Genomic DNA, 115343 nt, shown 5'->3' on the forward strand with positions numbered 1-115343 from the left:
CGAAAGCGGGAGAGTAGGTCGCCGCCAGTTTTTATTTAAAAGTCTCATACATTCATTTGTATGAGACTTTTTTTTTGTCCATATCCCAAATACAAAGAAATCATTGATCATTGATAAATTATCATTGATCAGTAATTTTGCTAGATGCTAGATGCTAGATGCTAGATGCTAGATGCTAGATGCTAGATGCTAGATGCTAGATGCTAGATGCTAGATGCATATTAAAGCCAATTTGTTATAAATTTAATAATCAAAGCGGGTTAAAACCCGCTCCTATTGATGAAATTATTATCTCAAATTTGTTCTATTATTTATGGTAGTATATTCTTGATGTGTCTTAAAAATCTATATTAAAATAGATAATTGAAATATTTTAATTGTTAATGTGCTAGAATAACAAATATTAATCTTTTCACAAAATTATCCTGTAATCCATTATCCACATACAGTTTTGGGTGAGACATTTTTATATTGTTTTACTGAATATTTCTCGATAAAACGTTTAACCTTCTGTAAACCTATTTTTTTATTATTCATTACCATTCCTATTCTTTTTAAAAATTTTCTTTTTTTGTTTTTAAAAATTCATTTTTATTAATGTAATTGTTGATTTTTGTTTTTGTTGCATTGAAAATTTGATATGATTTGTTTTAATATGTTAAAAAATATTAAAATATTATTATGTTTGTATCAAAGCACATCAATATGAAAAAAACAATATTTAAGGTTGGAATCCTCCAATCTACATTATTTTGTCTCAATGGACTTTATGCCCAAGAAAAAGATTCTCTTAAAACATCAAAAATTGATGAAGTCGTAGTTACTGCATACGGTATTAAAAAAGAGAAGAAAGCCTTAGGATATGTTTATCAGGATATTAAAGGCTCAACGATGGTTGATGCAAGAGAAAATAATGTTACAGATGCATTGGTAGGAAAAGTTACCGGTCTACAATTAGTAAAATCTAGTGCTGGGCCAGCCGCATCTTCTAAAATTATTTTAAGAGGTTTTAATTCTTTAACTGGCGATAATCAACCTCTCATCGTAGTTGATGGAACTCCAATGTCAAACTTTACGGGAGCAAATAACAATGATTTTTGGAACCCTACCATGGATATGGGTAATGGATTGAGTGATCTTAATCCAGAAGACATTGAGAATATTACCGTTTTGAAAGGTGGTGCAGCATCTGCTTTATATGGTTCAAGGGCAGGTAATGGAGTTATTATGATTACCACTAAAACAGGTAAGAAAAGTAAAGGAGCAGGAATAGTGTTTTCTAATACATTAAATGTACAAACTCTTTTCATGGTACCACAGGTTCAAAAACAATTTTCTCAGGGCAATGCTGGAAAGTATGTTATAGATGGAGGGTCTAGTTGGGGAGAGGAGATCAACGGACAAATCGTTGGAAACTGGGATGGAAAGAATATACCGTTACGTTCTTATGACAATTTTAAAACCTTTTTTAAACCAGGAATTACTAATAATAATACATTGACATTTCAACAGGCTATCGGTGAAAATACAACTCTATTTTCTTCCGTAGGTTATTTAAATGATAATGGAATGATTCCTGAGACGAAATATGAAAGACTTAATATCACTACCCGAGCTACCTCGAAATTTGGACGTAACAATAGATGGTTTACAGATATAAAAGTTCAATACATAAATTCATTTGCAAAGAACAGGCCTGTAGGAGGAGAAAATCCAAATAATTATTATGGTAATATACTCACATTGCCTACAACGGTAAATCTTGCAGATTTTCAAGAAGGAATGGATGTTTTGGGAGCAAAGCAATATTGGTATATAAAAGACGGAAATAACCCTTATTGGTCGGTTAATAACAGATTGAATCAGGATGTAAGAAATAGATTCTTTTTAAACGGAAATATAAGATATAGCTTTGCAGACTGGATTAATTTTGACCTGAAAGTTGGTTCTGATTTATACAATACAAAGGCAGAGCAAAAAGTTTATACAGGAGGAAATGTTGTAAATAGTTATTCTACATCATTTAATAAATCTGTAGAAAACAATTATATTGCTAGCTTAAATCTTAAAAAAGATAATTTATTTGGAAAATGGAGTGGAGCCGCTTCAGTTTTTGGACAGATAATGACTTATAATTACAATGATAGTTCAATTGGCGGTAGCCTTGCCGTTCCGAATTATTTTACTGTTACCAATATAGTAAATAGACAACCAGATGTTTCTGAAGCTAGAATTCGAAAACAAGTGAATTCTGCATTTGCTACTTTCGATATAAATTATGATAATTTTTGGTTTTTAGGTGCAACATATAGAAATGATTGGTCTTCTACTTTGAGTAAAGAGAATCGCTCTTTTTCTTACTATTCTGCAAATACTTCTTTAGTGGTTACAGATATGTTCAAAAAAATATGGGATAAAGAGCTTCTCGGAAGGTTTATAACTTTTGCTAAAATCAGAGCTTCTTATGCACAAACAGGTAATGGCTTAGGTTTTAATGAACTGTTAAATTATTTCAGGACAGAGCAATCAGTCTACCCAAATAATACAGCAAGTAATTTTAGTTCGATTTTATATAACTCTGCTGTTACTGCTGAAATTCTTAAAACATTTGAAACCGGAGTCAATCTCCGCTTCTATGATCGTATTGATTTAGATGTTAATTATTATAATACTCATGCTACAAATCAGTTGATCAATTTGCCAATGAATCCATTATCGGGTTATGTAGCAAGAAAAATAAATGCAGGAGATATTGGTAATAAAGGTATTGAGGTGATATTAAATGCAGACATTATACGTAAGCAGAATTTCCGTTGGAATCTTAATGTTAACTTCTCTAAAAATGAAAACAAAATTTATGAATTAACAGATGATATTAATATTTATAACATTATTGGATTTGATAAGATTGGAGTTGTAGCTTACACAGGACAACGGTATGGAGTGATTATAGGTACAAAATATGCTCGTGTGGAAGATTCTTCAAGCCCATATTTTGGACAGAAGATTCTTGATGGGCAAGGATTACCTACTTCAGATGGAAAGCAATATGTTTTAGGAGATCAGACACCAAGAGCTTTATTAGGTTTAACCAGCGGATTTACAATTAAAAATTTTGGATTCTCATTTCAGATTGATGGAAGATTCGGAGGGAATTTTTTTTCAGGAACAATGTTAGCTTTAAAGGGAGCAGGCCTTGCTAAAGAGACTGTTGTAGATGGAGGTAGAAATTCCTTTATAGTAGATGGGGTTGTTCCAAACGGAAATGGCGGATATACAGTAAATGGAACTGCTGTTACCCCACAGGATTATTGGACAGCAGTTTCGAGCAGAAGCAGTAATCTAGGAATTAATGAAGAAAATATTTATGATGCAACCAATGTAAGAATAAGAAATGTTCAATTAAGTTATAATTTTCCTAAAACATTATTTATAAATACGGCTTTTCAGAGTGCGAAAATTTCCTTTTCTATAAATAATTTATTGATGCTTTATAGTAAAGTAAAAGGTGTTGATCCTGAATCTGCATCTGCTGTAAATACTAATGCAACCGGATATGAATATCTTTCATTTCCAACGTCAAGAAACTTTGTATTTAATTTAACTGTCGGATTTTAAAAATTATTAAAATGAAAAAAATTAACATAAAAATTCTATTATTTTCTGTATTTGTACTAGTTTCAAGCAACAGTTGTGATCGATTTGAAGAAATGAACATAGATCCGAGTGCTGCAACTGTTGAACAGGTTTTGCCCGAATACTTTTTGGCATCTTCTATGCTAGGTGCTCAAATGAACCCGGAAGTTGCTGAAAGAACTTTTGTTATCTATTGGAAAAGTGCGGGGAGACAGCATTATCAAACATCTATTGCAGGAGGAAATTATGATGATGGATATACTTCCAACTATTGGGGATATATATCCAAATGGCTTAATGATGCTAACCTTGCAATTCGTACTGGTAGAGAAAAAAGCTTGAATGGTACCGGAGCAAATTATAATGATAACGTTATCCAAATATCCAGAATATGGAGAGCTTATCTAATGAGTGAATTATCAGATAATTTTGGATCTATTCCAATAGATGCTTTTCAGGGGGTAAATCCTGAGTTTAATAATCAGAAAGATGTGTATTACTTTATTTTATCAGAATTAAAAGATGCAGTCTCAAAAATAAACACTGGTATTACTGTAGGTGATGATGTAAAAAAAGAAGATATTGCCTATCAAATGGATTGGAATAAATGGGTGAAATATGGCAACTCTCTGAGAATGAGATTAGCAATGAGACTATCCGAAGTTGATCCTTCAAAAGCTAAAACAGAATTTGAAGATGCAGTATCTTCAAATAAATTTATATCTAATGCTGATGAAAATTTTGCTGTTGCAGAAAAAGATGGCTGGAATGATTTAACAGGAGTAATGTCCAGACCTTGGAATCAGCAAATAATCTCGGCTACACTCAATAATTTATATCTTGGTTTAGGAGGAGTACCATCACAAAATCAGTTATCAAGTGATTTACAGTCATACATTAAACCTGATGGATATATCGGTAAAAAGTTTACAAGTCAATATCCTCAAAAAACGAATGATCCTTCAACAGGTTATTTTTTAGATGGCTTACCTAATAAAATAGATCCAAGAGCATATAAAACTTTTTTTATTCCTGGAAATACAGCAAGTCCTATATTTCCACAAGGATATGCAGTTTCTGATGCAGCTATGATGAAAGATATGAGATACTCTGACGGATCAAAAGTTACAGTTAATACTAAATATACATGGAATGCTTATACAATTGGAAACTGGGGAACAGCCCTGTCATTAAATGATGTAAGAGGATCAGCCATTTATACGCCAAGTATAGGGCAGCAATATAGAAACAGTACAAACAAAAGAGTATTTTTTGGAAGTTGGGAAAGCTATCTTTTAATTGCTGAAGCCAATTTAAGAGGTTGGATTACACCTATGTCAGATGAAGCAGCGTATAATAAAGGCGTTCAGGAAAGTTTATCATATAATGGAGTTGGTCAATATTATTCTACTTATATTTCTTCGACAGATTATAATAGAGACGGTACATCTGCAAACTATTCTCATACAACAGAGCCGGGTGCATCACATTCTATGAATTATGTTGATGGTAAAACAGGTGTAGCAGGAACTGTTACAATTAATTATCCTTCAAATACAATTTATAAAGGTGGAAATATCAGAAATGATAAATTAACTAAGATTATTACTCAAAAATTTATTGCTAACACGCCATGGTTACCGCTTGAAACATGGAGTGATCAAAGAAGATTGGGCTTACCGTTCTTTGAAAACCCTGCAGTTGAAACCCCGTTACCAAATTTACCGAATTTAAATTCTTCCAATTTTATGACAAATTCAGTGAAAAATTTCCCGCAAAGATTGCCTTATCCTAGCAGTTTCAGAAACTCAGATCCCAACGGTTATACTAAAGCAGTACAATTGTTAGGAGGAACAGATGAAGTTCTTACTCCACTTTGGTGGGCAAAACATTAGAACCTACTAGTTTATTTTATTATATCCTCCTTTCAATGTTATTGAAGGGAGGTATTTTTTTAAAGAGCACTAATGGTAAAAACGACCCTGCTGTTATAAGTAGCTGCAGGAATGGTAACAGACACGCCACTCAACTGTAGCTGTATAGGAATATTGCTGTATGATCCAAGTGCTAAAACTGCAGCAATTCTGAACAATTCAACATCGGTCAGTGTAAGAGTTTGATAATTTGCACCTCCGGTAATCGTGCATAGAACACAAACTGTTGTTCCGTTTCCTGTTCTTCTCGCAGATAAAACCAGTGAATTATGCCATGTAGGATTAGCTTGATAATGTACAGAAACTTTTGCACTACCTAAAAGTATAGGAACACTCGCCGCTAACAGTACTTGATTGGCTGCACTTTGATAAGTCCCGCTATAATTGGTTCCGGCTTCAGTGATTGTAGTAATAGGGACTGCCCAACTTGTACCAGTTACTGTTAAAGTCTGAGCTTTATGATACTGACTAAATACCAAAAGAATAACAATATAAAAATATTTTGTCAGAGAAGATTTTTCGGAAAAATGGCTGTTAAACTTCATGATAATTAATTTTACTCAGTAATAGTATAAGTGATGACGACCGGAGTATTGGTGCGTGCCGATAAATTGGCATATGTATTTGGAACAAGGCTGATGGTGAGTTGATGACCATTATTTGCTCCGTTTCCTGTGAATGCTCCTCCAATTCCGGTGATGATGGTAACAGGTGTAGTAGTAAGGGTCACTTGTCCGGAAGAAGTTCCTAAAGTCCCACCACCAGCTCCGGAAGCGGTTCCCGCTTGTAATCTTATATTGACACCCGGAATGACTTGATTAACAGATGCGGTAACTCTTCTTGTAAGACCTGCCGGAGCAATTGCAGATGTATAATTGATCCATTTCGTAGTATTAACTGCCGGATTTACGACCGTTAATCCTGCTTCTGTTGGGGCAGTAAAATTTAATGTAAAATTTCCTGTTGGTTCTATATCTAATAAAGTTACGACAGGTAATGTTATAGAAACAGCACTATTTCCAGTGGTTTGTGAAAATAGTATACTGGATATAGTTAAACAAAATGCTACTAATATGTCGGTGAAGAATCTCATTTTCTCTTTTTTATTTCATTATAACCAACTTTTATAGACTCTTGTTGATATTTTACTTCCGTTTGTTGCTTTACCACATTAATAATGAGATCTTTGGTTTCCGAAGGATTTAATGTAAAACTAAAAGTATCCATTGAAATTTTGTAGCGCTTATCCAAACCATTTCTGTATATTTTTACATTCCAAGTGCCGGGACGCAGATAGGTAAAATCAAAATTTTCTCCTAAAAAGCCTACTTTTCTATAAACTTGTTCACCATTAGAAGCTTCAATAATAATGCTCTCTCTTTTCTTTTTTTCTTTATTAAATTGAAATTGAGCAAAACTCAACTGATTGTTTTCCGAAGATTCATTAAACTGAATATGACCTTGAATATTTGCAGCTGTCGTTACATTAAAATTAAAAACATTCTCTTTATTAGTTAATAACACTTGAGTAGGTAATGTAATATCAGCAATATCATTAATTTCTGTTGTTGAACGATCGATTTCGAGGAGATAATCTCCGGGAGTTACATTTTTAAAAATATAATTTCCATTTTTGTCCGTTACAGAGAGATGGCTGCCCATCATAAGTCTTATCCCGTCAATTTTTTTTGTTCCAAGATTACCGATGTTTCCAGATAAAGTAGTGTATTCTGCAATTTTTTGTACGGGAGCATTGAGACGCAATGTATAACGAAGTGAAAATATAAAATCTTTATTTCCTATTTGCCCACGTTGTAAAGCATATCTACCGGAAACATCAAATTCATGACCTTTAAAAAGCTGTTGGTGAAAAACAATTTCAAACAAATTTCGATCATTATAATATTCTTCAGGAAGGTAATTATTTTGATAGAAAATACTTAAAGAGGTATCGTCTGAAAATCTGCTTAGAATTCGGGCTCCATAATATATTTGTTTTTCATTTTGCATCTGATATCGGGATGTTATGGCATAACTTCCAAATACATTAAAAGAGGTTTTAAATTTTTCAAAAGCCAAATTAAGAGTATAAAAACTTGAATTTCCTGTAAAATCCGATAGATAATTATCCGTTTGACCAAATTGAGATTGCGCATTGATCTGGAAAATACCAATCTGCTGATCAACACTTACTCTGACGAATCTTTCATAATAATCAAATTGTCTGGGCTCCAAACGATCCTGGTATTTCTGATATCCATTATAAATCATCAAAGACCCTTTTTTTGAATATTTATAATTGATTCCATACTGAAGATAATTTCTATACGGAGCTGCTAGAAATAGAGTATCTCTTTTAAAATTTCTTGCATCCTGTACATAATTGGCGAATAGATTGAGCCTTTTTGAAATTTTGTATTGAAGATTTCCATTAATGGTACTGGTATTTGTAAAATAACCAGCAAATTGTGGACTAGACCTCATATACATTATATTTCCGTTGAATTTTTCAAAGCTTCCCAAAACCTGTATCATGTAGGCGTTTCCTTCCGTTCGGTCAGTTTTACTGTAAGCCACTTCACCAGAAACGTCAATATTTTTATTAAGTTTAAATTTTCCTGTTGCGTAGGGAAGTTGAGCATTAGAATCTAGTTTCAATCCATTAAGGCTAAATCCTACATCCTCAGTTCTTGGTATTTTGTATAAATAACCGGCTGTAATTTCAGATTCTTTATTAAGTTTAAAGGTTGAATAGACATTAAATTCATCTTTTACATCCCGGAAAAATCTCGGATGATTATAAAAACTTCCTATGCTGAATTTTTTAAAGTTATATCTAAATTCTGCACCTCGTCCGTACCTTGCAAATTCTGTAAGATAAGAGGAAGTATACGTTTTATCACCCAGATGAACGAAAAAGTTATCTCTTTTATAATTGATAAAATATTCTTCATATTGAGTAAAAGAATTAAACTCTACAGGATTTTTGGTTACAACATGAAATTCAATTTGTCCTTTATTTTCTTTGTCTAGGCTTCCTTTACCATAAATTTCGCCTTGAAAACCATCATGATAAATCCCTCTGTTTTCCATTCCAATGAAAGATAAAGATGCTGAAATAGGTAAACGATGGTAAATATCGTCTTCAGTAGGTTTAATGGAAATAATTTTGGTACTTGTATAAACTGTTTGAATTTCTTGTGGGTTATCAACAGAAGAAACTGAAAGATTTAAATTGAAATATTCATTTTTTCCTAAATCGGGACTTGTACTTTTGCTAACGGTAACAATTTTTGTTTCTCCGGGTTGTAGAAGAAGATGAGATCCTTTATCAACAACTGCATTTTTACTTTCGAGTAAAAGATTTTCGGTGATGTTTCCGCTATTTTTTAATAGAAAAGATGAGTTGATCGTTTCTCCGGCTTTTACAAATTCAGGAGAGTTGATCGCTGTTACGGAAAGTTTTTTGTTTCCGGAAACGATTACCTGTAAAGATTTAATGATAGGGTTGCCATTATTTTTCTCTTTTCCATATAAAGTTACCGTATAATTTCCTTGTGGACATTCTGCAGCAATTCTTAAAGGAACAATATAAACAGAACTTTGTCCTGCCAAAACAGGATATTCACTTTTTGTGATAATAGGGACAATATACTGACCGGAAGTTTCTACTCGAAAATCATAAACCTTATTTTCTGAGGTCATGTTTTCTATGGTAAAGGAAATAGAAGTAGCCGTTCCCGGCAGTAGACTATCTTTTTTGCTGACAAATTCTTTAGGTTGTTGCTGAGAAAAAATATGTACTGGGAATGATAATAGAATGATAAAATAAAGTGTCCAATTTTTAATCATTTTTTACTTCTAGTTCCACATTCAGTGCGAATGCATTTTCGTCTTCATCGGTTGCTATGATGACGGCATTGTATTGATCAGGCGGTATTTTATCGAGATCAATATGATATGATTTCGATGTTGTTGGTAATAATCCCATTGCCTGACTAGAAAAAGCACCCATTTTTTGTCCTGTTTTACGATTGTATATTTCGATAGATGCTGTAGGTTTAGAATAAATATTTCCTTTATTGGCTATTGCAATTTTTACAATTTGTTTACCTTCTTCTTTTTCAATTTTTACGCTTTCAAATTTTAGATCGGGTTTTACTTTTTCAGAATCATAATCTGTAATTACCTGAATGGCATATCGGATGATAGAAGTTATATTAACTCCTTGCTTGCTATCACTTGGCTTTATATCTTCTACTGGTTCGATCATGATCACACTCCAATAACTGCCCGCTTTCGAAAGTTGTTTTGGAATGGTGATTTCATAGTATACCTCTGTTTTCTCTTTGCCTTTTAATGTGATAAAATTGGTATTAAGCTTGATCCAATCTGTGTTTGTTCTTTCATTCGTACGTGGATTGGTGTAGCCGATTGTTCCATCTGCCTGATACGTAAAATCCTGTAAAAATATTTTTACACTTTGCGGTTTGTTATCTGTATTTTCTAGGGCAATTTTTCCTTTATAAACTTGTCCGTTTTCTACTTTATAGTTGTGGGTAAGCCCATTTAAGACAACGATGCTGGCCTGTAAAAATGTAAACGGAATGAGCAGATAAACAAAAAAGAGAATGCGCTTTATCATTTTAAATGTAAAGTTTTATGGTTAATAGAAGGCAAAAGAAAGCTAAGAAGAAACTGATAAATCGATTTCTTCTTACTTATAATGGGATGTTTTCAGGCTTAATTGTCTGAAATCGTGTAAGTAACAGTAGCAACAGTAGTCGCAGTTGCCTGTAGATCTGCATAGGCTGCAATTCCACCAGGTCCGCTACCTGCGGCTAGGGCATACGTAAGATTATGACCATTGTTAGCTCCATTTCCGGTATAAGCACTTCCTATTCCTGAAACGATTGTCTGATCTACAGCACTTAATGTTAACTGTGCTGATGGAGTACCCAATGTTCCTGCACCTGCACCAGTAGCGGCGGCGGCTGTAACGTGAATATCTATTCCCGGAATAACTGCGTTGAGTTTTACGGTAACATTACGGGTAGGATCTGCAACAGATTTAATGGAAGAATAATTCAGCCAAAGCGTCGTATTGGAAGCATTTGCAGTAACTGGTTGTCCTGCTTCAGTAGGAGCTGTAAAGCCTAAAGTAATATTTTTAGTAGCTGCCGGTTCAATATCAACTAAAGCAACTTCTGGGATGCTAATAGTAATTGTATGATTGTCCGTGTTCGTGTCTTGTGCATTTAGGTTAGCAGACACAGCAAATGCGACTAGAGACATTGCAATTGAAAATTTAATTTTTTTCATGGTATTTAAAGTTTGGTAAAGTGAAGTTAAGAAAATTCAACAAAGTATGAAATATTTTTATAATATTTTTTATATGCTTATTTATTCACTATCAATATTTTGTTATTAATTTTTATTGTTTAATTTTTTGAAAAATTATTGAATAATTTGTATTTAATTTATGATCGTAATCAACCAACAAAAAAGTCTTACACAATTTGTATAAGACTTTATGATATTGAATACTGTTTTAAATTATGCCCAATGCGGATCTGAAATGGAAGTTTTTCCTGTTTCAATTCTTCCTGCAAAATGCCAGATGTTATTATCCAAATTCACCTTCAGATCGTACCAGCCTTTGGTTTTATCTAAATTGATACTTATTTTTTCTATCATACCTAATAAGATTTGAGTTTTCTTCTTTTCATAAAGATTTTCTAAATCTATAGTGGTACCTATGCTTTCTTTTTTATTCTTTTCAATAACTAATACAACCTCATTTTTAGCAGGATTATTAATCAACGAAATTTTTAGTTTAGGGTCGTTTTCTCCTTTAAATTTTCTGTAAAAGCCATTCGGTCCAAAAACTTCATGATCATATTTCTCGACATTCACATCATGCGATAATTCTTTTTTCGAATATAAAGCATAAGAAAAATGGAAATTATCATGATCAAATTGTGTTCTGTCATAGATCAACAAAGGAACTGCGGCTTCTTTTAAATTGGTCATTTTAATATTTCCTCTATCTAGATTTACATGATAATCATAGGGAAGAGCGTTGGAAGGTTTTGTTCCTTTCTCCTGAATGTCCAGTAAATTATCATTCAATTCGTTTTCAGAGTGCCATTTTAAATTCGGAACAGGTTTATTCTTTGCTGCGTTGATGGTCTTTGCATAATCTTTTTGATTTAAATAATCCATCTGCGGAGCTATCACATTAGACGAATTAAAAGCGGAAGTCAGATCTCCACAGATCGCTCTTCTCCAATCGCTAATGTTATCAACTGTAACATCTTTTTTATATTTTTTCTGAATGAATTTCTCTAAAAACTGCAGCACAGAAGTATGATCCGAAACTTCAGAATTTACAAAACCACCTTTAGTCCAAGGAGATGCAATAATCATTGGAACTCTGTATCCTAAACCAACCGTTCCTTCAATTCTCTCATGATCTTTCAATTTTTGAGTCAACATATATTCCTGATTTTTGCTGACATATTCTGCACCTTCTTTTCCATTCATATCAATAGGTTGGTTTGGATTCATCGGTGGAGCAAAAGGTAAAACGTGATCGAAATAACCATCATTTTCATCATAATTAATAATGAAAATTGTTTTTTTCCAAGTTTCCGGATCTTTGGTTAAAATATTTAAAACTTCAGAAATATACCACGCGCCGTACCACGGTGAACCGGGATGATCAGAGAAATGTTCGGGAGCTGCCAACCAAGAAACCAACGGCAATTTTTTCTCTTCAACATCTTTTCGGAACTGAAATAATACGTCACTTTTCGGTACAACCAATCGTTCACCATTTTCATCCTGTCCGATTTCCAGATCCCAATATTCAGTATCGTTTGCGTTGGTGGTGAAGGCTTTTTCGTGAAGATTTTTTTCGTACTGAGAAAGTTTAGCAAAATTTTCAGGCTTATATTTTTCGAGATCTTCATTAAGTTCGGCGATCATTCCTTCAAATCTTTCTTTTTGACTTGGATTTTTCTCAATTTCCTTTTTTAAATAAGAAATAATATTCGGAATATTTTTATAATATCCTTTTGAAAATTTTACATTAAAGTTGGAGAACCACTCAATCGGATTATCCGTAAAATTACTTAACCAAGCTTCTTGTTCACCCGACATTCCTTTCGGAAGACTGATCTCATTCTGATAAATTTTCCATGAAACATTGTTTTCCTCTAAAATTTCTGGAAAGCTTTTCCATCTTGCCTGTTTAGCTTTTTCGTAATCAATATTTTCATTAAAAACATTGGCTTTTGCTTTACCATTTTGCTGTTCTCTCAATGTTCCAGACCAATGGAAAAGACGATTTGGTGTAGTTCCTGTCAATGATGAACAGAAATATTGATCAAAAATCGTAAATGCATCAGCTAGTTGATAATAAAACGGTAAATCTTCACGATTATAATATCCCAACGTCAGCGGAATGTCTTTATAATCTTTGTTGCCCGACGATTTTGCCTGAAGCCATTGATCATATTTTCCTTTATTCAAGGCTTTTTGCTGATTGTCCCAAGAGTGGGGAAGGGAGCTCATCCAGGTAGCTTTTGTATTTCTAAGATCTAGACGTGCGGGAGAAGCATATTTTCCAGCATCACTTTTTTGAAAGAAAGCGGAATGTCCATCAGGTTTGATGAAAGTTCTTTTATCTAAAAAACCTCTCACTCCTTTCAAAGCTCCGAAAGCGTGATCAAAAGATCGGTTTTCCTGCATTAAAATCACAACATGTTCTGCATCATAAAAAGTAGACAGAGCAGCGGGTTCAATCGTTAAAGCTTTTAAAATGGCGGGATGCAAAACGCTTGATGTTCCCAATCCGGCTAATAAAAGACTCGATTTTTCTAAAAATTCTCTTCTGTTCATATTCAATCGTAATAAGAAAGAAACCACAAGATAATAGATTTTCCTGTGATTTCTTTTTTGATATTAAAAAATAGTTAGATTTTTACTGTAACCACCAAGGTTTAGAGTTGATGTTGTCATTTCCTCCATATTGTGATGTGAGCGCAGCTTTTAAATTTGTGCTATTATAGTTGTATTCAACCTGTGGATATCTGAACCTTAAAGGTGCTGAAACTCCTGTCTGCAAAGGATAATTTGGAAAACCTGTTCTCAGATAATCGTAATAAGACGTCCATTGGGATTGATGAAACATCGTCATGTATTTCTGAGTCATGATCTTCTCCAATTGAGTCTGCAACGGATCTGAATTATTATAAACAACTAAAGAAGTCGTTAAATATTGATTCACATCAAATCCTACGAAATATTGATTCGGATTTTTTACATAGGTTTGATAAAAATTAAAACTCGCTTTGATCGCGTTATCATAATGCGTTTTTGCTGATCCCGAAATCCATCCTCGTGCTGTTGCTTCTGCTAAAATAAATTCTAATTCTGAATAACTCAAAACCGATGAAGGCTCATTCGTAGCGTCTTTATAGAATCTATCATTTACTTTAGAAATATTTTTTGCTGTAACCAAAGCTGCATTATCAGAATAAGCTGAAGTTGGGTTTCCACCGTTGTATGCTGTAAAATCGGTGATTGCTTTTCCTGCTTCTTTCGCTCCTGTAGTCTGTGCTGCAAACGTAAACAAACGCGGATCTTGTCTGGCTTTAAACATGTTGATAAAATAATCCGCCATATACAAACTCGAACCGTAACCACTGTTGTTGAACATCGTGTATCTGCTGTCTGCTGCATCTGCGAATTTCAATTCTCCATTGTCAGAAATTGAAGTCATCAAAGTTTGAGTTCCTGCGATGGAAGCAAATTCTGTTGCAATGTTATATGTTCCTAATGTCGTTTTTTTAGACATCGTAATTAAGATTTTCAAACGGAAAGAATTGATCAGCTTTTTCCATTTGGTAGCATCTCCGTTGTAAATAATGTCACCTTCAATTTTATCGCTGGAATTAATAAGGTCGTTGGCTTCTTTTAATTCAGATAAAATTCCTGCCATCACCGTTTCCTGAGTGTCATATTTCGGTTGAGTGATACCAGATTCTCCCTTCAAAGCTTCAGAATAAGGAATGCTTCCGAATTTTAAACTTAAATTAAAGAAATAATAAGCTCTGTAAAATTTACCAATCGCCTGATAATTTTTATTGTTGATTTTTTCGGCTTCCTGCATCATTTTCGTGGTGTTCAAAAGCCCTGAAGTATACACGTCGAATGAAGCATCATTCCATTTCATGTATTGATAAGTGTTTTCTCCGTCCGTCCCGATCATCATTCTTGAAGCGTACATATTGTCACCGTTCACCTGAAAAGCAGATTTTGAAACGTATGTTAAGAGGAATTTAGGATCAATACTCGCCTGATCGTTTGGATTTTCATTGATCGTATCAAGATTGGTTTCGCAAGATGTCACTGCAAATAATCCTACGATAAATAATGATTTTATAATATTTTTCATGTTGATTGAAATGCTTTTTAATTAAAATTTAAGATTAAATCCAACTCCGAACCATCTGCTTGACGGATCCTGAATATCATTCCCTGTTTTGATCTGGAAATCAGGATCAGAGTATAAATTTTTAGATTTTTTCCACATTGCAAGGTTGTACGCAGAAATGTTGGCTGTGAAACCTTTTACCATCCCTTTTGGATTAAGCAAAGAAGAGAAATCATATTCCAGAACGACTGATCTCAATTTCACAAAAGTTCTGTCGAAAACGTTGGCAAATAATTCACTTTCATCCTCGGTTACTCTTGCTTGGTAAGGATAATTCTGTGCCCAATCCTGGAAACTGATAGCTTTTGTGTGTGGAGTATAAGTTCCTGTCGCAGCGTTATAATTTACCCCATCCGGAACGAAATAATACGTTCCCGGATTCGCATATTCCTGATCTCTGTACGCTGTAGAATTTGGATGTTTTCCACCCCACCACATTTTTTCGACCACCTGAGATCTCATCACACCGCCGATACTTCCGTCGATCCCAATGTTTAAAGTGAATTTTTTATATTTGAATGTGTTGTTGAAACCAAAGGTCCAATCCGGACCGAAATGGCCTAAGTTGGTTGGTGTATTTGCTCTTGTCGGCATCCCTGTTTCTGCATCTAAAATCACTTTCCCGTCCGGAGATTTTTGCCATGTGAGGTCATAGTAACTGTCCATTCTTTCGCCAAGTTTGATGTTGTTGTAATTCGGCATATCTCCATAAATGGAAGTTAGTTTTTGCTCGTATTTACTCCAGTTGATCAAAGATTTCCAAGTGAAATTGGCGGTTTTAATAGGAACTAATCCTAATGAAATTTCAACACCTTTTGTAGTATATTCATTTCCATTTACATATTGCGAAGTGAAACCTGATGACTGCGCACTCGGGAACTGAAGAATATTATTATAATCTAACGTTCTGAAATAGGTTGCGTCTAGTGTAATTCTGTTATTAAATAAACCTGCTGTTAAGCCTAATTCATAAGATTTCGTTTGTTCAGGTTTTAAAGAATTTTCGTAGTTTAAGGTTGTCGGATAATAATACGTAGGATTTCCGTTGTAAGTCACTCCGCTGTTATTCAGATAATAGTTTCTGATAGAGTAAGGCTGAAAATCATACGCTACTTTTGCCCATGAAGCCGATAATTTTAATAAATTAATAGATTCCGGCATTTTAACCAAATTCGAAATCACTGCACTTAGTGAAGCAGACGGATAGAAGTATGATCTGTTGGCTTTTGGCAGTGTAGAAGACCAGTCATTACGTCCTGAAATGTTGATGAAAAAAGCATTATACAAACCTACATCGATCGTAGAATAGACACTGTAAATTAATTTTTCCTTTAAATAATCGTAATATTTTACAGAACCTACGGAGTTATCTAATGTGTATTGTTCAGGAACTTTCAAGCCGTCTGTTGAAGCATTGTCAACATCATTTTTATAATAAAAAGTAGAACCTCCGGCATTGATAGTGAAATCAAAATTGTCTGAAATTTTCTTTTTATAAGTTGCTAAAACATCAGAGTTGAGGTTCCAGGTTTTGGTATCATTCAAAATATAACCCCCACTTCTCGGTGCGCTGTAATTGAAATAAGAATATGGACTTAAAATTTCCTGCTTATTATGATTCTCAACAATCGATATTTTTCCTTTTACTGAGAAATCTTGTGTGGCTTTATATTCTAAACCGGTCTGCGCATTGATAACATCAGTCCTGTTTTTATTTTTGTAATATTCGGCTCCGAACCACGGGTTGTTGTACCAAGCGTAGTTCCAGTTGGCTTGTGCAGTTCCTTCTTTTCCGGGAATCCACATGTGATTTTTAAGATCTCTTCCATCTACGTCACCACCCATCCAAATTAAAATGGTGTACATGTGACCACTTGGATTGTAGTCGTAATTCGGAATATTTGGGGTAAAGGTTTGATTGAAATTAAACTTTGTATCAAAGATCAATTTATCTCCCAAGTGATTTTCTGAAGAGAAATTAATTCCATAACGTTGTAAGTAAGCTTCCGGAACTCGGTCATCATAATTCATAAAGTTCCCGGAAAGTCTGTACGTATCTTTATTATTTTTATAGCTTACTGAAAAACTATTATTATTGATAACCGCAGGCTTTAAAAATGTAGAAAGATTATCGTGATATTCCCAATCAATAGGAACTCTTTCATATCTTGATTTATCGTTGTACTGCGTTCCCGTCACCGCTCCATACCAAGGAATTGTTTGTCCCGTTACCTTATCTCTGATCGGACTGTTCCATTGTGCAATTTTAGTTCCGGGAACGAATTTTGGTCCCCAGATCATATCTCCGTCATTCACACCGCCGTCTGCACCGTCCCAGAATTCATATTGTCCGTGAGAACCGTTTCCATATTCTGTCTGAGTTTTTGGAAGATTGGTAAATCCGCCTGTAACCATTGTATTTTGAGAAAATTCAACGGTGAAGCCTTTCTTTTTAGCACTTTTTGTAGTGATCAAAACAGCTCCGTACCTTCCTCGTGAACCGTATAATGCAGAAGCGGGAGCTCCTTTCAGAACATTGATATTTTCAATATTATTTGGATCTAAATTTTGAAAAACTTCTTTCTCAACGATTACTCCATCAATCACAAAAACCAGATTGGAATTTCCTCTTAACGTAAATTCCGGAGCCTGTTGCATTCCTGTTGGATTGGAAACATTCAATCCGGCAACCTGTCCTGAAAATAGATTTCCAATGCTTGGTGTTGTAATAGATTCAAATTGTTTTGTTCCGACTTCCTGAGTGGAGTAACCAATTTTTTCTTTCTTTTTTGCAATACCCAAAGCGGTAATTACAACACCTTCGATTTGTTTTTCACTTACCTTTTTTAAGACAACTGAATAATTTCTTTTAGAAGAAACCTCAATGGAATAACTAGAAAACTCCGGAGAATAAAATTCAAGAATATCTTTTGGGTTGGCTGTGATGGTAAAATTACCGTTTTGATCGGAGGTTACCGATTTTCCTGAGTTTTTGTCAGTGATATTTACACCAGAGATCGTAGAACCATTTTCGGATTTTACATTTCCTGAAATGTTGATCTCTTGGGCGGTTAAATAGAGGGGGAGTAAAAAAATCGCAAAAGTAGCTAAAGTCTTCTTCATTTTTTTGAGAGCAAATTTAGCGGTGCATTGTTACTTAAATCTTAATCCTGCATTACGATAAAAATACGATTTCAATAAGAGACAATAGAAAAATTAACGAAAGGATAAAGCGAAAAAAGCTGTTTATATCAGAGTTTTTGCTTTATTTTAAATAGTATTATTAATAGGTTAAAGGATATTTTTAATCTTAGAATCTACTCAAAATTCCCCAGTGGATTTTTATATCATTAAACTTAAACGGATTTCCAAATTCGTTACCATTCGACAACTGGAAACTCATCAATCCAATCGGAATGAAGAAATTGAAACCGAGCCCGACACTGTAGAGCTTCGGTTTGACATTTAAGGATTTATTATTGAGCTGGCCGTACTGCCCGAAGACATCGAAAAATGCCTGATTTCCAATTAAATAACGATATTCTAAACTTCCGTAATAATAGAAATCAGCGGCGAGGGAATTTTCATTGAATCCCCGCATGGAATTCCAGCCTCCAAAACGATACAACTCGTTGGCGGAGAACTCAACTTTTGAGTCCATCATGGCTCCTTCTGCCTTTATATTCAGAAAATGATTTCCGTTGATATTATAATTATGTTCCCCAAAAAAGTAGAATTGATTTTGTGGAGCTTTAATATTGTCTTTCGTGTAAGTTGTTGTCAGATAATCATATCCGGCACTGATTTTAGTTTTATAAAGGAAAAGATCAACATCAGTAGGTTCCACCATTTCAAACCAGATCCCGATTCCTTTTTTGTTGTAATCTTTCCCCTGAACATATAAAGTATCGATAATACTCGAGCTCTCAAAAGTTCCTCTAAGACCGATTTTATTTCGGTTGTTTATGTGATAATAGAAAGCGGGAAGTGCCTTCACATTGGCAAAAGTAGAATCTTGTCTGAAGATATTCACCTTCATATTTAAACCTACATTAGAATTGAAAAGATAAGGAATGTCGGTTTGTAAATCGAAGTTTTGCCCTTTGTCGGGGTTTCTTTGCCAGTATAAATTAACGGTTTCAAAACCGTTGAACATGTTTTTAAAATTGACATTCAGGGTTCCGTTTAGCGTAAATTTATCTGTTTTATCATTTCCAAAACCAATAACTCCGTCAAAAGTGTTGGTTTTTTTCTTTTCCATGAATAGATAAATCTGGGTAGAATCTTTCGTAAATAAGGTCTGCGGTTGCCGTTCTAAGCTAAGAAATGGATGTCCCTGAAACGTTTTATTAATCGCCAAAAGATTTTTATCATCGTACGTTTTACCCTTGAATTCTTTTTCAAGGTTTTTCATAAATCTTTTCGGAACTCTTACATAATTTTTTACGACAAAGCCATCGATGGTTCGTTTATCATTTTTATTAATGTCTAATTCTACAATCGGATAGCCGTTTTTCTGACCTTTATATTTAGATTTAATTCTGCTGAAAGAATAGCCGTCATCAATATATCTTTTGTTGAGAACCTTTTTAGTTGAATCTAAATTTTTAGTGAAAAAATCTTTCTGAATTTTTAATTTCTGCGTAATCGAATCTGAAAGATTGACATACGTTTCGTTGAAGTTTTTTCCTTTATTGTAAAATATTTCGGTGCTGTCGCCTTTTACTTTGACCTCTTTTAATTCAGTGAAAAAATAATTGTTTTGAGCAAGAGAATCCAGAAATTTTACCGCAGATACGGAATCTCTCACCTTTTTTTTGACTTTAGTTTCAGAATCGATTAGAAAATAGTGCTTCTTTTGCGCTTGTGTAAAAACGCAAAACAGGATAAAAAATATTTTTAGAAATAACTTCAAACTTTTTTTAAAACTGAAACTAGTCCAGTTTATTATATTTCTTCATTAAATTCTCATAAGTTCCCTGAGGAAGAATCCATTTTAACGGAACTCCTATTTTCTGCCCGAATTTACCAAAATAATAATGAGCTTTCCATTTATTTTTTCCTAAAAGATTTTCAACGTATTCTGCAACTTCCAAAGGTTCGGTTCCGTCGCCTACGTGAGAGTTCATTAGAGCATACACTTTGTCAAACACGTTTTGGTAAGGCTGAGAAACTTTTGTTTTCACTCTGTTTTCTGCAATATTGGTTTTTATATCACCCAAATGAAGCGAACAAACATTGACGTTCCAAGGATAAACTTCATATCTCATCGCTTCCGTTACTTTGTCCAAAGCAGATTTTGAAGCAGAATAAAATCCACGGAATGGTAGCCCCATTTCGCTTCCAATACTGGAAACATTGATGATTTGCCCGAATTTGTTTTCACGCATTTTCGGCATAACGGCAGTCATCATTTGAACAGCTCCGACAAGATTTAAATTAAATAATTTTAAAATATCTTCTTTTGTAGAATCTTCCACAGCGCCAACCATTCCCATTCCGGCATTGTTGATCAAAACGTCAATTCTTGTCTCAGTTTTCAATACTTCTGCAATCGCATTTTGAACGGCATCATTATCCGTAACATCGGTCGGAATTGATTTAAAATATTGACTTTCCGTATGTTTTCGGCTTAAACCGTAGACTTTATGACCTTTTTTTCCAAAATATTCGGCTAAAACGAAACCGATTCCTGATGAGGTTCCTGTGATGATTATAGTTTTTAAGTTATTCATTATTAGTTTTTAATTAAAATAGTTTCCAAGTCCTCCCAAAACATCGGGTAAGATTTTTCTACTACATCTTCTTCTTCAATATTTAATTCTTTGATCAGACAAAACGGAGCAAAACTCATGGCCATTCTGTGATCTTGGTACGTTTTAATAGAAATATTTTCTTCCGGCTCGTTGAAGCTGATTGATTTGATGGTTAAATCTGTAATTTCAGTTTCTGTTCCCAATTTTTTCAACTCGATATGCAAAGCTGAAAGTCGATCGGTTTCTTTTACTTTCAAAGTTCCCAACCCTGAAATCTCAAATGGAATTTTCAAAGCTGCCGCTGTTACACAAAGTGTTTGTGCGATGTCCGGACAATTATTCATATCTAAAATAATCTTTTCTGGAAATGAAAAATTAGGATCTGGTTGAAGAGTTAGTTTGTGTTCATCTTCTGAGAAAGTCGTTTTAATTCCAAAAAACTTTGCATAGATTTTTGCAATCGCAGAATCTCCCTGAGTTGATTCTTTGTAAAAACTTTTCAGATGAATTGTTTCTCTTCCCAATGCAGAAATAGAGTAGAAGTAAGACGCGGAACTCCAGTCACTTTCGACTTCATAATTGATCATTGATGAATGATCATTGATGAATGGTTCGACTTTTATTACATTGCCAACAAAGCTGTTTTTAATTCCGAATTTCGTTAAAATATCCAGCGTCATTTCAATGTAAGATCTTGAAGTAACTTCACCTATAAGATTAATTTCTAATCCATTTTCCAGTTTTCCTGCGATAAGCAAAAGAGAAGTAATGAACTGACTTGAAATATTGGCAGGAACATTAACCTGCGTTTGAGTAATTTTCTTTCCTGTAATTTTTAAAGGCGGAAAACCTTCATTTTCCATGTATTCAATTTCTACTCCGAGATCCTGAAGAGCGCTTACCAAATTCTTGATAGGTCTTTCCTTCATTCTTTTTGAACCCGTAAGAATTGTAGTTTTTCCTTCGGCGATAGAATAATAAGACGTAAGGAAACGCATTGCCGTTCCTGCATGATGAATGTCTACAATTTCCGTAGTTTCAGACAACGCTTTTTTCAGCAATTGAGTGTCCTGAGAATTGGATAAATTCCCGATTTTTATATTTTTAAACAGACTTTCTAAAATCAACAAACGATTCGAAATACTTTTCGAACCGCTGATTTGTACTGTTTTATCTCCGATTAATTTTGATTTTTCTAGCTTCTTCATTGTTCTTCTTAAAGTTAGGAAGCTAGAGGCGGGAAGCGGGAAGTTTGTATTGCGCTAAACTTCCAGCTTCCATCCTCCATCTTCCTGCATTATTTTAATTTTTCATTATTCTGATGGCGGTCTTTATCGCGATCAGTTTTTATCTTCATTTTTTTATCGAAAGCTTCCTGCAGATTGACTCCGGTTTGGTTGGCAAGACATAAAGTTACAAACAATACATCTGCTAATTCTTCACCAAGATCTTTACTTTTGTCGCTTTCTTTTTCACTTTGTTCACCATATCTTCTGGCGATAATTCTGGCAACTTCACCTACTTCTTCGGTCAGCATTGCCATGTTGGTCAGCTCATTGAAATAACGGACGCCAATTGTTTTTATCCATTCGTCAACTTGCTGTTGCAGATGTGTAATTTCCATTATTGATAGGCTCCAAGTGTTGGACTAGTCGTTCTTGATACGTTAACAATGTCTGTAGGAACGGTTCCTGCAATGGTTGTATTTCCTTTTCCTCTCGCGAAAGAAGCCGGTTTTACTCTTAAATTAAGATGAGCTGTAAAATAGTTTACAAACTGAGGATCTTCATTTTTATAACTCTGGATTACACTTGGATTGCTGTCAAAAGGAAAGCCTGCTTCTGTTGTTCCTGAATATTTCAACAAACTGCTTTGAACGATAAAATTAAACTGTTGTCCCGGTGTCTGCTCAAAACTCACAGAATTATCTCTGTCAGAATACACGATGCTATTTCTGATATTAAGTTGCTGTAATGCGCCCTGTTCTGTTTGTCCGGCATCGTTTTTCCACTCATTGGTTGCGAAAATTCCGTTTCTGTTCATTGAAGAAAGAACTTGAGAATAATTAGCAATCGTAGCATGAGTATAAGTATGATTTCCACCTTTGAAAATTCCAATACAAGATTCTCCACAGTTGTTCATGACTAAGTTTTTAGCATTTACCGTAGAAGCAACAGCGTATATTCCATATTCCTGGAAAGTATGCATAAAAGAATTGCTTATCGTTGCGTTGGTCTGTCTCATATCTAAACCTCTGTTTCCTCCGAAAAGTCTTGCGTGGTTCATATTTAGAGTAGAATTGGCAGCCATTCTGATAGAGTTCCAGTTTTTAGGAATCGTGTCATAATAAGGATCATTTCTGTCTCCTCGAAGAATAACTTCCTTGTCTAAGGTTCCATTAATATTTAAAGTAGATCCTGTAGACACTTTCATTCCGCTGTTTTTGTGGAAATAAACTTTCGTTCCGGCCTGAATATTTAAGACTACACTAGGATTAACGGTAAGGTCTCCGTAAATAATTTTAGCCTTATCATTATTCCATGTTGTATTGCTGCTGATAACATTCGGGTTGGAAGGTGTCTGAATAAAAAACTCAGCATCCTGAACCACAGAGAACAAAGTAACATGTTGCTGACCTGCCGGGCTGGTGAAAATTACTTTATCTTCAGCAATGGCTTCCGGACCTGTAGCCTCAGGAGCAATTTCAACGAAAATGTATAAACTGTCGTTTTTTCTTAGCGGAACATCTTTAAAATCATATCCGGATTTTCCGTCTACATTTATTTTATATAAAGAGGTTGCTCCTTTTTCAAGGTTGATTCTTGGGATCAAAATATCCTTATCTTCATTATTATATACTTTTACAGCATAGGTTTCAGATCGAACCTGATGATAAACCGTATCACAGAATACAGTATCTCTTGAAAAGCTAAGTTGCTGTGAAGGAGCATCAAAATTGATGTCATCTTTGTTACAAGATACCGCAACGAGAAGCATCCAAAAAGAAAAAGCCAGTAATAATTTGAATTTCATCGAAATTAAAGTTTAAATAGATTTCAAATTTAACGAAAATACTTTAATTTTCTTATCAAGAAAAAAATATTGAACGAGTATTTGGAAATTAGAAAAAATATTGTATTTTTGCACCCTAAAATTAGCAGAGAAATACCATTACTATTTCGAAAGCAAAACTTTAATTTTTTAAAAAATTGTATTATGAAAAACGGAATTCACCCAGAAAATTATAGACTTGTTGTTTTCAAAGATATGAGTAACGACGAGGTGTTTCTTTGCAAATCTACTGCAGAGACTAAAGATACTATCGAGTATGAAGGACAGGAGTACCCATTGATCAAAATGGAAATCTCTTCTACTTCTCACCCTTTCTACACAGGAAAAGTGAAGTTGGTTGATACTGCAGGTAGAGTAGACAAGTTCATGAACAAGTACAAAAAATTCTCTAAGTAATTTTTTGCTACTAAAAAATATTAAAGCCTTCCAAGACCATTGGAAGGCTTTTTTGTTTGTAAATAGAAGTTAGTTTTTAAGTTAAGTTTGATTTAAGTTTAGATTTTGTTCTCTATTTAAAATAATTCAGGAAAATTTTATTTGTATTTTTGCATTAAGTAGAAATTAACTAAAAAATGAAATAATAGATTTTATTCCATCTACTAATTTCTAACGACTAACTTCTAACATCTTATATAAAAAATGCAATTAGTATTTTCAGATGCGCAATATTGGGAAGATTTCCTTCCGCTTACTTTTACCCGTCCCGTTGCCGAAATGCGATGCGGAATTCTTACTTTCTCCGAAAGGTGGCAGAAAATTTTAGAAAACACAGAAATTTCTTATTTCACGGAAAATTATTTACAGCAAAAATTTAAAAATCCCGAAGAAAAAGAAAGTCTTTTTTTAGTTACTAATTTTTTGCCTACTGAAAATGTAATTCAGCAAATTAAGGATTTGAAACAAGGTGAAGCTTTGGTTTATGAAGACGAATTGGTCGCAGCAAAGATCAATATGAAAGATTTTTCGCTTCATCAGATTGAAAAAATGACGGATATTAAAGAAGAGCTTATTTTCTTTAAAAAACCAACAGACCTATTTACTTATAATCATCAGGCAATCGATTTTGATTTTGAATTGCTTACAAAAGATAGAACTTCTCAAGAACTTTCTTCTACCAACGGATTTTTGGGCGATAAAAAAGACCTATTTATAGAAGAAGGCGCGCAAGTTGAGTTTTCAACGATTAATACAAAAACCGGGAAGATCTACATCGGTAAAAATGCTGAGGTGATGGAAGGTTGTAATCTGCGCGGTCCGATTACGCTTGGTGAAAATTCTAAATTTCATTTAGGCTCTAAAATTTACGGAGCAACAACCATTGGCCCTCAATGCAAAGTGGGTGGCGAAGTTAATAACATTATTATTTTTGGACACTCCAGCAAAGGTCATGACGGTTTCATTGGAAATTCAGTGATCGGGGAGTGGTGTAATTTCGGAGCAGATACGAATTCATCTAACCTTAAAAATAATTACGGACACGTAAAACTTTGGAACTACAGAACCAAAGCTTTTGAAGATACAGGATTGCAGTTTGCGGGTTTAATTATGGGTGACCATTCTAAAACTGCGATCAATACTCAATTAAATACTGGAACCGTTGTCGGTGTTGCTTCTAATATTTTCAGAGAAGGTTTTCCTCCCAATCTTATAGAGAATTTTTCTTGGGGCGGATTTAAAGGCGATGAAAAATTTAAATTAGATAAAGCCTACGAAGTTGCAGAAAAAGCAATGGCGAGAAGAAAAGTACCTTTAACAGACGATGATAAGGCTATTTTGAAATATGTTTTTGAGACATATTAAACGATTATAAATTAAAACTTCAACATTTTTGAAGTTTTTTTTATTTATGATGTAATAGAATACAATTTTTAATTGTCTTACTAATAGAAACAAAACTCATGACCCAAGAAACTTTTAAGGATACGGTATTCATTCTCAAAAATGAGATGTATCGCTTTGCGAAAAGATTCGTCATGAGTAGTGATGAGGCAGAAGATGTGGTTCAGGATCTGATGATTAAGTTCTGGCAGAAAAAAGAGGAGCTGGCACAATTTGGAAATTTAAAATCCTATGCATTGAAGGCTGTCCGGAACGAATGTTTGAACAGGCTCAAGCACCACGATGTAAGACAAGGGTTTGCAGATCTGCAATTACATCGATCGGAGCTTTACAGTATGGAAGTGAATAATTTAAAAGAACATATTATAGGTTTTATAAATCAGCTTCCGGAGAAACAGAAAATGGTGATCCATTTGAAAGATGTAGAAGAGTATGAAGTTTCTGAAATTTCTGAAATGCTGGAAATGGAAGAAAATGCGGTAAGAGTAAATCTTATGAGAGCAAGACAAAAAGTAAAAGAACAAATCTCACAACTGATGAATTATGAACAACGACAAATTTCAAGATAAATACGACGAAGTCTTCCAAAATATAAAGGAAGAAAAAATGGACTGGGATTTTGAAGATTTCCTTCAAAAAGCAGAAGGCGGAGAATCTGAAAATAAAGAGACTCCAATTATTCCGCTTCAAACGAAAGCTAAACCTTCTTTCCCGAAATGGTTTTGGATGGCAGCAAGTGTAGTTTTGCTTTTCGGAATTGGGTTGATTTTTAATTATAATCAAAAATCCGATGTAGAAGATCAGGCGAGACTTGTTGAAAATCAAATCAAGCAACAGAAAAAAGATTTCATTGAAGAAAATAGCGATCATCAAACGCAGGTTGCTGTGAATCATGTGAATGATACAATTCCTGCAGCGAAAAAAGATTCAATCTTTCAGGAAAATTCTGTGGCAGAGAAAGATGTTTTAGATCAAATTCTTCCCAAAAGAGGAAGATTGAAAAAAGAAAGAAGACCTCAGTTTGTAGATAACTCTTCTTCTAAAAAATATGATTCTTCTAAAAAAGATTCTTCGGGTTACAAAGACTCGTATGTTATTGTAAACGGAAAAAAGATTGAAAATGTAGAAGAAGCTATTAATGTGACTAAGTACTCATTTCAGATATTTGCAAATAACGTTAGTGAAAAATTAGCACAGCCCAAAGTGATGGACGACGATTATTAACCTATAAAACAAAGATTTATGAACCTGATCAGGCATTAATCACCTCAGTAAAAATAAAAATTGACTCATGAAAAAAATATTGATAATATTCGCATTTGCTTTTTCCCATTTCTATAATGTTTATGGGCAAGGAGACAAATTTGATAAACTTTTTGAAAAATATCAGGAGGTAGAAGGTGTAACTTCTATCAAGATAGCAAAACCAATGTTTGGAATGCTCAGCAGTCTTAATATTGACGATGCTCAACTGGATCAGATCAAGCCGTTATTGGCAAAAATCAACGGATTAAAAGTCCTGATCACAGAAAATCCGGAAAAAGCCAACAGCCCGGAAGGTAGAAAAGTTCAGAACAACCTTACGGAATTAAAGAAAGATGTTTCTTCTTATCTTAAGAGTTTAAATTACAGTGAAATAATGTCTGTAAATAACTCCGGAGCGAAAATAAAGTTCCTCTCTTCGGAGGCCAAAGATGGAATTTTGGATGATCTTTTATTAAGCATTAACAGCGACAGCGGAGAAAATATTCTTGTAATGTTGGATGGAAAACTTTCGATGGATGATGTTAATAAGATCATTAATTCAAGTGAGACGAAATCAAATACGATAAGTCATACAAGAAATACGCAGACTTCGGATAATAATCCATCTTATTTGAATGGTGAAGCAAGAAATGTAGGTGAATTTTCAGGAATTAATGTGAGCACAGGTGTAAATGTGGTTTACAAACAGGAAAGTCCAACCAACATCAAAGTTATTGCTGATGCCGACAAGCTTCAATACGTTATTACCAAAGTTGAAAACGGTATTCTGAAAGTTTACATTGATAATAAAGGAGTGAAAAACTTAAGATTTAAAAATTTAAGTGTAAATGTTTCTTCTCCAAGAATGAGTGAGATAAAAACCTCTTCAGGCGCTAATTTTTCAACAGTAAACGCTGTTAATGAAAATAATCTTACGATTGATGCTTCTTCAGGATCTACCATTAAAGGAAAATTCAATGCCTCTAATACAATGAATGTTGAAGCAACATCAGGATCAAATATTAAGGCTGATCTTAATGCTAATAACTTTGCATTGAAAGCTTCAAGCGGTTCTGATACCAGCTTTGAAGGAGAGGTTGCCACAGCGGTATTTGATATAAGCAGTGGAGCGCTTTGTAAGGCAGAAAATTTAAGATCAAACAATGTTGTGGCAGAGTCTACATCGGGTGGAAGTCTTTCTATAAATGTTACCACCAAATTGAAAGTGAAGGCATCTTCCGGAGGTTTGGTAAAATATAAAGGAAATCCTGAAATTGATTCAAATATCAGCAAAATGTCTGGCGGAAGCTTAAAGCCGATTAACTAAAAATCTAATTGCCATGAAAATTTTTAAAAACATTTTTTTAATCGCCTCTACAATGTTTGTGTTGCAATCATGTATAGGAGGTTCTCGCAAGCCTGATATGGATTTTTTCAGCAACACTGATTATGATTTTAAGGGAGCGAAGTTTGAAAGTTTTAATGTGCCCATGTTCTTGGCTAAACCTTTTATTAAAAAAGCTTTAAGAGAAGATGACGGAAATGAAGAATTAGTAAAGCTTGTAAAAAAAGTTTCTAAAATTAAAGTATTGACCGTAGAAAATGGCGACCAGGCAATGTTAAAAGATTATGCTAAATATTTAAATAACAACAATTACGAAAACTGGGCAACCATAAAACACGACGGCGATAACGTAAATATCAGAGTAAAACAAACAGGAGAAACCATAAAAAACATGCTGATAACAGTAAACTCCGATAAGGAATTGGTTTTTGTAGACGTAAAAGGTAGTTTTACCGCAGATGATATTTCAAAAATGATTAATTCTGCAACAGATAAGTAAATTTTTTAAAACCCTTCATATACTCAATTATTTTGTACAGGAAAACCGTTCTTTTTAGGACGGTTTTTATGCTTAAGACATTAAATATTTTAATTTATTTATTGAAATTAATTAAAATTTTGCGCAATAAATTAAATTAACATTAAAATAATAATGAAATACTTGTTTCTGTATATTTCTAGCGTATTTTTGCAGAAAAATAATCAGCTATAGTTTTTTGATATAGCAAATGAAGTTTTCATCATATTCAGAATAAGTTAACCCTTATATATTCAAGTTATTTTGTACAAGAAAGACCGTTCCTAATAAGTTCGGTTTTTTTTGATTTAAATTATTGATTATTAATTTTTATTTAAACTATTGAATCGCCCTTTCATATCTCGTTCAAATAGCCTAATTTTGCAAAGAAAGTAAAGATGTCTATTCATAACAAAATTGTAGAGGCAGCCATCACTTTCGATGACGTTCTTCTAGTTCCTTCTTATTCAGAAGTTTTACCTAACCAGGTTTCATTAAAATCAAGACTTACCGATAAAATAACGCTGAATGTTCCGATAGTTTCTGCTGCAATGGACACAGTTACTGAAGGTGACCTCGCTATTGCTTTGGCAAGAGTTGGAGGTTTAGGTTTCATTCACAAAAACATGACGATCGAAGAGCAGGCTGCACAGGTTAACCGTGTAAAGCGTTCTGAAAACGGAATGATCTCAGATCCTGTTACCCTTTCAAAAGATCATACCTTGGCTGAGGCTAAAGAAACGATGAGCAGATATAAAATCTCAGGTTTACCGGTTGTAGATGCTAATAATGTATTGATCGGAATCATCACCAACAGAGATGTAAAATATCAGGAAAACCTTGATATGAAGGTTGAAGAGATCATGACGAAAGAAAATCTGATCACTTCTGATAAAAATACCAACCTTGAGCAGGCAAAAGAAATTCTTCTTAAAAGCCGTGTTGAAAAACTTCCAATCGTAGATTCTGAAAATAAATTGGTTGGTTTGATTACCATTAAAGATATCGACAATCAATTAGAATATCCAAACTCAAATAAAGATCAAAAAGGTCGCCTTATCGTAGGTGCCGGAGTTGGTGTTGGAGAAGATACAATGGATAGAATTGCAGCATTGGTAAAAGCTGGTGTTGATATTATCGGTATTGATTCTGCTCACGGACATTCTAAAGGTGTTTTGGATAAAATTTCTCAAATCAGAGAAGCGTATCCAGATTTAGATATCGTTGGTGGGAATATCGTAACTGCTGAAGCTGCAGAAGATTTAATTAAAGCAGGTGCAAACGTTCTTAAAGTAGGTGTTGGTCCGGGTTCTATCTGTACAACGAGAGTTGTTGCAGGAGTTGGAGTTCCTCAATTATCTGCTATTTATAACGTTTACGAATATGCTAAATCTAAAAATGTAGCCGTAATTGCTGATGGAGGGATTAAACTTTCAGGAGATATCGTTAAAGCTATCGCAAGTGGGGCAGGAGCAGTAATGCTAGGTTCACTTTTAGCTGGAACTGATGAAGCTCCGGGAGAAGAAATTATTTTCCAAGGTAGAAAATTCAAGTCTTATCAGGGTATGGGAAGTCTTTCTGCAATGAAGAGAGGTGGAAAAGAAAGATATTTCCAAAGTGAAGCTAAGAAATTCGTTCCGGAAGGAATTGAAGGTAGAGTTCCTCACAAAGGAAAATTGGAAGATGTAATTTTCCAATTGACAGGAGGTTTAAGAGCCGGAATGGGATATTGTGGTGCTAAAGATATTGAAGCTTTACAAACAGACACCAAAATGGTAATGATCACAGGAAGCGGATTGAAAGAATCTCACCCTCATGATGTTATCATCACTCAGGAAGCTCCGAATTATTCTTTATAAGAAAATTTTAAGAGATAAATTAAAAGCCACACAATTTGTGTGGCTTTTGTGTTTTTAATGATTGCTGTAATAGAATTATCAATAGGAGCGGACTTTAGTCCGCTTTCAAAATGTAGATCGGAAAATTGGCTTTAGCCAAAACTTATATTTAAATCAGTTGGTGGCTGAGGTTCTCGAAGCCAAAATTTAATCAATCTTCAACGAAGAAATTAAGTCAATGAATCAATTGTGTTATGTAGGATTTGCATTAAGATTAAAACATTGCACTAGATTTTATTTTTCTAATATCATATTTGAAAATTTTGACGATGTTAATCATTAAATTGATAGAATTTTAGTTAAAATTAGTCATTAACATCCAAATACTTACTAACGACACCTTAAATTAATTTTAACATAAATATAATATTGGTGTAACAAATCAAAAATAATGGGGACATATTGTAAATATTTTGATTGTTTTAACCAATTAAATGAATTTTTAAAGGGTTGTAACAACATTATGTAAATAATATTAAATTTGAATACGTTTAAATTAGAAAACAATGAAGAGAATTTTCCTTTATGGGGCGCTTGTGTTATCCGTTTCATTAACTGCACAACAACAAAGATGGTGTGGTTTTGATCAAACAATACAAGAACAGGACAAAGCTAATCCTGGATTAAGACAGACCTTTGATAAAATTATTCAAAAGGTTCATGCTGAAAAGAAGAATAATTCTTCTTCAGCGTTTGGGAAGACGGTAAATGGAGTTTATGAAATACCTGTGGTAGTTCATTTGATTTATCCGTCTGGTGCGGCAGTTGGAAGTACTTATAATAAAACTGATGCTCAGATCCAAGCATGGCTTGATCGTGCTAATCAGATGTATGCAGGAACTTACGCTTGGCCGGCTGCTGGTGTACCAGCTGATTTTGGACAGGCTCAAGTATTTCCTATCAAATTGGTATTGGCAAAAAGAGATCCAAACTGTAATGCAACAACAGGTATCGTAAGATATGATGGTGGAACATTAGCTGGATATAATGCATCTGGTATGGCTTATACAACCGCAACTGGTGCAAGTAGAGCAGCTATCAAAGGATTGGCTCCACACTGGCCGGAAGCATCTTATTTTAATATTTATGTAATCAGTATGTTTGATGCTGATCCTACACCTAATGCAGGTTTGATGGGGTTTGCAGCATTTCCGAACAATCTTGATGCAAATTACGAATCGTTCATGAAGTCAGGTGTTGTTACCAATGCTCATGACACTACTTTTGCACACGAATTCGGACATGCGATGGGACTTTATCACACTTTCCAAGGTGGAACTTACGATGCTGTTCCTGGTGATGCAGATTTCTGTCCGCCAACTACTGGTGTTTGTGCAGATGATGATGACGGTGTTTGTGATACAGAAAGAGCGGGAAGTGGTTATACATTATGGCCGGTACCTACGAATTCTCAGCTTAACCCTTGTACAGGTGTAAATTATCAAGGTGTACAATATAATATGATGAATTATTCTAATTCTGTTGCACAGAAATTTACTTCAGGTCAGGGAGATAGAATTAATGATTTATTTATGTTGATCAGAAGTAGTTTAACGACTTCTAAAGGAGCTACAGCTTTACCTGCAACTCCGGTTGTTACTGGAACTCCGGTTGCTGCTGCTTGTACGCCTCCGGGAGTTACTACTCCGGGAAGTTATTTGGTAGGGCCAACTTCTGTTAAACTTGGACAGATTGATAATTCTTCAGCTGGTTATTGGGCTGGAGCACCTTCTTATTATGTAGATTATACTACGCAAACATGTAGAGCAAATAGTTTTACAGAATTATTAGTTACTCAACAACAAACTATTCAGGTTGGATTTGTGAATAATGACCAGTCAGTTAGAGCTTGGATTGATTATAACAATAACGGAACATTTGAAGCATCAGAATTGGTTGCTTCAGGTAATGATGTTGCTGTAGATGCTAACGGACAAGGATTATTGAGTGCTACATTCACTGCTCCTGCTTCAACAGTATTAAATACTCCTTTAAGAATGAGAGTTATTGCTGATGCTCCTAACAACCCTGCTACAATGACTGCATGTGGACAATTAGCTTACGGGCAGGCAGAAGATTATACTGTGAAATTTGTTAATACTTTAGGAACTGCTGACGTAAAAGCAAGTGACAATGACTTTGTAATTTATCCTAACCCAAGTGTTGCTGGAGATAAAGTGTTTATTAAAGCTAAAAACGCTAAAAATCTTGATGTTACAATTTCTGATATGTCAGGAAGATTAGTAGCAACTCCAACTTTAACACAGGAAAGTAACGGAACTTTCAGAGTAAATCATAACCTTGAAAAAGGAGTTTATATGGTTCAGATCTCTAACGGAAAAGATACCAAAACTGCTAAATTGATTATTAAATAATTATTTTAAAATCAAAAATATCAAAGCCTCTATTTTATAGGGGCTTTTTTTGTTGTCCAAATATTTTTGTTGAAAATTAAGCTATTCTTTATTTTTAAAACTAAAAAAAGCTTCCGGAATTCCGAAAGCTTTAATTAAATAGAAATTTAATATTCTATTTCTTCACGAACTTAAATTCATGAATTTGAGAATCTCTAGTATTTATCCTTAGTAAATAAACTCCCGAAGTTAATTGTGATACATTTATTTTTTTGCTGAATGCTTCTGATACTACCAGTTGCCCAGCCATGTTGTAAATATGAACAGATTCCGCTTTTTCAATACCTGAAATACTGATGATTTCTGATACCGGATTAGGGAAAATCTGGATTTTAGTTTTTGTAAGGTCTGATGATGTTCCTAAGGTAGAAGTATGAACATCTCCTGTCATTGTAGAGTTTGCCGATGTAAGGCTTCCTCCACATTGTCCGGTAGTAATTGCTGTATTTTCAACCCAAGTACCGATTGTGTTGGCTGGAGGATTTACAAAAGCACTGTTTCCGGTAGAGTTATAATAAATAAGATTCGGACTTGCAAAAGTACCATTTCCTTCATCTGCTAAAAACTCCCATCTCGTTAAAGTATTGTTCCATTGAATTTTAAATTCACAAGTTCCCAAACCTCCACAAGGCTGTCCGTCAACAGGTGTTGTAATATAGATGCCTTTTCCATAGGTGTCAACTCCTGTTTTAGTAAAGGTGAAAACCTGGTCATCAAATAAATTATAACAGCCCTTAAACGTTATTGTCTGCGCAAAAGCTGAGCTTCCGAGCGCAAGACATAATAAATATAAAGCTTTCATAATCTATTAAAATTGTGATGGGAAGACTCCTTGTAACGAAATAATACATTTCAAAGTAAGGAATGGTGGTCTGTTTTCGTGTGGTTGATTTCCTCCTGCCGGATTTACCATAGTAGATTTCATCGTCGTGTTGGGAGTAGCATCAGAATATTCCTTATCTAATAATTTAGTATCTGCAGGAAGTGCGTTTGTTGGACTATTTTGGTTTCCTTCAGCTGTTACAGCACTCACGGTGTGTGAGTGAGAAGGCATTTGTGTTACCAATAAAGTAACAGATTCTGAACCGCCGGTTTGTCCCATTGTATAATTCGTAGGACCTCCCGTAGCCTGACCTTCGTGAACAAGCATTCTTCCTCTCATATCAGGTAATGCAAAAGTAGTTGTTCCATTTCCTCCGTATTGAGTTCCTAAAAGAGAAAAAAGTGCCTGATTTTGTGAGATTGCTAATAATTGTCCGTTACATGCTGCCCAGTTTTTAGGAACAAAGTTATACGGTACGAAAGCTATTTGTCCAAGAAAAGGTTCTGATGCTTGGGCTTTTAAGGTAGGTGTAAATGCACAGCTAATAAGCAGTGCGCATGCAAATGTAAAGTTTTTCATGATAATCAAGTTTAGTGGAGTAAAGTTAAATAATATTTTACATATTTAGATTATTAAAATAAAAAACCTTTCAGAGTTAACTGAAAGGTGATATTGTGTTAAAATAGAGGTTCTATTTATGTAGGTTATCTTTAAAGTCTTCTATCCTAAAATGGGTAAGCGCATTTCCTTTTTCAATTTTTTCTTTAGCATAAAGTCGGAAATCATTTTCAGTTTTTTCCAGAAGATGATCGTAAGGGCCAACGGCTGAAATTAGCTTTACCAATACAGGCGAAATTTCAAGACAAATGAAAAGTCCCATAATGAAAGCAGCTGCTAATCCGATAATGGCTGAATTTTTTCCTAATTCATCCAAAGCCTGTAGTCTCGCAGCAAATCCGTTGAACTTATCTTCAAAAGTTTCTGTTGATTTTCTTTCTGTTTCAAGGTTCGTATATACTTTTGAAATCTCTTTATCCAAATAGTCCAGTCGTGGTGAAATTTGTTTCTGATAATTTTCCAGATCCTGTCTACGCTGTTCTTTAAGCTCCTGCTTACGTTTTGCATTTGGTCCGAAACCTTCTTTTCCGCTTGTTAAGCCTGATTGTTTTCCTAAAATCTCTTTTTCTAATTCTACAGCAGCAGAATCATATGATTTTTGATATTGAACAACCTTTTCCGAGATTTGTTTCTTTTCTGTTTCAAAAGGTCCACTTTGCTGCAAAATTCTTCCATTCATTTCGCCTTGAAGTTGCTTTTTATTTCTCTGAATAATGGTATTCAATTGTTTATTAACTTCTTTTTCAAAAATTTTAAGTTCTAAAGGTTTAGAAATAATAATTCCCAAAAAAGTTGCTAAGATCAAACGTGGAATTGCCATTAAGATCTGATTCCACCATGTTCCTGTTTTTTTAATTGATGAAACAATGTAACGGTCAAGATTGAAGATCATCAGTCCCCACAAAATTCCGAAACCAATGGATGCCCAAATATTATCAAATACCGTAAACATTGCATAACCTGCCGAAAGTGTTGCAAAAACAGCAGTAAAAAGTACGATACCTCCGATGCCTGCAAACTTGTTCCATTCGCTCGGTGTTTTTCGTAGAATATGGATGTTTCCTCCGGAGCAAATCATCAGAAACTTCTGGAACCAATTTATCTTATGATTCACCTGATTTATAGTTTGTTGATTATTTTTCATTATTGAAAATTTATACAAAAGTAATACTAAAAATCGTACCAATGTTAAAGATAGTATTATGTTTTACCAAGTATAATCATTTTTACATTTAAATTATTGTAAATCAAAGTTTTATATTTTTGATTTAATTGTAATAAAAATTCCTTTCTTTTTATTGAGATTTTCAATTTGCATTTTAATAAAAAAAACATAGTTTTGCAATAAATAAAATAAGAAAAAGTATAAGAATGAAAAGAATTATTAGTTTTTTTGCGTTAATGGTTTTTATTAATGCATTTTCTCAAAATCAACAAAAAGAATGTGGTTTTGATGTAATAATGAAGAAAATGGATAACCGTTATCCAGATTTAAAGAAAAAAAGAGAAGAAGCTGATGCTAAGTTTGCAAGTATCGATAAGCAATCAAGTTTAAATAAATTTGGAGCAACAACTTCTTGGAATGCTTTATACACAGGACAGGTTTATGAAATTCCTGTTGTAGTACACGTGATTGAATCTCAGGCTACTGCAAACGCAAATTTAGCCTTAACAGATCAGGAAATTATCAACTGGATCGACAGAGCCAACAAAATGTATGCTACAACATACGGAAATGGTTTCTATGCTGAAGGTACAGGGCCAACAGGAGGAGCGGTAATGCCGTTTAAGCTTGTTTTGGCTAAAAGATCTCCTAGCTGTATGCCTACATCAGGAATCATCAGATATAACGGAAGTACACTTCCATCATATGATACATACGGAGTAAAAATGCAAAGTAATAATGGAGCTGCTGATTATGATATTAAAAATCAATTGGCTCCGCACTGGCCGGAAACATCATATTTCAATATTTATGTAGTTACAGGTTTTGATGGTCAACAGCAATTATCTTACGGATTAATGGGATATGCAATGTTCCCGGATGCTTATGATTACAGCTATGAAAGTTTTATGAAAGTGGCTACCATTAAAAATTCTAATGATACAACCCTTACGCACGAGTTGGGACATGCATTTGGTCTTTATCATACTTTTCAGGGAGTTTCTTATACGAGCCAGACCACTTGTCCTGTAAATAATAACTGTGCAACAGATGGCGACAGAGTTTGTGATACTTCACCTTCAAGAAGTATGTATGGCGTTGCTGTTCCAAATAACACGGCTACAGATCCTTGTACAAGTCAAAACTACGACGGAACACAATATAATATTATGAATTATACCAATGTGGAACGTAAATTTACAGACGGACAAAGAGACAGAGCGGTATTAATGATGATGGAATACAGAAAGAATCTAATGAATTCAATTGCGGGAAAAGATCCTTCAGTGGTTGTTACTTCTCCGGTTTCTGTTGTTGCAGCTCAGTGTAACCCTGCAGGAACGGCTCACCCAACCAATAATAACTTTGCGATTGGACCTTATAAAGTGAGTTTTGCATCGATCAGCAGTACAACAAACGGATATGATTCTGATGAGGTGGCGCCAATTTATTACGCTGATTATTCTACGGCAACTTGTATTAGACCTGCATATTACACAGATATCAACTCAAATTCTAGTACTCCGTTGAAAGTGACATATATGAACGGATTTAGCCAAGCTGATAAATTTAGAACAAAGGTTTGGATAGATTATGACAATAGCGGAACTTTTGAAACTAGTGAATTGGTGGTGAATAATACTTCTGCAACTGCTATGGCTTCAGGAGCTGTTGTAACGCTTACAAATAATATTACTCCACCGGCTTCTGCTGTAAAAAACATTTATTTAAGAATGAGAATTGCGGTAGATGCAGCAACATTTGCTTCAGCAGCACTTCCTGATTTTACGGCTTGTTCGCAATTGCAATATGGGCAAATGGAAGATTATGCAGTGAAGATCTTAGATGTATTAGGTACTTCTGAGGTTAAAGACAATTCAGATGCTAAAATTGTGTATTCAAAAGCAGATAACAAGCTTACGCTTGTAGGAAGTAGAAACAATATATTTGGAGATTATCAGATCTATGACCTTAGTGGAAAACTGATCCAAAAAGGAATTTCTAAAACAAATGAAGTTCAAATCAATCAGGAGTTGGTAAAAGGAGCTTACATCATTAATTATTCAGATAAAGATCAAAAAGGATCTAAGAAATTTTTAAATAACTAAATTACCAGAAGCCCTTTTTAATTAAAGGGCTTCTTTTTTTATCAAATGACATGGAGAAAATTATAAGTATTTTACTACTGTGCATATTAATGACCAATTGCCAGTCTCAGCAGAAAAAGAAAGAAGTCAAAAACAAACCTACAATATCCGTAAAAAGTGATACCGAGTATTTTTTAGGAACATGGAAATTTGTAGAGAAAAATTATCTTGACGGAACTGAAAAAAAGATCTACCCACTTCATGAATGCATGAAAAAGTACAATCTTGTTTTCGAAAAAGAAAATGGAAATATATTTTTAACTAAAAATTATGCTACAGGTAAAGATTGTTCTGTTAAAAGTTCTTCAGGTAAAATTTCAGTTACGATAAATCAAAGTTCTTTTTCTTATTTGGATGCAGATCTAAAAAAGCTCGAACAATATAAAATACTTTCAAAAGATAAATTTTCAATCGTTTATAGTGATATTCTTGACGGTAAAGTAAGAGATATTGAAGATGTTTACGAAAAGCAGAAATGATTTTTAAATTAATGATATACAGTTGTTTGGTTCTTTTAATTTAAATAACCTTATCTTTAAGTATCAAATCACCAAAATCTTTAATTATGAAAAATTTAATCGTACTTTCATTAAGTTCATTCCTATTATTAATTTCTTGTAATAAAGAGAAAACAATTGATGACGAATTAAAAGAGGCTGCAACCAGTATGAATAAGCTTACTCCACAGATTCTAAATGATGGAATAAGGCTTGATAGCGTTTCCGCAGAACCGAACAGAGTTTTTAAATATAATTATACATTGATTCAGGATGTAAAAGAAAATGTAACGGAAGAAGAGATCAGTAATTTTAAGAAAGAGGCAAAAGAAGGAGCCATTAATGCCATTAAAACATCTGCTGATATGAAGGAATTTCGTGATAATGATGTTACGTTGAAATATTTTTATTACGACAAAAATGGAAAACCGACAGCCGATTTTTCTGTCACTTCCTCAGAGTATAAAAAGAAATAATTTTTACTTAAAAATAATTAAAAAATCCGGATGCTTATTTCAAGCGATCCGGATTTTGTTTTAAAAAGCTGTCCCAACCCGTGTAAGATTTGTCACTGCTTATCGTTCCTGAATTAAAGTGATGGCAAACCGCAACCGCCAGTCCATCGGATGCATCCAGATATTTTGTGGGAAATTCTTTTAATTTTAATAAACTTTGAAGCATTCCTGCAACCTGTTCTTTGCTGGCATTTCCGTTTCCGGTGATGGCCATTTTTATCTTTTTTGGTGAATATTCTGTAATCGGAATATTTCTGTACAGACTTGCCGCCATCGCTACACCTTGCGCGCGACCCAATTTAAGCATACTCTGAACGTTTTTTCCAAAAAATGGAGCTTCAAGAGCAACTTCATCTGGGTGGTATTCATCGATTAATGCCAATGTTTTATCAAAGATATATTTAAGCTTGGTTTCGTGATTCGGATATTTTTTTAATATCAATTCGTGAATTGAAACCATCTCCATATTGCCTTTCTTAACGGAAATAATGCCGAAACCCATAATAGCAGTTCCGGGATCTATTCCTAAAATTATTTTTTCTGAAATCATCACGCCAAAGATATGACTTTCATTAATTCTTAACGATGAAAAAATTCAGACGAAATATTAAAGTTTTACCAAAAACTTCTTAACTTAAACAAAAAAATAACTATGAAAAACGTAATGATCTTTTTTATGTTTCCGGTCTTTCTGTTTTGTAATTTTTTACAAGTGAAAGACTTAAAGGAAAAAGGAGTTGTTAAAAATGAGAATCCAGCAACGATAAAAGACAGAATTGTTTATCTTTTTTTTAAAGTTGAAAAAAATAATTCAGGGGCAGAAAAAATAGTTTTGGAAGATCAAAAAATCATGGAAGGAAGATTGAAATCTAAACCTTCTTTTGATATTAATTCGGCTAAAACAGGAGATTTTATTATTTCATTAAATGATGCCAACGGAAAGGAAATTGTAAAACAAATCGTTGGAGATCCACTAAATCCTGAATTAGAAAGATTTGGCGAAGAAGGATTAAGCAGAAATAAAGTTGCTCTTCAAAATGCAGAATTCAGTGTAAGATATTCTCATTCCGAAGAAATAAAAGTAGTGAGAGTTGAGAAAGTCACCACTGCCGGAAACCAATTATTATTCACCCAAAAACTATAATCATGAAAAAAACTTTACTTTTCCTGTTCGCCAGCACATTTTGCTTTTCTCAGGTTTTCGATGTAGTTCCACTTTTACAGAGCGGATCAAATGATAAACGAATCAACATTGCAGTTTTAGGGGACGGATTTACGGCTGCTCAACAGACCAATTTTGTTTCTTCTGCACAATCTACAATCAATTATCTTTTCACAAAAAGTCCTTATACAGAATATAAAAATTATTTTAATGCTTACGGTATAAAAGTAATTTCTGCAGAAACGGGGGTAAAACATCCCGGGACAGCAACAGATGTTACAGAGCCTGTAATCCCAGTTTCTAATCCTAATAATTATCTCGGTTCTTCCTTTGATTTTGGGGTTCATCGATGTATTTACAGCAATTCTACAAATAAAGTAGCGCAGGTTTTAGCGGCCAATCTTCCTGATTATGATATCACGTATGTTTTGGGTAATTCTACAGAATATGGTGGCTGTGGCGGAACGTATGCTTTTGCTTCATTAAATGCTTCTGCGAATGAAATCGTTGTTCATGAACTTGGACACTCATTCGGAAAGCTTGCCGATGAATATTGGTTTGCTGGCTCTGGAGAGTCTCCAAATAAAACTCAGACCTCAAATCCGGCAACGATTAAATGGAAAAATTGGGTAGGTGTAAATAGTGTTGGAGTTTATCCTTACACAGAAAGTCCGTCTTGGTTCCGTCCGCATCAAAACTGCGAGATGAGGTATCTGGACAGACAGTTTTGTTCTGTCTGTAAAGAACAAATTATTGAAAGAATCCATTCTTTGGTTTCTCCGGTTGATTCTTATATTCCGGCAAACAGCAGTTCTGTAAGTGCAAATACAAATGTTACATTTACGGTGAATGAAATTCTGCCAATTCCAAATACATTGGTGAATTCATGGACATTGAACGGAACTCCACTTGCTTCTACAAGCAATTCATTAATTGTAACTCCGAGCCAATTAAATAACGGAAATAATACACTACTTTTTTCGGTGACGGATAATACAACTTTGGTAAATGTAACCGGTCACAGCACTGTTCACTTTACCAATGTAAGCTGGACGTTGAATAAGTCTACTCTTGGAACTTCAGAAATAAAAACGGCAGAAAGAAGATTCAGCATTTATCCTAATCCTGCAAACAGTGAGTTTTATATTAAAGGGAAACAGGATTTTTCAAAGAATACCAAAGTCGTTTTATATGATGCTTCAGGTAAACTGATTCCTGTGAAATATGAAATGAAAGACTCTGCAACGATATTTGTTGATATCAATAATTTGATCATCGGAACTTATACTCTAAGTGTAACTCAGGATAAAGAATTAATCATTTCTCAAAAAATTATCAAAGAATAATTTTGATTAAATAATAAATTGAATCGGCTATACGGCCGATTTTTTGTTTTATAATTGATTCATTCTAGCTTTTTCTCAGCAATAGGAACCCATTTTCCATCATGACGGAGTAGGATGATTTTATCAACTATGAATTTAGTTTTATATTCTTTGTTTTTATAAACGTCAAGTGCCTTTAGATAATTTTCAAAGCTTAAATCTCTGTAACCAATCGTTATATGAGGATTAAAATTATATCTGATAAAATTGAAATACTGTTTTACTCTGTTGTAAAGTTCAGTTAAATGCTCATTGCTTTCGGGTTTTACAAAAAGAACAGGGCTTTTATTTGGAAATCCGTCAAAACCATCTAACATAATTTCAAACGGAGAAATATTGGTATTAATTTTTTGGAAAGCAATATGAATATCTTCTTCTAACGCTATTTCTCTATAAAATGGAGGAAACAAAGTGATATGAGCATCATTTTTTAATGCTTTTGAATTGTTATAGTTTAATGCTAAATCCTGCTTAAATATTTTCACCTCCTCAATGATTTGTTGAGGTGGATAAATGGCTATGAAATAGAGTTTTTTCATAAATTAAATTTATGAAACTATTTTTTGTGAAATTGGCACTTTCATTTCTTTTCCTAAATCAATCACCGTATTTTCAATCCCATCCGTAATTTTCTTGATCTCAATGTGAGGTCTGAAAATCGAGCTTTTTCCTTTTTCTTCATCCGCAATATTAGATAAGATAATAACGGACGTTTTAGTTTCTGGATAATAAATGTTCAAAGAAGGAGAGCCTTTGATGTATCCACTGTGAAAATAGGCAGTCGGTTTTCCAATGTTAAGCATAATTCCGTAGCCGTAACCCATTTTTCCGAAGATCTGATGTTGTCTTTCTGAACTTTTAGCAATGAATTTTTGAAGAGTTTCGTGATTTAAAATTTTCCCGTCATATAAAGCATTATTCCAGGTATGCAGATCCTGAATGGTCGAAAGAATACCTCCTGCAGGAGTGCCGATTTCTTTTCCTCCTAATCTTTTAGGCATATTTTTTATTTCTTCAAAGTTTTTATCGTTTCCAAGATAAGCTCCGGCAAAATCAGTTCCTTCAAAAATATTTCCTGTTGAAGAACTGTTCATGCCTACTTTTTTGAATAAATTCAAAGCATTTTCATCATAAGATTTTCCTGAAACCGTCTCAACTATTTTCCCTAAAGCATTAAAACCATCATTGGAATAGAAAAAACTAGAACCACTTTTAAACATTAATTTTCCGCCAAACAAATTCAATCCTGAAGTATGATTTAAAAGCTGATGAATCGTAATGTTTTCGTATTCTTTGGTTTGAAACTCCTTTAAATATTTTGAAACTTTATCATCAACTTTTAGTTTTCCCTGTTCCATTTCAAGTAAAACCATCACCGCCGTAAATTGTTTACTTACGGAACCGATTGCGAAAACGGTATTGTCATCGATCTTGGTTTTAGTTTTAAAATCTGAAAAACCATTTTCTTTTCGATAAAGCTGAACAGAATCTTTGAAGATAGCAACACTTCCATTAAAGTTATATTTCTTAAAAACGGAATCTATTTGTTGTTCAAGTAATTTTTTTTCAAAAGCCGTTATTGTAGAATCTATGATCGCGTTTTTGTCAATTGGTTTTGCAGCTATCTGTTTGATTATATTTTTCTCACATGAAATTAAAGTAATCAAAAGGAATAGAATTGCGGAAAAATAATAATTTTTTTGTGTCATTTGGGTGTAAATAATTTTTTAAATCAACATTGTTCTTCAAAAATAAGAAAAACCTCTTAATTTCACTTAAGAGGTTTTGAGTAAATATATAAATGCAAGATTAAAAACTAACTGTATTTACGGTATTCGTGGCTGAGGTTATAAATGTACTTTTTAACGTTCCACCAGTAGTAGAGTAGGTTCCGCCAGTGTAAAGTCCCCAACCTGTAGAGCTACCAACATAGCTTCCTCCTGTATAATTTCCTCCGAAATAGACTTTATATTGAGTGTTTTTCACAAGATTCGGACTTGAAAAATGGAAATAATAAACGCCATTTTTAGGTTTAAAAGTCACCATTTCTGTTCCAGCTGCATTTTCGATATGTAAAACTGATGAAGTTGCCAACTGCGAGCTGGATTTTAAATATAATCCGACTTGCGTAGAAGCCGCCCCCATTGCTTTTGTCATGTTTGAGTTAGATCCTGCAGAGATCAGAAGTCCGCCGTTCATTAAGAAAGTACCGTTATAATCAATTCCTTCTTCGGGTTGGCTTGTCGGGCCGTTGACAATGGTTGTTCCGCCTGTGATCGTAATATTTCCGTTGCTGTCGATCGCATCACTTCCTGCTACGATATTTATTCCGCCTGTGATGTATAAATGACTGTTATCATTGGCTTCTGTTCCTCCAGAAACGGTTCCGTAGGTTGCATTAATTCCGTCATTGGATGCTGTGATGTTATTAACACCGCCTGCAAAGGTAATGATTGGCGCTTCAACACCTTCGCCAACACCTGACGTAGCTGAAATTGCCGAAACTGTATTGGTTCCTCCATTCACAGTCACAGAAGCATCAGAATGTATTCCGTCATCTGTTGAATTGAATGTGTTATTTCCATTATTAATAATGATTGCTCCCGTTGCTACTAATGTTTTCGGATGACTGTAATCTGTTCCCGAAACTAAAAATCGGGCTCCTGTGGTTTTAATATTTAAATTTGGGCTTCCCGTAGTGCTTCCGATGGTTATGGTTCCATCTGCTTTTAATCCTTTTCCGCCTGTTCCTGAGCTTGTAGTCGTTACCGAACCTGCATTGATTAAAAGATTTCCGTCAGCAGAAATCGCAGAAGATGAGTAAGAATCTAGAACTCCGGTTGTATTGGTATAGGTTGCTCCATTTCCTGCAGTCGTAATCGTTACATTTCCGTTATTGATCGTAATATTTTGATCCGCAGAAATTCCTTTTCCTCCGTTGGCTGTTGAGGTCAATGTTAAATTTAAAGTTCCTGCATTTACAATAACATTGGCATCAGTTTTTATTGCAGTAGAATAAGATGGATCATAACCTGTTCCCGAAGCTGTAAGAACTGCCGCTCCAGAAAGGATTGCTGTAATATTTCCTCCGTCAAAAGTGATATTTCCTTTAGAGCTGATGGCTTTAGACTGAGCACCTGTTAAATTTAAATTAAATGTTCCTCCCGAAATTGAAATGGTAGAAGTTCCGGTTTTAATAGCTTTAACATCTGCAGAAGCCAACGTTGCCACCACATTTCCGCCTGAAATTGAAACCGCAGTATCTCCGGCATCAATCGCGTCTCCCGTTGCAATAATGTTTACCGTTCCGTTGCTCATTGTATAACCTTCTGAGTGGAATCCGTCTGAGGCTGCAGAAAGAACTTTAATGGTTCCATTTTGTACTTCGATTCCTGATGAAGTAGAAATTCCGTGTTTTTTAATTCCTTTGATATTTAAAGTTCCTGTTCCAGCGAAAATTATTTTTCCGTCGGTTTGTAGTGTTCCGTTCTTTGTGCTTGAAGAACCGTCTGTTAAAGAATTTATTGTGCCTGACTGTAACGTAAAAGTATGCGTTTGTGCTCCCGTAATATTAATTGCAGGGCCGGAAGCATTGGTAATATTTACATTATTCATCACAAAATTGGCAGGAAGAGTAGAGCTCATGGTTAAACTTCCTGTGGTGCTTGTTCCGAGTAAATTATATTCTAAATTACTGATGGTTGCTGTGGAAACAACATTCACTATTCCACCTGTTGCGGTAATATTTACACCTTGTGAAGCGTATGGATTAATGATGGTTGCGTTTTCCGTTCCTTTATAAATAATATAAATTTTAGTAAGATTTACGGGCGTTGAAGAAAATGTGATACTGTCAACGATAGATTTCGGTATATCTAAACTTCCCGTATTTCCTGTGATATTAAATTTTGAATAATTCGTATCAAATTTAATACTATCCACAACCGCTGTCGCTGAAGCAAACATATTGTTTCCGGAATTATGAACGACAATATTCTGAGCTTTTATGCCAAAAGATAAAAGCATTGCTATAATGAAGTAGAAGTGCTTTTTCATTTTTTAATTAATTTTAAGGTTACGTTATTTACCTGTACCAAATAGAAACCTTCGTTCAGAGTGCTGATATTGATGTCTTCATTAGGCTGATACGTTCCTGTAAGAACCAATCTTCCTGCTGCAGAATATATTTTTACATTTAATTTTTCCTTTCTGTCAGATGTAATTCGGATAAAATCTGAAGTCGGATTTGGGTAAAGGGTAAGCTTCGATTTATTTTCACCAATTTCCTGAGTGGAAAGAGTAGAAGCCGTAGTAAAAGTAATTTTTCGGATAATATTGGTCGGAATAGAAACGTTGCTCGCCGAACTGCTGGTTTTTACCAATAAATTGCTTCCGGAAAAATAGAGTTTTCCTGTTGTCTCAATGCTGTAATCTTGGGTCGAGCCAGTGTAGTAGGTGACTTTTATTCCTGTTTGCGCAAAAGAGAAAACAGCAAACAAAAGCAAAGACAGCGACACCGTTTTACTTAAAAGTTTTAATATTTTCATTGTTATCTTGATTTTATAAAATCAAAAGTAAAGTGTAATGAACAATGAAAAAATATTTTGAGGTAAACAGCAAAAATGTGTCGGTGAATGTAAATAATTAAACGAGTTGTCTAATTCTTTAATGTAAATTACTGTGTTTTAACAAAAGCAATGTAAACATCATCAATGTTTTCGTCTGAACTAAAAACCTTTTTGTAAGGCTTCGGAATATAATACACAGTATATTTATTGCTGAAAATATTATAACTTTTATTGAATAATTTATAGTCTAATTTTTTTCCTTCCAAGAGAACTAAAGACTTTTCACTTGCGTAAAGACCTTCCGCAGAAATATCACCATACTCCTTTCGGACATCGTTTTCAGCAAGATAAGTAACATTTTTTTTGAGGAGTTCTTCCTTTTTGAATATTATTAATTGTCCCTCATAATCATAATTTTCTGGACTGAATTCCAGTAAGTTTTCTGTTTTAATAGCTTCTTTTGGCACTTCAAGAGCATATGAACCTTGAGCATCCGTTTTTACGGAATATACTTTTTGAGGAGTAATAAAATGTACGGTAGTTTCCGGGTTTGGTTTATTTGTTTTTTTAATTAAAACCTTTCCTGAAATAACAACATTTCCATCACCGATTTTATCTTCTTCTTTCTTATTTTCTTTGGAAATTTTAGATTGAGAAGAAACAAATTCTGTTTTAGTTACGGTCTTTGTTTGCGCGGGATAAGAATTAAAAATACTTGCCGTCAATGCAACTCCTGCAGCAATTTTAGTAAAAGTAGCTTTTCTTGAATAATGATTTTGTGAAAATGAAACTTGAGGTTGTAAAGAACGAGTTAATTGATTTTTAAAAACGATTCCACAGAATCTTTCGCCTTTATTTTGTTGAATGATATCTAAAATCTCCGAATCATTAAGGTTAGATAAATCTAATACTTTTTTTGAGCACAAATCGCAGAATTTCCCGTCAGGAAGATCATGCATTTTGTCTAATGATTCTTCGCAAGGCTTTTCAATTCTCAAAAAAGGTTTCATAATGTGGTTTTAGTTTATTTTGAAAACGAAAATGTTCACAAATTATTTTGAAATCAGATCACAAAACCAGAAAATATATTCTTCATCCTTATCATTTTCATCAGATTTTGGTTTAGGATACGTTTTCTTTACCGTTTCTCCAATTTCAAACTCAATTGGATTTTTAAAAATAGGCCCATCAAAAGTAAAGGTGTGAAATTCTCCATTTTCTCCGCAAGGATCAACATTTTCAGGCAAATCATTAATGAAATCTTGATCAATAATTCTTCCTGCAAAACTTTTATCTAAATAGGCTTCATTCACGCAAGTAACAATGGTTTTAAAACCAAGAGCTAAAAATTCATGGATGAGGTCTAGCGTATTTTTTTTCCAGAGAGGAAAAATAGCTTCCATTCCGATAGATTGTAATTGTTCTTCACGATATTTCCGCAAATCTTCCAGAAAAATATCTCCGAAAATAGAATATGTATTTCCTTGAGATTTTATTGTATCCATCGTTGAAATCATGATTTCCCGATATTGTTCCATTGATGGCTCTTTAGGAATTTGCATTATAGTTAAAGGAATTTCCAGACTTAAAGCTTGTTGTTTTAAAAGATCTACACGCACGCCATGCATAGAAATCCGTTGAAATTCTTCATTCACACTCGTAAGTAGGGAAGTGATTTCAAAACGGTCATCTTTTAGGGTTTTATACAAGGCAAGAGCGGAGTCTTTTCCGCTGCTCCAGTTGAAAATGGCTTTGGGCTTCATTAAAATACTAATTTGTATATATTTTTAAATTTCTATATTATGTTAAATGTAACATAAAGGTGAATTAAGTTGTCTTATTTAATTAATGACCGACAATTTTTTTTAAATTTAAACCAAAATAAATAAACCAAAAAATGAAAAACTTATTATTGGGAACTGCAGTTTTGTTTTTTACTGGGACTATCAATCCTGCTTTCTCGCAAAGCACCGAAGCTCCAAAATTTATCAGTAACACGGAAGGTGTAAAAGAGTACAGTCTTAAAAACGGGATGAAACTTCTTTTAATTCCTGACGCATCACAAAGCAATATGGTTGTAAATATTGTGTATAACGTAGGATCAAAGGATGAAGGTTACGGTGAAAAAGGAATGGCCCATTTACTTGAACATATGTTGTTCAAGAGTACCAAAAATCTTGGAGATATTAAGAAACAACTTTCTGATAAAGGAGGTCAGGCCAATGGAACAACTTGGTACGATAGAACAAATTATTATGAAATTTTCCCTTCCAATGATGAAAATCTTAAGTGGTCTTTACAAATGGAAGCAGATAGAATGCTTAATGCTACCATTCTGCAAACAGATCTTGATAAAGAGTTTTCTGTGGTAAGAAATGAGTTCGAGATCGGAGAGAATAATCCTACAAGAGTCATGATGCAGAATGTATTTTCTAACGGCTACACTTGGCACAATTACGGAAATAGTACAATAGGAAGTAAAGAAGATATTGAGCGTGTAAAAGCTCCGACACTTAGAAAATTCTATGAAAAATATTACCAGCCGGATAATGCAACATTAATTATTGCCGGAAAGTTTGATGAAAAAAGCGCATTGAAATATGTGACCGATTATTTCTCAGGATTAGCAAAACCAATCCGTCAATTAGGAGGAACTTATACCGTAGAACCTGCTCAAAATGGAGAAAAATATTTTGAAATTAAAAGAAATAACGATCAGCAGATTATTGCGGCAGGCTATCATACGTCAGCTTTTGCAGATAAAGATTATGCAGCGTTGTCTGCGCTTTATGAAATACTGACTTTAGATCCTTCAGGATATTTGTATAAAAATTTAGTGGAAACCCAAAAAGTTTCTTCTATTTGGACATTCAGTCCGGTGGTAAGGGATCCGGGAATGGTTTATTTTAATTTTGATGTTCCGAAGGATAAAAATCTGGATGAAACAACAAAGCTTGTAAGAGCAGAATTAGACAATGTTTCAACAATAAAGTTTACTGCTGATGATCTTAAGAGAGGTAAGGCGAAACTGGTAAAAGATATCGAAAACGAGAAAAACAATACTATAAATTTTGCAATTAATCTTACAGAAATTGTAGGTGCCGGAAATTATAAATTGAGCTTCCTTTACCGTGATAATGTAGAGAATCTTAAATTAGAAGATATCAACAGAGTTGCTCAGAAATATTTTAAAAATAATAACCGTACGATTGGAGTTTTCCGTCCTTCTCCTAATGAAGAAAGGGTTTCTCCGGCAGAATTCAGAGATAATCAAATAGCTGATTTGGTGAAAGATTATAAAGGAAAGGCGATCGAAAAAGAACCGGCTGCTTTCGAAGCTTCCATTGCTAATGTAAAGAAAAATCTTACCGAAGGAAAACTTTCCAACGGGATGAAATATGGTTTAATTAATAAAGAACTTAAAGGTGATAAAGTTCAGGGAACTTTCCGTTTCAGAATTGGAAATGAAAAAGATCTTGAGGGTAAAGACGCTGTTGCAAGCATCACAGCTTCTCTATTAAAATCCGGAACAAAAACCAGAACAAAAGAGCAGATTCAGGATGATTTGGATCAAATGAAATCGTCTGTCAGTGCTTATGTTTACGGGCAAAATTTAATTATAAATTTAAATACTTACAAACAATATTGTCCGAAAGTAATGGCCATTATTCAAGATATTCTGACAAACGCGACATTCCCTGAAAATGAACTTACCAAAACAGTAACGGAAACCAATACATGGCTGGAAGGACAGATAAAAGATCCTGATGCAATTGCTAATAATGAATTGCAAAGATTGGCATCTCCATATCCAAAAACGAGTATTTTCTACGTTGCTTCTTTACAGGAACAAATTGACGAGAATAAAAAAGTTACCAAAGCTCAAGTTTTAGATTTCTATCAGAATATTATGGGAGCTTCAGATGGAGTAGGGACTTTGATAGGAAGCATTGATGCAAAATCGGCTTCTTCTGAATTAGAAAAAACATTTGGAAAGTTTACGGCTAAATCGAAATTTGTTGAAGTAAAACCAACTTTCTTTGATACAAAAAAACAGGATAAAAACATCATCACGCCTGATAAAGAAAATGCGGTAGCTCTTGGAACATCAAGTTTCAAAATGACTCAGGATAGCCCGGATTATCCAGCTTTGGTTATGGCTAATGAAATTTTGGGAAGTGGAGGGTTTCTTTCTGCGAGATTACCGATGAGGTTGCGTGAAAAAGATGGTATTTCTTATGGAGTTGGTTCTTATTTAAGCGTTCCGGTTACCAACGACGTTGCTTCATGGAACTATTACGCTTACCTGAATCCAACCAAAAGAGACGCTGTAGAAGCTGCTGTGAAAGAAGAAGTAAGCAAAGCATTGGCTTCCGGATTTACTCAGGAAGAATTAGATTCTAATAAAAAAAGTTATGCAAACGAAAGGATGACCAATTTAGGTTCAGACAATGCGCTTATTACTCTTGTGAATACAAAACTTCTTTTCGGAGTTCCGTTGGAAAGATTCGACGAGCAGAATTCAAAAATTCAAAATCTGAAATTAGCAGAAGTAAATGCGGCTTTGAAGAAATATATTTCTGAAAATAAGGTGATCTCTGTTTTTGCAGGAGATTTTAATAAGAAATAGATTTTATTGATTTAATTGTAAAGAACGTGTATACACGTTCTTTTTTTTTTAATTAATAACAAAAGAAAACACACAAGTAAACGTACAAGTAATCTGATTTTAAATTACGGATTTCCGTAATTAGTATGATGGTAATCTAATAAGTAATTTTATTTATTTTGATATGTAATAATATTTTTGTATGTTTGTAATTAAATACATACAATATGAGTGTTTTTGATTTTATTTCATTTGAAGATCCAAATAAAGTTGGAGGCTCTATTAAGGCAACGATACATAAAACCGGAAAGCTTGGATTCTCTTCAGGTGCAGAAGAATTTATGGGAATTAACGAGCAATCCTATTTTAAAATAGGGTTCAACAATAGTAACGAAAGTGATGAGAGCATCTATATGGTTGCTTCTGAAACTGAAGAAGGTGCTTTTAAAATTTCAAAAGCAGGAATGTATTACTATGTGAATTTAAAGAATGTTTTTGACAAGAGAGGATTAGATTATAAGAATAAGAGTTATATATATGATATAAGAAAAGAGAAAAATGGAGATGTTGAATATTTTATTTTAACTAAAAGAAAAAAATAATATCGAGGGAGAGAAAATATAAAAAAAGGCTGAATAAACAGCCGAGAAAATTTGTTGGTTTTTTTTGTTTCAATTTTGGAGTGGACGCCTAATTTAACAAAGAAAATATACCGAAGAAGTGAGATTACCTCATCTACTTTTGTTGTACAAAGGTACTTCAAATGTTTCTTTTTTCCAAAATAAAATTCGGTTTTAACACTCACGAACGTTAGAGTTAATTATCATATTAAAAAAATGAGAATATTATTTAATATCAATTTAAAAAAAGAATCATTATGAATTATAAAGTATCAACTTTCAAATTCTCTATTAAAAATAAAAATGGAGAAAATCATTTTTTAGGAAATCTACCTGGAAACTTAGATTTTTTAGATCTCTTTGATGAGTTTTGCCAAGACGTTATTGCTAACATTAAAAAATTTAATGAAAATGGTAAAGATAAAAGCTTGACTTTAAGAGAGTTGCCAAGGGTTTTTGAAGGTAGAAGATTTATCTGTGGTAAATTTGATGCTGGAAGCACTGGCGATCCTGCAAATGTTAATGACCCTAGAACGAATGAAACTAAATATTCTATATCACCAGATGAATTACAAGCTAGAATATTGAATTTTTATATTCAAATACCAAAAAATAGGAATGAAGGATATTTGATTTTACAAAGGAAATCAACTCATAGTATTCAAAAAAGTTTTGAAGATTGTTTCAATAAATTTTTGGTGAGAAAAGGTTTTGAAGGTGAAAATAGAATTAAAATTAAACTTACCTCTGCCCCAAATTTTAAATTAATGGAAAAGATGATGAATAATGGAGATTTAAGAGAAGTTAATCTTCATAGAAATCTTATTCCAAATGGCTTTTCAGAATTGTTTGAAGGTTCCAGTACCTCAAATTTAGGAACAACAATTACTCAGTTAAAATTCAATAAAGGAGCTATTAAGAGTAATATCAAGGAAGTTCTATCTAATATCTATAGAAAAAGCTATACTGGTGACGAGCAAGTTGAAATTGATGGGAATTTTTATGATGAAGTTTCATTTACTTTTTATCTTGATAAAGTTACTAAAACGTTTTACGTATATGATAAATCAAAGATAAGATCAGAAATTGATATTACTTCAATGGTTGGTGATGGCATTTATCAAGGTGAAATACCCTTAGAGATATTTATTGAAATTTCGGAAAAGTTAATTTTGGAAATTTCATAATAAAAGCCGTAGATTAATTTCTACGGCTTTTTATTTAAACTGTCCGCCCGACTACGGGCTTACATATTTCTTCTATACTTACCACCCACTTCAAACAAAGCATTGGTAATTTGTCCAAGAGAACAATATTTCACGGCATCCATCATTACATTAAATAAATTTTGCTGATTGATGGCAGCGTGTTGTAATGTTTTTAAAGCGGCTTCGGATTTATCTTCATTAGATTGTTGGAAATTATGAAGGGTCTCGATCTGAACCTGTTTTTCTTCCTCAGTCGAACGGATAACTTCTCCTGGGCGAACCGTTGGTGAACCGTCTTTTCCAAGGAAAGTATTTACCCCGATGATCGGATATTCTCCAGTGTGCTTTAGCCATTCGTAATGCATCGATTCTTCCTGAATTTTTGAACGTTGATACATCGTTTCCATCGCACCAAGAACACCTCCTCTCTCTGTAATTCTGTCGAATTCTGCATAAACAGCTTCTTCAACAAGATCCGTTAATTCTTCAATAATAAATGAACCTTGAAGTGGATTTTCGTTTTTCGCCAAACCTAATTCTTTATTGATAATCAACTGAATCGCCATAGCTCTTCTTACAGACTGCTCAGTCGGCGTTGTAATCGCCTCGTCGTAAGCATTGGTGTGAAGTGAATTACAGTTATCGTAGATTGCGTAAAGCGCCTGTAAAGTCGTTCTGATGTCATTGAAATCAATTTCCTGAGCGTGAAGCGAACGTCCCGAAGTTTGGATGTGGTATTTCAACATCTGACTTCTTTCGTCTGCTCCATATTTCAATTTCATGGCTTTTGCCCAGATTCTTCTTGCTACACGTCCGATTACTGAATATTCAGGGTCGATACCGTTGGAGAAGAAGAACGATAAGTTGGGTGCAAAATCATTGATATCCATTCCTCTTGACAAATAATATTCCACATACGTGAAACCGTTTGCCAAAGTGAATGCTAGCTGAGAAACCGGATTCGCACCCGCTTCCGCAATATGATATCCTGAAATAGAAACCGAATAGAAATTTCTTACTTTTTCTGTGATAAAATATTCCTGAACGTCACCCATCAATCTCAAGGCAAATTCAGTAGAGAAAATACAAGTATTCTGAGCCTGATCTTCTTTTAAAATATCAGCCTGAACTGTTCCACGAACGGTTGCGATTGTTTTAGCCTTAATTTCAGCATAAGCTTCTGCAGGAATTACTTCATCTCCGGTAAGTCCTAATAATTTTAATCCTAAACCGTTGTTTGATGGAGGTAATTCGCCGTTATATTTTGGTCTTTCTAGTCCTTTATCGTCGAATTTTGCTTTTAAAGCTTTTTCAACATTAGCTTCAAGCTTATGTTCAGCAATATATTTTTCAACATTTTGATCGATTGCAGCATTCATAAAGAAAGCCAACAACATCGGAGCCGGTCCGTTGATTGTCATTGAAACCGAAGTCATGGCGTTCACCAAATCAAATCCTGAATACAATTTTTTAGCATCATCTAATGTTGCGATTGAAACTCCTGCATTTCCGATTTTACCATAAATATCTGGTGGTAATGCTGGATCTTGACCGTATAAAGTTACAGAGTCAAACGCTGTTGAAAGACGTTTTGCATCCATTTCGGCAGAAACATAGTGGAATCTTCTGTTCGTTCTTTCAGGACCTCCTTCTCCGGCGAACATTCTCGTTGGATCTTCTCCTGTTCTTTTAAAAGGATAAATTCCAGCTGTATACGGGAATCCTCCCGGAAGATTTTCCTGACCTTTCCATTTAATTAGATCTCCCCAATCTGTATATTTTGGTAAAGAGATTTTTGGAATTTTTAAATGAGATAAAGATTCTGTTGAAGTCTCTACTTTAATTTCTTTTCCACGAACGAAATATGAATAAAATTCAGCTTTGAAAGCCTCTTTAGTATCAGCCCAATTTTTCAGGAAATCGATATTTTCCTGTTGAAGATCTTTTTCAGCTTTTTGATATTCAGCATCTAATGTTTCATTAGAAAGGAATTTTTTTACCCCTTCAATATGATACATTTTCCTTGCTAATTCGGCTTGTTTTTCAACATTAGCGTCGTAAATTCTATTATTTTCTACAATTTCTGATAAATAACGAACTCTTTTCGGTGGAATAATCGTGATATCTTCAGAAACTTCTTGTTCAACAAAACCTTGTAAGTTTAAATCAGAAAACTTGTCATTTACTTTTTCAACTAATCTATTGTATAAATCGGTTGTTCCGTGATCATTGAATTGAGAAGCTTTTGTTGCATAAACAGGCATATCGTCCAATGGACTTTCCCATAATAAATGGTTTCTCTGGAACTGCTTTCTAACGGCTTGAAGCGCGTCTAAAGCACCACGTTTGTCAGATTTATTTAAAGCAACTAAATCTGCGTAATCCAACATGTCGATTTTTTCCAACTGTGTCGAAGCTCCGTATTCAGGAGTCATTACGTACATTGAAACATCTGCAAAATCTGAAACTTCTGAACCTGATTGTCCAATACCTGAAGTTTCTAAGATGATAACATCTGGATGAGCTAATTTCAACACATTCAATGCTGAATGAATAAACGGAGAAACAGAAACGTTGTTTTCTCTCGTCGCCATCGAACGCATATAAACTCTAGGATCGTTGATCGCGTTCATACGAATTCTGTCACCCAAAAGCGCTCCTCCTGTTTTCTTTTTCGAAGGGTCAATGGAGATAATGGCAATTTTTTTATCTGTATTGGAACGTAAGAAACGTCTTACCAATTCGTCTGTTAAAGAAGATTTTCCGGCTCCACCTGTACCTGTGATACCGATGATTGGAATGTTTAAATCTTTTGATTTTTCGTCAATCGCTTTTACCAATTCTGGTTTTTCTTCTGAGAAGTTTTCAACAGCAGAAATGATTTTAGCAATGCTTGTAGAATTTTCAAAACTAATTGATTCTAAGTCACTTGCCGTCACGTCTTTTCCTGTCGCGAAATCGGATCTTTTCACCAAATCATCGATCATTCCCTGTAAACCAAGCTCACGACCGTCGTCCGGAGAATAAATCCTGTCTATTCCGTAAGACATGATATCTTCGATTTCTTCTGGCAGAATTACACCGCCGCCGCCGCCGAAAATCTTGATTTGGGGTGAATTTTTTTCTCTTAAAAGGTCGTAGATATATTTGAAATATTCGTTGTGACCACCTTGATAAGATGTTAATGCAATTGCGTTGGCATCTTCCTGAATGGCTGTATTTACAACTTCCTCGGCAGATTTATCGTGGCCAAGGTGGATAACTTCGCATCCTGTTCCCTGAATCACACGACGCATGATATTAATAGCTGCATCATGTCCGTCGAATAACGACGCTGCTGTTACAATTCTTACTTTGTTTGTTGGAGTATATTTTTGGGTTTCCATAAAAATCTAGAAAATTTCTGAATTCCAAATATAATAATAAAATAACAACCTGATTTTTATATTTAATTTGTTTTAAATCAAATAATTAAATGTTTTTATAGAATTGAGTTTCTCCCAACTGAACAAACATTCGTTTAGAAATGCTAACTAATTTCTTTATTTTTGCATCATATTATATATAGTATGAAAAAGGCTTTGATGTATTTTGCTTTAGGAACAGTTTTGAGTTTCCTTATTAATTATTTTTTTTATAGTTCCAACAATATCGGTCTTGATATATATTATGCCTTGGCTTTCGGGATTGCGTGGGGGATTGCTTATTATTTAGATACGCCTAATATTACCTTGCCACAAAAATTAGGTTTTTCTTTTGTTGCGATGGGGGCTTTAGTATTGATCGGAACATTAATTTTTAGTTTAGAATTGGCAATTCCTTCGATACTTAAATTTTCAATGGTTTTTGTTGCGTATTATTTGATTGCAAGTTTTAAAGGAAGCAAGTCATTAAGAAAATAAAAAAAATGAGACTGTCTTAAAAGGCAGTCTCATTTTATATTTAGTGGATCATCAGAAAGCTTACTAAAGCAAGGCCGATGACCAAGATCATAAATGCAAAGAAATTTATCATAAATAATACGATCCCAATTATAAAGCTGACTGCTCCATGGGTATGATAAACTTTGTGATGAGCAATAAAAAAGTATACCATACTATATAATGATAAAAATACGATCAATAAATATAATATAACATTAATAAATCCAACGTCTATTACGCTTGTTAATTTTGCGATAAGGAATATAAATAAAATATTCAGCAAAAGGAAAGAGAAGTAATGTAATGTGAAAATTCCATGATCGAAATACCACCATTTTTTCTTATTGTGGAAAATCCATAAAAAGAATGCAAACAATGGAAGATAAATGAAAAGAGCTTTCGGCATATTATGGAAAGATTTTTCAGCTAAATTTTTAAATATTTCTGCTTTTGAAACGCCATTTTCCTTTAATTCAAAGAATTTATGAGCTAGCGGAGTTTGTATAAAATCCAAATTCGATGGGTTTTTTGCCTTTGCAGAATCATAGGACTTTCTTGTTCCATATCCTCCAAAATTAATATCTTCATCGATTTTTTTATCCATTTCGAACGTTTCCTTGAAATCATTTATTTCAGCAGAATCGGATAATAATGTATTAAGTTTTTTAACTGTTGCAGAATCTTCCTGACTTAGATTTTTTTCAGCTTTTATACTATCGAGTATTTTCTGCGTCTCTGCAGCTTTTATTTTGTCGAAAAAACTTGTTTTATTATGATTTCCGGCATCTTTCTTATCTGATAAATTAATATTAATCATCGGAAAAAGAGCGAACATGAAAAAAGTAATGAAACTGACAAAAATATAAAGCTTCACAGGTGGTACGAATTTCTGTCTTTTACCTTCTAAATATGTGCTTGTAAGCTTTCCTGGTTTTATTAGAAGGTTTTTTAATGTACCCCAAAACTGTCCGTCGTAATGAGTGAAGTCCTCGAAAAAGTGGGTGAAGAGATAATAGAATGGTTGTCTTGTTTCGGCATTTTCCTGTCCGCAATGTGGGCAATATCGATCTTCTACCTGATGATTGCAGTTTAAACAAGTTTTATCTTCTCTGATTTTTCCGTGGCTCATGGATGTGGAGGGTTTTGCGCAAAGATAATTATTTAACTTTACACCATAATTATATCAATAATCTTTTACGGAAATATTTAAAGAAAAGTTAATAAAGCAAGAGTTTGAGTTGCCAAACTCTTTACTTTATCACCTGTGTTTTTAGAATTTTCTAAAACGTTTTTTTCATCTTCAAACTATTTACAAGATTTATGCCAGAAATAATCTATATAGATGAAATCTGTTGAATCGTTTAATCAAAACTTACTTTCAATACTTTATCTAAAATATACTTTCGGGTTACAAAATTAATTTGTACCTTTGCACACCCTTATGGGGAAAATTATGTTTAATCTTTAACTAAAACGTGTGAATACATTAAGTTACAAAACTGTTTCAGCGAACAAAGCTACTGCTAATAAAGAATGGGTTGTGGTAGACGCTGAAGGACAGCCGTTAGGAAGACTAGCTTCTACGGTTGCAAAGATTTTGAGAGGTAAGCACAAAACAAACTTTACACCTCACGTAGATTGTGGTGATAACGTTATTGTTTTGAATGCTGGGAAAGTTACTCTTTCCGGAAACAAGTGGAACGATAAGACTTATATCTGGCATACAGGTTACCCTGGAGGTCAAAAGTCTATGACTGCAGCTGAACTTCAAAAGAAAGATTCTTTAAAAGTATTAGAAAAATCTGTAAAAGGTATGTTACCTAAAAACAGATTAGGATCTGCTTTATTGAAGAACCTTTACTTATATGAAGGAACTGAGCACAAACATGAAGCTCAACAGCCTGCAACAATTAATGTTAACGAATTTAAATAATTAATTAATATGTCTATAGTTCACAAAATCGGAAGAAGAAAAACTTCTGTAGCGAGAGTTTATGTAAAACCAGGTTCTGGAATCATTACAGTAAACGGTAAAGAAGCTGCAACTTATTTCTCTACAGACGTTATGGTTTATAAATTAAACCAACCGTTTATCCTTTCTGAAACTGTTGGTCAGTATGACGTTACCGTAAATGTTTTCGGTGGTGGTAATACAGGTCAGGCAGAAGCTATCAGATTAGGTATTTCAAGAGCTCTATGTGAAATCAATGCTGAATTCAGATTAGCTTTAAAACCTGCTGGTTTACTTACGAGAGATGCAAGAATGGTGGAAAGAAAGAAGCCAGGTCAGAAAAAAGCAAGAAAGAGATTCCAATTCTCAAAACGTTAAGAATTGCGGTAAGCTTAAAGCAATATGCAATAAGCTATTTGAACTTATTAAAATTTTTAATCCGCTTGAAAGCTTACAGCTTAATGCCTAAAGCCTAAAGCAAATTGCCCGTTACGTTTAGCATCCAAACACTTCTCCCATCTAAAGAAGTTGTTGATTGCATAAGAAGCGGAAAGTAAACTAACAAAAACAGAAAACATGGCAAAAGCAAATGTAAAAGACCTTCTAGAGGCTGGTGTACACTTCGGTCACATGACTAGAAAGTGGAATCCAAATATGGCTCCATACATTTTTATGGAGAAAAATGGTATTCACATTGTAGACTTACATAAAACAGCGGTTAAATTGGATGAAGCTTGTAGCGCTTTAGAAAAATTAACTTCTGCAGGTAAAAAAGTTCTTTTTGTAGCTACTAAAAAGCAAGCAAAAGAAGTTGTTGCAAAACACGCTGCTGAACTTAATATGCCTTATATTACAGAAAGATGGCCGGGAGGAATGTTAACGAACTTCGTTACTATCAGAAAGGCTGTTAAGAAAATGAACCATATCGACAAAATGAAAAAAGACGGTACGTTCGAAACTTTATCTAAAAAAGAAAGACTTCAGGTTGACAGACAAAGAGCTAACTTAGAGAAAAACTTAGGTTCTATCTCTGACATGGTTCGTCTTCCTTCTGCGATCTTCGTTGTAGATATCATGAGAGAACACATCGCTGTAACTGAAGCTAAGAAATTAGGTATTCCAGTTTTCGGTATTGTTGATACAAACTCTGATCCTAGAAAAGTTGACTTCGTTATCCCAGGAAACGATGATGCTTCTAAGTCTATCGATATGATCTTGAGCGTAGTTTCAGAATCTATCAAAGACGGTCAGACTCAAAGAAAAGCTGACAAAGAAAAATCTAAAGAAGAAGGTGAAGTAGTATCTGCTGATAAAGACGCAGATTTCGATTCTGCTGAATAATTTAAGATTTTCTTTAAAATAATAAAACCGCTAAACTTGTTTAGCGGTTTTTTTGTATTTATTAATTTAAGATTAGTTTGAAAGTTTAATATTGTAAGATGACGTTATAAACTTCGTTTTCTGATATACAGAATTACACAACATTCCGGATAAGTTATAGTTTTGATTTTTAGGAACCATTGCTGAGCCTATTTTATTAGTACCAATCGGAATTTTTTTGAAGTAATTATTTCCACTTATCGTAAGTACCATATTGCATCTCGAATTATTTTCAACCGTGATAGAGGTTTTGTCTCCATCTGACCCGTTTAACAGATCTGTAAGAACTTCGGCTGTTTCGGGCTTATAAGTCTTTATTAAGGCACTGTATTCCCTTTCTACCTGGCCTGATGAGTTGTTTGCACTCGAAGGATTAGTTGTTACCGGTCTTCTAGCAGGCGGAGTTGAGCGGTAGTTTGTTGTACCGCAACTGTTTAAAAATATGGTCAATGCAAAACTGTAAAAAAGTACCGTCTTTTTCATGTGAAGAATTTGTGATGTAAAAATAATCTTTTTTACTTATTGTTTAAAATTGATTTATTCCCAACTTGTTCGGGATTGTTTATGGTTAAAAACATATTCTTTTTTATGCTTTTCTGTGAATTATATTTCACATCACAAACATTGCTATTTAGAGTATAAGATCCTTTATTAATTACAATGAAATTTTCTCCATGTGCGGGAATTGCCATATTGTAAAAGTCTTTTCCTTCAATTCTTAAAACTAAATTACAGTCAGAACGGTTTTTAAGTAAAAGAATGACTTCTTTTTTACTGATATCTTCATTAATCATTGCATTTAAAAGCTTTACTGTCTTTTCTTTATGGTTCTTTTTTGTTTCAGATATTAAGCGTTTAAAATCTTCTGCATCCTTAGAATTCGCATCTTTCATTACACTATTGGGAATTTCAGTGATAACAGGTCTGGCTTCCATGGGTTTTGCGTCTTTTTTACCTTTCGTCCATTCTTCATTTTTTAAGGCAAGTAATTTGGGTTTTAAGACACTTTTTTTTGGATCTTCCGGATGGCAGGTTTTCAGATATTCTTCAATTTCCTGAATGTTTGTACTTTTTAGAATGTTTTTGCTGCTACTTTTTTGAGCATGCGCGAAACTTGAGATCAGTACAAAAAGTACAGAAATGATGAGGGAATTTTTTTTCATTGATAAAAATTTTAAAAGTTGTTACTTTCATGTTCTTATGTGTTTGTGTTGTGTTTTTTAAATGGAAAAATAAGGATGTAAATTTTTACAACCTTTATCTTTGCGAGCGAATTTTATCACTCAAATAATAAAATCTGATTAACTTTTTAAAGTAAAATGAGTGAGGGTGTGTTTTTTCATCTGTTTGTTTTTTAATTTATTTTGAACTTAATATAGGTTATTGTTTTTCCTTTTGCAGAAAACAATTCTTCATAATAGGTTTTTATATCTTTTAAATGTTCGGTACCCGGATCATATTCAGCAGCTCCATAAATATCATGGTGAGCCGATACAATTTCATAGCCTGCGCCTTGAAGGTAGCCTAAAGTATAGCCATGTAAAAACTCAGAATCCGTCTTTAAATGAATGATTCCGCCCGGTTTCAGGAACTTTTTATATCTTTCAAGGAAGTCGGGATGAGTCAATCTGTGTTTTGTACGTCTGTATTTGATCTGCGGATCAGGGAACGTGATCCAGATTTCATCTACTTCGTTTTCTCCAAAAAAATGGTCTACCAATTCAATTTGAGACCTTACAAAAGCAACATTGCCCATGTTATTTTCTACAGCTTCTTTGGCTCCAAACCAAAATCTGGCACCTTTGATATCAATACCGATAAAGTTTTTCTCTGGAAAAGCTTTTGCAAGACCAACAGAATATTCTCCTTTACCACAGCCTAATTCAAGAACAATTGGGTTATCATTTTTAAAGAAATCTGTTCTCCATTTTCCTTTCAGAGCAAAGCTATTTAAAGCTTCTTCTCTTGTTGGCTGGATAACGTTTGGTAATATTTTGTTTTCAGCGAATCTTGCTAATTTATTTTTGCCCATGAGATATATAAAATCCTGCAAAAATAGCGAAATTTAAAAACATGACCTTGTCTTTTAACTATAAATAAAGATTTGGAGAATTTATTACTTCTTTGCAGAGCTTCCCAATGCCACCATCAGTGGTTTCTGGATTGTTTTTTGAGAAGCATATTGAGCACCGCACACAATACTTGTGAAAAGATAATCACCTTTTGTGACTACAACCGAGCTTTCGTTATGTGCAGGAACGGCAAGTCTGTATTTTGTGGTACCAATTCCTTCCATTCTTACAATAATATTACAGTCGGATTTGTTTTGAATAAGCACAATACACTCTTTACTCATCGGATCATTATCGAAAAGTGAGTTTAATATCTGTACTGTTTTATTCTTATGTTCAGTTGGAGAAACAGACATCAACATGTTGAATTCTTCTGCTTCTGTATCGGCAATAACGGTTGTTGAAGCTGCAGCAGAGGTATTGGTAACGTAAACATTTTTGGCGCTGCTGGGAGTATAGACAACCAAAGATTGCTTTGCCTGTAATTCTGCGTTGTATTTTGCGATCTGTTTTTGTTTGATGATGGCGTTCATCTCATCAAAAGAGATTTTTGTAGATGGTCTTCTCTTCAACAAAGCAAGCTGTTCCTGCATTTGTTTTACTTTTTGATCTTCGGGACGAGCGGTTTTGATATATTCCTTCATCATTTCCATTACTCTTGGTTTTAGTACGGATCTGCGCGGATCATCTGGGTGAGCATCTCTTAAGAAAGCATTTATCTCATAAATGTTTTTGCTTTTTAAGATATTGCTGTAGTCTTTGTCTTTTCTCTGGGCAGAAAAAAGTCCAAAAAATAACACTGTACTAAAGAGTAAAAGTAACTTTTTCATTCACTAATATTAAGTTTAAAAAAACTAAATTAATCTTTTTCCTTACTTGTGTTTTTGGGGATTTGATGTTTTAAATTGAAGGGAATATCAGGGCTAAAACACCAAATTATGGCATAAAATTAAACATATTTTTAAAAAATAAAGGAATGTATATCTTTAAATTTTATGACATACATTCCTTTACAGCAAATATGGTGCTAATTTATTTTATAACATCCTGAAGATGAGAATTTCTAAGTCTTCTCTGATAAATAGGCATATATTTTTCAATCGGGATTTTTACGGCCTCGAAATTACCATTCATAATATAAGGTTGAATATTTTCTGAAGTATATACAAATTGAAGGAAATTATCAATCAAATTTTCCGGAATTTTAAATTTCACGAAATAATCTTTTCCCAAATAATTTTTAATCTGAGCAACAGAGCTGTTCATCTTTTCGTAGGCAACATAACGTTGTTTTTTCTTTCTTTCTCCGGATAAAATATCGTAAATACTTTCTAAGCTAAAGGTAAGTCCGCCATCTCGAAGTCCTGCAACAGGAAGTTCCGGTGGATTTCCGTCGCCTTTTGGTTCCGGTAAGCCGATTACTTTTTTCAATGCTAAAGCTTTGTCTTCTTTTTTAAGAGCGTTTACATCATATCTCAGATTTCCGGTAGGTTTAAATCTGCTGATGACAACTTCCTGAATATCGTGGTAGGCTATTTTTAATTCAATTAAATTTTTAGGACCAAACATTTGGGGAGATAATTGAATATCCTTCCTTTCCGTTACAATCGAGGTAAAACGAATAACATCTCCGGCATTTGCCTGAATGGTAAAATCGCCATTATAATCTGTAAGAACAGTTCTTTGCGTAGTAAGATTGGTTACATAAACCTGATTTAGATACAATACCGAGTTGTCTCTTAAAAAGACCTCCCCGTTATATATTTGAGCATTGATTTTTACCAGAAAAAGCAAGACTACTAGAGTAATAAGTTTCTTCATATAATAGGGCAAAATTACATAGAAATCCAATAATTTATACCTACTTAAATAGTGAAATCAGGTTAAAGTTATATTAAACTTTATAATAAAAATGTTAATGAATGTTATAAACCTAGTTTGTGATATACGTTAATTTATCTGTTTTTTACCAATAGCCAGCTTGTATATTTTACCGATGTACTGCCTCCGAATTCTGTCCAGCTTATGAAATACCAATAAGTGGCTGTATTTATGGGTCTTCCGCCCAAGGTTCCGTCCCAAGTAAATCTGTTAGCAGGAGTTCCTCTGAAGACTTCAGCTCCGTATCTGTCGAATATTCTGAATATAAGATTATCGTTGCCCATTAAAGCCGAATAATCAATATCATCATTATGCCCGTCATGATTTGGAGTTATGGTATTGATCAGATTAATAATGGTAAATGTTCTCGTAATTTCGTCACAGTTTCTGGAATCTCTTACGTGTACAACATGATTTCCTCTTGGTACATTCTGGAAGACATTAGAGGCTTGCCAGTTAACACCATCTAAAGAGTATTCGTACGGAGGAGTTCCGCCACTTGCACCGACTGTTACTGTATTTCCATTGACTTCGATTGAAACGATTGCAGGTAGAACAGATTCTGTAACATTGACGGCTTGTCTGTACGTACAACCGTCAAAAGTAAGATCTACCCAATAACTTCCGGCTGAAACGTTCGTGATGGCAGGAGTTGTAGCGCCTGTACTCCAAAGATAACTGTCGAAACCAGGTCCTGCATCCAAATTTGTCGTTGTTTTTGGACAAACAATTTTATCAAAAAGAACATTTGATTTTTTCGGAGTTTTAATATTAACTGTAATTGAAGCTACATTAGGACATACTCCGGGTTTTTCAAATCTGATATGGATGGTTTGAGTTCCGGTAAGATTCATTGGATTTCCGAGAGGGGCAACGTTATTTTGAGCATCAGCTAAAGTCGCGTGATACGTCACCGTAACGTTAGGATCTATCGTAAATTGTGGAATGAATTGTGCCAGATCAACATTTTTGATTCCGTCAAGATCGTTATCGCAGACACTTATGACATATGAAGTTTTTATTAAAGGAATCTTAGCTCCAATGCTGAAATTTAAAGGCTGAACAACACTTGCGCATCCGTCAGGAGAATCAACTCTTATGTAAATTGTTGTTGGCGCAGTGTAACTCCAGTTGTTAGGAAGCGTATTGGCATTTCCTAGGTTGGCATCACCTAAGCTAGCATAATATCTTACATTCGTAAAATAAGTGGGATTATTAAGAACAAGAGGAGTGATATTTGATAAATTAACGGTTACACTTCCATCTAAATTATCATCACAAAATACACCATTATAATTATTTAAAACAATGGCCAGATTAAACAAATTAAGGGTAATCTGAGCAATACTTTTACAGCCGATATTATTTTTAACTACGGCATAAACGATGGTTCCGTTTGGAGCAGTATAGGTTGTAGGTACTGTAATTAATGCTGCAAGATTCTCATTTTGAGCGTCAAGCAGGGTAGGGTAATACGTAATCGTTACCGGAGTGTTGTTGGTAACATTGGCTGTTGTTAAATTAAAAGTTCCCTGTCCATTGATGTTGCAGGCGGTTAATGTTTTATTAGTAACCGTCAATGCCTGAATATTAATCGTTACGGTTACCGATTCACAATCCGGGAAGTCTGCGTCATTTCCGCAGAAAGTGTACGTGAAAGTATCTGTTCCTGTAGTTCCTGGGTTGGTAACAGTGTAGGTAATTATTCCTGTAGTTGAATTTACAACTGCTGTTCCTAAAGTTGGCTGAGTTGTAATTGCAACGGTAGACGGAACCGGTGTTTGTGTAGAACTGCTGAAAGCTGGAGTAATTGTTTTTACTGAACAGACATCATAAATAGCTGTAGTCTGTTTTAAACAATTCAAAACCTTGAATTTTCCTGAAACTAAAGGCGCACAACTTCCCATCGTTACCGAGCAGTGATAAAATCCGGATTGAGTAGGAATATAGGTTGATGTATTGGCTCCTATAATAAGAACATCATTTCGGTACCATTGATAGGTGTCATAAATAATTGGATCGACGGTAAGAACAACTCCAGGAACGCAATCTCCGCCGGATTTTAAAATCACAGGCTGTGTCGGGAAACCTGCAAAGAAACCTCCGTATCCCACGGCATCACTTCCCGCACTTATTCCCGCCATAATTGCTTTTGTTGAAACTACAGTAATTGTTCCTGTGGTATTCGGAATACCATAAGTTACCCAATTGTTGGTACCTGTCATATTGAAAGGCCCTGTACTGGCCAAAGGCTGAGTTCCGTTTACTGTTACAATAGCTCCTTTTTCTGTAATTAAATTAAGCTTAGTCGGAATATTTAAAATCCCGGTAGGATTGGCATTCGAATGAACAAAATTTTCATTGATAAAACCTAGCTCGTTGATCTGTTTTGGTAAATAACAATTCAGGGCAGGGATAAAATTAAATCCACCCGTTGCTACTTCACTTCCAGAAGCTGAATCTCCGGCGAGAATCTGATAAACATAAGCGTTTTTCGATGTTTTTACATATAAATTATAGTGTCCGCTTCCCTGTAACTGATATTTGGTGTCTGGAATTACAAAATACTGTCCTGTATTTATTGTAGCTACCGGAGGTATTTCATTATTAACATAAATCTGGGTGTTATCTTCTGTAGCGATCACCACAGCGCCTTCCATATTGGCTCCGATACTTCCGTTCCCTTTTACGATGGCAAATTCGCTGCCCAGTCTTTCAACGGGGACAGACTGATCCATCAAAATATCAGAACTGCCGGGGAAATTTCCTGCGTATTGACCGTTGAAGTTTCCGTTGGTGACATTTATAGGTTTATTTGAAACAATTTTAGATCCGATGAAGCCATCAAAATTTCCGGATAGGGCACCGTTACCATCAATAATATAAGATTGTCCTTTATTTAATGTAAAAGTCATGGTCGGGTTGGTGACTCCCGTTGTTCCGTTTGAAAATTCTACGGTACTTTTGTATCCTGAAATAGTAACTGTTGTATTATCTTCAGTCGCCAATATACTCGTCATGAAATTCAAAATAAAATTGCTGACCGTTATTGGAGCACTTGCTGCATAAAAAGTTTTTCCTGTAGAAGGAATTCCTTTTGAAGTAATAATTTCTGCGTGGTTATAAACCGAAAACCTCAAGTTAGCATAAAAAGGAAATTCTGCTTTTAGATAAAGTCCTTTTGAAGTGGGTGTAAATAAATCCGTCTGTTGAGTAGTGATGATATAATCTCTTAAAACATCAAATTTCTGAGGATTGTTTTTGCTGATGTTCACTGTCCCGATCAGGACATTGTTGTTGTAAATACTTACCGGAAATGATGTCGTTCTGTTGGTTGAAAGATATAAATTTTGATAAGGATTCGGGTTTCCCGTTCTATCTACCATTGGGGCAAACCAATGTTCTCTGTCCAACTGTGCGAAAGTTGAAGTGAAAATATAGAATATAAATAAAAAAGATAAAATTTTCTTCATTCAGGATCAGCTTTTACCACAAATTTAATAATAAAAAGTAGTAAAGCATTGAAAAAATAACAAAAAAACCACGATTCCCAAATCGTGGTTTTAATTAAAATATTTTGAATTAATTATTCTCTGTTTTTCACTAAGATCCAACCGGAGAATTTAATTGGAGTTTGCTTTTTATTAGGCTCATTCCAGCTGATATCATACCAGTAATTTCCTGTGGATACTTTATTGGTTCCGTTTGTAGTTCCGCCCCATTTGTATCCGTTTGTTTTATCTGCCTGATAGATCTTGCTTCCGTATCGGTCGAAGATATTCACAACTAAATTAGGTTTGTGAGCTAATGAAGAGTAGTCAATAAAATCATTCACACCATCATTATTAGGTGTAATTACGTTGATCAGATTAGGAATTGTAATTTCAACCTCAATAGGATTACAGTCGTAAGCATCTTTTACATATACAGTTCCGTTTCCTCTAGGAACGTCTTTAAATATGTTTGAATCCTGCCAAGTGATATTATCCATAGAATATTTATATGGAGCCGTTCCACCTGCTACATATGCAGTCACAGTGTTGTTTGTAATATCAATGTTTGAGATAACAGGCTGCTCAGAAGCATATACTTTTACAGTTTGTTTTGTAATACAGTCACCTGTTTTTAGTTTTACCCAATACGTTCCAACACCTACGTTAGTGATAGACGGAGTAATTGCTCCTGTGCTCCATTCGTAAGCATTAAAACCTGGACCTGCATCTAAGGTTGTTTTGTCTTCCATACAGATAATCTTATCTTTCAATATGGCAGATTCTACAGGTGCAAGGACGATAAGTTTAACTTCAGCTACACTGAAACATCCGTTTGCGTTTGTCACTCTTATATAGACAACACCGGTTGGTGCGATATAGTTTGTAAAATTAGTAATTTCATTCGTTCCGTTTGCGGCATCAGTAGGAGATGGGAAATACCTTTTAGTAACTCCCGGTTCTGTACTAACGCTAGCCAAAGTAAGATTAAATAATGCTGTTGCCGGATTCGTTTCAATGAAACAAGATCTTAAGGTTGCATTATTTACTACTGGACTTTTTGATACAGTTAAATTTAAAGTAATCTGCTCACAATCTACAAAGTTTGGATCGTTACCACAGAATTTATAAACAATTTTATCTGCCCCGAAATATCCAACGGTTGGAACGTAAGTGATTACACCTGTTATAGGATCGACACCTGCTGTACCATTTGCTGGAGGAGTAACAATCGTTACAGTTCCCGGAACAGGAACCTGACTTGAAGTCGTAAACTGAGGAAGGATATTTAAAAGACCCTCACAAACTGTCATTGCTTTTGTAGTCTCTTGAAGACAGGTATAAACTTTATAAACAGGAGTAGTCTCCGGAGGACATGATCCTATTGTAATTCTTACAGTATAATCTCCTGATTGAGTAGGTGTATAGGTATTAGCATTAGCTCCTGTAATAGCAACACCATTTCTGAACCACTGATAGGTTTCAAAACTGTCATCAACCTCCAATACCAAACCTGGAATACAAGTTCCGGTTTGTTTAGCAATTAAAGGAATTGAAGAGAATCCTGCAAAATAACCTCCATATCCTGCTGTGCTGTATCCACCGTTTACACCGGCAGTAACAGCTTTTGTTGAAGTAATGGAAACATTTCCGGTAATTCCGGTAATTGCATATGTTACCCATTGGTCGTTACCCAAAAGATCATAAGGACCTTGCGCCGCAGTTGGAGCAACACCATTTACTGCTACAACAGCACCTTTTTCAGTTAAGATATTAAGTTTTAAAACAACTGTACCTGTATACGTCGGCATTGCCTGAATATTACCAATTTCATCAATTTTTCTTGGTAAGAAACAGTTCAATGGCGGGATATAATTGTATCCTGCTGTTGCAGTACCACCTGATGATCCGATTAATTGATATAAATAAATATTTTTTGTACTATGAACATAAACATTGTAATGCCCACCACCTTGACTGATGTATGCACTGTTTAAAATTCTGTAATAATCTCCTTCATTAAGAGTTGCAACAGGTATTGTAGCATCATTAAGGAAAATTTCTGTGTTGTTTTCTGTGGCAATTATAATTCCCCCTTCCATATCGTAATGATTGGTGAGTGGAGATAAACTTCTTACCATTGCAAATTCGTTTCCAAGACGGGTTGTAGGAACAGATTGATCCATAACAAGGTCAGACCCTCCAGTTGTATTTCCTGTGGCGAACATTCCGTTTGCATTTCCGTTGGTTACGGAAACCGGTTTATCAGATGAAATTTTAGTTCCGATAAAACCTGCCTGGTTGGCAACAGTATTTCCAACACCTGCAAGAATATAAGACTGTCCTTTATTTAAAGTGAAATTTATTGTTAAAGGAGGAGTCATGTTGTTAATAAACTGAATGTTGGGATCATATCCGGTAACCGTTACTTTCGTATTGTCTTCGGTTGCCATGATACCCGTTGTGAAGTTCATTGCGCTACTGCTCGTTAAGGCAGTCGTGATAGGAGTTGCAGCAGCATAGAATGTTGTTCCGATGCCGGCTTTTCCTTTAGAAGTTACAACCTCACCATGAATACTGTTGTATATTCTTAATGATGTAAAATAAGGTTTATCTCCTTTTGTATAAACTCCCATATTGTTTGGAACAGCAGCGCTCGAAGTATTTGTTGTTGTAATATACTGCGAAGGCAATGTAAACATCTGAGGGCTACCTTTACTGATGGTCACCGTTCCAATCACAGCATTGTTGTTGTAAATAGTTACCGGAAACGGAGTAACCGAATCTGTGGAAAAGTATAAACCATGTTCATACGTTGATGATGATGAGTTAAAATAGGGGGCAAACCAATGGTCTGTGTCCCTTTGCGCAAAAAGCGTATTAATTGCCAAGACAATTAATACTAAAGATAGTAGAAATTTTTTCATAAGCTGGAATTAGGATTGTGCAAAAATAGCAGAATATTTTAATAAGTATTGATAATATTGCTTAAAATAAAGGTCTATATCATAAAAAAACCACGATTCTAAAATCGTGGTTTAAAAAGAAATTTGTTATTCTCTATTTTTTACAAGAATCCAACCTGTGTATTTTATTGGAGTCTTTTCTTTATTTGGTTCATTCCAGTTGATGTGGAACCAATATGTTCCGGTTAAGATTTTCTTATCGAAATGCTTACCATCCCATCGGTAGTTATTAAACTTATCTCCTGTGAATATCTTATTTCCATATCTGTCATAGATAACGAAGCTTAGATTTCCTTTGTAGGCTAATTCACTGTAATCGATATAATCATTTTTGTTATCTCCGTTTGGTGTAATGGCATTCAATAAGTTCGGTACAGTAATTTCAACAGAAATAGGTGTACAGTTATAAGAATCTTTTACATAGAATGTATGCTGACCTCTTGAAAGATCTGTAAATACATTAGAATCCTGCCAGTTAGCAGTTCCGTCAACTGAATATTTATATGGTGGAGTTCCTCCGGTAACATTTACAGTTGCTGTATTGTTAGTAATCTCGATTTCTTTGATAACAGGATCTGCAGTTTTATTAACTCTTACTACCTGTGTAACGAAACATCCATTCTTTCCAAGAACTACAGTATATTCTCCAACACCAACACCTTGGATACCTGATGTAGTTGCACCAGTATTCCATAGGTAAGAATCATATCCTGGACCTGCTTCTAAGTTTGTTCTAGAATCAATACAGATATATTTGTCAACAAGAATTGGAGATTTTTTGATAGGTTTTGCAACCAATTCAATTTTTGCATTTGCTGTACAACCTTCATTACTTGTGATTTTTACATATACAAATCCTCCTGCAGAACCATAATTTGTAGGATCCATGATCTGGTTTGTATTAGCATTAAGATCTACCAATGTAGGATAGTATTTTTTAGTTACCTGATTAAAATCAATAACGTTAGCTAATGTTAAATTAAAGTATGCTTTGTCTTCATACTGACAAGCTTCCATTTTAGCATCTTTTACGATAAATGGAACTACCGTTAAGTTCACTGTTACGATTTCACAATCGATAAATTCAGTACCATTACCACAGAATTTATAAACAATAACGTCTGGTCCTACATATCCTGCTGTAGGATTATAAGTAATAATACCTGTTGCTGGATTTAAAACAGCTGTTCCATGAGTAGGCTGTGTTGTAATTGTTACAGTGCTCGGAACCGGAGTTTGTGTTGAACCTGAAAATGTTGGAGTGATAATTTTTGTAGCACATGCATTTACACTTACAGTTGTATTTTTAACACAAGAATATACTTTATATATTGGTGTTGTAACAGGAGGACATGTTCCCATTGTTACTTTTACCGTATAATTTCCTGATTGAGTAGGAGCATAAGTACTTAATGTTGCCCCTGTGATAAGAACTCCTTCTCTGTACCATTGATAAGTTTCGAAACCATCATCTACTTCCAAAATGATACCTGGAGCACATTCTCCTGATTTTTTAGCAATAACCGGGATTGAAGAGAATCCTGCAAAATATCCACCATAACCAACGGCTCCACTTCCTCCGGCGATACCTGCGGTAACGGCTTTGGTAGATGTTACTGTTACGTTTCCTGATAATCCGGGAATTGAATATGATACCCAAGAAGTTGTTCCTAAAACAGGATATGGCCCTTGTGCGGTTGGTGGAACTGCACCGTTTACATTAACAACGGCTCCGGTTTCTGTAAGAATATTTAGTTTAATATCATTTGAACTTCCGTTAAGATCGTTAATGAATGCAATTTCATCAATTTTTCTAGGTAAAAAGCAGTTCAATGGAGGTATATAGTTGTATCCTAAAGTTGCAATACTCGTTGCAAGACCTGCCAGAAGTTGGTAAACGTATGCATTTTTACTTGTTCTAATGTACATATTGAAATGTCCGTTACCCTGATCAATATAATTTGTATTTGAAATAGCATTAACTCTGTAAAAAGCTCCTTCATTAATAGTAGCTACAGGAATTGTACTGTTATTAACATAGATTTCGGTATTGTCTTCCGTTGCGATAATCAGTGCGTCTTCTACTTTAATATCGATATTTCCGTTTCCTTTTACCAGAACGAATTCATTTCCTAACCTGTCTACCGGTACAGATTGATCCATAATGATATCTGAACTTCCTCCAACAGAACCTAAAGAAAACTGTCCGTTAAAGTTACCGTTAGTTAAAGAAATGGGTTTGGTTGATTCTATTTTAGCACCAATGAATCCTATTTGGTTACCTGCTAGATTTCCTCGCCCTTCAATGATATAAGATTGTCCTTTGTTTAAGGAGAAAGTCATCGTTGGGTTAGTAAGGCCGGTTGTCCCATTGGAAAACGTAACAGAAGTTGAATAGCCCGAAACTGTAACAACAGTGTTATCTTCTGTTGCCAGTATACCTGCCATAAAGTTATAAATAGAACCACCTGCCAAATCAGTAATTGGAGCAGCTGCTGCATAAAACTTTTTACCAATACCTGCTTTTCCTTTTGAAGTTAAGATTTCCCCGTGACTTGTAACTGAGAATCTAAGGTTAGCATAATATGGTTTTGTCCCTTTTGTGTAAAGCCCTTTTGTAATAGGGGTAAAAAGGTCTGTTTGTGATGTTGTAACAATAGCTGATACAGATGTAGACGGAGTTACAGGAATTACAAAAATCTTTGGATCTCCTTTACTGATCGTAACAGTACCAATAATAGCATTATTGTTATAAATGTCTACCGGAAATGGTGTTACAGAATCAGTAGAAAAATATATAGACTGACCATTGGCGCCTCCCGTTAGACCGGTTCGATTCATCATCGGTGCAAACCAATGCTCTGTATCTCTTTGCGCAAAGAGCGTATTAATTGTAAAAAAAACTAATACTAGACTAAGTAGAAATCTTTTCATATAAAAGTGGAATTAGGATTTCTACAAATTTAAAATAATATTTGAGATATTGTTAGTAAAATTTAAAGAAAATTATTAAATTATTCGCGATTCTTGATTAAAATCCATCCAGAATACGAAACTGGTAATTTTGTATCTGGCTCGATCCATTTTAAAATATACCAATAAGTCCCTGTGGGAAGAGTTCTTCCATTTGACTTTCCATCCCAGATATAATTTTTGTCTGATGATTTATATACAGCCGCTCCATATCTGTCTACAACTTCTATTGTTACATTTTGTTTTATTCTTAAATCTGAATAATTCAGAACATCATTTTTCCCGTCACCATTTGGCGTAATGGCATTAATTAGATTTAAAACTAAAAATTCTTTCGTAACCGGCTGACATCTATCTGCACCTAAAACATATACTGTATGAATGCCTCTTGATAATCCTGTGAAAACGTTTGATGCTTGATAATCAATATCATTCAATGAATATTTATAAGGAGCCGTTCCTCCTGAAACATTAACTGTTGCCGTAGTTCCTGAAACTGCAATACTTGTAATTGTTGGCGCTTGAGCAGTTGCAACAGTTACCGTCTGACGATAAATACATCCGTTGAATCCAAGATCTACATAATAATTTCCTGCTCCTACCGTAATAGTTTGACTAGTAGCTCCGTTGCTCCATAAATATGATGTAAATCCTGCTCCTGCATCTAATATCACTTTTTCATCAGAACAAATTATCTGATCACGAAGCGTCGTCGATTTTTTTGGAGTTTTTAATTTAATATTTAAAATTCCTGTATTTGGACAGTCTGTTGCGCTTGTAAATCTTACATAAAATGTACCTGTTAGGTTGATAGTTTGTGTAGAAGATATTGCATTCGTTCCTGTCTGAGCATTAGCTAATGATGTATGGAATGTTAAAGTTACCGCAGGATTATTGGTGAATAAATTTTTATAATCATTAAGGTTTACGGTTTCAGAACCATTAAGATCATTGTCGCAAATTTCTGTATTTACGGTGCTTGATAATAAAGTTATTCTGTTTCCAATTTTAAAATTGATCTGTCCAAAAGCTGGTGGGCAACTAGATGGATTGTTATCAACTCTTACATAAACAGTTGTATTTGCAGTATAAGTCCAGGTTGTTGGTAATGTATTATTGTTTCCTGCAGTAGCATCTGCCTGATTTAAATAATATCTAACTGTAAAATTCGCTGAGTTCGTGACAATTTGAGGAGTTACGGTTGCAAAATTTACACTGATTGCTCCTTCAAAGCTGTTGTCACAAAGAGTTGCGTTATAATTATTTGTATTAATGTTGGGTGAAGGAGTTGCTGTTAAAGTAATCTGAGCGACTTTTGAGCATCCTGCCGATGAAGTGACATTAGCATAAATAATTCCTGCCGGTCCCGAATAAGTTGTTGGATTTGTAATCTGCCCTGTTAAATTTGAATTCGTAAAATAGGTAATTGTAATCCCAGGATCTGAAGAAACATTTGCCAAAGTAAGGTTATAAGTTCCGTTTCCGTTTGTTCCAGCGCAAGATGATAAAGAACCGTTATTTACATTTGGAAGGGCATTTACAGTTAATGTGATCTGAGCTATTTTTGAGCATCCTGCCGATGAAGTTACATTAGCATAAATAATTCCTGCAGGTCCGGAATACGTTGTTGGGTTTGTAATCTGTCCAGTTAAATTTGAATTGGTAAAATAGGTAATTGTAATCCCAGGATCTGAAGAAACATTTACCAAAGTAAGGTTATAAGTTCCGTTTCCGTTTGTTCCTGCGCAAGATGCTAGAGAACTGTTATTTACATTTGGAAGCGGATTTACAGTTAATGTGATCTGCACCGTCTTTGAACATCCAGCCGATGGAGTTACATTAGCATAAATAATTCCTGCCGGTCCTGAATATGTTGTTGGATTTGTAATCTGACCCGTTAAATTTGAATTGGTAAAATAGGTAATTATAATCCCCGGATCTGAAGAAACATTTGCCAAAGTAAGGTTGTAAGTTCCATTTCCGCTTGTTCCGGTGCAAGATGCTAAAGAAGCATTATTTGCGTTCGGTGATGGATTTACAGTCAATATAATCTGCGCTGTCTTTGAACATCCATACTGTGAAGTTACATTAGCATAAATAATTCCTGTAGGTCCCGAATAGGTTGTTGGATTTGTAATCTGCCCTGTTAAATTAGCATTCGTAAAATAAGTAACCGTTGTTCCTGTATCTGTTGATACACTTGCTGTTGTTAAGTTAAAAGTTCCATTTCCGCTTGCATTTGTACAAGATGATAAGGAAGAGTTATTAACATTTAGAACATTTGTGTTGATAATTATTTTAAAATATTCAAAACTAAAAGGATTTCCATTTCCTTGAATATAATAAATAAATGTGTCACTCGTATTTGTAGTAATCCCCGCGTTTGGAGTGTAAGTAATTTGTCCTGTTGTTGGGTTTACCGTTGCTGTTCCCGAAGTTGGCGGAGAAATAATACTCGTCAGTGAAGGAACAATTGCTTGTGTTGAGCTTGTAAAAGCCGGAGTTATCACTTTCGTGTTACAAGAACCAATAGTGTAAGTTGTTGTAGTAATTGGTGGGCATAAAGTATAGCTATAAATAGCTGTCAATCTCGTTTCACAATTGTTTTTTGTGATTTGGCAGGTATAATCTCCAGCTCCGTATAATTCAGGATTAATAGAGAAGGAGGTCGCTCCTGGAATTAAAACTCCATTGAAATACCACTGATAAGCATCATAATTACTGTCTACTTGAAGTAAAATTCCAGCATAACAGTCACCTGTTTTTGTAATGGCAGGCACAGAAGAAAATCCTGCAAAATAGCCTCCATAACCTACTGCACCATTTCCTGCTGCTATTCCTGCTGTGACAGGTAATGTTGAATTTACGGTAACATTTCCTGTTACATTCGGAATAGAATACGTTACCCAGTTTGGATTTCCAGTTACAGGATAAGGCCCGTTTCCTGCCCCAATATTATTTCCATTAAAAGTTACTGTTGCACCTGTTTGAGTGATAATATTAAGTTTAGTATCGTAAGATGTATTTCCTATTTTATTAATAAATCCAATTTCATTAATTTCTTTAGGTAAAAAACAGCTTAATGGAGGTATAAAATTCATTCCACCTGTTGCATAAACTGTACTTCCGGAAGTTCCGGCAAGAAGTTGATAGATGTAAACATTATTTGTAGCGGAAATACTCATATTATAATTTGCATTCCCTTGATTGATGTAATTTGTTCCTTGTACAATATAATATTGTCCTGCATTCAGCGTGACAGTATTCAAAAGGTTACCGTTAACAGTAAGTTTGGTATTGTTTACTGTGGCAACAACCAAAGCAGCTTCCATTCCTGAAGCGGCCGGCCCGTTTCCTTTTACCATGACAAAATCTTTCCCTAATCTTTCCACAGGAACCGCCTGATCCATCAATACATCCACATTACTGTTGTTTTGAGTGGTGTAGATACTGTTGAAGTTTCCGTTGGTAACAGAAACAGGTTTGTCGGAAACTAATTTTGCACCGACCAATCCGTTTAGATTGCTTGTAGCCAGATCACTTTGTGCTTCAATAATATAAGATCTTCCTTTATTAATAGTGAAAGTTCTCGACGGAGCCGAGTTACCATCAGAAAAAACAACATTGGGATTATATCCTGATAATGTTACAGTTGTATTGTCTTCTGTTGCAATAACTCCAATTGTGGAATTAACGTAAGGTTTCGCTGTCGTATTTGGAGCCAATCCTATGAAAAAGTTTTTTCCAACTCCTGCTAGTCCTTTTGAAGTAATAATTTCAGCCTGATTGGGAACTCCAAATCTAAAGTTGGCAAAGAATTTCTTGTTTCCTTTTACCTGTAATCCCATTGGTCTAGAATTAAACAGATTAGACAATGTAGAAGCAATCATAAAATTACTTGGAATCGTCACCTGCACAGGATTTCCTTTGCTTACCTGTACGGTAGAATATACCGCATTGTTATTGTAAATCTGCACAGGGAAAGGCGTAGTTTCGTTTGTAGATAGATATAAATAACATTCCGGAGTGCCCTGTAGAGAGCTTGCCGACATCGGTGCAAACCAATGTTCAGTATCTAATTGAGCATTAGCAAACAGGCAAAGAAATGTACAAATAACTAGTAGAAATTTTTTCATGGTTTATTATAAGGGGGCGCAAATATAATAATTAACAATTAATATTTTGCATAAAAAAATTTAATAATGATCTCGTATCATGGATGTTATTGATTATTTAATATTCACTTCATATTCACTTTGTCAGTTTTCTGATTTTCATGAAAATGGGGCACAAAAAATCCCGATGAAAAAATTCACCGGGATTATTATTTTTCTTTGAAAGATTAATTAAGCTAAGCTTGCTCTTACAAATCCTGTTACTTTAAGGTCTCCGTTTACAGATTTTACATAATCAGCAATAGAAATACTTGCATCTTTAATGAAATCTTGGTGTACCAAAGTGTTGTCTTTGTAGAATCTCTGCATTTTACCTTTCAAGATATTGTCGATAATGTTTGCAGGCTTACCTTCTTCTGTAAGTTTATGTCTTTCGATTTCTAATTCTTTATCGATAGTTTCCTGAGAAACTGCATTTTCGTCAAGAGCGATAGGGTTCATAGCAGCAACCTGCATAGAAACAGCTTTAGCAGCTTCGTCAGCTCCGTCTACTTTAGCAGAAAGAGAAGTAATAGCAGCGATTTTGTTTCCAGCGTGTATGTAAGCTCCTACGAAAGGACCGTCTAATCTTTCGAAAGTACCGATCTCGATTTTTTCTCCGATAACACCTGTTTGCTCGATTAATTTTTCAGCAACAGTCATTCCGTGGAAATCAGTAGCTAAAAGTTCTTCTTTAGAAGCAGCAACAACAGCCATTTCAGCCAATTCGTAAGCTAGCTCGATGAACGCTTCGTTTTTAGCAACAAAGTCAGTTTCACAGTTTAAAGAAATAATAGCACCTAATGTGTTATCTTCGTTTACTCTAGCGATAACTGCACCTTCAGCAGACTCTCTGTCAGCTCTGTTAGCAGCAACTTTCTGTCCTTTTTTTCTAAGGATGTCGATCGCTTTGTCGAAATCTCCTTCAGCTTCAACTAAAGCTTTCTTGCAGTCCATCATACCTGCACCTGTAATGTTTCTCAATTTTGCTACGTCTGCAGCAGCTGGTGTATAAGACATAATATCTATTATTTTTTTATTGTAAGATTAGTATTGATTTTTTTAGCTTATTTTTAGAGCAGTGCAAAGATAATGATTTTAATGATAAACTAAAAAATGACTTTTTGCGTTATTTGTATATTTAATAAAAATTTTAAATGATTAGTTAATGAAAAAAATATTTCTCCTCATTTTTTTATGCATTTTCACTCTTGGGTTTTCTCAAAAGAAGAAAAAGGGCAAATCTAAGGCTATTGTTGAAAAAGAAACATTAATCATCTACACAGAAAGCGATGCCGAAAGTACAAAAGAAGCCCGAATTATTGCAGGATTTTTAAAACAAAATCCAGGTCACGCAAAAACAGATTATTTTAAAAAGAAATTGATAGAAATAATTATGGCCGATAATTCTCCGGAAGCAAAACCAACAATTAAACCTCTTAGCAAAGAAAAGGTTGAAAAAATTGTTAATAATAATGAATTAAATAATTCTAAAACAATTGCTTCCAATGCAAATAATAGTAAGACTGCTGCAACGCCAAGTAAAACGGTAAATTATGCAAGCGCGGGTAGTGCAGCTAAAAAAACAGAGCCAAGCGAGAAAAATAAGAGAACGGCAGCGATGTTAACGCATATGTTTAATGATGATCCGATGGATAAAGAAGCTTATATTAATATTAAAAACAGATCAAAATGTAATTTAATTGTAAAAATAAGCGGAAAAAAATATTACAATCTAGATGTTCCGGCAAACAGTCAAAATTATCTTTTAGTGGATAAAGGAGAGTATGTATTAACAACTATGGTTTGCGATGCAAAATATTCTTCATTAAAAAAGATCAATAAAGATATTGAGATTGAATTGAATCTTAGAGAAGATTAAATAAATCTCGCTCGAAACTAAATAAAAAAAGCGGCTAAGAATTTCTTAACCGCTTTTTATTTTATCCTTTATATTGCCCCATTGCAATAAATTTGTCTTGTCTTTGGGTTTCAAGTTCTTGTCCTGTGAATTTAGAAAAAGCCTTGATGTTTTGTAGAATTGACGTTTTCAAATTCAAATAAGTCGCTGCAGGATCGTAATGTGCCCCTCCAAGCGGCTCTTCAATGATTCCGTCAATAAATTTTTCTCTTAAAGCATCTTTTGGAGTCAGATTTAATGCGTTTGCAGCATCTTCTTTGTGATCCCAGTTTCTCCATAAGATAGAAGAACAGCTTTCCGGTGCAATTACGGTGTACCAAGTGTTTTCAAGCATGTAAACTTTGTTTCCAACACCGATTCCTAAGGCACCACCACTTGCTCCTTCACCAATGATATACGTAAAGATCGGAGTTTTTAGCTGAACCATTGTAAAAATGTTTCTAGCAATCGCTTCTCCCTGACCTCTTTCTTCAGCTTCCAATCCAGGATAAGCTCCCGGAGTATCAACCAAAGTTACCACAGGAATGTTGAATTTTTCAGCAAGCTTCATTAGTCTTAAAGCTTTTCTGTATCCTTCAGGATTTGGCATTCCAAATCTTCTGTGCTGTCTTTCTTTAGTTGTTCTGCCTTTTTGAGTTCCGATGATCATTATTCTTTGACCATCAAGAGTTGCCAATCCACCGATCATTGCAGGATCATCTGCAAAGTTTCTGTCTCCGTGAAGTTCAAGGAAGCTTCCTTTGTCCACCATTCCGTTGATATAATCAAGGGTATAAGGACGATCCGGATGACGGGATAGTTGTACTCTCTGCCAAGGCGTAAGGTTTCCATAGATTTCTTTCTTCTTCTCTATGATCTTGTCCTCAATCTGGCTGCATGCTAATTTTACATCAACACCACTTTCTTCTCCTACCAAAGAACATGTCTGGTATTGCTCCATTAGTTCTTGTATAGGAAGTTCGAAACTTAAATATTCCATTTCTTGAAGTAAATTAAATCTTTCAAATTTATGAAAAATTATGGATTTTTATTTAAAATTATTTACAGCATTGTTTATTCTTGCTATACTTTCTTGTTTTCCGATGATTTCTAAAATGTCCGGAACGTCTGGTCCCTTCAATTCTCCAACCAAGGCTAAACGAAGTGGCATCATTACTTTACCCATTCCAAGACCTTTGTTTTCAGCGAAATCATGTATTGCCTGCTTCAATGTTTCAGAAGTAAATTCAGTACTTTCTAATGTTGTAGCAAATTCACCTAGAATAGCAGAAGTTTCGTCATTCCAAGCTTTTTTTGATGCTTTTTCATCATAAGAAGTTGGAGCTTCGAAGAAAAACTTTCCGTTTTCGTAAATATCTTTCGGGAAAGTTGCTCTTTCTTTCATCAGGTGAATAATCTTCAATAATTTTTCATCTTCAATATTTAAATTTAAATCTGAATTTTTCAAAATTTGAAGTAATTCTTCATCAGATTTTAATTGAATATACTGATGATTAAACCATTCCGATTTTTCTTTACTGAATCTTGCGCCAGCTTTATGAACTTTATGAAGATCAAATTCTTTGACCATCTCTTCTAAAGGTAAAATTTCCTTATCATCTGCAGGAGACCAACCTAATAATGCAACCATATTGATGAATGCTTCCGGAAGATATCCGCTTTCTCTATAACCTTTAGACACGTTTCCTGTTGCAGGATCTGTAAAGTTTAATGGAAATACCGGAAATCCGAATTTATCACCGTCTCTTTTGCTTAATTTTCCTTTACCTTCTGGTTTTAGAATCAATGAAAGGTGAGCAAATTCTGGAGCTTCCCAAGCCATTGCTTCGTATAATAAAGTGTGTAAACCTAAAGATGGTAACCATTCTTCCCCACGGATAACGTGAGAAATTTCCATTTCGTGGTCATCGATGATGTTGGCGAAATGATACGTTGGCATTCCGTCGTTTTTAACTAAAACTTTATCATCTAATGTGTTAGTATTTACAGAAGAATTCCCTCTAATGATATCTACAAGGTTTAAAGTTCTGTCGATAGGCATTTTAAATCTTACAACATACGGAGTTTTTTCGTCCAACAGTTTTTGAACTTCTTCCTCAGAAAGGGTAAGACTGTTTTTTAAACGGTTTCTTGTTTTGTTGTCGTAAGAAAAAACATCACCTTTAGCTTCATATTCAGCGCGGATAACGTCTAATTCTTCGGCAGTATCAAAAGCGATATAAGCATAATCTGTTTTTAAGATCTGCTCTGTATATCTGTCGTAGATATCTCTTCTTTCAGACTGTCTGTATGGAGCAAATTTTCCTCCTTTTTTAGGACTTTCGTCAGGAATGATCCCGCACCATTCTAATGCTTCTTCGATATACTCTTCAGCTCCTTCTACATATCTTGCAGTATCTGTATCTTCGATTCTCAATACAAACTCGCCACCCTGATTTTTAGCAAAAAGATAATCATATAATGCGGTTCTTACGCCTCCCAAATGTAAAGGTCCGGTAGGACTTGGAGCAAAACGTACTCTAACTTTCTCCATTTCAATTAAAATTTTGATGCAAATTTACTTAAAATTATGTGTTTTAGTGATGTTTAATGCTTTCGATATTGGCTTTTTTGATTTGAATATTTACATTTGTATAAATTAATAAGAAGTAAGTCATGTTAGAAATCGGAGAAAGACCTTGGGGAAGATATTTTGTTTTGGCAGATGAGCCAAATTATAAATTAAAAAGAATAGAAGTAAACCCCGGACAAAAACTGTCTTATCAATATCATCATAAGAGACAGGAGCAATGGACGATCATCGAAGGTGACGCTACAATTGTTCTGGATGATAAAGAAATCAGCTTAAAGTACGGTGAAAGTATTTTCATTCCATTAGGATCTAAACATAGAATGATGAATCTTTCTGAGAAACCTGTTGTTTTCATTGAAGTACAGACGGGTACTTATTTCGGGGAAGATGATATTGTGAGGATTGATGATGAGTATGATAGAGCTTAAAATGGTTTTGTTTGTACTAATTAATAAAAATTCCGAAGTAAATTTTACTTCGGAATTTTTATTGGATTGAATAAAATTCATTTATAAAAGTTGCAAAAAAATATATAAATTTGGCTAAATAAAATTCTAAATGGAATGTAAAATCTGTAACCATGATTCTCATAAAATTTTTGATAAAACAGTTTTATGTAAGTATCATGTTGGTTATTATCAATGTTCAAATTGTAGTTTTGTACAGACTGATGAACCTTTTTGGCTTGAAGAAGCATACAATAATGCTATCACTTCACTGGACATAGGTATTCTAATCAGAAACTCTTTTTTAATCGAAAATGTTTCAAAAATAATTGATTCTTGTTACAAGGAGGGGGAAGTTTTCCTCGATTATGCAGGTGGATACGGACTTTTTGCAAGATCTATGAGAGATATAGGATATAATTTTTACAGACAGGATGTTTATTGTGAAAATCTTTTTGCAAATTATTTTGATATCGAAGACACAGATATAGAGAAATTTGACATTGTAACGGCATTTGAAGTATTTGAACATTTGCCTAAACCTATTATCGAAATTGAGGGAATTCTACGGTATTCCGATCATTTGATTTTCTCTACCGAGGTAGTTCCTGATAAAAGAGAAGATATCGAGAATTGGGTATATATTTCTCAGGAAACGGGTCAGCACATTGCCTTTTACTCAGAAAAATCTTTAAAAATTATTGCAGAAAAATTTAATAAAAATTATTACAGAAAAGGCAATCTACATATTTATACAACCAAGACTTTTACCGAAGATCAAATAGAATATGCTCTAAATGATAAGAATGTTAAAAAATCTTTTTTTGGTCTGAAAAAGAAAAAATATAATAAGATATTCAAAGTTTGGAGAGAATCATATCAAATGAGAGATTATCTGAAAATTAAGAAAATTCTCAATTCATAGAAATCTATAAGAATAAATTAAGTGTATCTCGTAATTCAAAATTTTTAGTTCCAAGATCAATCATTCTGTATAGTTTAGTAGGGTTTCCTGATAATTTAAAGATCTCATTTTTTCTTACAAAATTTGAGTTTATCAGGACATCCACTTTATGATTGGTAATCTCTGAGGATAGGTTGATTACTTCTTCCAATGAGTATGTTTTTCCGGAACAGATATTCACTATTTCAGATTTATATTCACTTATTGCCAGTTTATAATAACATTCCGTTACAAAATCAATAGAATTATATTCCCTGAAAACATTAATATTTCCAAGTTCTATTGTTTCATTTCTATCTTTAAAAGCTTTAGTAATTTTGGGAATCACAAAATTAATGTCTTGCCCGGGAGCAGTATAATTAAAAGGTCTTGTAATAATAATAGGTAAAAAGTCAAAATAATTTTTTGCAACCTGTTCCATTGCAAGTTTACTAATCCCATAATGATTGTTAGGATTCGGGCACATGGTTTCAGAAAGTTCATAGTATTCCTGATTTCCATATACAGTAGCACTGCTGGCTAAAATCACTTTTTTAATGTTTTCTGTAGCATTATTTTTAATAGCCTCTAATAGATTTTGTGTTCCTATAACATTTACATTATAAAAATCTTCTGTGTTAGGATGTCCCACAAATGATATTGCAGCCAAATGGATAACAATATTTGGCTGTAATTCAGATATAATTTGTGCTAATTTATTTTTTTCTAACAAATTACAAGAAAAAATGTTCTTCTCGTAACTGTTTTTACTATTCACAATTCCATAAACTTCATATCCTTGAGACGAAAAATGGTTTGATAGATATTTACCGGTAAAACCATTAATACCAGTAATTAAAATTTTATTAGAAAGAGAATCCATTTTCATTTCTTTTCAAATCAGCATTTACCATAATAGAACATAATTCATCCAAAGTGGTTTGAGGAACCCAGTTTAATAGTTCATTGGCTTTTTTTGCATCTCCAATTAACAACTCTACTTCTGCAGGTCTGAAATATGCGGGATTGATTGCAACAAGCAATTCATTAGTCTGCTGATTGTATCCTTTTTCTTCAACACCAATACCTTTCCAAACAATATCGATACCGATTTGTTTAAATGAAAGCTCAACGAAAGCTCTTACTGTAAAGGTTTTATTGGTTGCTAATACAAATGTTTCAGGATCTTTATACTGAAGCATTTTGTACATACCTTCAACATATTCTTTGGCATATCCCCAATCTCTTTGGGCATCTAAGTTTCCTAATTCTAAAATATTTTGTTTTTTTAGAGCTATTTTGGCAACAGTATCAGTGATCTTTCTTGTTACAAATTCTCTTCCTCTTAGAGGTGATTCGTGATTGAATAAAATACCACTTACCCCAAATATATCATAGCTTTCTCTATAGTTGATCGTAGCCCAATGCGCAAATAATTTTGAAAAGCCATACGGACTTCTTGGATAGAATGGAGTGTCTTCAGTTTGAGGTACCTGCTGTACCTTCCCGAACATTTCAGAAGTACTCGCTTGATAGAATTTTATTTTAGGATTAATAATTCTAATTGCCTCCAGTAGATGTAATGCTCCAATTCCTGTAGTTTGTGCAGTAGATATAGGCTGGTCGAAAGAAACTCCGACGAAACTCTGTGCAGCCAGATTGTAGATTTCATCGGGCTGTACTTTATCTATTAATCTAATATTACTTGTCTGATCGTTAAGGTCATATTCTAACAAATGCAAATTGGGATTATTCTGAATACCAAGCTCTTCGATTCTCCAGAAATTCATAGAACTAGATCTTCTGTAAGTTCCGAACACCTCATACCCTTTTTCTAGTAATAATTGAGACAGATACGCTCCATCTTGGCCAGTAATTCCTGTTATAATTGCTTTTTTCATATAGACTAATTGAGAATTTGCAAATTTACGTTTTTTAAATAAACGAAGAACCTAAATATACAAAAACGATTATCTTTGTAGTTAAATATTTATTTTTTTAAGAGTAAAATTATTATGGAAAAAAAAATGGGAGTAAACGTATTTGGCTTCATTGGTGGGGAATTTGGTCTTGGTGAAGCGGTAAGGCTAATTATCAAAGCATTAAACAAAGCCGAAATTCCCGTTTCATTAATTAACTATGATGTCGAAACAAATCACGAGCATAATGATAATACATTTAATAATTTTAGCGACAAAGCTATTTATCCTGTTAATTTAGTTTTGTTGGGCCCATCTGAAGCAAAGAGGGTTCTTATCCATTATCCGGAAGATTTTTTTAAAAATAAATATAATATTTTTTATTTGAATTGGGAATCAGAATACATTCCGCAGGAATATATTGATAATTTCAGTTTTTATGATGAGATCTGGGTACCTGCACAATATTGCAAAGATATTCTTACTAAAGTTTGTGATATTCCGGTAAATGTAGTTCCTTATCCTATCGAAATTGAAGTTGATGATGCTCCGGATGAAGAAGCAGCGACTTTTTATAATAAAAATACTTTTAATTTCTTTTTCATGTTCGATTATAACAGTTCAATGGAAAGAAAAAACACATTGAATCTTATTAATGCATTCGAAAAAGCTTTTGGAAAGGAGGATACAAGTGTTTCACTAATTATAAAAACTTCAAAATCTACCAAATTTGTAAAAGAAAGAGAATTGCTGGAATCTCATATCAGTGGATTTAAAAATATAAAAATTGTAGAAAAAATATATGATAAGCAAACTTTACATAAAATTATTAAAGGCTGCAGTGCTTACGTCTCTCTACATAGATCTGAAGGTTTTGGTCTAACTATGGCAGAAGCCATGTTTTTCGGTAAACCGGTAATTGCCACAAATTATTCCGGAAATCTTGAATTTATGAATAAGGATAATAGTTTCCTTGTGGATTTTAAAAAGGCTAAGATTGATTCTTCGGTGATAAATTATGATAGCAATACGATTTGGTCTGAACCAAGTGTTGATCACGCCGCAGAATTGATGAAATTGGTAAAAGAAAATTCACAAGCCGTTCGCGAGGTGGCTCTCAAAGGAGAAGAAAGTATTTATAGGAATTTTTCATCAAAAAAAATAGCGAGTATTGCAGATGGATTAATAAAAAATGTATACAAGTCTATAGCACCAAGTCCTGCGAAAAACGAGCTTATCACTCTATATATTGAAAATATTTCATTGAAAAATGAACTAAGAATTTACAGAAAAAGTGCTCCGATTCAATTTATTTACAATATAAAAATGTACATAAGAAATAAAAAAGGCAAGAAATAATTACTTCTTGCCTTTGATTTTCTTTAAAAATATATTTACCTTTTTTCTTATTTTATTATAAAGGGTGCGTTCCAGATAATTAACTTTTTTATTTAATTTTTCAATTTCGCTTAAATAGAAAACATTATTTACATTATTGCTGCCGTTGTTTTCTTTTTTATCAAATTCAGTAATAAAGTTTAACCTTATTTTAAATAATTCTCCGATAGATTCAAGAGAAAAATTATTTTCAATTTGAGATTTTGCACTTTCTCTTATATTGTTTAATGAATCAAAATTATCCTTGATGTACTGTAATTTTTGAATGGCATCTCCCAGTCTTGGTTTTGCTAATGTCAAGCCTTCATCAATTAAGCCTTTTGTATTCGATGTTTTGATAAAATCATACTGAACGAGAAAACTATTATTCACATTCATAAAATCCAGGTTTCCGGAATATCCCGTTCCTACTACAATCTTTCCGTAAGCCATTGCTTCTGCCATGGTTAGACCAAAGCCTTCCGAGCCATGAAGAGAAATTAAAACATCGGATTGCTGAATCAAAGAATGTAGTTTTTCTTTTGAAAAATGATCATTAATGATGATTACATTCGAAATATTATTATATTTTTCTAATGCTTTTTGGGCATCTTTACTCCTTTCAAGATTGTGTGTTTTTACAATTAAAACACTTTCCTTTTCTTCTTTAAATACACTCGTAAAAGCCTCAAGAGTTGCCTCAGGGTTCTTTCTGATCGTTGTACTCAAAGAATCAAAAATAGTAAGATAAACCTTTGCGTTTTGTGGAATATTATATTCTTTTAGATCAAATTCTTTTGAATCTTCTAACTTCTGAATCGGGTGAGAAAATCTGATAACAGGAATTCCTGTATACTTTGTAAAAATATTAACACAAAAATCACTAGGAACCCAAAGTTCATCAAAGACATTTAAAATCTCAACTACTTTATCCGAAACTTCTGGAAATTCCCAAGCCCAATAAATGATATTATAATAATTGCTAAGATCTAGATCCTGATTTTTAGAGAAAAAATCATTAATGAAGTTAATATTTATATGAAAAACATTGATTGAAGTTTCATTTTTTGAGGTAACACTATTCTCTATTCTCTCAAAAGTTTCGCTGGAATAATTGATGCGATTTACTTTTACTCCAATACTTTCCAGAGCTAAAGCATTTAATCGGGTTGCTTCAGAAATTCCAAAATTTCCGTCAAAAAAGCCATGATAATTTATACTTAGCTGCATTTATTATAATGTTTTAATTTTTTCTTTTACAGTTTCCAAAGAAAAAGGTTTCAGACTGTCTATTGAATTGTCTCTTAGTGTATTCCATAGCTCTTCATCATTGTTTAGTCGAAGAATAGCTTCAGCAAATGTTTTTTCGTCATTTGCGATCAATACATTTTTCTCATTGATCAATTGCATTCCTTCTGCGCCAATATCAGTGGTTACTACAGGGAAAAAGTATTCAAAAGCCTGTCCTATTTTTCCTTTAACTCCGGCACCAAACCTTAGCGGAGCGACCATGATTTTTGAAGTAATAAAATGATCTTCAATACTTTCAACAAAGCCCAGGAAATCAAATTTTGGAAATTGTTTGATGTCTAATTTATCTGCAACGTTACCAATTACGCTTACTTTCAGTTCGGGGTTTGTTTTCCAGACAAGAGGCATTATTTTCTCGTATAAAAATCTTACAGCATCAATATTCGGTTCGTGGATTGAGCCTATGAAAATGATTCCTTTACTTTCATTAAATGATTTTCTTTCGGAAATATCAATTTTCGGATAGTGAATATTTGAAATCGTAATGATTTTATTTTTATCCACATATTCACTCATTATTTCTTTTTCCTTGTCCGAAATTGCAATAATGTAATCCAATTTTGGAGCGATTACAGTTTCAAGATGAAAGAAATGTTTATAGTTTTTCTTTAAAGAAATACGGTTAGGTTCAATTTCAATTGCTCTTTTATATCTTAAAAAATGAATATCCACCATATCATACATGAATTTTGTATTGGGCAGAATGTTTTTCATTTTCCTGTAGAATAAATTTAATGCAAGTGGACCATTAAACCACACATAATCAATGTTTTTAAAAGCAGAAATGAAATTGTAAATACTGTTATATTTTGTGTTTTCTACAAATACGATGACCTGATGCTGTTTATAAAATTTCACATAAGAATCATCCTCAAACATATTGAGAGCGAATAGAATACAGTTATATCCTAATTGTTTATAGATCAAAATGATTTCTTTCAACCTGTTTGATCCGGAATCTTTATCATGAGTAGGGAAGTCCCTCGAAGCGAATAATATTGTTTTTTTTGATGAATCAAATAATTCTATATTGACAATATCATTGGTATTAAGAGCTTTGAGTTTTTCTTTTCTGTTGAAATATTTCTTGATTTTCTTTAGAATTCCCATTTATTAGTCTTTATTTAATTCAAAAACTCTGTTTGTCCAATGATCAAGCGTGTATTGATAATAGATATCCTCCGGAATTTTTTCATAAGGCTTATCAAAGAATTCTCTGTCAAGGTTACTACAAGTTTCGTCTAAAACCAAAATATTATTAGGATTATAAAAATCGTAATTTTTAATGGCTTCATTGTCTGTAATAATTTTTTTATCTAAAGCCATCGCCTCAAATACCCTAAAACTCAGACCATATTGATTTTCACGAGTCAAATCCAATAAAGCCTTTGAATTTTGATAAAATTTAGGCAACTTTTCGTGACATATTTTTTTGATGCTGAAAATAATAGATAAATTTTCAGGAACAGTAGTAAACAGATTTTTGATTTGATGTTTCCAGCCTTTTTTTCCTATGATCATGATCTGAAATTTTAGATCAAGGTCAATTAATCTTTTTGCCAATGTTTTTATAAATGAAACCCTTTTGTTATCATAAGAAGTAATATAGAAAAGATCCATTTCTGGCTTTTGTACGTCGTTTGAGAGATGGGGAAGATAAATGTAATTGGTTAGTTTTTCAAATCCAAATTTATCAATATCAGCGATGTCAAACGAGAAAATTTTATCAAAAAGTTTTAATTTATTTTCATTTACAGGAACTCTGTCGAGACTATCATAAAGATAAGTAATGAGCCTGTCGGTATGGTTTTTTATTTTTTCTAAAGTAGATATGCTGAATGTATCAGGATTTAAAACTAAAATCTGATCATAGTGACCTTGTTCATCCAATGAATCCAGAACAAACTGCTGTCTTTTTTCTTTCTTTAGGTTTCTGTTGAGAAGAGTTTTGCTTAGGGCATTGGTAGCCCTTTCTCCAAAGTTAGAGTGAGTAATTGAAGCGATCTTAATATGATGAGCATTAATGCCTTTTTTGCTTAATGTCTCAACAATATATTGATCATAACCCCAGAAATCATAACTAATTATACAAATCTTCATCAACTAATTTTGCTCTTTTTTTAATGATTCATAAGTTTCAAAAACACTTAATGACTGCAGGTAGGAAAGCTGATAGCCTTCTTTTCCGTCCAAAATTCCAAGCCTCATAATATAAGCCTTAAAAAACTTAAATGCCGTTTTAGAGTATTGAGCTAAAATACTGTATTTCTTACCTTTTATAGCTAATTCCTGTCCTTTTAAAACTCCATAATGAATCATCTTTTGTTTATACGACTCATAATCTGAAACGGAATAATGCAGCAGTTTATTTTTAAACTCTCCGATTGTTCCGTTAACTTCTAAAGTTTCATGAACTTTTTTCCCTGCGATATACCTCGCTTTAGATCTTCTAAAAAGTCTAAAATTCTTATCAGTCTGAGTTCCTGAATAGTTGATAGGTTTTCCTGCGAAAAAGAATTTTCTGTAAAAATAGTAGGCATCTTTTTTATAGGGTCTGTTTAACTTTTCGATGATCTCGCTTCTAAGTTGAGGTGTTATCCTCTCATCACCATCCAAAAATAGTGCCCAATCGTTTTTAGCATGGTCTAAAGCTAAATTTCTTTGCTTTGTAAAGTCCTCAAAAGTGTTTTGAATAATTTTCACATTGGGAAATGTTTGTGCAATTTCCAATGTTTTATCTGTACTAAATGAATCAACTACTACAATCTCGTCACAAAAATCAAAACATTCGAGTACTTCCCGAATGTTTTTTTCTTCGTTATACGTTATGATTAAGCCACTTACTTTTTCAGTGAGTTCAGGCATATTTATTTTGTATATTCTAATATCGTTTTCTCAATAATTCTCACACAATCAAGTAATTGTTCTTCTGTAATTACCAATGGCGGAGCCAATCTGATGATATTTCCGTGGGTAGGTTTTGCCAGCAATCCGTTTTCTTTTAATTGTAAACAAAGATTCCATGCAGTTGAGCTGTCCGGAGTATCATTGATCAAAATAGCATTTAGCAGACCCTTTCCTCTTACTTTCGTAATCAAATCAGATTTTTCAATCAGTTTTTCAATTTCACTTCTGAATAATTGACCTAATTCTTCTGCTCTTTCAGATAGTTTTTCATCAGCAACAACATCTAAAGCTGCAATGGCAACCGCACAGGCAATCGGATTTCCTCCGAATGTTGAACCGTGTTGTCCGGGTTTGATAACATTCATGATCTCATTGTTTGCCAATACAGCAGACACGGGATACATTCCGCCGGAAAGTGCTTTTCCTAAAATTAAAATATCAGGCTGTACATCTTCGTGGTGACAAGCAATTAATCTACCTGTTCTTGCAATACCGGTTTGTACTTCATCGGCAATGAAAAGAACGTTGTGTTTTTTACATAATTCAGAAGCATTTTTCAGGAAATTTTCGTCCGGAACGTAAACTCCTGCTTCTCCTTGAATCGGTTCAACCAAAAATGCAGCAATATTTTGAGCATCTTGAGTTAAAATTTCCTCTAAAGCTTTGATATCATTGTACGGAATTTTAATAAATCCTGGAGTAAAAGGACCATAATTTTGATTCGCATCAGGATCATTTGAAAAAGAAACAATCGTTGTCGTTCTTCCGTGAAAATTATTCTCACAAACAATGATTTTTGCAGCGTTTTCTGAAATTCCTTTTACTTCATAACTCCACTTTCTTGCTAATTTTACCGCAGTTTCCACAGCTTCTGCTCCGGAATTCATTGGTAAAACTTTATCAAAACCAAAAAGGGTGGTAATTTTCTGTTCGTATTCTCCTAAATTAGAGTTGTAAAAAGCTCTTGATGTTAAAGCTAATTTCTTAGCCTGATTGACTAAAGCTTCAACAATTTTAGGATGAGAATGTCCTTGATTTACAGCAGAGTAAGCAGAAAGGAAATCATAATATTTCTTGCCTTCCACATCCCAAACGAAAACGCCTTCTCCACGGTCTAAAACCACTGGAAGAGGGTGATAGTTGTGGGCACCATGTTTGTCTTCAAGGTCAATAAAATACTGTGAGTTTTTTGCTGTTTCTACTGTTGACATATATTTTTGCTTTTGTACAAAGTTAGTGATTTATTTTAAAGTTGTGAAAGTGACTTGAATCAGTAATAATAAATAAAAAGAATGTTTTTTTTATGAAATTTAAATGAATATCATGCCTAAAAATTATTGATAAATATTGTGATCTACGTAAAAAACACAGTTTGGTAGAATTATTTTCAGTTTGATGATTTCTTCTAAAATACGATCTCTATCCATTTCGGAATATTCGCTGTATTCATATTTTACAGAAGAAACATGCAATTCTTTTAGATTTTTTAATTGATTTAATTCGTGAACGTCTCTCAGCAGAATTTCTGTTCTCCAGATATCAAGATATTCCAAATCTGTTAATTTGTTGAGATAGGGTAGGCTTTTTTAGTTATTTCCGGATGCTTCATCAATGTCAGGCTTTTAAGTTGCTGAACTTCCGAAATCAATTTTACGCCTTCATCGGTAATTTTTGTTTCTTTAAGGTAAATGAATTTGATGATTTTAATTTTATCAATCAACATCGCAAAATATTCATCATCATCCGTAGAATCAATGCTTGTAATGCCGGGTAATTCTGTCGGAATCTTATTGGAATCTGTGATGCGCCCAAAATTCCACCAAAAGTTTTTTTCGATACCTTTAAGTTTCATGCAAGTAATTTTTGAAATAGATTTAATTTAATCATACCAATAATCCTTCTTAACCTTAAAACCTGCTTTTTGAAAGGCTTTCTGTAGATCAATTCCTAAATCTTCATTTTGTTTTTCATTGGAAATGTAGAGGAAAAATAGACTTTCCGTAAGTTTTTGTTCCTTTTTGGTTTCGTCGAAAGTTACAGTCGTCGTTATAACAGCGTTTTTTTCTGTTTCTAAAATTAGTTGAATATCTTTCCCGATTTTCACAATCTTATTAAGCGAAACTTCTTGTTTAATGATTTGATAACCAATGAAATATGGACTTGTCTTTTTAATTTGAAAAGTCAGGTTTTTATTATTATCAATACTGAATTCTTTAATAATATTGATGGTATCTCCGTTGAAATTAGAATATTTTAATTGATTTTTTACTTCTTTTTTCAGTTCTCGGTTAAGTATTTTGATAATCGTTTTTTCCTGAGCCGAAAACAAACTCCAGAATCCGAAAAACATGATTAATAATAAAAACTGTTTTGAATTATTTTTTTGTTTCATATTCTGTGGTTTGATTTAAAATTAAGTTGAAAAAATCTTTAATTAAAATTAATTTACTTAAAAATAACTCGCAATACCACAAATGAGTGATTTTAGAAATAAAAAAAAACTGCCTCAAAATGAGACAGTTTCAACGTTTTTATTTAAAAATAATCTTAGTGATTATCGTATTTTCTATCCATTACAAAACTCTCCATGAATTTTGTAGTGTAGTTTCCTGAAAGATAATCTTCATCATTCATCAACTGTCTGTGGAAAGGAATTGTAGTTTTTACACCCTCAATATAGAATTCTTCCAAAGCACGTCTCATTTTTGCAATCGCTTCCTCACGAGTTTGAGCCGTCGTGATTAATTTTGCAATCATTGAATCGTAGTTAGATGGAATTGTATATCCAGAATAAACGTGAGTATCAACTCTGATTCCGTGTCCACCAGGAATGTTTAATCCTGTGATTTTCCCCGGAGATGGTCTGAAATCTGCGTAAGGATCTTCAGCATTAATTCTACATTCGATTGAATGCAATTTTGGATAATAATTAATTCCAGAAATTGGAGTTCCGGCAGCCAAAAGAATTTGCTCTCTGATCAAGTCATAATCAATAACCTGCTCAGTAATTGGGTGTTCCACCTGAATTCTCGTATTCATTTCCATGAAATAGAAATTTCTGTGTTTGTCAACCAAGAATTCAATTGTACCAACACCTTCATAAGCAATGAATTCTGCTGCTTTTACAGCGGCGTCACCCATTTTCTCACGAAGTTCGTCAGTCATGAACGGAGATGGAGTTTCTTCCGTTAATTTCTGATTTCTTCTTTGTACAGAACAGTCTCTTTCAGAAAGGTGACAAGCTTTACCAAATTGGTCACCTGCAACCTGAATTTCGATGTGTCTAGGCTCTTCAATCAGTTTTTCCATGTACATACCTCCGTTTCCGAATGCAGCCACAGCTTCCTGAATTGCAGATTCCCAGTGTTCTTTAAGGTCTTCAGCTTTCCAAACAGCTCTCATCCCTTTTCCACCACCACCGGCAGTAGCTTTGATCATTACAGGGTAACCAGTTTCTTCAGCAGTTTTTACAGCGTGCTCGTAAGATTCAATTAATCCTTCAGAACCTGGTACACAAGGTACACCTGCTGCTTTCATGGTAGCTTTAGCGTTAGCTTTGTCTCCCATTCTCTCAATCTGCTCAGGGGAAGCACCAATAAATTTGATACCGTTTTTCTGGCAGATTCTTGAGAAATTAGCGTTTTCAGATAAGAATCCGTAACCTGGGTGAATCGCGTCTGCATTTGTAATTTCTGCAGCAGCAATAATGTTAGGGATTTTTAGGTATGAGTCTTTACTCATTGCGGGACCAATACAAACAGCCTCGTCAGCAAATCTAACGTGAAGACTATCTTTGTCGGCAGTAGAATATACCGCAACAGTTTTGATTCCCATTTCTTTACAAGTACGTAAGATACGCATTGCAATTTCGCCACGATTGGCAATTAATATTTTTTTGAACATCTTCTTAAATTTGAAAATTAGATAATTTGAAAATTAGATTAATGTTATTTGAATGTAGAATTTTAGTCTAACATCTAATGTCTAACATCTAACTTCTAGTTAAGATGGGTCTACTAAGAATAAAGGTTGGTCGTATTCTACCGGAGTAGCATCATCAACTAAAATCTTAACGATTTTTCCGCTTACCTCAGAATCAATCTGGTTGAATAATTTCATTGCTTCAATTACACAAACAACTTTTCCAACAGAAACTTCATCACCAACGTTTACGAAAACATCTTTATCCGGAGATGGTTTTCTGTAGAAAGTTCCAATCATTGGAGATTTGATTGTAATATATTTGCTGTCATCAGATGCAGCTTCAGCTTTTTCAACAGGTGCAGATGCAGCAGCCGGAGCTTGTGCCGGAGCAGCCATTTGTTGCGGTGCAGTGTGGTAAACTGCAGGTTGAGCATAAGAAACTTCGCTTCCAGCTAATGGAGTTTTAATAGTGATTTCGAAATCTTTAGTTTTGTACTTCACTTCAGAAACTTCAGCCTTAGATACAAACTTAATAAGATTTTGTATGTCTTTAATGTCCATAAATTTGATATTTGATTTTGGGTCAAAGATACCAAAAAAACGTAAAAAACAACAAAAAACCGCCAAATTTTATAAAAATTGGGCGGTTTTTGTATAAAAACGAGTGTTTTTCAGTGAAAAACGACTTCTTAGTTTTCTTCAGTAGTTGCTACTTCTTTTTCCAATACTACTTTACCTCTGTAGTAAAGTTTCCCTTCATGCCAGTGAGCTCTGTGGTAAAGGTGCATTTCTCCTGTTGTTGCATCTTTAGCTAGTTGAGGAACTACAGCTTTGTAGTGAGTTCTTCTCTTATCTCTTCTTGTGGACGATTGTCTTCTCTTTGGATGTGCCATCTTGTAATAACTTTTTTAATTTGATGAGCGATGAGATTTTTTTCATCATCTCATCATATTTAAATTATTTTAATTTTTATCTTTTAATTTCTTAAGTGCCTCCCATCGGGGATCACTTTGCGGTTCTTCCTCTTCTTCGGTCTCTTTCGGACTGAATTTTTCAAGAATTTCAAGATCTTCGTCGCTTATGTTTGGTGAAACCTTCTTCATTGGGATGGAAAGGGCTACATTTTCATAAATCAACTGTGCTACATTGAAAGCATGGTCGCTGGTTGGGATCGTGATAACATCTTCTTCGCTGTCATCATATTCTTCTCCAAACTTAACCAAAACCTTGATCTCGTTTTCAATGGGATAATCGAAGCTGTCGTTTGTAATATCACAAACCAATTCTACGATTCCATCGATTTTTATCTCAAATTCTAAGAAAGTAGTATGTTTATCAAGTAAAACATCTACTGAAATCTTAGGATTTGTAAATTCTTGCTCAGTGTCAAATAATTGAAAGAACGTCTTGTCAATCTCAAATTTGAACTGATGCTTCCCCGTTTTAAGTCCGGAAAAGCTCACGTCATAGTTTCTTAACTTGTCCATAAAATGAGTGTGCAAAAATATGCATTTTTTTTATAATTACAAATAAAATCCCAAACAAATTAATTTTAAATTTGATTTAAGGATTTATGCTTCAGTTTCATCTGGTAAATCTTCATCAATTCCGTTGTCGCTAACCATTTTTCTTGGCTGCATACGGTTGCTCATCAGCTCGTTATATTCGCTTCTGTTTTTGAAAATTTTAATAGCTGTGAAAATTGCTTCTGTAAAACTTTGTTCATCAGCAATATTTTGTCCAGCAATATCATAGGCAACTCCGTGGTCGGGAGATGTTCTGATAAAAGGAAGTGCAGCGGTATAATTTACGCCTTCTTCATAAGCTAAAGTCTTAAATGGAGCCAATCCCTGATCATGATACATTGCTAAAACTGCATCAAAACTTCTGTATTTGCTCGGTTGAAAAAAGCTGTCTGCAGGAAAAGGACCAAAGGCCAAAATTCCATTGTCTGAAAGTTCTTTGATCGCCGGAGAAATAATTTCAATTTCTTCACTTCCGATCACGCCGCCGTCTCCTGAATGTGGATTTAAACCTAAAACTGCAATTTTCGGTCTGGAAATATTAAAATCTTCAATTAAAGTTTGATTTAAAGCTCGGATTTGCTTTTTAATTTTCTCCTTAGAAATATTTTCAGCCACTTGTGCTAATGGAATGTGATGGGTAGAAACTGCAACTTTTAAATCGTCCGTTACCAAGAACATCAATCCTTTTTTATTAAATTTTTCTTCAAAATATCCTGTGTGGCCGGCATGTTTGAAACCCATCTTCATCATTTCATCTTTATTGATGGGAGCTGTCACAAGAACATCAATCTCTCCTTTCATTAAAGCTTCGGTTGCTGCTTCCAGAGAATCTATCGCCAATTTGGTTGATTCTTCGGTTGGTTTTCCCAATTCTACATTAGAATTATCTTTCACAAGATTCAGCATATTGATCTTTCCTGCCTGTGCCTGTGAAGTTTCGTTGATGTAATTAAAGTTTAAATTAAGCTTAAAAATATTTTTCTGATAGGTAAATAATTTCCCTGAACCAAAAATTACCGGAGTGAAAAAATCGGTGATTGTTTTGTCTTTCAGAGACTTCATGATGATTTCTGGTCCTATGCCGTTGAAATCCCCGATTGAAATTCCTACTCGTACTTTATGGTTTTTTGGGCTCATTTTGATTATCTTTGAAGATTATAATTTTACAAATTTAGCAAAAAATAATATGTTCACAGGAATTATTGAAGCAGTTGGAGTTATTGAAAAGATTGAAGAAAAAGGAAGCAACATTGATTTTACTTTAGCATGCCCTTTCACCAATGAATTAAAAATAGATCAAAGTCTTGCTCATAACGGCTGTTGTTTAACGGTTGTGGAGATTAAAGATGATCAATATGTCGTTACAGCGATCAATGAAACTTTAGAAAAAACCAACCTTGGAAAATGGAGCGTTGGAACGGTTGTAAATCTTGAGCGTTGCATGAAAATGGACGGAAGATTAGACGGGCACATCGTTCAGGGTCACGTTGATCACACAGGCGAGGTTGTAGGAATTGAGAATAAAGACGGAAGTTATTTTATTACGGTTAAATATGAATCCAACGGAAATTTTGTAACTGTTCCTCAAGGTTCTATTACGGTAAACGGAATAAGTTTAACCGTTGCAAAAAGTGAAGATTCTCAGTTTTCAGTAGCAATTATTCCATATACATGGGAGTTTACCAATATGCAGCATCTTAAAACCGGAGATAAAGTTAATCTGGAATTCGACATAATTGGTAAGTATATTGCTAGGTTAATTAATAAACAGAATGGCAATAAATAAGTACAAAGGATATAGTTTAAGAAATCGGGTGTTTTTCGGTTTCTTGCTCGTATGTCTTTTAAGTGTTGCAGCTTCTTCGCTGGTTCCTTATTTTGTTTTAAGAAGTAATTCTCTGGAACAGAGCAGGATAGATATGCAGGATAAAACCAATGCCGTTATGGGATATTTGGATTATGCTGTGAGTAGATCTCTTGTGGAAACAAAAGATCTTACTGAGGTTTTGGGGAATAAAATTCTTGAAATCGCGGATATCAACCAACACGATATTGTTATTTATGATTTAAAAGGCAACTATCTGCTTTCTAATAAAGATGAAAGTTTGGTAGAGCAGAAAACGATTCCTTTAAATATTGTCAACAAAATTCTGGCTACCGATGCCAGAGTGGATATCAGAGGTTATGATCAGGCTAAAGATGCGGTTTTTACTTCGTCTTATTTAGTGTTGAAAAATAATGTTCTGGATCCTGTAGGTATTGTGTACATTCCTTTGTATCACAATGAATCGGCGTATCTTGATGTTCTTCACCAATATGTTAAATATATTTTATTGGTTGATATTTTTCTTATTTTATTCAGTATTTGGCTGAGTTGGATTACATCTAATAATTTAGCAAAAACCATTACGAAGTTTTCTGATATGATTACCCGTATTACATTGTTTGAGAATGAAATGCACCCTATCAGATATTATAAAAATGATGAACTAAATGCTCTTGCAAGAGCTTATAATAGGATGATTCTCCAGATTCAGGATCAAAAAGAAAGATTGCGTTTTAAAGCCTCGGAAGAAGCTTGGCGCGAAATGGCAAAACAGGTTGCTCATGAGGTGAAAAACCCTCTGACGCCAATGAAATTGACCATCCAGAATTTTGAAAGAAAATTCGATCCCGAAGATCCAAATATCAGAGAAAGAGTAAAGCAAATGAGCAAAACAATGGTTGATCAGATCGACTTAATTGCGACAGTTGCGTCTGCTTTTTCAGAATTTGCGAAACTTCCTGAGAAAAATAATGAGGTTATTAACCTAAATACTGAGGTTGAAGATATTCTTCGTGTTTTCAATGACGACAGTATCTTTATACATTCCAATAAAAGCAATATTATGATTAATATGGATAGGATTTATCTATCCAGAATCATTACAAATCTTGTTACGAATGCTAAACAAGCTGAAAGTGATGAAAGAAAATTGATTATTAATGTGGATGTAGAGCAGCATCAGAGAAGGGTGATGGTTTCCATTCAGGATAATGGCATTGGGATTCCTGAAAATATTTATGAAAGGATTTTTGAGCCTAATTTCACGTCAAAAAACAGTGGGATGGGACTTGGTTTATCCATGGTCAGAAAAATGGTGGAAGATTACAAAGGAGAAATTTCTGTAAAATCTGAAGTAGGAAAAGGTTCAACATTCACAATTACATTGCCAACCAATTTATAGTGAAGCCTTTTACGTTTAAACAATTCGAAATTTATCAGTCTAAAAGCGTCTTCCGTGTAGGAACAGACGGTGTTTTGTTGGGTGCTTTAGCGAATGTAGATAATAAGTCTAAAGTTTTAGAAATAGGAACAGGTACGGGCTTGATTTCATTAATGTTAGCCCAAAGAAATTCCAAAGCTGAATTTTTAGGTTTAGATATTAATGAAGAAGCTGTATATCTTACAAAATCTAATTTTGAGAAGTCTATATTTAATTCAAGGTTAAAAAATATTCTTCAGGATTTTAAAAATTTTGAAACAGAAGAGAAGTTTGATTTAATAGTTTCTAATCCACCTTATTTTGAACAATCCGGCTCTGAAAAAGATAAAATTGCCCGACAAACGGTTGAATTAAATTTTCAACAATTAATTTCAAAATCATCAACATTACTTTCTGAAAAAGGAATTTTTTCTGTAATTATCCCTGCGGAGGTTGGAAATGATTTCATTGAAATTGCTAACGAAAATCAATTATTTTTAACGCGAAGAATCAACATTAAAGGAATAGAAAATTCAAAAGTAAAAAGACTGATTTTGGAGTTTTCTTTAACTGAAAATCAACCCGAAGAATCTGAATTTATTATAGAGAAAAGTCCGAGAAAATACTCGGACCAATATCTTGAACTCACTAAAGAATTTCATGTTTTTAAGGGATAGAAGTTAGAAATTAGATTTTAAAAGTTAGTAATATCTAAATCTCTAAATTTCTGAATCTTTTAATTTTACTCAAACAATTCCGCTGTATCCAGCACAGAAACTTTTCCGTCTTCACATCTAATCGCCTCTCCAGGGAAATTTTGAATCATGTGATAATCATGCGTTGCCATTACCACAGCAGCTCCGTTTTCTAAAGCAACCTGTTTTAGCAAGGTCATAATTTCATTAGAAGTTTCCGGATCAAGGTTTCCAGTTGGCTCATCGGCTAAGATAAGGTCTGGATGATTTAATAAAGCTCTTGCAATCGCCACACGCTGTTGCTCTCCACCGGAAAGTTCGTGAGGCATTTTGTGCTTTTTGCTTTTCATGTTTACGCTTCCAAGAACCTCGTTGATACGGTCTTCCATTTTTGTTTTATCGCTCCATCCGGTAGCTTCAAGAACGAATTTCAGATTTTTCTCAACAGTTCTGTCAGAAAGCAATTGGAAATCCTGGAAAACAATTCCTAATTTTCTTCTAAGGTTAGGGATGTCGGAAGTTCTCATTTTTGCGAGATCAAAACCAACAACAGCTCCATGTCCGGACGCTAACGGAATATGCCCGTAAAGCGTCTTTAATAATGAGCTTTTCCCTGAACCCGTTTTTCCGATAAGATAACAGAATCTGCCTTTTTTGATGTTAAGATTCACATCAGAAAGAACAGTGAAGTTTTTTTGCGCAATTTTCGCGTGTTGTAAACTTATAATACTATCTCCGGCAATATTTGTATGTGGCATAATTCAAATTTAAGAGGCTATTTCTAAAATATTTTTTCAGATCTTAAAAATAGAAAAAAGAAACCTAAAGATACTAAATTTTAGTAAATTTTAACAACAAAAAATGCCTGAAAAAGTTCTTTTCAAGCATTTTTGTATATTGTAATTTAAGATATTATCTCTTAGCTCTTGCAGAACTTACAGATAGACTCTTTCTACCTTTAGCTCTTCTTGCTGCCAAAACTCTTCTACCGTTAGGCGTTGACATTCTTTCTCTGAAACCGTGTTTGTTTCTTTTTTTTCTCTCCGATGGTTGGAATGTTCTTTTACTCATTACTATATATTTAAGTCGTAATTAATATTAATTTTTCAGGTTGCAAAGATATAGATTTTTTTATAAGTTCCAAACTTAACGACTCTTTTTTTAGAAAATATTGAATCTTTTTTCATCGTTAATTTTATCACGCCCATGAATAAATGACTTGCGCAGTGTTTAAAAATAATGAGTAATGATTTATTTAAAAGCTCTATCTTTGAAGACTCAAATTTAAAGAAAATAAATGTTTACACCAATAGAACTTTTAGAAATTAATGCACTTCTTATTCCTGAAAACAAAATAGTTATTCTTACACACTATAATCCGGATGGAGATGCTATTGGTTCTAGTTTGGGCTTAAAGCATTATTTACATGCAAAAGGAATCAATGCGGAAGTGGTTGTACCCAATGATTTTCCAAAGTTTTTGAAATGGATGCCCGAGGCTAGAAAAAACGTTGTTGCCGAATATAAAAGAAAGGTAGCTTTTGATATTATTAATGAAGCAGATGTTATTTTCTGTCTTGATTTTAATTCACCTGCGAGAATCGGGATTTTGGGCGATTGGTTGGTAAAAGCCAGAGCTAAAAAAATTCTTATCGATCATCATCAGCAGCCTGAGGAATTTGATTATGTATATTCAGATACGATAATTCCTGCAACGTGTCAAATGATTTATCACTTCATTGAAGCAATGAATGATGAACATTTGGTGAATAAAGATATTGCAGAATGTCTTTACACGGGAATCATGACTGATACAGGAGGTTTCCGTTTTCGTTCTACAAGTGCTGCAACGCATAGAATTATTGCTAATTTGATTGAAAAAGGAGCTGATCCTTCTATTATAACTTCCAACACTTGGGATACCAACACTGTTTCCCGTCTTCATTTATTGGCTTTGATTTTAGGTAGAATTGAAGTGGTGAATGACGGTAAAGTAGCTGTTTTATATTTAACAAGAAAAGAACTTCAGGAATATGGTTTCCAGAAAGGAGATACCGAAGGTTTTGTGAATTATGGATTGAGCATTGTTGGTGTAAGAATGTCTGCCTTCTTTATGGAAGATTTGTATGATGATTTCATTAAAATATCTTTCAGAAGTAAAGATGATGTAGATGTAAACCAATTCTCAAGAAAATATTTCAGTGGAGGAGGGCATATCAACGCAGCAGGCGGAAAATCTAATGCTTCTTTAGCAGATACGCTTGAAAATTTTAAAGCTAAAATTGCAGAGGAAACTTTGTAATTGAGTAAAATTGATTGACTACATTGTAGTTGTCATTCAGAACGAAACGAAGTGGAGTGAAGAATCTTTTTATAAGAGATTACTTCGTCATTGTCGCTCCTTATATTGACGCTAAAACACTATCACGCTCAAACTCTCAAACCTTTTTCACTCAAGAAACTCTACTGTGTCCTTTGTCTTCCAGTTCTTTGCAGGTATATTCGTAAACCTCTTGAAACATGACATCAAGATTTTTTTTAGTGAATAAGCTGAACTTCGTCATTTTCGGAGGATCCAGAAAAATATCGCATGATGTTGCTTTAGAGTAAACAGATTTTGCGATGGCTAAATGTAAAATTCGGTCAAATTCTTTCATTAAACTCATTTTATCGAGACTGTCATAACTAATTGAATTCACATGAGAAGCAATTAAAAAATCACATTTATCAATGATTGGTTCAATAGGAAGATTGTCCAGAACACCGCCATCAATATATATTTTCTCACCCACTCTTACGGGCGGAAGTACAAAAGGAACGCTTGATGAAGCTAAAAGAGGAGTAAAAAGTTCGCCTTCCGAAAAGAAATCGACAATTCCGTGGGTCATTTCTGTGGCCGCAACATAGACGGGGATTTTCAGAATTTTAAAGTCGTCTTCAGGGAAATAATCTTTTAATAATTTTAAAATAAAGTTTGAACTAAAAATACCGTTTTTGGAAAGTCTTAAATATGATCTTGAAAAAAATGTGGTGTGTTTTACGATTTCCATCATTTCGTCCGGAGATTTCCCAAAAGAATAGAACGCTGCAATGATTGATCCTGCGCTTGTTCCGGAGATGATCTGTGGCTTCAAATCGTATTCTTCCAAAGCTTTCAGAACCGCAATATGAGCGATTCCGCGCATTCCTCCACCCGAAAGTGTCAGGCCGATGATTGGTTTCTTTTTTTTGGAAGAGAATAGACTCATTGAAAAATTTAATCTTTACTAATATACGGGAATTTTTGGTAAAAGAATATTAAGGTTCATCGCAATCGGAATCAATTTTTATGAAAAGATCTTCAAATTGTTTGTTCATTTTTTCATCATGCGGAATACTGTTGATATTACCATTCGTGCAGTTTCCCCAACCAAAAGTTATTAGATCAATGATGGCGTAATCTTTTTTATCAGCAGAATTCAGATGTTCTTCAAATTCGTTTAAAATTCTTTGTGGGTCACCATTTTTTTTGCTCATATTTTCACGAAGTTTTCTCCATTCTTCAATCATTTGAGCGTCATTTGAATTTAAAGCTTTTATAAAATTCTCGCAACCTTTTGAAAGTTTAGCATTCAACAAAACGGAAGGATCGGAAAAAGCCTGAATTTCAGTTTTTCGAAACTCATATTCCTCCATCAATTCTTGAATTCTACTCTTTTTCACATTTTCCCAATAAGGAACCTTTACTATTTTTAAATTTTCTAAAGTTTTCTTTTTTTCAAGAAAATCTTGATTAAGTTTAGATAAAATTTGATCTTTATCTTTTCTTACTTCATCAAGACCTTTTAGATTAAAAACAGAAGGTGTATTGAGTAATATTCCGCCCATTTGGAACCAAAGTGTGTGAGTTCCTTCAAGCTCTTCTTTGGTGTGTTTATTTTCGTCAAAATATCCTTTATTTTCACATAATTCGGTTTGGAAATTAAAAATTCCCGGCTTGCTTTGTTCAGTTTTTAAAGTGTCTTTCGATGTGTTTTCCGTAACGGCGACCGAATCTTTTAGATTGTTCTTGTCTAAAGATTGCGTCTCTTTTTTACAACTGAAAAATGAAAGAAAGACGATTGAAAGGATGAAAATTCTCATAAATAATTTTTAGAAAACTAAATTTTTCGGCATATTGTGAAGAAGTTCTGTATTGATGATTTCAGCACAGATTATTGGTTTTTCCCAATGCCCGTTGTGCCCGCAATCAAGAACGTAAGATTTGATATTGGTTCTGTCTGGGAGGTTTTTAATGGTTTTATCGGTTTTTACGGCGTTGTCGTGTTTTCCTGCTATTACTAAAATTTTGGCTTCAAGATTTTCTAAGACATGCTTTTTTTCGGTTCTTTCAACCATACCTTTTACACAGGCTAAAGCTCCTAAATTGTTTGTTGAAAGGGCAACTCTTAAAGCTGTTTCAATTTTTCCTTCCAGAATATCTCTTTCGTTTGGATTAAATAAATTAGGAATTCCGGCTCTTGCATAATGCGAAAAAGCGTCTTTGATAATTCTGTAGCTTTTTATGCGTTGCTCTTTCTTTTCTTCATCATCAGGAAAATAGGTTGAAAAAAATAAGGTTAAACTTTTCAGTGTTTCAGGATATTTTTCAGCAAAAGCCAGTGAAATATAACCTCCCATTGAATGTCCTAATAAGTGAACTTTTTCTAATTTCTGATCATCTAAAACTTTTTTCACTTCATCAGCCATTAAATCAATGGTGTGAATTTCTCCATAAATTTCAGATTTTCCGTGGCCGGGAAGATCAATTTTTAATAATGAAAAATTTTCAGACAAATGAGGTTCCATATCGCTCCAAATAGAACTGTTTTCCATGAAGCCATGAAGTAATACCAATGTCTCTTTTCTGTTTCCTTTTTTCTCGAAGTGCAGCATGATTTCAAATATTAAAAGTGAATATCGATATAATCTACAAATCCCGAACCGTTTACCATATCCTGAAGTCTCCAGGTTTTTCCTCCGTCTTTGGACATGAATGTTTTTGTCCCTTTTCTGGTGTAAGGTTTTCCGTTGTTGTCTGATGAAATACTTTGAGTGATTTCTCCTGTAAAATTCAGATGTTTAGGAGAAACTACAACGGCAGATCCTTTAATGGTTACGAAATTTTCGCCGGATTTTATACTTCCTGAAACATCATAATCATCCCTGCCCATTTTTTTGAAGTTTACAGAACCTGTTTTTGTTGAAGAGTTCTGACTTTGATAAGTGAATTTATGATCCCCGCTAAAATCTTTGAAATTATTTTCGCTGTTTTTAGCTTTAATGCTGTCATTTATTTTTGTTCGGGCAGCATTAATAGAATCAACGATTTTTGTGCTGTCTGACTGATTTGGAGTAGATTGTGTGTCTTTTTTTGAACATGAAACAACTAAGGTTGTGATAGCAATTGCGGTTATTAGGTTTTTCATCAATATTTAAAATTATAGTCTCAAAATTAAATAAAAAAGAGCATTTTAAAAATGCCCTTTCGTATTATTTTGTTAATTCCTCGTAAACTTTCTTTTCCCAAGGTTTTATGTCTGTAATTCCGTATCGTTCTTTTTTAGAAATTGCGATGTTATCTAAAACGTCTACGAAATTTTTGTAGTTCGCTTCATCTGTAGGTTTTACAATTACTGTGAAATTTTCCGGTTTTGGAGCATTTTTGTAAGCTTCAGAAATGATCTTTGAAATTTTCACTCCGCTGAAATCTGTTTCTTTTAAATTGTTTGTATTAAGCTCTTTCTCATTACTTTGGTGATAAAAAACTCTGTTATCTTTTCCAAGAACAAACGTAATTTGATTTTTATCGTCAATTACTTTGTCATTAATTGTTTTCGGATTCGGATCTTTCGCAGGCAATCCCAGATCCATCACATTGGGTTTTGTAAAGTTGGTGGTAAACATGAAAAAGGTAATTAATAAAAATCCTAAATCTACCATTGGAGTCATGTCAACTCTGATCAATTTTTTCTTTTGCTTGCCTCCTTGTTTCTCTTGTGCAATTACTTCAGCCATAATTAATATTTTTTAATGTTAAACAGTTTGTGATAAAGAGTGAATAATTGTTCTTTATTTGAAAGATTCAATACAAAGTTTATACCTAAAATTAGGAAATGTTATAAATTTTCTAAAATCAATTATTATTTAACATTAAAAAACCTCATGAGTTTTTAATTTCATAAGGTTTTAGGATATTTTAAGTGATTGTGTTTGATTGTTTAAAATGAAAAAACTCACACTTTTCAGTATGAGTTTTAAATAATATTTTGAATTTTTTATTTATTCTTTTTGTAATAATTAACACCGCACTCTAAGAATTTTTTGAAATCTTCTTTCGGCATATACCCTGAAACTGGAGAATTAATAACTTTTCCGTCCGGAGTTATCAGAACGTAATGTGGCTGAGAATTATTATTAAAATTCACTTGTTGGAACAAGCTCCATCTGTCACCAATCGTTTTTACTTTCTTAACCTGTCCTTCACCCAGATCAATTTTAGTTTTTTGATCTTCAGGAAGTTCTTCTTTATCATCAACATATAATGAAGCAAGAACGATGTCATTTTGAAGAATCGGTAAAATATCCGGTTCGCTCCAAACGAATTCTTCCATTTTTCTACAGTTTTCGCAACCGTAACCAGTGAAGTCAATTAGAACAGGTTTGTCTTCTTTTTTGGCTAATTCAATAGCTTTGAAGAAATCATGTTCAGGATGCATTCCTAGAATTCCGTCTTTTTCGTCGTGGAAATAACTTACGTTCAACGGAGGTAAAATTCCGCTTAGTAATTGCAGTTTAGGACGTTCTGATGGCATCAATCCCTGAATCATATAAACAACAAAACCAATTCCTAATACTCCTAAAACTTTTCGAGCAATAGAAATTTTCGGTTTTTTATCATCGTGTGGAAATCTTATTAATCCGAATAAATATAATGTTAAACCAATTCCGATAACGATCCAGATCACGATGAAAAGTTCTCTTTTTAATAAGAAAGTTTTAGAAACTAAATCTGCTTTTGATAAGAATTTCAATGCTAAAGCTAGCTCTATAAATCCTAAAACAACTTTCACTGTATTCATCCATCCTCCCGATTTTGGAAGACTTTGTAATGCTTGTGGGAATAAAGCCAGCAATCCGAAAATAATTGCCCAAGCTAAACCAAACCCTGTTAAAGCCAAAGTTAAAAGCGTTGGAATATGTGATGAACCCGATAAAGATCCTCCTAATAAACTTCCTAAAATAGGGCCTGTACAAGAGAAAGATACGATTACCAAAGTCAAAGCCATGAAGAAAATACCGATGATTCCACCCGCTTCTTCTGCTTTTGAAGATTTGTTTGCGATTGAACTTGGTAACGAAATATCATAATATCCGAAGAAACTTCCTGCGAAGAAAATAAATACGATAAAGAATACGATATTCAGCCAAATGCTTGTTGAGATTTCGTTGAAAACATTTCCTGCAATTCCATCAATTAAATGGAAAGGAACGCTCAATAAAACAAAGATTAGAAGAATGAAAAATCCGTAGATCAATGCATCTCTTTTCCCTTTTGCCTTATTTTTATTCCCTTTTGTAAAGAACGAAACCGTTAACGGAATCATTGGGAAAACACACGGTGTCAACAATGCAATCAGCCCTCCAATAAATCCTAGGAACAAATAAGTCCAATAATTTTCGCTGTCTTTAACGGCTGCTGTTCCGCAATCTGTCAAAGGTTTTTGGAAATCAATAGATTCTATTTTTAATTGTTTTGGATCTAATTTTGAAACTCCTGCAACTACCGCTGTTTCTGTTATTACAGGATTTTGTACTGCCGTTTCTACTGTTTTAACAGAATCTTTTGGAGTTTCTGCTTTTTCAGTGATAGCTTCTGCCGTTGCCCCTTTTGGTGTTATTTTTTGAGTGAATTCCAACGTATTTGGAGCCAGACAAACTCTGTCGTCACAAGTCTGATAAGTAATTTCTGCAACTACATCACCAGGTTTTGTTCCGTCTTTTAATTTAAATTTTTGCTTGAAACCTGCAGAATTGGAGTAGAAAATAATTTTCCCGCCAAAAGCTTCAGAAAATTCTTCATGTTTTTTACCAGTTTCGGTAAATTTTCCAATTAGTTCAATATTTTTTCCGGAAACTTTATATTCTGTCGGAATTCCCGTGTCTTCAGGAATGTCTTTAGAATAGATATGCCAACCGCTTTCCATTGTTGCATTCAACACGGCTTCATATTGGTTGTCTCCCAGTTCGTTAACCGTAAGTTTAAATTTTACAGGATTTTTGATTTGTGCATTAATTCCTGTCGCTAAAAACAACAGAATCAATAAAAACCAGTTTTTAAATTTCATTTTACTTTAATTAAAAATTTTGAGAATATTTTTTTGCTTTCTCATCCCTTGCATGTGACTGTCTTGTCTGGAAGAATAATTTTTTTTTCTTAAAAAACATTCCTTCCAGGCAATGCTCAAATTTTGCTTGGCTAAAATAGCTAATTTTTCGTCCCTAAAAAAACGAACAAACCGTCTTTTTTGTTTTAAAAAATCTATTGGCCAAAAGATATTTGGTATTGTTTTGCTTTAATTACCATAGAAGACAGATTTTTTTAGATTATAATTTTAGATAATAGCTATATTGATTTTCTCGATAATTTCAATAAGACGTTAAAATTTGAAGCTATATTCCAAATTAGCGATAAAACTTCTCGTTAATCCATCAGGTCTAATGTCCCGAACTAAAAATGGAACTCCCACGTTAAGTTGCAGGGCATTGGTTTCATTTAGTTTATAATCTAAAAATAGATTTCCATTCATTGTTAAACCTTCAGAGCCTTCAATTTGTTGTTGAGAGCCACTTGAATTCGTGAATTTATCCTTAGAAAGATGATAAATATTTAATAAACTAGGCGTTAATTGAAACTTATTGGTAATTTTTATTGGATAAGACGCTCTCAGTAAAACATCGCCGCTTCTTTTAAAATCTTTCGTGGTCTGAAAATCTCTCCAAACAGAATTTATAGGATAATTTTCTGCAATAAATTGATTTTTATTCTGTGTCAAAGGCTGTTGTAAAGCTGCAACTAACTGTAGTTTTTTAATCTGATACCCAATTCCAACAATAAGATCTAAAGTTCCCAAGCTGGATTGATAATCCATCGGCAAAGCACTTCCATTTTTAAATGTGTTCCCATTGGTCAGCGGAATTTTCGTGCCTAGAGTAAGCGTAAAGTTTTTATCTAAATGATAATTTGTGTTTAAATAAATATCAGATAATCCAAAAGCGCTTACATTATTTCCTGTTTGCAAAAGCGAAGTTGCTTTAGCGCTAATTCCAAATTTAGAATTAATTTGTCGGTTATATTCCAAATATTGACTGTAAGCAGAAACCGAATGATCTGCTTTTCCATAAGAAAATCCAACTTTTAATTGATTTTTCTGTACAGATATAGAATCATTCGTATTCTGAGGTTTTAAACTGTTGACCGTACAAAATCCTGCATCACTACAGCCTTGCGCATGTAAAAGTGCCGAGGGAAGAATCGCCAGAAACAGGTATAGACAGTATGAATAAGGATTTTTCATCTTGTGTTTTTTGATGTTATAATTGCTTCAAAATATTTTCTCCCGAAGCTCTTTCCTTATAATCAGGATTAAAATGTCTCCACGAGATCACTTTATTTTCATCAAGAATATAGGTTGCAGAAACAGGAAGTCTTCCTGAATTATCCGATCTACTTGTTGCAAAACCTTCTACTTTTGAGTTGTAAGCATCCAAGATTTTGCTGTCCGGAGTGTAGAGAACGTCAAAGGCTTCTGCAATTTTGTAGCCTTCATCATATAAAACGGTGTAATTTGTTTTTGTTTTTTCGAGAGTTTTTTCAATGAATTCTGGTTTTTCTGGAGAAATAATAACTAATCTTGCGTTTTTAGCTTTCAATTCTGGAGCTAGATTTTGTAATGATTCAATATATTTGTTGCAGTACGGGCACCATTGTCCGCGGATGAAAACCAAAACCAGTTTTTCTTTTTCATTTGATGACGAAAATGTCTTTCCTAAATGATCTTTTGCGGAAAAATCTGCAATTTTATCTCCAACCATTTTTCCTTTCACCATATCGAGTGTTTTAGGAGTCATGTTTGATGAAACTTTACTTAAAACTGAAGCTCCAACTGTCGAAAACTGCTCAGCATTATAATATCCAAAATCATATTGAACCAATTTTCCCGTTGCATCTAGAAATAAAAATGATGGAAAATTCACAATTTTAAACTCTTTTGCCAATGCTACACCTTCTTTCTCTGCATCTATCGCAAGGTTTACAAAATTTTTGTTGAATAATTCTCCAACTTTAGGATCGGTAAAAGTGTTTTTCTGCATCAATTTACACGGTCCGCACCAAGTTGTGTAGATGTCTATGAAAATAAGCTTGTTTTCTTTTTTTGCAATTTGTTTTGCCGCTTCAAGATCAATGCTTTGAAAATTGATCCCTTTCTTACTTTGTGCATTAGCGGAAATTCCGATCAATAAGCACAGACTTAATACAATTGTTTTAAACATAATATTGATATTTAATAGTAAGTTCCAAAAACAAAAAAAAATCACCCGACTTTTGGATAATTTTTTATAATTGACTGTATTTCAGTGCTAAAAATTATCGTTATTTTTTATTTTTCTAATTTGTTCAACACATTTATGCTTTTGATTTTGTGCATTATGTTTGCTGGAATATTGGTATTTGGTCTGAATTTCTTCAATACTTTTATTTTTCATAAAAATATCCTGAATTAAATTCTTGCAGTGCGAAGAAATAGAGTTAATGTAATCATGAAGTTTATCCAAATAATCTCGCTCATTTTCAATAGCGGAATTAATTTCTTCCTGATTGTTAGCATAATAATTTTCCGGAATCTCAGTTAGAAATTCTTTATTTCTGAGTTTTTTCAACCATAAATTCTTGGAAATTCCTGACACGTAATTGGCCAGACAAGTGTAGGCTTGGAAATTATCAGCATATAATTTCTCATATAAAATAATCAGCGCATCCTGAAAAATGTCTTCAGCATCTTCAAGATTTCCCCTGTTATTAAGAACGAATTTTTTAGTATAAACAAAGTATTTTTGATATAAAATGGCGAAAGCTACATTGCTGTTCTTTTTAAAATCTTCTATTGCTAGAGTATTTGTTGTTTTTCTGTCCATTTTATTTTCAATGTTTTTTGGGTGTGCTTATCGGCAGAAAATCTTCCGTCTTGTCGATAAGGTAATATTCCTAAAATCTGATCTTTAGAATCGCATAATAACCAAATGTTTTCCTTTTCGAAAATAGATAATTTTTCGTCTCGCAGAAATTTAGAAACTTTCTTTTTTCCTTTCATTCCGATCGGGAAAAATACATCACCCTCTTTCTTTTTTCTTAACTTTAAAGGAAAGCTTATTTTTTCCATATCTAAAAGCCATTCTAATGAAATCTTGAATTCTATACTTTCTGGTAGAATTATTTCTTGATTTTCATTGATATTTAAGATAATTTCTTCAGGCTTTTCATTCAGAATATCAGAATTCAGTTTTGAAAAAATCAATTCATTTCGATCGATTTTTAATTGATACTCTTTTGAGAAAAAAGAACTTCCGTTTTCAGCTTTAAAAATTTTCGAAATTTCTTCTTCTTGGTTAAAACCATACTTTTTTAAAATCTCAAACTTTACAAAATCACTTTCCTGATTCAGCCTCTCTTTGGATAAGATTTTATGATCTTTGTTAAATACCGAAAGCTTATTTTCTATTTCTTTAATTTGATTCTGAACAAAATCCTTACTTTGATTTAAATAGGAAGAACTTTTTTTGAAGTTTTCCAAGAAATGTTCGTTCGTTTCCAGAAGCTTGGGAACAATCTCGTTTCGGATTTTATTTCTTAAATAATCACTTTTTTTATTGGAAAGATCTTCACGGAATTCAACATTATTTTCTTTCGCAAATTCGTAAATTTCTTCTTTTGAAAATTGCAGAAGTGGACGAAGAATATTATTGTCATTAGAAGGAATTCCACTCAAACCATTAATTCCAGAAGCTTTTGATAAATTAATGATAAACGTTTCCAATTGGTCATTCAAATGATGAGCCGTTACTAAAAACTCAAGATTTTCTTCTTCTTGAATTTTTTTAAAGAAATTATAACGTAATTCTCTCGCCCAAAGCTGAATAGAATTTTCAGGTTTTTGATCTTTCTCAGAAACTTCATACAAGTGAAACGGAATATGATTTTTCTCACAAAAATCCTGAACTACTTTTTGATCGAGATCAGAATCTTCTCCACGAAGTTTATAGTTAATATGTGCAACCTGAAACTTAATCCCAGAAGTCAGAAACAAAGATGCTAAAACCATAGAATCGGCACCGCCACTCACTGCCAATAAATAGGAATGATTTTCAGGTGATTCAATGAGATTTTTTAATTGATTTTTAAAACTTAAATAGTCCAACATCTGTGTTGAGAATTTCTTTTATACAAAGATAAACCATTAATTAAAATGAATTTTCCTAAATTTGATTCGTCTAAAAAAGATTATTTATGAAGATTATTAAAATTCTAGCAGTTTCTGCGATGGCGTTGGGGATGACATCTTGTATCAGCAAAAAGCAATACGATGCTCTAAGTTCAAACTACAAGCAATGTATTGAAAACATTGGCGAAAGACAAAGAGAGATCCAGGATCTGAAGTCTCAAAATTCTGCATTATCAGGAGAGAATAATTTACTAAAAAGTCAGCATGATGCTTTAAAATCATCATTGGATGCTTGTTTGTCTAACACAGGTAAAAGTTCTGCAAATATTGATAAGTTAGTAGGAGAAATCAATGCTTCAAACTCTTACATCAAGCAGTTGATTTCTAATAATGCTAAAAATGACAGTTTAAATTTAGCTTTATCAAACAAACTGAAAAGATCTTTGGATAACGTAACAGACGATGATGTTCAGGTAAAAGTATTGAAAGGGGTGGTTATGATCTCACTTTCAGACAAAATGTTATATAAAGTTGGGGATTACAACGTATTACCTGCAGCTCAGGAAGTTTTAGGAAAGGTTGCTAAAGTGATTAATGATTACGATAAATATTCAGTATTGATTGAAGGTAACACAGATAATTCTCCTTTAAGCTCTCCAAACTTACCAAGAGACAACTGGGATCTTTCTGCTTTGAGAGGTACATCGGTTGCTAAAGTTTTACAGTCTCAATTCGGGGTTGATCCTGCAAGAATTACAGCAGGTGGGCGTTCTGAATACAATCCTAAAGCGACAAACATGAGCGTTTCTGGAAGAGGTGAAAACAGAAGAACGGAGATCATCATTATGCCTAAGCTTGATGAATTCATGAAGTTGATGGATATTACTCCTAAGAAGTAAGAATTTCAAATTCAACGATAAAAAATAACTCCCGGAGAAATTCGGGAGTTATTTTTTTAATCAAATTAATTCTTCTTTTTTCAATAACGAAATAATTCTTTGAAAAAACGAATTGGATATTTCAGGTTTAGTTTTTTTTAAGGAAGAATCCGCCCTGCCCGAAGGCATTGCGGTCTTCTGATTCTTAGTGTTAATTTGTTTTTCCCCTACATTCATTTTATTTTTTCTTAGTGTTTTTACCCGTCTTTGCAAAGGTAGAGGAATAGCCATTCGAAAACATCCGTATTTTTACGGTAATTTGCATGGGGTTTTCCCTGTTTTTCGGAGAATCTTTGTTTCAAAATTTATTCTTTTTCCTTATATTTAGTTAAATTTGACTCACAAAAATTGTAAGAATGAGCTTTTTTGAAGAAAAGAATGCTGAAATGGACAGATATCTGGAGACACACGCATCTTCCGAGCCTGAAATTCTGAAAAAACTGAGAAGAGAAACCTTCCAGAAAACGACACAGCCTCACATGATTTCGGGATATCAGCAAGGGAGACTTTTAACGATGATCTCTCAGATGATGCAGCCTAAAAATGTTCTCGAAATCGGAACTTTTACGGGATATGCTACTTTATGTTTGACTACAGGCCTGGCAAAAGACGGAAAAATAACAACTTTGGATGTAAATGAAGATCTTGCTTATTTACCCCGAAAATATTTTCAGGAAAGTGAATATTCTAATCAGATTAATTTTAAACTTCAGGACGCAAAAGAATTTTTAAGGGAAACTGATGAGGTTTTCGATCTTGTTTTTATTGATGCTGATAAAGAAAATTATGCTGAATATTTTAGATTAATTAAACCCAGAACAAAATCGGGTTCAGTGGTTTTGTTTGATAATGTTCTTTGGTACGGGAAAGTTTTGGAAGAAAATCCGAAGCAGAAATCAACCCAAGTTATCAAGGAATTAAATGATTTGATCGCAAAAGATGATGATTTTGAAAATCTTATTTTACCTTTGCGTGACGGAGTAAATTTCCTGAGAAGGAAATAATTAAAAGATTAAAGAATTCTGAGATTTAGAAATGAGAAAACGGATAATTTTCTTAATTCCTAAATTTCATAATCTCTAAATTTAAAAGATGGATAAAGGAATTTGTAATGTTACAGTAGCACCAGTGCGCGCAGAAAATTCTGACAAAGCAGAAATTGTTACGGAAATATTGTTTGGAGAAAGCGCAGATATTTTGGAAGTGAATAAAAACTGGACCAAGATAAAAATGCATTATGACGGCTATGAAGGATGGATGGATACCAAACAGATAAAACCTGTAACAGACGAAGATTTGGCCAATAGAAAAGTTACGGTGGTCACGGAAGATTTTTCTTCTGTGCTTACAAACGATGGCCGAACTTTACTTTCAATGGGCTCTGAAGTTGAGTTTCAGACCGTAGCTTCAAGAAGAAGTCATGATCTCCGTGAAAGTGTTGCTCTGACGGCAAAAGAATTCCTTAATGTGCCTTATTTATGGGGTGGCAAAAGCTTTTTTGCGGTAGATTGCTCCGGTTTTACACAATTAGTGTATAAAGTTCATAATATTAAACTGCCAAGAGATACCTATCAGCAGGCAGAAGTAGGAGAGGCGTTAACTTTTGTTGAAGAAAGTCAGCTTGGCGATCTTGCTTTTTTTGAAAATCCTGAGGGAAAAATTATTCATGTCGGGATCATGCTTGATAATCAAAAAATCATTCATGCTTCCGGAAAAGTGAGAATTGATACACTTGATTCTACAGGTATTTTCAATAAAGAACTGAATAAACATACGCATAAATTAAGAGTAATTAAAAGTATTCTTAAATAGATAAAACATGATAGAAGAAGTAA

At 33.9% G+C, this 115343-nt stretch carries 98 protein-coding genes (1 of these 98 running past the window's edge); 34 read left to right on the forward strand and 64 right to left on the reverse strand.

The features are described from left to right. The first annotated feature begins 705 nt into the window (after positions 1 to 705). Positions 706 to 3618 (forward strand): SusC/RagA family TonB-linked outer membrane protein, encoded by a 2913-nt coding sequence (locus AC1Q7L_RS14195; RefSeq protein WP_492307018.1) that lies wholly within the window; start codon positions 706 to 708, stop codon positions 3616 to 3618. A gap of 11 nt (positions 3619 to 3629) precedes the next feature. Beyond that, complete coding sequence (locus AC1Q7L_RS14200; RefSeq protein ID WP_492307017.1) at positions 3630 to 5531, forward strand: SusD/RagB family nutrient-binding outer membrane lipoprotein; 1902 nt, start codon at positions 3630 to 3632, stop codon at positions 5529 to 5531. 59 nt (positions 5532 to 5590) lie between these two features. Here the strand turns inward: AC1Q7L_RS14200 and AC1Q7L_RS14205 are convergent, their stop codons facing one another. The 13 genes from AC1Q7L_RS14205 to AC1Q7L_RS14265 all read right to left on the reverse strand — a co-directional run bounded on the left by AC1Q7L_RS14205 (position 5591) and on the right by AC1Q7L_RS14265 (position 23861). Beyond that, a complete protein-coding gene (locus tag AC1Q7L_RS14205; RefSeq protein ID WP_492307016.1) occupies positions 5591 to 6115 on the reverse strand; it encodes a hypothetical protein in 525 nt (174 codons plus the stop codon). 11 nt (positions 6116 to 6126) lie between these two features. Then, positions 6127 to 6663, reverse strand: a complete 537-nt coding sequence (locus tag AC1Q7L_RS14210) for a hypothetical protein (RefSeq protein ID WP_492307015.1) — start codon at positions 6661 to 6663, stop codon at positions 6127 to 6129. Next, a complete protein-coding gene (locus AC1Q7L_RS14215; protein ID WP_492307014.1) occupies positions 6660 to 9422 on the reverse strand; it encodes a COG1470 family protein in 2763 nt (920 codons plus the stop codon). The genes AC1Q7L_RS14210 and AC1Q7L_RS14215 overlap by 4 nt, the downstream gene beginning before the upstream one ends. Continuing rightward, entirely contained in the window at positions 9415 to 10215 is an 801-nt protein-coding gene (locus AC1Q7L_RS14220; RefSeq protein ID WP_492307013.1) for a WxL protein host-binding domain-containing protein, read from the reverse strand. The genes AC1Q7L_RS14215 and AC1Q7L_RS14220 overlap by 8 nt, the downstream gene beginning before the upstream one ends. Positions 10216 to 10313: 98 nt before the next feature. Next, a complete protein-coding gene (locus AC1Q7L_RS14225) occupies positions 10314 to 10892 on the reverse strand; it encodes a hypothetical protein (RefSeq protein WP_410693752.1) in 579 nt (192 codons plus the stop codon). Positions 10893 to 11126: 234 nt separating this feature from the next. Then, positions 11127 to 13475 carry a phosphocholine-specific phospholipase C gene (locus AC1Q7L_RS14230; RefSeq protein WP_492307012.1) on the reverse strand — a complete coding sequence of 783 codons (2349 nt, stop codon included), beginning with the start codon at positions 13473 to 13475 and terminating at the stop codon, positions 11127 to 11129. A gap of 82 nt (positions 13476 to 13557) precedes the next feature. After that, the gene (locus AC1Q7L_RS14235; protein ID WP_492307011.1) at positions 13558 to 15033 is read right to left on the reverse strand and encodes a SusD/RagB family nutrient-binding outer membrane lipoprotein; all 1476 of its coding nucleotides are present in this window, start codon (positions 15031 to 15033) and stop codon (positions 13558 to 13560) included. A gap of 21 nt (positions 15034 to 15054) precedes the next feature. After that, complete coding sequence (locus tag AC1Q7L_RS14240; RefSeq protein WP_492307010.1) at positions 15055 to 18195, reverse strand: SusC/RagA family TonB-linked outer membrane protein; 3141 nt, start codon at positions 18193 to 18195, stop codon at positions 15055 to 15057. A 187-nt stretch (positions 18196 to 18382) separates the two neighbouring features. Next, entirely contained in the window at positions 18383 to 19882 is a 1500-nt protein-coding gene (locus AC1Q7L_RS14245) for a BamA/TamA family outer membrane protein (protein WP_492307009.1), read from the reverse strand. 124 nt (positions 19883 to 20006) lie between these two features. Continuing rightward, positions 20007 to 20807, reverse strand: coding sequence for an SDR family oxidoreductase (locus tag AC1Q7L_RS14250; protein ID WP_492307008.1), 801 nt, complete (start codon positions 20805 to 20807; stop codon positions 20007 to 20009). A gap of 2 nt (positions 20808 to 20809) precedes the next feature. Continuing rightward, positions 20810 to 22036, reverse strand: coding sequence for a 3-phosphoshikimate 1-carboxyvinyltransferase (locus AC1Q7L_RS14255; RefSeq protein WP_492307007.1), 1227 nt, complete (start codon positions 22034 to 22036; stop codon positions 20810 to 20812). 89 nt (positions 22037 to 22125) lie between these two features. Next, positions 22126 to 22452, reverse strand: a complete 327-nt coding sequence (locus tag AC1Q7L_RS14260; RefSeq protein ID WP_047488591.1) for a nucleotide pyrophosphohydrolase — start codon at positions 22450 to 22452, stop codon at positions 22126 to 22128. Continuing rightward, the gene (locus AC1Q7L_RS14265; RefSeq protein WP_492307006.1) at positions 22452 to 23861 is read right to left on the reverse strand and encodes a hypothetical protein; all 1410 of its coding nucleotides are present in this window, start codon (positions 23859 to 23861) and stop codon (positions 22452 to 22454) included. Before AC1Q7L_RS14265 ends, AC1Q7L_RS14260 begins: the two co-directional genes overlap by 1 nt. A 183-nt stretch (positions 23862 to 24044) precedes the next feature. Here AC1Q7L_RS14265 and AC1Q7L_RS14270 point away from each other — a divergent pair, with 183 nt between their 5' ends. The 8 genes from AC1Q7L_RS14270 (at position 24045) to AC1Q7L_RS14305 (ending at position 33119) form a co-directional block, all read left to right on the forward strand. Next, a complete protein-coding gene (locus AC1Q7L_RS14270) occupies positions 24045 to 24296 on the forward strand; it encodes a type B 50S ribosomal protein L31 (RefSeq protein ID WP_123981131.1) in 252 nt (83 codons plus the stop codon). 243 nt (positions 24297 to 24539) lie between these two features. Continuing rightward, a complete protein-coding gene (locus AC1Q7L_RS14275; RefSeq protein ID WP_492307005.1) occupies positions 24540 to 25700 on the forward strand; it encodes a GlmU family protein in 1161 nt (386 codons plus the stop codon). 98 nt (positions 25701 to 25798) lie between these two features. Next, positions 25799 to 26308, forward strand: a complete 510-nt coding sequence (locus AC1Q7L_RS14280) for a GFO_1088 family ECF-type sigma factor (RefSeq protein WP_066754654.1) — start codon at positions 25799 to 25801, stop codon at positions 26306 to 26308. Continuing rightward, complete coding sequence (locus AC1Q7L_RS14285; protein ID WP_492307004.1) at positions 26283 to 26963, forward strand: hypothetical protein; 681 nt, start codon at positions 26283 to 26285, stop codon at positions 26961 to 26963. The genes AC1Q7L_RS14280 and AC1Q7L_RS14285 overlap by 26 nt, the downstream gene beginning before the upstream one ends. A gap of 67 nt (positions 26964 to 27030) precedes the next feature. Further along, positions 27031 to 28311 carry a DUF4252 domain-containing protein gene (locus tag AC1Q7L_RS14290; RefSeq protein WP_492307003.1) on the forward strand — a complete coding sequence of 427 codons (1281 nt, stop codon included), beginning with the start codon at positions 27031 to 27033 and terminating at the stop codon, positions 28309 to 28311. Between the two features lie 13 nt (positions 28312 to 28324). Beyond that, on the forward strand, positions 28325 to 28828 hold the full coding sequence (locus AC1Q7L_RS14295; protein WP_492307002.1) for a DUF4252 domain-containing protein: 504 nt from the start codon (positions 28325 to 28327) through the stop codon (positions 28826 to 28828). 416 nt (positions 28829 to 29244) lie between these two features. Continuing rightward, entirely contained in the window at positions 29245 to 30705 is a 1461-nt protein-coding gene (guaB, locus tag AC1Q7L_RS14300; RefSeq protein WP_410693740.1) for an IMP dehydrogenase, read from the forward strand. A gap of 545 nt (positions 30706 to 31250) precedes the next feature. Continuing rightward, positions 31251 to 33119, forward strand: a complete 1869-nt coding sequence (locus AC1Q7L_RS14305; RefSeq protein WP_492307001.1) for a zinc-dependent metalloprotease — start codon at positions 31251 to 31253, stop codon at positions 33117 to 33119. A gap of 154 nt (positions 33120 to 33273) precedes the next feature. On the opposite strand, the gene AC1Q7L_RS14310 is transcribed toward AC1Q7L_RS14305, so the two are convergent. From AC1Q7L_RS14310 to AC1Q7L_RS14320, 3 genes are all read right to left on the reverse strand, one after another. Continuing rightward, positions 33274 to 33960 (reverse strand): T9SS type A sorting domain-containing protein, encoded by a 687-nt coding sequence (locus AC1Q7L_RS14310; RefSeq protein WP_492307000.1) that lies wholly within the window; start codon positions 33958 to 33960, stop codon positions 33274 to 33276. A gap of 6 nt (positions 33961 to 33966) precedes the next feature. Continuing rightward, the gene (locus AC1Q7L_RS14315) at positions 33967 to 34560 is read right to left on the reverse strand and encodes a phage tail protein (protein ID WP_492306999.1); all 594 of its coding nucleotides are present in this window, start codon (positions 34558 to 34560) and stop codon (positions 33967 to 33969) included. Between the two features lie 112 nt (positions 34561 to 34672). Continuing rightward, positions 34673 to 35743 (reverse strand): DUF4407 domain-containing protein, encoded by a 1071-nt coding sequence (locus AC1Q7L_RS14320; protein ID WP_492306998.1) that lies wholly within the window; start codon positions 35741 to 35743, stop codon positions 34673 to 34675. Between the two features lie 227 nt (positions 35744 to 35970). Here AC1Q7L_RS14320 and AC1Q7L_RS14325 point away from each other — a divergent pair, with 227 nt between their 5' ends. The 3 genes from AC1Q7L_RS14325 (at position 35971) to AC1Q7L_RS14335 (ending at position 38884) form a co-directional block, all read left to right on the forward strand. Then, a complete protein-coding gene (locus AC1Q7L_RS14325) occupies positions 35971 to 37872 on the forward strand; it encodes a zinc-dependent metalloprotease (RefSeq protein ID WP_492306997.1) in 1902 nt (633 codons plus the stop codon). 50 nt (positions 37873 to 37922) lie between these two features. Next, a complete protein-coding gene (locus tag AC1Q7L_RS14330) occupies positions 37923 to 38390 on the forward strand; it encodes a DUF6705 family protein (RefSeq protein WP_492306996.1) in 468 nt (155 codons plus the stop codon). Between the two features lie 86 nt (positions 38391 to 38476). After that, on the forward strand, positions 38477 to 38884 hold the full coding sequence (locus tag AC1Q7L_RS14335; protein WP_492306995.1) for a DUF8479 domain-containing protein: 408 nt from the start codon (positions 38477 to 38479) through the stop codon (positions 38882 to 38884). A 34-nt stretch (positions 38885 to 38918) separates the two neighbouring features. Here the strand turns inward: AC1Q7L_RS14335 and ruvC are convergent, their stop codons facing one another. Then, on the reverse strand, positions 38919 to 39473 hold the full coding sequence (gene ruvC, locus AC1Q7L_RS14340) for a crossover junction endodeoxyribonuclease RuvC (protein WP_072411035.1): 555 nt from the start codon (positions 39471 to 39473) through the stop codon (positions 38919 to 38921). Between the two features lie 162 nt (positions 39474 to 39635). On the opposite strand from ruvC, the gene AC1Q7L_RS14345 reads away from it, so the two are divergent. Together AC1Q7L_RS14345 and AC1Q7L_RS14350 are read left to right on the forward strand one after the other, a co-directional pair. After that, on the forward strand, positions 39636 to 40067 hold the full coding sequence (locus AC1Q7L_RS14345) for a hypothetical protein (RefSeq protein ID WP_492306994.1): 432 nt from the start codon (positions 39636 to 39638) through the stop codon (positions 40065 to 40067). 2 nt (positions 40068 to 40069) lie between these two features. Continuing rightward, positions 40070 to 41431 (forward strand): M64 family metallopeptidase, encoded by a 1362-nt coding sequence (locus AC1Q7L_RS14350; protein WP_492306993.1) that lies wholly within the window; start codon positions 40070 to 40072, stop codon positions 41429 to 41431. Between the two features lie 59 nt (positions 41432 to 41490). Here AC1Q7L_RS14350 and AC1Q7L_RS14355 read toward each other — a convergent pair whose 3' ends face one another. The 6 genes from AC1Q7L_RS14355 to AC1Q7L_RS14380 form a co-directional block, all read right to left on the reverse strand. Beyond that, on the reverse strand, positions 41491 to 42009 hold the full coding sequence (locus AC1Q7L_RS14355; RefSeq protein ID WP_492306992.1) for a 2'-5' RNA ligase family protein: 519 nt from the start codon (positions 42007 to 42009) through the stop codon (positions 41491 to 41493). Between the two features lie 9 nt (positions 42010 to 42018). Next, on the reverse strand, positions 42019 to 43179 hold the full coding sequence (locus AC1Q7L_RS14360; RefSeq protein WP_492306991.1) for a serine hydrolase domain-containing protein: 1161 nt from the start codon (positions 43177 to 43179) through the stop codon (positions 42019 to 42021). Between the two features lie 100 nt (positions 43180 to 43279). Then, positions 43280 to 45526, reverse strand: a complete 2247-nt coding sequence (locus AC1Q7L_RS14365; protein WP_492306990.1) for a carbohydrate-binding domain-containing protein — start codon at positions 45524 to 45526, stop codon at positions 43280 to 43282. After that, positions 45523 to 46017: a T9SS type A sorting domain-containing protein gene (locus AC1Q7L_RS14370; RefSeq protein ID WP_492306989.1), complete on the reverse strand. Its 495-nt coding sequence runs from the start codon at positions 46015 to 46017 to the stop codon at positions 45523 to 45525. The genes AC1Q7L_RS14365 and AC1Q7L_RS14370 overlap by 4 nt, the downstream gene beginning before the upstream one ends. 128 nt (positions 46018 to 46145) lie before the next feature. After that, entirely contained in the window at positions 46146 to 47048 is a 903-nt protein-coding gene (locus tag AC1Q7L_RS14375; RefSeq protein WP_492306988.1) for a hypothetical protein, read from the reverse strand. Positions 47049 to 47090: 42 nt separating this feature from the next. Continuing rightward, positions 47091 to 47801, reverse strand: coding sequence for a Dph6-related ATP pyrophosphatase (locus AC1Q7L_RS14380; protein WP_492306987.1), 711 nt, complete (start codon positions 47799 to 47801; stop codon positions 47091 to 47093). Between the two features lie 134 nt (positions 47802 to 47935). On the opposite strand from AC1Q7L_RS14380, the gene AC1Q7L_RS14385 reads away from it, so the two are divergent. From AC1Q7L_RS14385 to AC1Q7L_RS14395, 3 genes are all read left to right on the forward strand, one after another. After that, the gene (locus AC1Q7L_RS14385) at positions 47936 to 50668 is read left to right on the forward strand and encodes a M16 family metallopeptidase (RefSeq protein ID WP_492306986.1); all 2733 of its coding nucleotides are present in this window, start codon (positions 47936 to 47938) and stop codon (positions 50666 to 50668) included. A gap of 206 nt (positions 50669 to 50874) precedes the next feature. Continuing rightward, a complete protein-coding gene (locus AC1Q7L_RS14390) occupies positions 50875 to 51249 on the forward strand; it encodes a hypothetical protein (protein ID WP_492306985.1) in 375 nt (124 codons plus the stop codon). 275 nt (positions 51250 to 51524) lie between these two features. Further along, the gene (locus AC1Q7L_RS14395) at positions 51525 to 52454 is read left to right on the forward strand and encodes a hypothetical protein (protein ID WP_492306984.1); all 930 of its coding nucleotides are present in this window, start codon (positions 51525 to 51527) and stop codon (positions 52452 to 52454) included. A gap of 59 nt (positions 52455 to 52513) precedes the next feature. On the opposite strand, the gene AC1Q7L_RS14400 is transcribed toward AC1Q7L_RS14395, so the two are convergent. Further along, positions 52514 to 55861 (reverse strand): methylmalonyl-CoA mutase family protein, encoded by a 3348-nt coding sequence (locus AC1Q7L_RS14400; protein WP_492306983.1) that lies wholly within the window; start codon positions 55859 to 55861, stop codon positions 52514 to 52516. 183 nt (positions 55862 to 56044) lie between these two features. Between AC1Q7L_RS14400 and AC1Q7L_RS14405 the strand changes: the two genes are divergently transcribed. Further along, complete coding sequence (locus tag AC1Q7L_RS14405; protein ID WP_492306982.1) at positions 56045 to 56377, forward strand: hypothetical protein; 333 nt, start codon at positions 56045 to 56047, stop codon at positions 56375 to 56377. A 40-nt stretch (positions 56378 to 56417) separates the two neighbouring features. Here AC1Q7L_RS14405 and AC1Q7L_RS14410 read toward each other — a convergent pair whose 3' ends face one another. Further along, positions 56418 to 57527: a DUF3667 domain-containing protein gene (locus AC1Q7L_RS14410; protein ID WP_492306981.1), complete on the reverse strand. Its 1110-nt coding sequence runs from the start codon at positions 57525 to 57527 to the stop codon at positions 56418 to 56420. Between the two features lie 348 nt (positions 57528 to 57875). On the opposite strand from AC1Q7L_RS14410, the gene rplM reads away from it, so the two are divergent. The 3 genes from rplM to rpsB all read left to right on the forward strand — a co-directional run bounded on the left by rplM (position 57876) and on the right by rpsB (position 59690). Then, positions 57876 to 58331 carry a 50S ribosomal protein L13 gene (rplM, locus tag AC1Q7L_RS14415; RefSeq protein WP_066754694.1) on the forward strand — a complete coding sequence of 152 codons (456 nt, stop codon included), beginning with the start codon at positions 57876 to 57878 and terminating at the stop codon, positions 58329 to 58331. 9 nt (positions 58332 to 58340) lie between these two features. Further along, positions 58341 to 58727, forward strand: a complete 387-nt coding sequence (gene rpsI / locus AC1Q7L_RS14420) for a 30S ribosomal protein S9 (RefSeq protein ID WP_054511446.1) — start codon at positions 58341 to 58343, stop codon at positions 58725 to 58727. A 198-nt stretch (positions 58728 to 58925) separates the two neighbouring features. Beyond that, entirely contained in the window at positions 58926 to 59690 is a 765-nt protein-coding gene (rpsB, locus tag AC1Q7L_RS14425; RefSeq protein ID WP_410693720.1) for a 30S ribosomal protein S2, read from the forward strand. A 72-nt stretch (positions 59691 to 59762) separates the two neighbouring features. Here rpsB and AC1Q7L_RS14430 read toward each other — a convergent pair whose 3' ends face one another. The 10 genes from AC1Q7L_RS14430 to tsf form a co-directional block, all read right to left on the reverse strand. Continuing rightward, positions 59763 to 60212 carry a DUF6759 domain-containing protein gene (locus tag AC1Q7L_RS14430; RefSeq protein WP_492306980.1) on the reverse strand — a complete coding sequence of 150 codons (450 nt, stop codon included), beginning with the start codon at positions 60210 to 60212 and terminating at the stop codon, positions 59763 to 59765. A 32-nt stretch (positions 60213 to 60244) separates the two neighbouring features. Next, positions 60245 to 60892, reverse strand: coding sequence for a DUF6759 domain-containing protein (locus AC1Q7L_RS14435; protein WP_492306979.1), 648 nt, complete (start codon positions 60890 to 60892; stop codon positions 60245 to 60247). Between the two features lie 191 nt (positions 60893 to 61083). After that, a complete protein-coding gene (trmB, locus tag AC1Q7L_RS14440) occupies positions 61084 to 61761 on the reverse strand; it encodes a tRNA (guanosine(46)-N7)-methyltransferase TrmB (RefSeq protein WP_492306978.1) in 678 nt (225 codons plus the stop codon). Positions 61762 to 61845: 84 nt separating this feature from the next. Further along, positions 61846 to 62631, reverse strand: a complete 786-nt coding sequence (locus tag AC1Q7L_RS14445; RefSeq protein ID WP_410693716.1) for a DUF6759 domain-containing protein — start codon at positions 62629 to 62631, stop codon at positions 61846 to 61848. Positions 62632 to 62833: 202 nt separating this feature from the next. Beyond that, positions 62834 to 63622: a hypothetical protein gene (locus AC1Q7L_RS14450; RefSeq protein WP_492306977.1), complete on the reverse strand. Its 789-nt coding sequence runs from the start codon at positions 63620 to 63622 to the stop codon at positions 62834 to 62836. A gap of 134 nt (positions 63623 to 63756) precedes the next feature. After that, the gene (locus AC1Q7L_RS14455) at positions 63757 to 67155 is read right to left on the reverse strand and encodes an FIDD domain-containing protein (protein WP_492306976.1); all 3399 of its coding nucleotides are present in this window, start codon (positions 67153 to 67155) and stop codon (positions 63757 to 63759) included. Positions 67156 to 67268: 113 nt separating this feature from the next. Continuing rightward, complete coding sequence (locus tag AC1Q7L_RS14460; RefSeq protein ID WP_492306975.1) at positions 67269 to 70100, reverse strand: T9SS type B sorting domain-containing protein; 2832 nt, start codon at positions 70098 to 70100, stop codon at positions 67269 to 67271. Between the two features lie 126 nt (positions 70101 to 70226). Continuing rightward, positions 70227 to 73073: a T9SS type B sorting domain-containing protein gene (locus AC1Q7L_RS14465; protein ID WP_492306974.1), complete on the reverse strand. Its 2847-nt coding sequence runs from the start codon at positions 73071 to 73073 to the stop codon at positions 70227 to 70229. An 80-nt stretch (positions 73074 to 73153) separates the two neighbouring features. Then, on the reverse strand, positions 73154 to 77248 hold the full coding sequence (locus tag AC1Q7L_RS14470) for an FIDD domain-containing protein (RefSeq protein ID WP_492306973.1): 4095 nt from the start codon (positions 77246 to 77248) through the stop codon (positions 73154 to 73156). Positions 77249 to 77458: 210 nt separating this feature from the next. Further along, positions 77459 to 78286 carry a translation elongation factor Ts gene (gene tsf, locus AC1Q7L_RS14475; protein WP_410693710.1) on the reverse strand — a complete coding sequence of 276 codons (828 nt, stop codon included), beginning with the start codon at positions 78284 to 78286 and terminating at the stop codon, positions 77459 to 77461. 148 nt (positions 78287 to 78434) lie between these two features. On the opposite strand from tsf, the gene AC1Q7L_RS14480 reads away from it, so the two are divergent. Then, a complete protein-coding gene (locus AC1Q7L_RS14480; RefSeq protein WP_410693709.1) occupies positions 78435 to 79148 on the forward strand; it encodes a DUF6759 domain-containing protein in 714 nt (237 codons plus the stop codon). Positions 79149 to 79209: 61 nt separating this feature from the next. Here AC1Q7L_RS14480 and AC1Q7L_RS14485 read toward each other — a convergent pair whose 3' ends face one another. Next, positions 79210 to 80166, reverse strand: a complete 957-nt coding sequence (locus AC1Q7L_RS14485) for an acetyl-CoA carboxylase carboxyltransferase subunit alpha (protein ID WP_410693708.1) — start codon at positions 80164 to 80166, stop codon at positions 79210 to 79212. 48 nt (positions 80167 to 80214) lie between these two features. After that, the gene (gltX, locus tag AC1Q7L_RS14490) at positions 80215 to 81720 is read right to left on the reverse strand and encodes a glutamate--tRNA ligase (protein ID WP_492306972.1); all 1506 of its coding nucleotides are present in this window, start codon (positions 81718 to 81720) and stop codon (positions 80215 to 80217) included. Between the two features lie 122 nt (positions 81721 to 81842). On the opposite strand from gltX, the gene AC1Q7L_RS14495 reads away from it, so the two are divergent. Further along, entirely contained in the window at positions 81843 to 82187 is a 345-nt protein-coding gene (locus AC1Q7L_RS14495) for a phosphomannose isomerase type II C-terminal cupin domain (RefSeq protein ID WP_492306971.1), read from the forward strand. A gap of 130 nt (positions 82188 to 82317) precedes the next feature. Then, entirely contained in the window at positions 82318 to 83130 is an 813-nt protein-coding gene (locus tag AC1Q7L_RS14500; RefSeq protein WP_492306970.1) for a class I SAM-dependent methyltransferase, read from the forward strand. A gap of 4 nt (positions 83131 to 83134) precedes the next feature. Here AC1Q7L_RS14500 and AC1Q7L_RS14505 read toward each other — a convergent pair whose 3' ends face one another. After that, positions 83135 to 84031 carry a GDP-mannose 4,6-dehydratase gene (locus tag AC1Q7L_RS14505; RefSeq protein WP_492306969.1) on the reverse strand — a complete coding sequence of 299 codons (897 nt, stop codon included), beginning with the start codon at positions 84029 to 84031 and terminating at the stop codon, positions 83135 to 83137. Beyond that, complete coding sequence (gene gmd / locus AC1Q7L_RS14510; RefSeq protein ID WP_492306968.1) at positions 84015 to 85049, reverse strand: GDP-mannose 4,6-dehydratase; 1035 nt, start codon at positions 85047 to 85049, stop codon at positions 84015 to 84017. The genes AC1Q7L_RS14505 and gmd overlap by 17 nt, the downstream gene beginning before the upstream one ends. A gap of 114 nt (positions 85050 to 85163) precedes the next feature. Between gmd and AC1Q7L_RS14515 the strand changes: the two genes are divergently transcribed. Next, positions 85164 to 86426: a glycosyltransferase gene (locus AC1Q7L_RS14515; protein WP_492306967.1), complete on the forward strand. Its 1263-nt coding sequence runs from the start codon at positions 85164 to 85166 to the stop codon at positions 86424 to 86426. Here AC1Q7L_RS14515 and AC1Q7L_RS14520 read toward each other — a convergent pair whose 3' ends face one another. The 13 genes from AC1Q7L_RS14520 to pdxA all read right to left on the reverse strand — a co-directional run bounded on the left by AC1Q7L_RS14520 (position 86427) and on the right by pdxA (position 97249). Continuing rightward, entirely contained in the window at positions 86427 to 87674 is a 1248-nt protein-coding gene (locus AC1Q7L_RS14520; protein WP_492306966.1) for a glycosyltransferase, read from the reverse strand. Between the two features lie 3 nt (positions 87675 to 87677). Further along, positions 87678 to 88865, reverse strand: a complete 1188-nt coding sequence (locus tag AC1Q7L_RS14525) for a glycosyltransferase family 4 protein (protein ID WP_492306965.1) — start codon at positions 88863 to 88865, stop codon at positions 87678 to 87680. A 3-nt stretch (positions 88866 to 88868) separates the two neighbouring features. Continuing rightward, complete coding sequence (locus AC1Q7L_RS14530; RefSeq protein WP_492306964.1) at positions 88869 to 89855, reverse strand: WaaS/CpsH family glycosyltransferase; 987 nt, start codon at positions 89853 to 89855, stop codon at positions 88869 to 88871. A gap of 3 nt (positions 89856 to 89858) precedes the next feature. Beyond that, entirely contained in the window at positions 89859 to 90620 is a 762-nt protein-coding gene (locus tag AC1Q7L_RS14535) for a glycosyltransferase family 2 protein (RefSeq protein WP_492306963.1), read from the reverse strand. Positions 90621 to 90622: 2 nt separating this feature from the next. Then, the gene (rocD, locus tag AC1Q7L_RS14540; protein WP_492306962.1) at positions 90623 to 91873 is read right to left on the reverse strand and encodes an ornithine--oxo-acid transaminase; all 1251 of its coding nucleotides are present in this window, start codon (positions 91871 to 91873) and stop codon (positions 90623 to 90625) included. Positions 91874 to 91996: 123 nt separating this feature from the next. Continuing rightward, the gene (locus AC1Q7L_RS14545; RefSeq protein WP_492306961.1) at positions 91997 to 92215 is read right to left on the reverse strand and encodes a hypothetical protein; all 219 of its coding nucleotides are present in this window, start codon (positions 92213 to 92215) and stop codon (positions 91997 to 91999) included. Between the two features lie 5 nt (positions 92216 to 92220). Then, positions 92221 to 92514, reverse strand: coding sequence for a hypothetical protein (locus tag AC1Q7L_RS14550; RefSeq protein WP_492306960.1), 294 nt, complete (start codon positions 92512 to 92514; stop codon positions 92221 to 92223). Positions 92515 to 92541: 27 nt separating this feature from the next. After that, positions 92542 to 93054: a hypothetical protein gene (locus AC1Q7L_RS14555; RefSeq protein ID WP_492306959.1), complete on the reverse strand. Its 513-nt coding sequence runs from the start codon at positions 93052 to 93054 to the stop codon at positions 92542 to 92544. Positions 93055 to 93209: 155 nt separating this feature from the next. Further along, positions 93210 to 94565, reverse strand: a complete 1356-nt coding sequence (gene accC, locus AC1Q7L_RS14560) for an acetyl-CoA carboxylase biotin carboxylase subunit (protein ID WP_410693695.1) — start codon at positions 94563 to 94565, stop codon at positions 93210 to 93212. Positions 94566 to 94664: 99 nt separating this feature from the next. Further along, entirely contained in the window at positions 94665 to 95147 is a 483-nt protein-coding gene (gene accB / locus AC1Q7L_RS14565) for an acetyl-CoA carboxylase biotin carboxyl carrier protein (RefSeq protein ID WP_492306958.1), read from the reverse strand. A 128-nt stretch (positions 95148 to 95275) separates the two neighbouring features. Then, positions 95276 to 95479: a 50S ribosomal protein L32 gene (rpmF, locus tag AC1Q7L_RS14570; RefSeq protein WP_034678990.1), complete on the reverse strand. Its 204-nt coding sequence runs from the start codon at positions 95477 to 95479 to the stop codon at positions 95276 to 95278. A 69-nt stretch (positions 95480 to 95548) separates the two neighbouring features. Beyond that, a complete protein-coding gene (locus tag AC1Q7L_RS14575; protein WP_492306957.1) occupies positions 95549 to 96073 on the reverse strand; it encodes a YceD family protein in 525 nt (174 codons plus the stop codon). Positions 96074 to 96157: 84 nt separating this feature from the next. Next, a complete protein-coding gene (gene pdxA / locus AC1Q7L_RS14580; protein WP_410693692.1) occupies positions 96158 to 97249 on the reverse strand; it encodes a 4-hydroxythreonine-4-phosphate dehydrogenase PdxA in 1092 nt (363 codons plus the stop codon). A gap of 49 nt (positions 97250 to 97298) precedes the next feature. Between pdxA and AC1Q7L_RS14585 the strand changes: the two genes are divergently transcribed. Genes AC1Q7L_RS14585 through AC1Q7L_RS14595 form a run of 3 tightly spaced genes read left to right on the forward strand, consistent with a single transcriptional unit; the run spans position 97299 to position 100034 of the window. Beyond that, positions 97299 to 97898, forward strand: a complete 600-nt coding sequence (locus tag AC1Q7L_RS14585; RefSeq protein WP_492306956.1) for a riboflavin synthase — start codon at positions 97299 to 97301, stop codon at positions 97896 to 97898. Beyond that, complete coding sequence (locus tag AC1Q7L_RS14590; RefSeq protein ID WP_410693690.1) at positions 97885 to 99339, forward strand: sensor histidine kinase; 1455 nt, start codon at positions 97885 to 97887, stop codon at positions 99337 to 99339. Before AC1Q7L_RS14585 ends, AC1Q7L_RS14590 begins: the two co-directional genes overlap by 14 nt. Then, on the forward strand, positions 99339 to 100034 hold the full coding sequence (locus AC1Q7L_RS14595) for a tRNA1(Val) (adenine(37)-N6)-methyltransferase (protein WP_492306955.1): 696 nt from the start codon (positions 99339 to 99341) through the stop codon (positions 100032 to 100034). The genes AC1Q7L_RS14590 and AC1Q7L_RS14595 overlap by 1 nt, the downstream gene beginning before the upstream one ends. Before the next feature lie 65 nt (positions 100035 to 100099). Here AC1Q7L_RS14595 and AC1Q7L_RS14600 read toward each other — a convergent pair whose 3' ends face one another. Together AC1Q7L_RS14600 and rpmH are read right to left on the reverse strand one after the other, a co-directional pair. After that, positions 100100 to 100810 carry a cell division ATP-binding protein FtsE gene (locus AC1Q7L_RS14600; RefSeq protein ID WP_066754755.1) on the reverse strand — a complete coding sequence of 237 codons (711 nt, stop codon included), beginning with the start codon at positions 100808 to 100810 and terminating at the stop codon, positions 100100 to 100102. A gap of 154 nt (positions 100811 to 100964) precedes the next feature. Next, on the reverse strand, positions 100965 to 101123 hold the full coding sequence (gene rpmH, locus AC1Q7L_RS14605) for a 50S ribosomal protein L34 (RefSeq protein ID WP_054511485.1): 159 nt from the start codon (positions 101121 to 101123) through the stop codon (positions 100965 to 100967). A 226-nt stretch (positions 101124 to 101349) separates the two neighbouring features. Between rpmH and AC1Q7L_RS14610 the strand changes: the two genes are divergently transcribed. Beyond that, positions 101350 to 102354: a DHH family phosphoesterase gene (locus tag AC1Q7L_RS14610; RefSeq protein ID WP_492306954.1), complete on the forward strand. Its 1005-nt coding sequence runs from the start codon at positions 101350 to 101352 to the stop codon at positions 102352 to 102354. A 151-nt stretch (positions 102355 to 102505) separates the two neighbouring features. Here the strand turns inward: AC1Q7L_RS14610 and AC1Q7L_RS14615 are convergent, their stop codons facing one another. The 10 genes from AC1Q7L_RS14615 to tilS form a co-directional block, all read right to left on the reverse strand. Then, positions 102506 to 103300 carry a patatin-like phospholipase family protein gene (locus tag AC1Q7L_RS14615; protein ID WP_492306953.1) on the reverse strand — a complete coding sequence of 265 codons (795 nt, stop codon included), beginning with the start codon at positions 103298 to 103300 and terminating at the stop codon, positions 102506 to 102508. Positions 103301 to 103349: 49 nt separating this feature from the next. Then, positions 103350 to 104174 (reverse strand): hypothetical protein, encoded by an 825-nt coding sequence (locus tag AC1Q7L_RS14620; protein WP_492306952.1) that lies wholly within the window; start codon positions 104172 to 104174, stop codon positions 103350 to 103352. Between the two features lie 9 nt (positions 104175 to 104183). After that, a complete protein-coding gene (locus AC1Q7L_RS14625; RefSeq protein ID WP_492306951.1) occupies positions 104184 to 104966 on the reverse strand; it encodes an alpha/beta fold hydrolase in 783 nt (260 codons plus the stop codon). An 11-nt stretch (positions 104967 to 104977) separates the two neighbouring features. Then, positions 104978 to 105499 (reverse strand): hypothetical protein, encoded by a 522-nt coding sequence (locus AC1Q7L_RS14630; RefSeq protein ID WP_492306950.1) that lies wholly within the window; start codon positions 105497 to 105499, stop codon positions 104978 to 104980. Between the two features lie 64 nt (positions 105500 to 105563). Next, positions 105564 to 106088 carry a biopolymer transporter ExbD gene (locus AC1Q7L_RS14635; RefSeq protein WP_492306949.1) on the reverse strand — a complete coding sequence of 175 codons (525 nt, stop codon included), beginning with the start codon at positions 106086 to 106088 and terminating at the stop codon, positions 105564 to 105566. Between the two features lie 260 nt (positions 106089 to 106348). Further along, positions 106349 to 108418, reverse strand: coding sequence for a protein-disulfide reductase DsbD family protein (locus tag AC1Q7L_RS14640; protein WP_492306948.1), 2070 nt, complete (start codon positions 108416 to 108418; stop codon positions 106349 to 106351). Between the two features lie 312 nt (positions 108419 to 108730). Then, positions 108731 to 109648, reverse strand: coding sequence for a hypothetical protein (locus tag AC1Q7L_RS14645; RefSeq protein ID WP_492306947.1), 918 nt, complete (start codon positions 109646 to 109648; stop codon positions 108731 to 108733). Between the two features lie 16 nt (positions 109649 to 109664). Next, on the reverse strand, positions 109665 to 110624 hold the full coding sequence (locus AC1Q7L_RS14650; protein ID WP_492306946.1) for a redoxin domain-containing protein: 960 nt from the start codon (positions 110622 to 110624) through the stop codon (positions 109665 to 109667). An 87-nt stretch (positions 110625 to 110711) separates the two neighbouring features. Further along, positions 110712 to 111266, reverse strand: a complete 555-nt coding sequence (locus AC1Q7L_RS14655) for an RNA polymerase sigma factor (RefSeq protein WP_492306945.1) — start codon at positions 111264 to 111266, stop codon at positions 110712 to 110714. Continuing rightward, entirely contained in the window at positions 111239 to 112549 is a 1311-nt protein-coding gene (tilS, locus tag AC1Q7L_RS14660) for a tRNA lysidine(34) synthetase TilS (protein ID WP_492306944.1), read from the reverse strand. Before tilS ends, AC1Q7L_RS14655 begins: the two co-directional genes overlap by 28 nt. A gap of 86 nt (positions 112550 to 112635) precedes the next feature. On the opposite strand from tilS, the gene AC1Q7L_RS14665 reads away from it, so the two are divergent. The 4 genes from AC1Q7L_RS14665 to AC1Q7L_RS14680 form a co-directional block, all read left to right on the forward strand. Beyond that, the gene (locus tag AC1Q7L_RS14665) at positions 112636 to 113469 is read left to right on the forward strand and encodes an OmpA family protein (protein ID WP_410693677.1); all 834 of its coding nucleotides are present in this window, start codon (positions 112636 to 112638) and stop codon (positions 113467 to 113469) included. Between the two features lie 395 nt (positions 113470 to 113864). Further along, positions 113865 to 114512 (forward strand): O-methyltransferase, encoded by a 648-nt coding sequence (locus tag AC1Q7L_RS14670; RefSeq protein ID WP_410693676.1) that lies wholly within the window; start codon positions 113865 to 113867, stop codon positions 114510 to 114512. A gap of 88 nt (positions 114513 to 114600) precedes the next feature. Further along, a complete protein-coding gene (locus AC1Q7L_RS14675) occupies positions 114601 to 115320 on the forward strand; it encodes a C40 family peptidase (protein ID WP_410693675.1) in 720 nt (239 codons plus the stop codon). A 7-nt stretch (positions 115321 to 115327) separates the two neighbouring features. Beyond that, positions 115328 to 115343, forward strand: the 5' portion of a protein-coding gene (locus AC1Q7L_RS14680) for a DUF1648 domain-containing protein (protein ID WP_492306943.1). The gene runs 455 nt beyond the window's last position; only the first 16 of its 471 coding nucleotides appear in the window; the start codon lies at positions 115328 to 115330; its stop codon lies off the right edge, out of view.

This window comes from Chryseobacterium sp. GW823-FHT05E08, assembly GCF_058795655.1.

Excerpts from the sequence above, each read along its gene's own strand:
- AC1Q7L_RS14195 (WP_492307018.1), top strand. The coding sequence starts at position 706 with ATGAAAAAAACAATATTTAAGGTTGGAATCCTCCAATCTACATTATTT.
- AC1Q7L_RS14200 (WP_492307017.1), top strand. The coding sequence starts at position 3,630 with ATGAAAAAAATTAACATAAAAATTCTATTATTTTCTGTATTTGTACTA.
- AC1Q7L_RS14205 (WP_492307016.1), bottom strand. The coding sequence starts at position 6,115 with ATGAAGTTTAACAGCCATTTTTCCGAAAAATCTTCTCTGACAAAATAT.
- AC1Q7L_RS14210 (WP_492307015.1), bottom strand. The coding sequence starts at position 6,663 with ATGAGATTCTTCACCGACATATTAGTAGCATTTTGTTTAACTATATCC.
- AC1Q7L_RS14215 (WP_492307014.1), bottom strand. The coding sequence starts at position 9,422 with ATGATTAAAAATTGGACACTTTATTTTATCATTCTATTATCATTCCCA.
- AC1Q7L_RS14220 (WP_492307013.1), bottom strand. The coding sequence starts at position 10,215 with ATGATAAAGCGCATTCTCTTTTTTGTTTATCTGCTCATTCCGTTTACA.
- AC1Q7L_RS14225 (WP_410693752.1), bottom strand. The coding sequence starts at position 10,892 with ATGAAAAAAATTAAATTTTCAATTGCAATGTCTCTAGTCGCATTTGCT.
- AC1Q7L_RS14230 (WP_492307012.1), bottom strand. The coding sequence starts at position 13,475 with ATGAACAGAAGAGAATTTTTAGAAAAATCGAGTCTTTTATTAGCCGGA.
- AC1Q7L_RS14235 (WP_492307011.1), bottom strand. The coding sequence starts at position 15,033 with ATGAAAAATATTATAAAATCATTATTTATCGTAGGATTATTTGCAGTG.
- AC1Q7L_RS14240 (WP_492307010.1), bottom strand. The coding sequence starts at position 18,195 with ATGAAGAAGACTTTAGCTACTTTTGCGATTTTTTTACTCCCCCTCTAT.
- AC1Q7L_RS14250 (WP_492307008.1), bottom strand. The coding sequence starts at position 20,807 with ATGAATAACTTAAAAACTATAATCATCACAGGAACCTCATCAGGAATC.
- AC1Q7L_RS14255 (WP_492307007.1), bottom strand. The coding sequence starts at position 22,036 with ATGAAGAAGCTAGAAAAATCAAAATTAATCGGAGATAAAACAGTACAA.
- AC1Q7L_RS14260 (WP_047488591.1), bottom strand. The coding sequence starts at position 22,452 with ATGGAAATTACACATCTGCAACAGCAAGTTGACGAATGGATAAAAACA.
- AC1Q7L_RS14265 (WP_492307006.1), bottom strand. The coding sequence starts at position 23,861 with ATGAAATTCAAATTATTACTGGCTTTTTCTTTTTGGATGCTTCTCGTT.
- AC1Q7L_RS14270 (WP_123981131.1), top strand. The coding sequence starts at position 24,045 with ATGAAAAACGGAATTCACCCAGAAAATTATAGACTTGTTGTTTTCAAA.
- AC1Q7L_RS14275 (WP_492307005.1), top strand. The coding sequence starts at position 24,540 with ATGCAATTAGTATTTTCAGATGCGCAATATTGGGAAGATTTCCTTCCG.
- AC1Q7L_RS14280 (WP_066754654.1), top strand. The coding sequence starts at position 25,799 with ATGACCCAAGAAACTTTTAAGGATACGGTATTCATTCTCAAAAATGAG.
- AC1Q7L_RS14285 (WP_492307004.1), top strand. The coding sequence starts at position 26,283 with ATGAACAACGACAAATTTCAAGATAAATACGACGAAGTCTTCCAAAAT.
- AC1Q7L_RS14290 (WP_492307003.1), top strand. The coding sequence starts at position 27,031 with ATGAAAAAAATATTGATAATATTCGCATTTGCTTTTTCCCATTTCTAT.
- AC1Q7L_RS14295 (WP_492307002.1), top strand. The coding sequence starts at position 28,325 with ATGAAAATTTTTAAAAACATTTTTTTAATCGCCTCTACAATGTTTGTG.
- guaB (WP_410693740.1), top strand. The coding sequence starts at position 29,245 with ATGTCTATTCATAACAAAATTGTAGAGGCAGCCATCACTTTCGATGAC.
- AC1Q7L_RS14305 (WP_492307001.1), top strand. The coding sequence starts at position 31,251 with ATGAAGAGAATTTTCCTTTATGGGGCGCTTGTGTTATCCGTTTCATTA.
- AC1Q7L_RS14310 (WP_492307000.1), bottom strand. The coding sequence starts at position 33,960 with ATGAAAGCTTTATATTTATTATGTCTTGCGCTCGGAAGCTCAGCTTTT.
- AC1Q7L_RS14315 (WP_492306999.1), bottom strand. The coding sequence starts at position 34,560 with ATGAAAAACTTTACATTTGCATGCGCACTGCTTATTAGCTGTGCATTT.
- AC1Q7L_RS14320 (WP_492306998.1), bottom strand. The coding sequence starts at position 35,743 with ATGAAAAATAATCAACAAACTATAAATCAGGTGAATCATAAGATAAAT.
- AC1Q7L_RS14325 (WP_492306997.1), top strand. The coding sequence starts at position 35,971 with ATGAAAAGAATTATTAGTTTTTTTGCGTTAATGGTTTTTATTAATGCA.
- AC1Q7L_RS14330 (WP_492306996.1), top strand. The coding sequence starts at position 37,923 with ATGGAGAAAATTATAAGTATTTTACTACTGTGCATATTAATGACCAAT.
- AC1Q7L_RS14335 (WP_492306995.1), top strand. The coding sequence starts at position 38,477 with ATGAAAAATTTAATCGTACTTTCATTAAGTTCATTCCTATTATTAATT.
- ruvC (WP_072411035.1), bottom strand. The coding sequence starts at position 39,473 with ATGATTTCAGAAAAAATAATTTTAGGAATAGATCCCGGAACTGCTATT.
- AC1Q7L_RS14350 (WP_492306993.1), top strand. The coding sequence starts at position 40,070 with ATGAAAAAAACTTTACTTTTCCTGTTCGCCAGCACATTTTGCTTTTCT.
- AC1Q7L_RS14355 (WP_492306992.1), bottom strand. The coding sequence starts at position 42,009 with ATGAAAAAACTCTATTTCATAGCCATTTATCCACCTCAACAAATCATT.
- AC1Q7L_RS14360 (WP_492306991.1), bottom strand. The coding sequence starts at position 43,179 with ATGACACAAAAAAATTATTATTTTTCCGCAATTCTATTCCTTTTGATT.
- AC1Q7L_RS14365 (WP_492306990.1), bottom strand. The coding sequence starts at position 45,526 with ATGAAAAAGCACTTCTACTTCATTATAGCAATGCTTTTATCTTTTGGC.
- AC1Q7L_RS14370 (WP_492306989.1), bottom strand. The coding sequence starts at position 46,017 with ATGAAAATATTAAAACTTTTAAGTAAAACGGTGTCGCTGTCTTTGCTT.
- AC1Q7L_RS14375 (WP_492306988.1), bottom strand. The coding sequence starts at position 47,048 with ATGAAACCTTTTTTGAGAATTGAAAAGCCTTGCGAAGAATCATTAGAC.
- AC1Q7L_RS14380 (WP_492306987.1), bottom strand. The coding sequence starts at position 47,801 with ATGAAGCCCAAAGCCATTTTCAACTGGAGCAGCGGAAAAGACTCCGCT.
- AC1Q7L_RS14385 (WP_492306986.1), top strand. The coding sequence starts at position 47,936 with ATGAAAAACTTATTATTGGGAACTGCAGTTTTGTTTTTTACTGGGACT.
- AC1Q7L_RS14390 (WP_492306985.1), top strand. The coding sequence starts at position 50,875 with ATGAGTGTTTTTGATTTTATTTCATTTGAAGATCCAAATAAAGTTGGA.
- AC1Q7L_RS14395 (WP_492306984.1), top strand. The coding sequence starts at position 51,525 with ATGAATTATAAAGTATCAACTTTCAAATTCTCTATTAAAAATAAAAAT.
- AC1Q7L_RS14400 (WP_492306983.1), bottom strand. The coding sequence starts at position 55,861 with ATGGAAACCCAAAAATATACTCCAACAAACAAAGTAAGAATTGTAACA.
- AC1Q7L_RS14405 (WP_492306982.1), top strand. The coding sequence starts at position 56,045 with ATGAAAAAGGCTTTGATGTATTTTGCTTTAGGAACAGTTTTGAGTTTC.
- AC1Q7L_RS14410 (WP_492306981.1), bottom strand. The coding sequence starts at position 57,527 with ATGAGCCACGGAAAAATCAGAGAAGATAAAACTTGTTTAAACTGCAAT.
- rpsI (WP_054511446.1), top strand. The coding sequence starts at position 58,341 with ATGTCTATAGTTCACAAAATCGGAAGAAGAAAAACTTCTGTAGCGAGA.
- rpsB (WP_410693720.1), top strand. The coding sequence starts at position 58,926 with ATGGCAAAAGCAAATGTAAAAGACCTTCTAGAGGCTGGTGTACACTTC.
- AC1Q7L_RS14430 (WP_492306980.1), bottom strand. The coding sequence starts at position 60,212 with ATGAAAAAGACGGTACTTTTTTACAGTTTTGCATTGACCATATTTTTA.
- AC1Q7L_RS14435 (WP_492306979.1), bottom strand. The coding sequence starts at position 60,892 with ATGAAAAAAAATTCCCTCATCATTTCTGTACTTTTTGTACTGATCTCA.
- trmB (WP_492306978.1), bottom strand. The coding sequence starts at position 61,761 with ATGGGCAAAAATAAATTAGCAAGATTCGCTGAAAACAAAATATTACCA.
- AC1Q7L_RS14445 (WP_410693716.1), bottom strand. The coding sequence starts at position 62,631 with ATGAAAAAGTTACTTTTACTCTTTAGTACAGTGTTATTTTTTGGACTT.
- AC1Q7L_RS14450 (WP_492306977.1), bottom strand. The coding sequence starts at position 63,622 with ATGAAGAAACTTATTACTCTAGTAGTCTTGCTTTTTCTGGTAAAAATC.
- AC1Q7L_RS14455 (WP_492306976.1), bottom strand. The coding sequence starts at position 67,155 with ATGAAGAAAATTTTATCTTTTTTATTTATATTCTATATTTTCACTTCA.
- AC1Q7L_RS14460 (WP_492306975.1), bottom strand. The coding sequence starts at position 70,100 with ATGAAAAAATTTCTACTATCTTTAGTATTAATTGTCTTGGCAATTAAT.
- AC1Q7L_RS14465 (WP_492306974.1), bottom strand. The coding sequence starts at position 73,073 with ATGAAAAGATTTCTACTTAGTCTAGTATTAGTTTTTTTTACAATTAAT.
- AC1Q7L_RS14470 (WP_492306973.1), bottom strand. The coding sequence starts at position 77,248 with ATGAAAAAATTTCTACTAGTTATTTGTACATTTCTTTGCCTGTTTGCT.
- tsf (WP_410693710.1), bottom strand. The coding sequence starts at position 78,286 with ATGTCTTATACACCAGCTGCTGCAGACGTAGCAAAATTGAGAAACATT.
- AC1Q7L_RS14480 (WP_410693709.1), top strand. The coding sequence starts at position 78,435 with ATGAAAAAAATATTTCTCCTCATTTTTTTATGCATTTTCACTCTTGGG.
- AC1Q7L_RS14485 (WP_410693708.1), bottom strand. The coding sequence starts at position 80,166 with ATGGAATATTTAAGTTTCGAACTTCCTATACAAGAACTAATGGAGCAA.
- gltX (WP_492306972.1), bottom strand. The coding sequence starts at position 81,720 with ATGGAGAAAGTTAGAGTACGTTTTGCTCCAAGTCCTACCGGACCTTTA.
- AC1Q7L_RS14495 (WP_492306971.1), top strand. The coding sequence starts at position 81,843 with ATGTTAGAAATCGGAGAAAGACCTTGGGGAAGATATTTTGTTTTGGCA.
- AC1Q7L_RS14500 (WP_492306970.1), top strand. The coding sequence starts at position 82,318 with ATGGAATGTAAAATCTGTAACCATGATTCTCATAAAATTTTTGATAAA.
- AC1Q7L_RS14505 (WP_492306969.1), bottom strand. The coding sequence starts at position 84,031 with ATGGATTCTCTTTCTAATAAAATTTTAATTACTGGTATTAATGGTTTT.
- gmd (WP_492306968.1), bottom strand. The coding sequence starts at position 85,049 with ATGAAAAAAGCAATTATAACAGGAATTACTGGCCAAGATGGAGCGTAT.
- AC1Q7L_RS14515 (WP_492306967.1), top strand. The coding sequence starts at position 85,164 with ATGGAAAAAAAAATGGGAGTAAACGTATTTGGCTTCATTGGTGGGGAA.
- AC1Q7L_RS14520 (WP_492306966.1), bottom strand. The coding sequence starts at position 87,674 with ATGCAGCTAAGTATAAATTATCATGGCTTTTTTGACGGAAATTTTGGA.
- AC1Q7L_RS14525 (WP_492306965.1), bottom strand. The coding sequence starts at position 88,865 with ATGGGAATTCTAAAGAAAATCAAGAAATATTTCAACAGAAAAGAAAAA.
- AC1Q7L_RS14530 (WP_492306964.1), bottom strand. The coding sequence starts at position 89,855 with ATGAAGATTTGTATAATTAGTTATGATTTCTGGGGTTATGATCAATAT.
- AC1Q7L_RS14535 (WP_492306963.1), bottom strand. The coding sequence starts at position 90,620 with ATGCCTGAACTCACTGAAAAAGTAAGTGGCTTAATCATAACGTATAAC.
- rocD (WP_492306962.1), bottom strand. The coding sequence starts at position 91,873 with ATGTCAACAGTAGAAACAGCAAAAAACTCACAGTATTTTATTGACCTT.
- AC1Q7L_RS14550 (WP_492306960.1), bottom strand. The coding sequence starts at position 92,514 with ATGAAACTTAAAGGTATCGAAAAAAACTTTTGGTGGAATTTTGGGCGC.
- AC1Q7L_RS14555 (WP_492306959.1), bottom strand. The coding sequence starts at position 93,054 with ATGAAACAAAAAAATAATTCAAAACAGTTTTTATTATTAATCATGTTT.
- accC (WP_410693695.1), bottom strand. The coding sequence starts at position 94,565 with ATGTTCAAAAAAATATTAATTGCCAATCGTGGCGAAATTGCAATGCGT.
- accB (WP_492306958.1), bottom strand. The coding sequence starts at position 95,147 with ATGGACATTAAAGACATACAAAATCTTATTAAGTTTGTATCTAAGGCT.
- rpmF (WP_034678990.1), bottom strand. The coding sequence starts at position 95,479 with ATGGCACATCCAAAGAGAAGACAATCGTCCACAAGAAGAGATAAGAGA.
- AC1Q7L_RS14575 (WP_492306957.1), bottom strand. The coding sequence starts at position 96,073 with ATGGACAAGTTAAGAAACTATGACGTGAGCTTTTCCGGACTTAAAACG.
- pdxA (WP_410693692.1), bottom strand. The coding sequence starts at position 97,249 with ATGAGCCCAAAAAACCATAAAGTACGAGTAGGAATTTCAATCGGGGAT.
- AC1Q7L_RS14585 (WP_492306956.1), top strand. The coding sequence starts at position 97,299 with ATGTTCACAGGAATTATTGAAGCAGTTGGAGTTATTGAAAAGATTGAA.
- AC1Q7L_RS14590 (WP_410693690.1), top strand. The coding sequence starts at position 97,885 with ATGGCAATAAATAAGTACAAAGGATATAGTTTAAGAAATCGGGTGTTT.
- AC1Q7L_RS14600 (WP_066754755.1), bottom strand. The coding sequence starts at position 100,810 with ATGCCACATACAAATATTGCCGGAGATAGTATTATAAGTTTACAACAC.
- rpmH (WP_054511485.1), bottom strand. The coding sequence starts at position 101,123 with ATGAGTAAAAGAACATTCCAACCATCGGAGAGAAAAAAAAGAAACAAA.
- AC1Q7L_RS14610 (WP_492306954.1), top strand. The coding sequence starts at position 101,350 with ATGTTTACACCAATAGAACTTTTAGAAATTAATGCACTTCTTATTCCT.
- AC1Q7L_RS14615 (WP_492306953.1), bottom strand. The coding sequence starts at position 103,300 with ATGAGTCTATTCTCTTCCAAAAAAAAGAAACCAATCATCGGCCTGACA.
- AC1Q7L_RS14620 (WP_492306952.1), bottom strand. The coding sequence starts at position 104,174 with ATGAGAATTTTCATCCTTTCAATCGTCTTTCTTTCATTTTTCAGTTGT.
- AC1Q7L_RS14625 (WP_492306951.1), bottom strand. The coding sequence starts at position 104,966 with ATGCTGCACTTCGAGAAAAAAGGAAACAGAAAAGAGACATTGGTATTA.
- AC1Q7L_RS14630 (WP_492306950.1), bottom strand. The coding sequence starts at position 105,499 with ATGAAAAACCTAATAACCGCAATTGCTATCACAACCTTAGTTGTTTCA.
- AC1Q7L_RS14635 (WP_492306949.1), bottom strand. The coding sequence starts at position 106,088 with ATGGCTGAAGTAATTGCACAAGAGAAACAAGGAGGCAAGCAAAAGAAA.
- AC1Q7L_RS14640 (WP_492306948.1), bottom strand. The coding sequence starts at position 108,418 with ATGAAATTTAAAAACTGGTTTTTATTGATTCTGTTGTTTTTAGCGACA.
- AC1Q7L_RS14645 (WP_492306947.1), bottom strand. The coding sequence starts at position 109,648 with ATGAAAAATCCTTATTCATACTGTCTATACCTGTTTCTGGCGATTCTT.
- AC1Q7L_RS14650 (WP_492306946.1), bottom strand. The coding sequence starts at position 110,624 with ATGTTTAAAACAATTGTATTAAGTCTGTGCTTATTGATCGGAATTTCC.
- AC1Q7L_RS14655 (WP_492306945.1), bottom strand. The coding sequence starts at position 111,266 with ATGGACAGAAAAACAACAAATACTCTAGCAATAGAAGATTTTAAAAAG.
- tilS (WP_492306944.1), bottom strand. The coding sequence starts at position 112,549 with ATGTTGGACTATTTAAGTTTTAAAAATCAATTAAAAAATCTCATTGAA.
- AC1Q7L_RS14665 (WP_410693677.1), top strand. The coding sequence starts at position 112,636 with ATGAAGATTATTAAAATTCTAGCAGTTTCTGCGATGGCGTTGGGGATG.
- AC1Q7L_RS14670 (WP_410693676.1), top strand. The coding sequence starts at position 113,865 with ATGAGCTTTTTTGAAGAAAAGAATGCTGAAATGGACAGATATCTGGAG.
- AC1Q7L_RS14675 (WP_410693675.1), top strand. The coding sequence starts at position 114,601 with ATGGATAAAGGAATTTGTAATGTTACAGTAGCACCAGTGCGCGCAGAA.